Here is a 111,419-nt window from a genome sequence, read left to right on the forward strand (position 1 = left end):
AATGGCAGCTCAAACCACCGGGAGCTTCACGGCAGGTGTCTAGGCTGTGGTTGATGACTGGGGTGAAGTCGTAACAAGGTAACTGTACCGGAAGGTGCGGTTGGATCACCTCCTTTCTACAGGTCACGTCACGCACCAGCGATGCGAACACGCCCCGAGCCCTGAGCTCGGGGCGTTTCCTTTTGGGTCCGGGAGGGCTTTGGATAGAAAGTAAAAGAGGCCGTCAGCGCGAACTGGGCCTCCTTGGGTGGCGCACCCTGTAGGACTCGAACCTACGACCGACCGCTTAGAAGGGCCGGAGGTTACTCCTAAGTACTTCCATGTACTTACGCTCGGCATCGTCCAGGGCGACCCCCCGTGCCCGAGTGCTCCCGTATACGTCGGCCCGATTCCAAGTAGTTTCGACCGTCCACTACACCGTTACTACACTGAAGCTTCGCCCCGAATCGCCGCACCGTTCGAGGAACCACAGCAGAGGCGCATGCACGGGTGCACCATGTGTTCTTGATGAACGAAGAGATGTGGCGTAGGGTCAGGATGGGGAAGCACCCGGGAGTGGTCTCGAAGGAGGGCTACCGGATCGTCCTGCTGGCCGAGTTCCTGTATACCGTCCATTCGATCAGTGCGATTTGCCTCGATCGCCTCGAAGACGTCTACACGGTGGTCCAACGCGCCGAGTTGACTCGAGAAGTCGTCCGGGAAGCGGTGGACGTCCTGATCTTTCCCGACCAGAGCTTCGAGTTGCGCCACGAGCGGTACCAACCTTTCTGGGACGCTTTAGGGAAGTGGCAGGAGGCCGTCTGCGTTTATCATGTACGCGCAATCCAGATAGGCCTTTCCGTCGTCATGTCCAAGCACCTGGCTCCCCACAACAGGAAGGTTCCTCTGCGTGACCGTATGTTGGAACTCTTTTTGGAAGTCAAGGCTGATGGTTATTTGGTCGATGCTGAGGTTTTGGCAGAGGTCAAGCGGCCCGTTCTCGAACCGTATTTTCCGCTCGCTATGAGCGCCGAAGAGTATATAGAGGACTGCGAAGCAAGCTTGGCAAAATACGCACAGGATGTAATAAAATTTTATGCTGATAGAGATTACCTCGTGCCCGATGAAGTCGAGAAGGAAAAGAAGCATATGCGGTTCTTGGCCGAGTACTGCGTCAGTGGACTGTCTTATAGGAAATTAGCTGACAAGATGCAATGTGAAGGGATCGAAGGCGCTTCTCACAGCAATATAGCCGAGGCTGTGAAAAAGCTTACAAAGCGTATGGGTGTCCAATTCTTCAAGCGACGCTGACTTGTACAGATCGATACCGGACAGTTCGTAGTCTGACTGCATGAACGCGGAGTTGCTCAGCGCCACTACCGTTCGCGAACGGTACGGTGTCGGTCGGGAGGTGGCCCGGCAGATGTGCCGGGTCCTGCCGCACGTCAAAATCGGGAAGAAAGGGCGGGGCGAGCAGGTCCGCGTCCTGCGGCGCCATGTTGACGCGTTGCTTGGATACGTCGCCATGCATCGTCTCGACCTGGCCGCCGTTCTTGCGGGCTCTACATCAGGGGAACTCGACTCCATCGTCGAGGGGAAGGTCTGATCGTGCATCTCCCCGAGGACGCTCAACGTTTCCTATCGTACTTCCAGGGTCGGTACACTTTTCAAACCTTCGACGACCAAAAAAAGGATGTCCAGCTCGCCAGAATTATCCATTCGCCCGACTCCGTGGTCCTGAGCGAGTTGAACCGACGCGGCGCGGGGATCTTCCTGATGATCAACGAGGGAGACGGCCGTGGACGTAGCAACAGGAACGTCAGACGGGTCCGAGCGTTCTTCGCGGATTTCGACGGTGTGCCGCTTCCTGAAAAATGGCCACTCCTACCGTCGATAATCGTCGAGACGAGTCCGGGCAGATTTCATACCTATTGGCTTTTGGATGAGGACGCCATCTTCCCCGTAGAGAATGTTTTGTTCAACAAGCGGCAAGAAGCGATTGCCCGTGCTGTCGGGAGCGCTCCTGACGACTGTAAGGGCATCAGTCGAGTCATGCGTGTACCAGGATTCGAACATCAGAAGCACGACGCGTTCGTTTCCAGGCTCCTTCGACCTGCGGTGGATCAAAGTCCACGATTGTACGGTATCGAGGACATCGCCTCAGCGTTTCCCCTGGTGGAGGAGATTGATCCGCCGGTCGAACGTACCTCTTCTAAGCACGTCAGCCTCGGGGGCCAGAACGAGGCGCGGCATCGGTACGCCGTCGAGGCGCTCTCGTCGGAGCTGAAGGATGTGAGGGAAGTGGAGGTGGGGAATCGAAACAAGCGCCTGAACAAGGCTGCTTTCAGGACAGGCCGACTGATCGGCGGAGGCCATATGGACGAGGTGGCGGCACGCGAGGCGCTCATTGATGCCGGGCGTGCTTGCGGCCTTGATCACGGGGAAGTCCAGAGGACCGTCGAAGGTGGCATCGCTGCGGGAAAAACGCATCCTGACCTCCTCGAAAAGGTTGAGGGCGTACCGCGAAAAGGTCGTCGGAGCGATGAGGCGGACGCGAAGCCTTCGGCCAGCAGGCGCCTGTTGGGCTACGCCCTCGAAGACGAGGTCGAGTTTTGGCACGACGATGCAGGGAACGCGTATCTGACATTCCCTATCGAGAGTCACTGGGAACACGTGCGGCTGCCGTCGCGCGCCGCACGCGACTACGCTCAGAACCTGTTCTACCAGCGGGAGCGAAATGTCCTGCCTACTCAGGCGTTGAGCGAGGCGCTGAACCTGATGCAGGCACTCGCCCGCAGTGAGGGTCACGAGTACATGACGGCTATTCGTGCAGCGCACATGGGCGGGTGTAGCTACCTGGATTTGGGTACGTCCGACTGGCGCGCCGTCAGGATCACGGCGTCAGGGTGGACGATCGTCCCCCTGTCCGAGTGTCCGATCAGGTTCGTCCGCCCAGTAGGACTTCTGCCGCTGCCGTTGCCCGTCGAAGGGGGAAGCGTTCAGGAACTGGGCACGGTCCTGAACACCGGCCAGAGCGGCATCGTGCTTGTCACCGCGTGGCTGTTGAGTGCCCTGTCCGGGTTGAAACCCTTCCCATTGCTGTCCCTCAGCGGGGAGCAGGGTACTGGCAAAAGCACTGCCTCGACGATCCTGCGAAACTTGATTGACCCGCACAAGGCCGACCGCCGTCGGGCGCCCCGTGAGGAACGGGACCTGTACATCGCGGCTCACAACTCGTACGTCTTGGCGTTCGAAAACCTATCGAACATCAGCGATTGGTTGAGCGACGCGTTCTGTGTTCTGTCTACCGGCGGCGTGTACACGGCGCGTAAGTTGTACACCGATGACGAAGAGGTCCTCCTCGAGGCGGTGCGGCCCGTCATCGTCAACGGCATCCCCGATCTGTTGACTCGCCCTGACCTCGCCGACAGGGCGTTGAGTGTGATGCTGGAACGTATACCACCGGAGAGACGGCTGACGGAGCGTGAATTGTGGGACACCTTCTGGGCCATACAGCCGAGAGTCCTGGGCGCACTCTGTACAGTTCTCTCCCACGCGCTCGGGCACCTGGACGAGGTCAAGCTGGTCGGCACGCCGAGACTCGCGGATTTCGCCCGCCTGATCACTGCCGCCGAGCCGGCCCTGTCCTGGGAGGAGGGCACGTTCATGGCGGAGTACTCACGGATGCGGAACGACGCCGTGGTGAGCGTTCTGGAGGGAGACAGCGTAGCGGAGGCCGTCTGCGCACTGGTTGACGCCAAGGGAGAGTGGCGGGGGACCGTGAAGTCGCTGTTGGAAGTGCTGACGAGCATCGCGTTCGGCGATACCAGACCGCACAAGCTCTGGCCCACGTCGCCCAGACATCTCGGTAGCGCCCTGCGCAGGCTGGCACCGGCGCTCAGCGAGGTCGGGTACGAGGTGGAGTCCCTGGGTCGTGGGACCGGAGGGGCCATCCGGTACCGTCTGTTCTCGACGCAGACGTCCACGACCTTCGCTGTGTCGGAACAGGTCGCTGCCGTTCGGAGAAACGCTCCTGTCGTCCTCGTCGACGAACCTCCGACGGGAAGCCGCTATACGAACGTTGACGGTACCCCGGACATGGCCGATTCGGGAAACGTTCGAGTGCAGGACGCCACGCCGGATGCCCGCCGTGATGGTGGTGAACATGGTGAACAAGTAGTCCGCGGTTCTACCCGTACGGCGCTGTCGCTGTGGTCGGGAGAGGTGCTGTGACCCTCGCCGAACTCACACGTGAGCTACGCCGGCATGCCGTGCGGCTGTCCATGACGGTTGACGGACAGTTGAAGGTGGATGCTCCCACCAGACCACCCGACACCGTGATGGACGGCATTCGGACACACAGGGCAGCCCTGCTCCAAATGGTACGGGCTGACCCTGTCCTCCCCCTCCCCGAGTCGCTGCGTCGTCTGGTACAGGCGGCAGTGAGCCCCGGACTGAACTACCCGGCTGCCCTACCCCGTGGGCATGTGTCCAACCTGGGCGATTTCGTCCTGGCTTGCGCGGCTCTCTATGCAGCGGGAGTGGAGTCCGAAAGGCAACTCGAAGATCTTTGGGCCGCCCGGATGGCTTGGGCGACGTAAAGCCATCTGGAAGTGCCGCCTCGCCAAGCTTCGGCAGCACGCCGGGTGAGAACGGCCCTCCAGACCGGTCCCGTTCGTAGATCGGAGGGTCCCGGTCGCTTGACGGTTGCCTTCCGACCCGTCAGGGCCGGTGAGGGGCGCTTGCTCCTCCTGACCGGACGAAGGGACGTCAGGCCCTTCGTCTTCCGTACGCGCCGCCTCGTACGGAAATATGTGGGCAGCTTCGTCACTTCATCGCCCCCTTGCCGTTTCCGGCCTAGAACCTGCAGCCGACTTCGAGGGTAGAGGCGGTCAATGAACGCCGATTCATCAACCGACGACATCGGGACGGGTGCAGTGGACCCAAGGGTGGGAACGGCCGTTGATCACGGGAACGGGTTCGGGGACATGATGGGTACCTGCCCCTCCTGCACCATGACACCCCCACGACGGATCACTGATCCATCGTGCACCGAGACGGAATACAGCTCACTCTCACCTGGTTCCCCGGCGATGCCGACGTCGAAATTCCTGCTGTCCTCGGGGAGGCCCGCCTCTCCGTCGGTGACCGACAGGGAGTACTGCACCCGAGGAAATACACCTACCATCATGGCGAGTCCTCCACCCGTGCCCGTCGCCTCGAGTTCCACTCCCTGGACGAGGTCGTGCCATCCTGCCTCGCCGAGCGAACGGGCGACGGCGTCCAAGTTGGTACTGTCGAGCACGTATGCACGCTCCAGGATGAGGGTCACGAGCTGCTGGAGTGCATCTTTGCCGGGTGTGACCACACCTCATGTTACGTGATCGTGTGGTCGGTCCACGGGCTGTCCGACGAAGTTCCGGACGAGCACTACTTGTGTACATGGTCGCCCTTGATGCAGGTGCGGCTTGGCCGCCGGAGCGCTGGTCAAGGTTCGCCATGAGGCGACGAGCCTCGGCGACCTGAGGGCTGAGCGGCCCTTACGGCTTCGAGTGCATCCGCCCCGGCCGCCCGTGAGGTCTCGGCGAAGACTCCGGCGACGATGGTGCCGAGGAGATCGTCTTCGAGACTCTCGAAGGAGACGAAGGACAGTAGGCGCCGGAGTCGTTTGAGGGCGTCACGGAGCAGGAAACGGCGGTTGAGGTCGCCCTCGGCGTCCACGAGTCGCAAGAACACGGCGGCCGTCGTGCGGGCGAGAACGTGGTTGCCGCTGAGGGCGGGACGCTCCATGAACTGCACGAGCTCGTCCTCGCCGAGACGCTCGAGGAGGGCGTACGGCTGATCCTCTCCCGGCAGCGCGAAGACGTCGGCACGCCACCATAGGCGGGCGAGCGTGTTGCGGGACGCGAGACCTCCTCCGCCCAGGAAGCGCTCCGGGTCGGTGATGCCGTCGCGGCCGGGGAAGCGCCACCTCACGACGTCGGGGACGAGCACGCACGTCAGGAACGCCCACGGTCCGGGTTTGGAAGCCTCGGACGCGGTGATGCGCATATGGGTGTGGAGGAATGCGCCTGCCCTCGCGTCGAAGGCACGGCGGTCGTTCTCGTTCGGGAGGCGAGGGTAGCCGGACGCGACGGCCGTTTCGCGCAATACACTTTGCAGAGTCTCGAGGTGAGCGACGGGCGCGCGATGCCCGCCTGTGGGCGCGTACGTGGCGCGCGGATGGGACGTGCTCGACTTCGCGGCGGCGGCGGCGGGGGCCCATCCGCGGCCTTCCGTATAGATCCTTCGGGCGTCTGCCGGACGCAGGCTCGGGTAAAGCAGGACGGGCGGGTCAGACGCCACGGAACACCTTGAGGCGGGCTTGGAGTTCTACTTCGAATTCACCGGGCGATTCGTACAGCAACGCCTGCAGCGCGCTCGGCTCGTCAAGCGGGAACAGGACGCGTGAGCGTCTTCGGATGAAGGCGCCCACACTCCCCTCCTCGTACGTATCCGGCGCTCGTACGAACTCGTCGTCGCTCAGCGCGGCCGAGAGCAGTTGGCGATGCACGTCGAAGGATGCCGCGCTCCAGATCGCACGAGCAGCCGAATCCGGCTCACCTACACCGTCGACAGCATGCCTCACGGAAGGGTGACTGGCGTTCACGAGGAGGCACAGACCGCCCATGGCGGGAGCGTGCAGGTCCTCGGACTGCCAGTCGAGGTACCATGCGGCGTTCTCGGGAAGGCGCATGACGCTCGCGAAGTCCACCACGTCCACGGGGAAGCGCGGTGCGCCGCCTTCCAAGGTGAGCAGGTGTTCGTCGGCCCACAGAACGCTGCCGGGCAGACGCGGGCTGAACGGTCCGGGGTCGCGGCCAGGATGAAGCAGTACCACCTGGGTGACGAGCCGCACGTTGAGGGCGAGAATCGCACCGGGCAGACTCACCCCGACGCGCACATGCGGGGCGTGAAGGCCCAGGATCAGGTCCGTCGCGTCCCCCCGCCCGCGTAGCCCTGTCCCGGCGGAGCGCCACACGACGACGACCCGTAGGGCCGCGTCGTCGCCCAATGTGCAGTCCCGCAGTACGCCTTCGAGATCCACGCGGACCTCCCGGTGCGCGACTACCCGTACCATGGGGTCCCAGTGGGGCAGCAGATCGCCCAGCGGCTCGCCGGGGGTGAGGCCGGTCTGCCAAGCTCGGGCGGAGACGCGTGTCTGACGAGGCCGAAGGTAAGGCCAGATCCGCACGGCGCTCACGGACCGGCCTCCGCCTGCACCTCGAACCGAACCTCGAGCACGGCGTCGTGCGCCGCGCTCACCTCCACCTGCCAGTCGCCGGGCAGGTCGGCCGGCACCCACTGCCCTCCTCCCGTCTTGAAGGTCTCGCCCCACGGAGTGATCCAGGCGGTGACCACGGCTGGAGATTGACCCGCAGGGGGCTCCTCCTCGGCAGCGTTGCCGTCAACCACGACACGCGGGTGAGCACGGACGAAGGTGCCCACGGCACGCTCGGGGTGCTTCACGGTGAAGGTCAGGAGATGCCGGGGCGTGCCGTCCTCCAGGATGAAGCGAACGTCGGGTCGTACCTCGACCACGGCACGCCGTCCCGCGCGTGGGGAGACACGCGTGGGACGTGACGTGGCGGTCACGGCGGGGTCATGGGGGAGGACCGATGCGCCCACGCCTTCTTCGCCGGGGAGCAGCACTCCGAGGAATTCGGCGAAGCCGGCGACGACGCTCGGGGTGTGCGTACCGGCTTCGATGCGTGGGACGGCCGTGAACTCAAGGAGGATCTCCTTGAGTCGGCGCAGACCGACCCGAACGCAGGACTTCTCGTGCGCGTCCTGTAGGAACTCGAAGCGCCAGTCGTCGTGAGTGGGAGTCTCCGACCGGGCGTACACCGCGTCAAGCGCGGGGTCGGCGAGGAAGACGCCCGCGTACTCGAAGCCGGGGGCGGGCAGTGCGGGTCCTTGCAGATACTTCACGACGAGTTTCGGGCCACGTAGCAGTGCCACGTGGCGACACGCGCCCGCCACAGGCCACTCCGCCTCAACTGCCCCTTCGAGCGGAGGCGCTACGGATGTCGCCGAGGGGAACTTGATCAGGGAAGTGCGGCCGAGTTCACGAACAGGGCGCTGCATCCGAACGGCCTTGACCTCGTGGAAGGGCGGCGTGCGCGCGCCCTTCTTCGGAGCGAGAGCCTCGAAGGCGGCCACGAAACGATCCAGCGGTGGTGTGACGCGAGGGTCGGGCAGGGGGACACGTCCGCCCTGCCAACGGAAGTCGAAGCGCATTGCAGGTGCGGGCGCTTCGGACGACACGGCCAACGTCTTCGGCCAGCAGTACCACATGGTGGTGCGGGCCATGAACGCGAGGGCGTCCTCACCGCTTCGTCCACCGAAGTCGGGGTCCAGCACCAGCACGGCCGTTCCACGGTCCCCGACAGCTTCGGCAAGACCGAGTACACGCGCGAGCGTCTCGGCGTCCGTACCGAGGACCGGGTCCACCACACCGTCGTGTGCACGGCGACCCCACCAATGTCGACCCGTGTACAGCCCATGGTCGGGCAGGGATGCCCCTATCGCGTACTGCCCGCCAAGTGCGGCAGCCATGAATCTGCTCTCGTTGATGCCGTTGACCTTGCAGCGGCTGAACACGCAGATGGTCCGGACGCGGCTCGCACGGTACAGCACGGACTTGCCGTAGCCGAACGTACCTCCGCCGACCGGCTCGTCCGCGCCACGACCGACATTACGCAGAAAGCTTACGAAGCGGCGGCGCTCCCCGGGCGCGCCCGCGGCATCTGCACGGGTGGGACCTTCGAGACCGGTGGTGCCGGAGTCGGCGATGAGAAGCCCGGTCAGTTCGTGCCCATGATGGAAGATGTCCAATGGGAGCCCTTGTGGGACATCGGGGAACACATGGTCGCGCAGCACCTGCAACTGCTGTGGCGTGAATATCCATCCCGACACGGTGAAGTTGACGGGGCCGTCCGGATGCGCACGCGCGTCCCAACTGTTCTGCACGGCCTCCCGCGAGAGTACGGTCAACAGATCGTGACTGGGTCGACCGAGTGGATTGAGGGCGCCCTCCGAGACGAGGTTGCCCGTCGCCGAGAACCGCTCGGACTGTCGATCCAAGGCGTTCAAACGTCGCCTCCGCGCGCGAGCCGCTGAACGACGCCGCGTGCGACATCCTCGGAGGCCGGCACGGGAGGTTCGTGAGTCAGGTCTATACGGTACGAGACGGACACGACGCCTCCGGGAGGTCGGCCAGTGACGAAGCTCTCGGGGACGAGACGAGGAAAATCGCCGATTACGCTGTAGCAGCGTGTTTCGCGGACGCGGAACCGTTTGCCGCGGTGCTGCTCCAGCTCTGTGGGCGGAGCGCCCACCGCGGCAAGCAGTGCGGTCAGGACGCTCGCGTCTGCACCGAGCGTCACGACCTCCTCAACGAGGTCCGCCAGCGTCTCTCCATCCTCGGCGACCTCGAGTCGGACGGTGACGAGATACAACTGTCCGCCGTTCGGCGGCTGCAACTGCTCGAAGCCGTGCACCTCCACCTGTAGGCTCGTGGCGGAGAGGGTACTCTTGACCTCGGCGGCGACCAGGCCGCGCCGGAAGTCGTGCCGAGCCATTAAAGGCCCATGCCACGCGTCAAGCGCGCTCGAGTCGTGCCGCACGAGTTCGCGCAGGTACCACAGCTCGCCGTAGAGTCCGACGACCTGCGCGTCGGTCAGCCCCCGCTCGGTGGGCCGATCCAACAACTCGCGCCAGCGCCGCAGTACTCCGGCACACGCGAGGTCGGGTTGATCCACACCCTCTTCCAGGGCCTGCAGCATTTCGGCGGTCAGGAGGGCGAACACGTCGTCGAGGTGACGCCGCACACACCGTACCCGTACGAAGGGCCGTTCGGTACCGTCCTCGACGAGGACGACTCGTTCGATCGTCACGGCGGCGCTGCGGCGGTCCTCGACGACGCGTTGGTGCCTCGTGAGTCGTACGAGCAGCATGCGGTTGCCGGCCTCGTCAAGCGCGAGGGCGGCGGGTCCTGCACGTGTGCGCACGTCCTCCTGCCAGGTGCGGACGCGCCCGGCCTCCACGGGCTGGCTGGCGAGCACGCGGAACGCGTGCAGGACCGCCGGAAGATGTCTCACGGGACGGTCTCTTCCTCGTACTCCAGTTCCTCGAGGGAGGGTGGAACGCGGGACAGGTCTACGGACACGTATCCCACGACGCCGTCTCGGACGTCATCCGACTCGAAGTCGGGGAAGAGGATCGACACGCCTGCCATGTCCGCCACCGCGGCGAGGTCCGTACGAGGCTTGTGGTTGCGTCCCTCCCGCTTCCTCGGCTCGTACCTGGAATCCTTGTCGATGACGTACAGCATCAGTACGCCATGGTCCACGTAGGGGGACGCCTCGCGAAGTGCCAGAACGTCGTTGAGGGTCGCCACGCGTGCTTCGGGCGATACCTCCAAGTCCGCGATGCGGTCAAGATTGTTGACCAGGAAGCCGATGTTCGCGGTATCCGGTCCGGTGGACCGTTCGTAGCGGGAGCGATTGACCAGTGCGACGTCCATGCCGGGCACGAAGTCCTTGAGGATCTTGCCGTCACCACGGCTTGTCACTCCGGCGACGACGACATTCCACCGGAACAAGCGACCTCGGCGGTTCTGGTCCCGGATGTAGTCCTTGATCGGGCCGGGCAGCATGTCCGTCTCGTCCGGGTGGAAGCGGAACTCCTCCAAAAATGTCATGATCTGTTCCACACCGACGTCCAGAAGCACGTGCCGCATGCCGTTCTCCTGGGCTTTGTGGGCTACGCTTTCGCCCTCCAGCCGGCGCAGCAGTGCCGTGGCCGCCTCGAGGTTGTGTCGCAACCACGCCTCGTCCCGGTGGTAATACTTCAACATCTGCGGTGATTTGGCGCGATACGAGAGGTCGCGGTCAATCACGGACTGCATCTTGGCTCGGGCCGTGATGTTCAGTACGGGATGCAGCCGCACCCGTACTGCGAACTGCAGGGGAGTCACGTCCTCCTGCTCGTAACGCTCCACGTCGAGGCGGATCTCCCGTTCGACGGTCGCCAGATCGAAGTAGAAGTCCTGAAGTTCGCCGGTCATCCAGACGCGCGGCAGATCCTCGTAACCGGGACGGAAGCCGAACCAACGTCCCATCTGCAGGAGAGTGTCGTAGGCGCTGGAGGTCCGCACGAAGTAGCTGACGACGAGTCCCTCGAGTGTCAAACCACGCGAGAGGATGTTCCCTCCCACGACGATCTGCGTGGTCCCCTCCTCCTCGTACGTCAGGCGCTGCAAGCTGCGGGAGTTCTCGACGACGACCCGCGTGTCGGCGACCACCTCGGCCAAGTGGGGCCACAACGTCTCGAAGGGAACGGGGTCGCATCCTTCGACCCGCACTCTGTGCGACTCCTTCTCCCATTGGGCCGCGAGCTTCTCGGAGAGGGCCGCGTCGCCGCGAGTGAGGGCCGCGTACCTCTCGCGGCGACGCTCGTCAATGAGCGGTGCGAACCGATCGTGTACGGCCGCGGACAACGTGGTGTGGACGAGCATGCTGGAGTGTTCGCCGCGCTGGCCCCGTGCGCCACGCGCAGCCGTAGCCATCCAGAAGTAGTCCAGCGCGTCCTCGAGACTGGGGGTCAGGTACGGCTGGAACGTTACGGCGTCGCGCGAATTGACTGGCCTGAGCAGCGGTACCTCCTCGTCGGGTACGTCCCGCAGCATGTCGAGGCCTTCGAAGGTCGCCTCGTCGTCGCTGTCGAAGCTCTCTCGACCGAAGATACGCTCCGGGCCGAAGTAGCGGTCGGGTTGAGGCAGGTCGACGATGAAGTCCCGTGGGTACAAGTCCTCCGGCACCGTGGGGTCCACGAACAGGTTCGCGAAGGGAGTGGCCGTATAGCCCACGTACGCCACCTTGGGAAGCGCGCCGAGAATCGCAAGCAGCTGCCGGTTGACGGCGGTTCGGGTGTCTCCTCGTGAAGTGTTGATGCTGGCCTGATCCGCCTCGTCGTCAATGACGAGCACCGGGCAGGTGGCGAGTACGGGGCCTGCTCCGAGAAGCCATTCGTGCAGTTTCCGCAACGGTGCGGCGTTCTTCTTGACTACACACAGGATTTTCTGATCGTGTCGGCCGGTGAGGAATGCCGCCGCCTTCGAGGCGGGCGTTTCAAAGTCCGAGTCGGATGTCGTGAGCAGATGCCAGGAGTCCGGGTTCTCGTCGGCGAGTTCGGCCGCGAGCCGCCTCTGCGTCTGTCGGCGCAGTGCGTTGTGCATGCCGGAAAGGACGATGAAGAGGCGATAGCCGGCGTCGGCGGCCTTAGCGATCACCGCGGAGTAGTTCGCCGTCTTACCGCTTTGCACGTACCCCAACACGAGGCCTCGGACGTCGAACGTGTCCGTCTGTGGGGCTTCGAGCAACGCCACCACCTTGGTGGATGCCGCGTCCAGAGACGCGAGGGAGTCGGGCCGCCAGCCACGTGCTTCCAGTCGACGCCGCAGGGCGGGCCAGTATCGGTCGTCCTCGGTCGCACCGTGGTACCAGCCCGCACGGGTCTTGTCGCCGTACATCGTGCGGGGCACGTCGAGGGTCTTCAAACGCAAGGCACGCCTCTCGAACTCCTCCCGTGCTGCTCGGACCTGGTCCTCCGGCGCGATTTTCGCGAGATGACGACAGGCCTCGTCAAGCGTTCGACCGCCACGGACGAGCCCTCCCAACGTAGCGACGATCCATTCCATGTCCATGTGCGGCGTTGTCCTTTCGGGGATATGAGAAGACTGAGCGGTACGTACCGCCCAGATTACAAGACCGCGTCTTTCCCGGGTGCCGAATTGTCGTCCCGATCAGTGGTGTGGGGCCGGCTACCGATCGCGTGGTACGTTCACGCTCGCTCTTGAGCAGTCACTGGTCGGGCCCCCACCTGATCACTCGCCGTCGGATGCTCCGCGCGAATAGAACTGCAGAGCTCTCCGGAACGGCTCGAGGTTCTCTTGCCGCAGAAGCTCGGGAGCGTCTCGCCACAGCATTCGCTCGGCGACCTCGAACGCCCAGCCCGAGACATCGGTCTCGTCCTGCGCAGCGTGAAGGTCCTCGAGGTCGTACGAGGTCAGTCCAGGGTCATCCACACCGTAACGGCCGCTCAATGCGACTGTCAGAGCCAGGGTCTCGCTCGGGCCCCGGGCTTCCTCGAACAGTTCCTCGTAGAGAACGTTCGCCAGGATCGCTCGGGCCAGGTTGAGGGCCGCCTCGTCCGGTGTCGGGAGTGGCGCGTCGGACCCGACACCGATCACCTCGCGGAAGTAGGTGGGGCGTGTCGCGTAGTTCGCCACGACCGAGTCCATTGTCGACAGACACTCCCTCACCAGGCACTCCACGTCCTCATTCATCCACTGAATCTACCCGAGGAGCGTGGGGGTGAGCCGGGCCTTCGACGGCGGTGCGCCTTCTCGATCGCTTCCGCGGCCCATCAAGCCGTGGCTCCGAGTGCGTTCCCCCTGAAGGACGTGCCCGATCGCAGGTGACCCGGCTGCCTCCCAACGCGGCCTCGATCTGCTCCAGGACATCGTCGAGGCGCTTCTTCACGTCCTTTTCCCATACCCTGATCACATGCCAGCCGGCGGCCTCCAGTTCTGCCCGCTGTCGGGCGTCCCTGGCTATGTTCCGTTCGATCTTCTCACGCCAGAAGGGCTGCAGCTTGCCAGACCACGTCTCGAAATCCCTCCCGTGCCAGAAGTCTCCGTCAACGAACACCGCTACCTTCCTCTTCGGGAAAGCCACGTCGGGTGTCCCCGGTAATCCCGCGAGATGTTTGCGGAAGCGCCAGCCTCGACGGTGCAGGGCGGAACGCAAGGTGAGTTCCGGTGCCGTGTCCTTTCTGCGGACGCGACGCATGAGCGCGCTCCGGCGGTCCTTCGAGAGCTTGTCGGCCACATGGTCAGGCTATAGTGGTGAGGCGTGGGAAGGTGTGTTCCTCATGACCCGTTCACGACGTTGTAGCATCCCTGATAGGAACGATGGCCTCTGTTGACCCTTCCCCAACCCAACTACCCGATCGAGCTGTGGTCGCGGTGGATCTATTCTGTGGCATCGGTGGACTGACCCATGGACTCCTGAAGGCCGGCGTGAAGGTCGTCGCGGGGTACGACCTGGACGCTTCTTGCCGGTACGCTTACGAGGCGAACAACGAAGGTGCAGTCTTCCACCACGCGGATGTCACGACGCTCACGGCCGCCGATCTTCGGAAACACTATCCGGAAGGCGCAGTTCGAGTTCTCGTAGGGTGTGCACCGTGTCAACCGTTTTCCAGCCTGAAGAGGACCTCACGCGCGGAAGACGTCCAATCCGGTGCGAGTCCGAGAACGGATCTCGACGATCCGGCTTGGGCTCCTCTTCGCCACTTCGGTCAACTCATCGAGGATCTGTCGCCGGACGTGGTCAGTATGGAGAACGTCACCCGGCTCGCCAACAGGAAAAAGTATCCCGTGTACGACGAGTTCATCGGGCGACTCGAGCGGGCAGGCTACCTCGTCACGGAGTACCGACCGTACGGACCTGACTTCGGCATCCCACAACGTCGGCGTCGTCTCGTGGTCTTCGCGTCGAAACATGGCTCGGTCAATCTCGTACGACCAGGCAAGAAGCCCGCTCCGGAGGACGTCTCCGTCGCGAGGAGCCTGTCTGTCCTACCGAAGCTGGAACACGGCCAGAGCGACCCGAACGACCGCGTCCACGTGGTACGGCGCCTTACCGAGACGAACCTCAAGCGTGTCGAGGCGTCCAGGCCTGGGGGAACCTGGGAGGACTGGCCCGAGGCCCTTCGCCTCGAGTGCCACAAGAAGGCGACCGGCACGTCGTTCGCTTCCGTCTACGGTCGCATGGACCCCGAGGCTCCGGCACCGACGATCACCACTCAGTTCTTCAACGTGGGTACGGGACGCTTCGTCCACCCGGAGCAGAACCGTGGGTTGAGCTTGCGCGAAGGGGCTATCCTGCAGACGTTTCCTCGGGAATACGCCTTCGTGGAGGACGGAAAGCCTCTGAGTATCCAGGGGCTCGGTAGACACATCGGGAACGCGGTGCCGCCCGTGTTGGGTCGGGTCATCGGCCGCTCCATCCTCAACCACGTCACTCAGATGCCTCTTTTCTGAGCCATGTCGACGCCGTCGCGGGGCGGCCCGGACGATGACTTCTTCCTCGTCTCCTTGACGAGCGCCTCCACACTTCATCCCAGTGTCGCGCTCGGTCGACCAACCGCGCCGACGCTCCGACTGCCATCCACGGTGCAGCGGGCCTGACAACACCTCGTCGGCCGGTGGAGGGATAGCAGTGCGTGCCCGGCCTGTGCTGTACGACGACGGGTCCCGTCAAGGAGTCGATGGAGCGCCCCACGCCTCGCCTGGGGCCGGCAGTTCCGGATCGCCCGAGTGGACCGTTCCCTACGGGCTTCACGCCGAAGACGGGGGTGGCGAGCGGTATTTGCGTGTCCGGCCCACGTCCTCGACGGATACAGTGTCGTCGAGGAGGCGTCCGTTTTGAGAATCACCCGTTCCGTCTTCAGGCTTTACGACTTCCTGTCCTGGCAACGCTCTGGGGAGCTAGATACCAGTCCGAAATTCCAACGCCGTTCCGTCTGGTCGGCAAGCGCGAAATCCTTCCTGGTCGACACCGTCATCCGCGACATGCCCGTACCCATCATCATTCTGCGCAATGTCCTGAACGACACCACGTACCACGAGACCCGGGAGGTCGTGGACGGTCAACAGCGCCTACGTACGCTCCTGGGATTCGTGGACTCGAGTGTCCTTCCGGATTTCGATGAGGCTAGGGAAGCTTTCACCGTACGTCGGACTCATAACGCTGACTTGGCCGGACTGTCTTTCGCCCAGTTCCCGCCCGAGCTCAAGACGAAGGTGCTGAACTACGAGTTCAGCGTGCACACGCTGCCCTCGGATACCACTGACAAGGAGGTGCTTCAGATCTTCGCACGACTCAATTCCAGTGGAGTCAAACTTAATGAACAAGAAATTCGTAACGCCGAGTTCACAGGGGTCCTGAAGACGCTCGTATACGACGTGGCTCTAGACCACTTGGAACGTTGGAGACGCTGGAAGGTGTTCTCCGAGGTAGAGATCGCGCGGATGGACGAAGTAGAAGCGACAAGCGACATCGTTCTCATGATGCAACAGGGGTTAAAGGCAAAGACTCAAGGACAGCTTACCCGCTTCTACGCCCAGCACGAAGAAGAGTTCGACGGCGCCTCGGAAGTTCCCAAGCGCTTCGACTCGGTGATGGAGGCCATCGATTCCACTATAGGAGGATGGATCGCAGGGAGCCAATTGGCGCGCAAGACCGTTTTCCCACTCGTCTTCGCCGTGTACTACGACCTGATGTTCGGCCTGGGGACTCCCCTCGAAACAGTCACTCCACGGCCTCTTGGCGCTGGGCTCTCGGACGCGTTGCGTGCTGCTGCCCTAGCGATGAAAGACCGTTCGAACCTACCGGAGGCCGTATCGGACGCCCTGCGCGGGTCAACGAACAACGTAGAAAGTCGGCGTGCAGTCTTCGACTTCCTCAAAGGCGGCTATGACAGGACCGGCGCCTAGTCCATCCCTCCCCGTCAGCAGGACATTGTTCTCCCAGTTGGAGACACGGCTCAACTCCCTCGAAGCGACCCGCGCACAACTCGAGGCGCTGTTCAGAGGCGGCAGTCTCGCCCAAGATGCCTTGGACAACGCCTACGTCGGCCTTTACGTAACTATGTGCGTTGAGTTCGAAGGCTTTCTCGAGAACCTCTTCCTGTCCTTGCTCCTTGACGGCGCAGGCGTGGTCCAGACGGGTGTCGCACCGACGGTGGTCGTCGGGTCGCAGGAAGTGGTCAAGGCGATGGTCATAGGTCCAGGTAAGGACTACGCGGATTGGTTGCCTTATGATCGAACAGAACAGAAGGCGAATATTTTCTTTCAATCCGGCAAGCCGTTCACTAATGTGAGCGGTGATCAAAAGGGGTACGTAAAGGAGATTATGTACCTTAGGAACGCCTTGGCACACAGCAGCGAGTATAGTCGACGGGTATTTCTTGACAAGGTCATTCAGCAGCGCCCACTGTCCAACGCGGAGCGCACACCGATCGGCTTTTTGCGTGTCCGCATCTCGAACGGTCGCACCATTTATCAAGAACATCGACTCAGGTTGCTCAACATCGCAAACACGCTCACGACTTGACAAGTCGCTATTTGATTGAACTGCGGTAAAAATTACCTGCCCGCCACTTCTCTCGAGATGCCGACCCAAGTTAGGTCGACACTCACACTCCTGGCGTCTGAGGTAGGTCGCCGCCCCTACTCAGACGCCTCAACGACCCGAAGGGCCTCGTCCGGGCGAGAGTGCCACGTTTCGTCGGCAACCATCTACTGCCCAGGGGGTACTGCCCAGGGGGACAGGGGGTTCGTCCTCTGCTGCCGTAGGTGCGGTACTGCCCGGGGGTAGACGAGCGGTAGCGAATACACCGGCGTGGCGGCTCTGAGAGAAAGGATCGCAGAGGCGCGATGAGTCGTGGCCCATCATCCGGGGCTTCCCCCGGCCACCAAAAGCCTTCACCCGGCAGGAGCCGGGTGGGGGAGGAGTGTCGTTCCGGAACGGCGAATTCTCCTCCCGAGGTGTCTCCCCGCATGCTCATCACCCACAACCTCCGCGTCCTCCACGAGGCCAACCCCACCCTCGCCAGGCTCATCGCCGACCGTCACCTCCTCCCCTGCCCCGGCGAGGTCGTCCACGCCTCGCCAGGCGTCGTCTACCGCTCAGCCCCCGCCCTCCTCGACCGCGGCACCGTGTCGGCCCTGAGCGACATCGAGATGCAGCTCGGCCCCGGTATCTTCCCTGCCCACGTGCACGCTCTTCCGCCCGAGGAATATGCGGGCCTCCTGCTCGGCTCACCGGGGTTTCGGCAGCATGACGACGTGCGCTGCCTGATCGAGCCGCTGACCCAGGCCCTCTCCCTCGACGAGCGTCAGGAGTGGCGACAGGCCCTGGTGGCGGCCCTCCTGCGGGAGGCCCGGTCGGACAGCACCCCGCTGCTGCTGCCTCACCCCCCCGCGAGACCCGCCACCTGGCTGCCCGAGGGCACCCGCCTGGTTCATGGGCGAGCCGGGTGGTTTCTCTGCTTGGCCTTCGAGCTCCCCGACCAGCGTCCCGGGATGACCGTCAACCGCAGCGCGGTGGGCATCGACGTGGGCCTGCGGACCCTGGCGGTGGCGTCGTACAAGAGCGGCTTGATCCACAGGGCCAGGGGCATCGCGGACGTCCCGCTTGACACCGCCACCCTCGCGCACCTGCTGCCCGGACGTCCTGACCTGTGGTTCCGGGCGCAGCTCATGGGAGTGGCCGTTCAGCACGCCGCCGCACGCGCCGAACTGGCCCAGTTCACGACCCTCCTGTTAGCCGCGGCGAGCACGGTGGGCTACGAACAGCTCACCTACAAGGACACGGACGAGCGGTTCAAACGGCGGTCGCGGCAGTTGGGTCTGCGGGATTACCTGGCCGTCTGGCTGCCCAGCCGGTTGCGGCAGCAGGGCCTGATCGGTCAGGCAGTCGCGCCGCACCTGTCGAGTGTGATTTGCAACCGCACGTACCACGGCGGCACCCGGGACCAGGACCACCTGCACGTCTCCAGCGGGGACCACCACACGGTGGTGGACGCCGACGAGAACGCCGCCAGCAACATCCGGGACTTGGCCCTCGCGCACCTGATTCAGGCCAAGAGTCGCGGCCTCACCCGGGCCTCGTGAACGGCTGTTGCAGGAGCCGCGCACCACCAACGGCGGACTCTCTCATATTTCGCTCGTCGGTACAAAATGCAGTATCAAACGAAATAAAGTCACCCTTTTTGATGTCAGAAAAATGAATTTACTAAAACGGGTGTAACAATGGTGTTCAGGAGGCAGTCATGACTGACGACAACACCGATGGCCTGTTCCCCGAACTCATTCAAACACTCGAAGGCAGTGACTTCATCCGCGACCCTCAGGCACACGAAGATGCCGGTGAGGCGTCAGTGCCGGACGACGAGTCGGTGTCCACCTCGACGGAAGACTTACCCGACGGCAACTTCATCCTGCTCAGCACCCTGCTGCTGCGCGATCTTCCGCCCGCGGAGCGCTCGCTGGTGGTCGAGCACTACGAGGACGGAGTTCGCCGCAGCATCATCCGCAGCGTCCAACTGGAAGGCACGTCGTTCACGGTCCGGATGCTGGCCGGCGGCCAGACCGGTCGGCGCCGCAGCCTGCAAGACGAGCTGATCCGGCGAACGCCCGAGTTCGAGGAGTGGCTGCGGGTGCAGCGGACCGAGTCGCTGTACGCGTACCGGGCCGCGACCGGTCGGGCGACGTCCACCCTGGAACGCCTGCGCACCGGCCAGGACGATTTCAACAGGCTCGCGGACCTGCGCCGCCAGCTCCTGCGCGGCAAGGGCCGTGGCACCGAATGAGTGCACCCACGACGCCGAAGATCGTCGTCGCGGAGGAGGGCGACGTCGTTCTGCGCCGCCGTACCCACACGGCGTTGCAACAGCTTCATGCCGACGGGGCGTGGCGGGCGGACGAGGTCGCCGCCCACCTCCCCGAGGCGGCGGACCTGTACGGCGCGGGCCTTCTCGACCGGGCGTCCACCGTCATCGGCACGCTGACACTCCTGACGCCGCGGGGGCAGCGGTTGATCGGCTCCACGGCGCGGCAGGCCGGCAGCGTGTCACGGCAACTGGACCGGGCCTACACCCGGCTCGCGCTCAAGGAACTGGGCTGGTCCGTCACGCCGGACGTGCAGTACCTGCGGCAGTACGACCGCACGGGGCGGATGACCGCCGTCATGACCCCGTTCGCCGGGGAGGGCGACTCGGGAGCGGCCCTGGTCATCGGCAAGATGCCCGGAGGGTTCTCGAACACCGGCATCCGGCACCTCATCACCCGCCTGCGGAGCAACGCCCTGCGGCGCGGATTCTGGGTCATCCTCTTGAGCCCGAGTGCCCGCCGTGGGCAGCAACTCGCCGCCACGCACCCCGCCTGGCTCAAGGTGATTCACGTGGTGCCAAGATTGCCGCAGGCGTCATCTCAGGACGACCTCACCGTGCCGATTTTTGCGTTTAAGGGGCCCGGGGACGACCCGGTCATCGTTCCCGAGACGGAACAGTTGACTCTGGAGCGGCTGGCCGCACGTGGGCATTACTACGGCCCCCTGTGGGTGTCGGTCCTGAGTCGGCCCCGCGCCGCCCGTGTCGCCGCTTTCCGGCAAGCCCTGGCGGTCGACCGGGTCATCAGTGGGCATCAACTGTTCCGCCTGTACGGGCTGGAACCGTCCGACGTCCACGACGTTCACCACGTGGACACTCAGCTCAAACCTGTCCACAGTGACGCTGCGCAGGTCGTCCACGCGCGCTTCTACGTGAGCGACAGACGCCTCATCCAACGCGACGTGACCTTCCTGTCGCATGCGGCGGGCGTGGCGGAAATGCGCGTCCTGCTGAACGTGCCGCCGGACCCCTCGCGCTGGCTCACGGGGGTCGCCCTGGGCCGCCGCGAATTCTGCAAACCCGATGCCGTGCTCGTCACCGAGTTCGGCAGGACGGCGGTGGAGTACGACACCGGGTCGTACACCCGCTCGGTCATCGCGGACAAGCTCGGCGCCTTCCGGGACCAGAGCTACGAGGACGTCATCTGGGGCGTCCCGGGGGAAGCCCGGCGGGAGCGGTTGGCACAGGAGTGGGACTTGCGGGTCCTGCTCACGCGGTGGTTCTGACCGCCCGATCCCGTCATGGTCTGCCCACCGTCGTCGCGGCCACGCGGTGGCGGTGGTGTCATGAGGAGGCGACCTCGTAAGGCCCGTCTTGCACCATATGAGGCGGGACCGGGCCAAAAGTGCCTCATCGTAAATACCTTATAGGCCGTTTCGGGCGCCGGACGGCCCCTGTGGATACCAGCCGTCCGGACACCCGAAACGGCAGGGGAATGCGGTGAACCGCATGGCCCGGGGCGGGGGCAAGGGCGTCGGCGTTGAGACCTGCGTCCCTGCGAGGCATGCCCGGGGGCCAGGGGGCCACGGCGCGGGCTCGCTTGCTGCCGCAACCTCCTTGTCCTCGCGCCTTCCGATCCATGTGGCTTGATGTCGTCTTCGGTAGACCAGACCACCGGTCTGAGCAGGTTCGTGCCACTGCCCGCCGGTTGCTGAACCCTCGAAGAGGACCTTTCACCATGCGCCACTTTCCCTTTCCTCATCCGTTGTCGGAAAGACCGCCCTCACCCGCCTGCGGCGGGTCGGCTGCTCCGGTTCCTTGTCGGAAGCCGTTCCTGCGGACCGACATGGCGAGGAGAATCATGATCAAGTCGAGGTTGCGTTGATGTCCCGAGTTCACGCCCGCTTCCTGGGCCTGCTGGCCCAGCCCGTCTCGCCGCCCGTGAACTCCCCGCTCACCCGTAGTGTCCACGTCCACCAACGGGCCAGGGCCACCCTCCAGGCTCAGCTCGCCGCGAGTGGGCGGTGGCGGGGCGGCCTGCTGTTTGGGCACGCCGAAGATGACGTTCTCCATGTTCACTTCGCCGCTCCCCAGGGGTACGCCTGGTGGCCCACGTGCCAGACGCCCCTCCAGGTCGATCCGCACTACGCCCTGGGGTGGGCCGACGCCCTGGCCGCGGCTAGCGAGCAGCCCGTGGACTGGGTGGGCAGTTGGATCATGTACCCGGACAGCCAGTTGGGCGGTATCGAGGCCGATCTGGTCTGGCTCCACGCGGGCCGAACTACCGCGCTGGTTGACGACCTGCACCTGCTGATGAGCGTGGGATGGTCGGACGGTCGCCTGAGCGCGACCGCGTACCGCCCGATGGATGGAGAGTTGGAAACACTGGAGGTGGAGTGGCTCCCGGCGCCGTGAACAGCAGAAGCCGGCGCATCGCCGCCCCTGGCGAGCTGGGCAGAAGTGCGGAGGCCCAGGCTTACAGCTCGCCGAAGTCCAGCGGTGACCCGGGGTGATGGGCAGTGTCCAGCGTCCGGTAGGGGACAGGTTATGCCGCTCCCGGGACGGCGGGGCCGGAGAGGTTGAGCGAGGCGCGTCATCACATCCCCCGAAGCCCACTGAGACCGTAAGCAGACTGGGGTAGCACCCCTTCACCCAGAGGGTTTTGGGTGCAGTGGGGGGAACATCTGACCAGGGTGAGTTGCTCGGACGCTCGAAGCCCGATCAACCGTCGCGGCATGAGCCGTCCGCAGCGAAAGGAATCAAGACATGTCACAAGTAGACCGTCCCTACAGCGTTGTCCTTCAGAATTTTGATCTGTCTCCTGGCAACTCGGCTATTGTCCAGAATGAGTCTTACCGAGTTGACCTTCTCAGGGCGAGTAACGTCTTCCTGAAAGAGCCGCTGGTTCAGGCCTTGGGCGATCACGAAGTTGTCGAGAAGCTCCAGCATCTGTCGCAACAGCCAAGCCTCACGACAACGGATGCTGCGGACAGCCTGAGGTGTATCGAGGCGGTGCAAGTCGCCCTGCACGAAGCGGCTCACCATGCCGCGGCGTTCGCCGTGACCCGGGCCGAGGATGTGCTCCTCAAGGGCGTCTTCCTGGAACAGGCCGTCAAGGAGGCGCGGGCCAAGTCTTCCAAGAAAGTTCTCAAATACTTTGACGTAAGTGCACAGCTTTATGTCCTCACTGCCCCAACTGCCTTCGAGGTGCTTGCGAAAATCAACTTCGACAAGGGCACTCATGTTGTAGGTATAAATGCGTATCGACTCGATGAACGAGATATTGAAGATCTTATAAATACCAGCCATCAGTCGTGGCTTGAAGACGGCAACATTTATCATGAGGGTGAGCGTGCCTACGATAGGGTTTGCCGACTCCTGCAAGAGCACCGCGCAGCCCTGGAACCCGCCGTCGTGGCGGGTGCACGGCTGGCGCTCAGCATGCTCAGTGAAGGTCGGACCAGCGTCGCAGGGGATCAACTCGACGACGCTATGGCGCCCTTCTTAACCCGTGGCCAGTGGTCTGAGATCGTTCTCGAAGACCCGGAGATGCCTCCACGCATCCGGCAGATAAAGGTGCATGAGCGGGAGTCCGCACGGCGCGGAGAGCCTGACGTCCTGTGAGGCGCTTCCACACGCTCCCGCCCAGGTGACGTGACCCGCAGGCCGTGTGCCTCTTCTCGTGTGGCACCGGCCTCACGCCTGCGGAGGTGCTCCCGTTCGCGGAGCAAATACGTGCACAACATAATATAGGTAGACTGGGGCATGTCCTTGCCTCAGCCACTCTTGCTAGACCTGGTGTCCCCATTGCCCAGCCTCGACGAGACCCAACTGCGTGCCTGGGCCCGTGGACGCACGGTGATGATCTCGTCCACGATGCGGGACTTGATGCCCGAACGGGACGCCGTCGCCCAGACCGTCGCCGACTTCGGCGCCACGCCGAGGTACTTCGAGGAGTTCTCCTCGCCGGGCGATCCGGCACAGGTGTACCACCCAGAAGTGGGGCGCGCGGACGTGTACCTCTTCATCGCGGGTGAGAGGTACGGTGCCCCGGTGGCCAGCGATCCGCAAGGGCGCAGCGCCACCCACCTGGAGTACGACACCGCGTATGCCAGCTACAAGCCGGTGCTGGCCTACAACAAGCTCGGGGTCGAGCGGGAACCGGCGATGCAGTCCCTCGTCTCGCAGCTCGAAGGGGTCCACACCGTGGCCCGCTTCGGCACCATCAACGAGCTGAAACGAGCGGTGCGCGAGGGCCTGACACGGCTGGCGGAGGCCGATTCCACCACCTGGGTCAAGCTGGACCAGACTGTCTTTCCGGTGAGCAAAGTGACTCTGCCCCCGGCCACGGGGAATGCGTGGGACCCCCAGCGTCAGCGCCGAAGCGTCACCCTGGAGGCCAGCCTGCGCGACCGGCAGATCCTGGCTGCGCTGGGAGACTCCTTTCACGCGCGGCCACTCACCCTCGCCCGAGAGGTGTTCGACGCCGAGCAGGTGCGGGTGCACGAGGACCGTGCCAGCCGGTACGCCGTGACCCAGCGGATCGAGGCCAACCTGCGCCCGGCCTCCGCGAGTGTCCTGACGATCATCCCCATCGCCAACGGGGAGAGCGGCGAGGAACAGCTGGAAGCGGCCATGGATTCCCTGCTGTTCGGCAAGCCCGTGCCCGAAAGGCGAGGCGGCGGTGGGCTCAGCTTCCTGCGGGCCCTGAGCCCGGTCGGTCCCCGCCTGGCCCAGCTCCACCGGCAACTCGCGGCCCACCACCGCGAGGCGGAACTGTTCGTGCCGATGGCCGAACTGCTGCTCACCGACCGTCTGCTACGGGGCACGCCGCAGGACCCGGCGCCCCTCACCGCCCTGGAACAACTCTTCGTGTCCCCCGTGGTTCAGGACCGCCTGTTCGTTCGGGTGGTGGGGGTGCACGTGGGGGGGAACTTCGGTGGAAGCCACCGGGTCACGCGCGAGGGCCACATCAACCTCCGCGGGCCGGTGTCGGCGGGGATCGACGGTTGGTGAGGGCACCGGGGGGACGCAACTGCCTCCTCGCCCGGTCCTGTAACCTGTCATGCTGCCCCGTGTGACTGACCACGACCATCACGCCGCCGCCAACGCCGAGCAGGTGCGCCTGCTGCGGGAGGAGCTGGAGGCGAGGCTGGACGGACAGAACCGGTGGTCACCGGATCGCCTCATCCGGTCCTGTGCTGCCGCGCTGGTGAGGGCCAGTGCGGTCCTGAGGTCACCGCGTGCCTCAAGCCGGGAAACGCGTCAGCGGTAGGACGGTGCCCTACAGCAACTCCCTGAGCGGCACACCCACCCCTGCCGCGAGCAGGTGCATGTTGTCCACGCTGATATTGCGGCGGCCCACCTCGACCTGGGCGATGTAAGACCACGTGATCCCACTCGTTTCGGCTAGGTCCTCCAACGTCATGCCCTGCTTCTGCCGTTCCTCACGGAGCCGCCGCCCGAAGGTCAACCTCGACTCCGTCGGGCCCTTGTCCGTTTTCGCCACCGTCCTAGGGTGGCGAGCCCCCTTTCCGGGGAGCCATTCAGTTAAAGCCATATCACTTAAAGCCATGTATGCTGGAGGCGTTCCCTCGGAGGTGCCGCATCCATGCAAAAGACAGTCCTGGCCGCCCTTCTCGCTCTTTCCACCGCTCAAGCGGCCCTGCCGCCCGCCGACTGTAAGAGCCTGCTCCTCGGGGACAGCAACATGGTTCGCTACACGTCCGCCGCGACGTTTCCCAACGAGCCGCAGCAGGTGACCGTGTGGTTTGACGAGGCCACCGGGCCCACCAAGTTCTGCGGGTTCACGTTCACCCCGACCCAGAAGGGCCAGGTCGTGACCGCGACGGCGCCCAACTTGGCGGCGTTCTCGAACGTCTTCCGGGAAAACTACAGGAACACGCAGCGGATCATGTTCGAGAACATGTACCGGGACACCAGTGCGGGAACGGCCAACCCGACCTCGAATGCCGTGTTCGACCCCCGGAACTACCAGTTGACCTACGAGGCTCCCGGCTACAACGGGATTCCGTTCACCGTTGGCGCGAAGATCGACAACGGTGCCCTTCAGCCGTTGTACTACAACGGCAAGGCGAGCGCGATCCGGGTGCCACGGTCGGCCCGGACCATCGATATCTACGCCAAGGTGGGGACGGACATCGCCACCCACTGGCAGCGTGTGAGCATCAACCTGCCCCGGGCGACCGTCACGATCTACAAGAAGGCTACCTTCCCGGCGAAGTGACTCGGGTCGGGTTCGCCCGGCTCGTCCGGTGCGCCCTCCCGCAGGAAACGCGAAGGATCGCTGCCGGGGACCCGCCCTGTAACTTCCGCCCGACGATGCTGGCGCAACCCCCGATACCCGTTCGGGGGTTGTTCACGTCCTGGGACGTTCCCGCCTGAGATTGGCCCGGCGGCGGAAGCCCGGGGCGCTTCTCGGCAGATGGGTCCGGGCGTGAGCTGGAACGACACTCGGCCCCGCCAGGCGAAGTGGGTCTCCCAGAGTGGTCAAGGTGGGCTGCCGCGAGGCGGGTGCTGTTCACCCACCTCCTGCCTTGATCCCCGGGGAACTGCCCTTCACCCACCTGCGGCGGGTCCGCAGGTGAAGCTTCCCTCCGGGAGACACCACCGTGGTTCGAGGTCCTCTTGTCCTACCTGCCTGTTCACCTGCACCAGCTCTCGTCCCTGGCAGACGGCGACCCTGTCCTGCTCACCGGGCTGTACTCCCGGCATCCCGGTGGGGCCGTCCTGACCCAGGGTGAGCAGCGCCTCGCCCTGATCGGCCAGCCGTTCACGGCCCTGCCCGCCCAGCACAGCCGCACCGAGGTCTGGGGTGTCCTCCTCCAGGGTCAGGTGCGTCGCCTCCTGGTTCACGACGCCCGTCCGGCGGGCTCGGCCATCCCAGTTCCCGGCGAGAGTGCGTCCGGGCGAGTGGGTGACGAGATCGCGCTGACCGTCCAGGTCCGGTTCATCGGCCACGACCAAGTGGCGGTCACGGCGGACCGGCAGGTGTACCTGCTGTGGGGCGAGGACCTCGATCAGCGGTGCTACCTGCTCACCGGACGGGTGCAGAGCCTGAACCCGCCCACGCTGTCGGTGTGCCAGGCCGTGCCCGTGAGCCTGATCCTGCCGCCGGGGGCAGATGCGTTCGCCTGAGCGCCGTCCTTGCCCTCTCGTGACAGGAGTGGAGGGAGGGGCGGACGTGTCCCTCGTCGTGGAACTGGCCGTGTCGAACTACCCGGATCGGCGGGAGGGGTCGGCCTCGCGTTCCGCCAGCCAGGCCAGTGTGGCGGGCAGGTCGCCCGCCCGCCCCACGACCCGCTGCCGGTACCCGTCCTCCATCACCTGTGCCAGCTCCCGGATCTCGGGTTGCGGACGTTCCGCTGACAGCCGCCGCACCGACACCGGGATCGCCGGTCCCAGTTTCAGGTTCGTTCCTGGAGAGTCCTCTTTGCGCACGGTGGCCAGCGTACCTCCAGCAGCCACGGGCGGACCTCACTCTCGGCGCTCCACCCCTGCGAGCCCGGCACGCCGGGGGTTCACGGGCGCGGCGGTCGTATCTTTGGGGGGTGAACAACGGGCAGGAGGGCGTGCTGATCACCTTCGAGGGGATCGGCGGCAGCGGCAAGTCGAGCGTGGTGACGCGCGTCAGGGAGTGGCTGAGCGGCAGTGGAGTCGAGGTGGTGCACACGCGGGAGCCGGGCGGGACGCCCCTGGGCGAGACGTTGCGCGCCGTCGTCACGGGCAAGCGTGAGGGGCAGACCCCGACGCCGTGGGCAGAGGCCTTCCTGTTCGAGGCCGACCGCGCCCAGACCTTCGCCGAGGTCATCTTCCCGGCTCTCTGGGAAGGGCGCGTCGTGCTGTCCGACCGCGGCGAGTACGGCACGGTCGCGTACCAGGGGTATGGCCGCGGCCTGCCCGTCGACGCCATTGACCGGATGACGGCCCTGGCCACGGCACAGCGGCGGCCCGACCTCGCCCTCGTCCTGGACCTCCCCGCTGATCTGGCCATGACCCGCCGACACCAGGCACCGACCGACGACCGGTTCGATCACGAGAAGCTGGCGTTCCAGGAGCGCGTGCGCCAGGGGTACCTGTTCGCGGCGGAGCGGGACGGCCCGCGAGCGCGGGTGGTGGATGCCTCCCGCCCCGCGGACGAGGTGTTCGGTGAGGTCCGGGCCCTCATCCTGGAGGTGTTGCGCTCGCGGTCCTTCGTGCCCGCGGCCCTGGAGCGGCTGGCTTGAGGGGGCCCGGGACGACGGCGGACGACACTCCGGCGCGGGCGTTCGCGGCCCTGGTGGACCAGGTGCAGGCGTGCCGCCGCTGTCCGCGGATGGACGAGCGTGCCCGGGTGCTCAGTGCGGCCAACGGGCGCGAGGGAGCGCGTGTGCTGTTCGTGGCCGAGGCGCCGGGCCGCCTGGGGGCGGAGCGCACCCGCGTGCCCCTGCAGGGGGACCAGACGGGGCGGAACTTCGAGGCGCTGCTGGCCTCCATCGGGCTGGACCGCGCCGAGGTCTTCATCACCAACGCGGTGCTGTGCAACCCGCAGGACGCCTTCGGTCGCAACAGCCCGCCGACGCGCGAGGAGGTGGCCCGCTGCGCGCGCCACCTGGAGAGCACTCTCGACGTGATCGCCCCCGAGGTGGTCGTCACCCTCGGGCGCGTGGCGCTCGAAGCGCTCCGGCACATCGAGGACCACGCCTTCACGCTCGCGCTCGACGTGGGCCAGCGGCGCGAGTGGGCGGGGCGCGTCCTCATCCCGATGTACCACCCGGGTGCCCGAGCACGGGTGCACCGGCCCCTGGAACGGCAACTGGAGGACTTCCGGGAACTGGCACGGGTACTGGGACGTACCCTTCAACACTCTGTCTGAAAAGCTGACACCGCCACCGATTTTGCTTGACCTGCTGACATCCTTGCTGTAGAGTGTCAGGAAATCTGTCGTTTTTCTCAAAACGGCAGGAAGGCTGACACATGGTCCAGAAGAGCACCGTCGCGCCGCCCCAACACGAGCCTCCGCCTTCGGCGGGCGTGCGCTCGGCGGTCGTCGCCGCCGTCGCCCACACCTACGCGTGCCCTGAGTCCGAAGTCGAGCAGGAGATGACGCGCCACGGTGACTTCACCGTGAAGTCCGTGCCGGCGCATGCGGTGCTCGCCCGGCTGGCCGCCGATCTGGGGGTCAAGGTGCCCAACCCCTCCAAGCTGCACCGCGCCCAGTACTCGTCGGTCAACGCTCTCGTCGAACTCGTGCTGTCGGCCCAGAGGAGGTCCTGAGTGCCCGCGCCCACCTCTCCCAGAACAGAACCGGTCCCGCACGAGACGCGGTCTTCCGGCACCAGGTCGTACGTCTCCCAGGCGGCGCTGATCGCCCGCCCGAACCTTTCCTGGGCGTGGCTCGACGCGCTCGACCGGCTCGTGACCCAGGGCGGCAAGGCCGTCAACCTCACGGTCGTCATGCCCGGCGACGGTGGGGAAGACCCCGGTATCCGGGGCGCGCTCGACGGGTTCATCGCGGCGAACCCCTCGGCGGCGCAGCCGGTCGAGACCGTCGCGGGCACCCTGTTCCCGAACGACCTGTACTTCCCACACCTGGGCGAGCGGGCGGCACCTCACCTGTACGCGACGTACCGCGAGGCCTACCCGTTTCTCCGCCAGCACCCGGGGAACGTCCACGGGACCTACTTCGGGCGCCTCGTCGCCTGGGAGCGCCCGGGCGACGAGCCCCTCAATCAACTGGAGCGGGTGGTGGAGCGGCTGCGCCGCGAGCTTCGTGGCCGGGGCCCCAAGAGCAGCGCGTACGAGCTGTCCGTCGTCCCCGCGGGCGGCTGGGACACCGAGTTGCGCGTTCAACGCCCCGACGACACCCGGCTCATGGGGTTCCCCTGCCTCAGCCACATCAGCCTGAAGCTGGTGGACGGGCAGCTCCACCTCTGTGCCCTGTACCGCAACCAGTTCTTCATCCAGCGCGCCTACGGCAACTACCTGGGGCTCGTCAGGCTGCTCGGGTTCATCTGCCATGAGGTCGGTTGCGCGCCCGGTGAGATGTTGTGTCTGGCGACCCACGCGGACGCCGAGCGTCTGGGCCAGGCGCGGGCACTCGTCAGGGAGGCCCGCACGGCGCAGACCCTGACCGACGGGGAGGACGCGGGTGGCTGAGCAGCTCACCTCGGCCCCGGGCCCAGACACGCTCCCGGCGCTGCGAGAGTTGCGCGTGGAGGTGCTGCGGGCCTGCCCGCTCACCTGCGCCCACTGCTCGGCGTTCGCGGCGCCGCGCCACCCGCTCGCCCTGCCCCTCGCGCGGACGCTGGACCTCGTGTCCGAGTTCGCCCGGCTCGGCGGTCGCCGCCTGACCCTCACCGGCGGCGAGCCCCTGGAGTACGTCGGCTTCGACGAGGTCGTGGCGCGGGCCCGGCGGGAAGGCCTGGCGGTGCGGGTCTTCTCGTCGGGCGTCGTCTGGCAGGCGGGCGTCCGCACCAGCGTCCCGCCCGGTCGGCTCGCCGCCCTCACGCGGGTCGTCGACACGCTCGTCGTGAGCCTGTACAGCCCGGACCCCGTGCGGCACGACGCGGTCACCGGGGTGGACGGCAGCTTCGACCTGACCGTGGAGACCGTCCGGGCGGCGCTCGCGCTCGGCCTGCGAACCGAACTGCACTTCGTGCCGACCCGGCTCAACCGCCACGAGCTGCCCGGCCTCGCGGCGCTCGCGGTGGCCCTCGGCGTCCCGCGGATCAGCGTGCTGCGCTTCGTGCCGCAGGGGCGCGGCGCGCACGGTCAGGACCGCTTGACCCTCGATCAGGCCGGGTACCGCGCCCTGCGTGACACCGTTCTCGACCTGCGCTCGGCCCACCCCGGGCTGGAGATCGCGCTGGGGTCCGCGCACGCCTTCCTGGGGCTGGAGGGCTGTGGTCCCTGCACCGCCGCGCTCGACCAGCTCCTCGTCGAGGCCGACGGGCGCGTGGCCCCGTGCAGCGCGTTCGGCGACTTCCGGCTGCCCGGGGACCACGACAACGTCCTCTCCGCGTCCCTGCGCGACGTGTGGGGCCGCTCCCGGCTGCTGGGGGCCGTGCGGGAGGCGCACCGCGTGGCCCCCGGCTGCACGGGCTGCCTCGCCCAGAAGGCCCTGTCCACCGGGCGCCTCGACCCGCGCGATCCCGACCCGCTCAACCTGGGCGCGGACGCCGCGAGGGTGGCGTGATGGACGCCCCGCTGTCGTGCGGGGTGGACCTCGTCGACCTCGACGGGTGGCGCCGGGCCCTCGAAGTGGGCGGTGAGGCGTTCTGCGAGCGCAATTTCACCGAGGGCGAGCGCGCGTGGTGCGCGGGGGACCCGGCGCGTCTCGCGGCCCGCTTCGCTGCCAAGGAGGCGGTGGCCAAGGCGCTCGGCACCGGCTTCCGTGACGGCGTCGAGCCGGGGGACATCGAGGTCGTCAGCGCCGAGCACGGGCAGCCCACGCTGCGCCTGCACGGGGAGGCCTCGGCCCGCGCGCGGGCCCTGCGCCTGGACGCGTGGCGGCTCAGCCTGGCCCACGGCGAGCGTCAGGTGGTCGCCTTCGTGGTGGCCTGCGCGCTTCCCGCCGTCGGCGACGCGCGGTGACCACGCCCGGCTCACGCGGCTCTGCGGGGACCGTGACAGCCTGAAGGAGGAGGAGAACGATGGAACCGCAAACCAGGGAGTACGTGCTTGACGCCGAGCAGGAGCGTCGCCTCGCGGAACGGGTGAAGGAGGCCCGGGACTACCTGGGCCTGTCGCAGGAGTTCGTCGCGGACCGGATCGGGATCTCGCGGCCCGCCATGTCCGCGCTGGAGACGGGCAAGCGCAAGATCAGCAGCATCGAGCTGCACAAGCTCGCCCGGCTGCTCAAGAAGCCCCTCGAATACTTCTTCGACGACGACGAGGTGCTCGCCGGCCCGCAGGACGAGACGGCCCAGGCCCTGTACCGCGCCTCGAAGGGTCTGAGCGAGCAGGACAAGCAGCAGGTGCTGCGTTTCGCCGAGTTCCTGCGGCAGGCGGGGCGCGCGCCGGCCCTCACGTCCACCGACCAGTCGTGACCGCATGCTGACTCCCAGAACCAGGCAGTGGGCCAGGCAGCGCGGCACAGCCGCCGCCGCCGCCGCGCACGAGCGGCTGGGCACGGACACCGGCCAGCGCGTTGACGTGTTCGGCATCATCCAGCGGTCTGGCGTGTGGCTCATGTTCCAGCCGCTGGACGTCTACGGGGTGTACCGGCGCATCCCCGACGAGGCGGGCGACATCAGCGGCATCCTCGTCAACGCGAAGCACCCGCCGAGCCTGCAACGCTTCACCGCCGCGCACGAGTACGGGCACCACGACATGGGCCACGAGGAGAGCGTGGACGGCGAGGTCGAGCTGGGCCTGGCCCGCGACCGCACCACCGACAGCGTCATCGAGGTGGAAGCCCAGGCGTTCGCCGCCAACTTCCTGATGCCGCCGCGCCTCGTATACACGATGTGCCGCGCGGCGGGCCTGCCGCGCGAGAACGCGGACCCGACCCCGCAGCAGGTGTACCTCATGGGCCTGGAGATGGGCGCGAGCTACCAGGCCACCGTGACCCAGTTGCGTGCCCTGGACGTCATCGGGAAGCGGGTGTACGACCAGTTGGTCCGCATCAGCCCCCTTCAGGTCAAGACCGAGCTTCGGGGTGGGGAGCGCCCGGACAACGGCCGCGTGGACGTGTGGCCGCTTGACCGCCGCGACTCCGGGCGCGTCGTGTACCCGCGCGTCAGCGACGAGCTGGTGCTGCACCTGCCCGAGATGCCGTCCACCGGCTACGTCTGGACGGCGCCGGAGACCGTCGGGGCCCAGCCCGCGGACCCGGCGGTGGAGGTGCTGGTCGATCAGTTCCTCGCCGAGCCGGGACCGGACGACGAGGTGCTGGGCGGGGAGGGCCTGCGGCGCTTCGTGCTGCGCGTCACGCACCAGGGCGGCGCCCGCCTGGAACTGCGCAAGCAGCGGCCCTGGCAACGCTCGGGGGAGCCCCTCGACCGCTTCGGCCTCGACCTCAACATCGCGCCCCACCCGGCTGGAAGTGCCCAGCAGGGCGTGAGCACCCGTCAGCAGCCGTTTCTCGCCTGAACCCCATGACCCACACCGCGCGAACATGGCCGTTGACCGACCTCCGTCCCACCCTGCCGCCCGTCCGGGACCAGGGCAACCGCGGCACCTGCACCGCCTTTGCGGTCACCGCCGCCCACGAGGCCCGGATGCTCGGGGCCGACGCGGCGCTTGACCGCACCTTCGACCTGTCCGAGGAGATGCTGTACTGGGGGTGCCGCCAGGGCCAGCCCCGTGGGGGAAGCGGCGCCTCCCTGCCCATGGCGCAGGCGGCCCTGGGGCGTCAGGGGCAGCCGGTCGAGGCGCTGTGGCCGTACGACGGGGACCGGGACGAGCACTCCACCCTGTACGTTCCACCAGCGGCGGCGCTCGATGCCCAGAACTGCCACCGCGCCTCGCTGCACCCCATGCCGTTCTCGACCGCGGCTATCGCCGACCGCCTGACCGAAGGCCGTCCCGTGGCCCTCGGCGTCCGGGTGGGACGCCTATTCGCCCAGGCGGTTGACGGACGCATCCCGGAAGACCCTGACCCGAGCGGGACGGGCGGGCACGCCATCGTCATGGTGGGCTACGACGAACTGGATCGTCCGCAGGACGGTGGCATGTTCGTCTTCCGCAATTCCTGGGGTGAGGAGTGGGGGGACCTCGGCCACGGGTACTGCTCGGGGGGGTGGCTCGCCCGGTCCCTCGTGGGCAGCCGCGTGTGGTACGTGTCGTGATTCCGGCTGCCCTGACCCTTCTGTGGTAGGAGATTGCGTCGGGTGCGCCCAGTCGCGGACCGGACCCAGCACTTCGGCTGGCTGCCCTTCGGCAGTTCGGAGAGCAGGCCCGCCGACGGCTTGTCGGGCCCGAGTGGCAGCGGGGTGGGGGAGAAGTCCCGGTGCCGACCAGGTTGACCGACGGGCCGTCCGGCATGCTCCCGGTTGTGATGGCGAGTTGACATAAGGGCCGACGTGACTGGGCCTTATGGCAGTTTTGGCACCTCAACTTTGAATAACTGGATATTCGGGCAGCGTGCGGCCCTGCCCCACGTCACCCGCTCAGTCGCGCGGCGGCCTCAGTGTAGAGCGAGACCTGAGCACGGTCGGCCAGGCGCAGGAAGCGCCGCACCGCGTGGGCATCACCCGTCTCCCGGAAGCGCCGGGCCCCAGCGGTCACTCGCAGGGCGCGTAGCCCCTTGTAGGGCACACCCGCCCGTCCACACAGGGCCTTGACGGTGTAGTCGAGATAGGGCTGGGTCGTCCCCGCCGTCACGGCACCCGACCGGGTCGGGGTGGCGCCGAACCAGCTGCGTAATTCCTGTTGAAGTCGGGGGGTGAGGTCGACCCGCTGCGGGTCGTCCGTCTCCGTCTGCACCAGGAGGTGGGGAAAGGCCTCGTCCAGCATCACCTGGTCACGGCGGAGTGCCGCGATCTCACCCGTGCTCAGCCCACCCTCCAGGGCCAGCAACAGGATGATCCGTTCCTCGGGGAGGGCCCGCGCGAGGAGTGCGTCCACCTCGGCGTCGGTGTAGGCCTCGGTGCGCCGGGCCGCGGTGGGGGCAGCGAGGGCGACGGTGAGGGGGGGCGGGACGGGCAGGGCTCCCTGCCTCCTCAACGCGGTCAGGAGATGGGTGGCGGCGACGAGGCGGCCCCGCGCCGTGGCGACGGCGTTCCTGGTCATGAGCCAGTCGCCGTAGTCCTGCATGGCCGGGGGGCGGGAGAGGTGATGCCCCTCCTCGTTCAGGAACTGGAGGTAGACCCCGAGACCTGTGCGGTAGGCGCGCAGGGTGGGGGCGCTGGGCGTCCGGTACTTGATCAGGTAGGCGTGGAGAACCTCCCAGAGCGCCGCCTCGTCGTGGTTCTGCACGGCGCGTTCGGCGTGTGCACGGCGCGCGGCGTCTCCCTCGTCGGACGCCCCGCTTGACCGGTCGATCATCGCCGCAGTCTATCAGGTTGATTTTTCTCAAAAATATACTTATTATGTTGATAGCAGAGCAGGAGGGTGACATGCGTACAGATGGACCTGACCCGGCGCCCGGCGCGGGGAAGCAGAAGAAGAAAAGCGGTCGGCCACGGCGGGCCAACGGCATGGGTTCCATCTGGTGTGAGGGTAAGGGGTACCGGTGGCAGGGCACGCTGGGATACCGCGCGAATGGCTCGCGGATCACTAGGAGCGGCAAGGCCGCGTCCCGGGAGCAGGCCGAGGCGGCGCTGGCGAGTGCCAGAACCGACTACCTGCGTGGACTGCTCGCCGAGCCGAGTGGCCTCACCGTCGCGGAGTACGCGGAGATCTGGGGGCGGCGGCAGTACGACATCACGCCTGTCACCCGGCAGAGATACGAGGCGGACCTAGGGTACGCGCTGGACCACATCGGGAACCTGAAGGTCCAGACGATCCGCGCCCCGATGCTCAAGGAACTGGTCGCCGAACTGGCGAGGAAGCCGGTGAAGACCGGGAAACCCCTCGCGCCGCGCTCCCTCGGCAAGGTCGTGACCCGACTGCGGGCGCTGTTCCGGGAGGCGGTCGGCGACCAGCTCATCTATGTCAATCCGATGGACGGGGTCAGGGCACCCCGTATCCAGGTCAACGAGATAGCCGAATCCAGGGCCCTGGATTTCGACCAGGAGGCGCGGCTCATCAAGGTCGGGAATGCCCTCTACCGTGCTGGCATGGCACGGTTGTGGCCAGCGATCTATCTGATGTTGCGGGTTGGGCTGCGGCGCGGCGAGGTGATGGGCCTGCGCTGGAGCGATCTCGATGTCCAGCGGGGTGATCTGACGGTGAGGCGGTCTCTGGTCAAGGCCGTCAATAAGACCACCCTCAAAAAGCCCAAGACGACCAATTCGAGCAGGAAACTTCCCCTCCCGCAGCACGTCCTCGACCTGCTGCTCACCCATCAGCGCGAACAGGAGCGGGAGCGGCAGACCGGGTTGGGAATCTGGCAGGACCTCGACCTCATGTTCCCCACCGCCCTTGGTGAGCAGACCCACCCCGACAACCTCAATCGCGCGCTGAACGGCCTGCTGCGCTGGTCCGATCCCGAGATCGTCAGGGATGAGGGCGTCTGGCGGGGGGTGCCTGTCGAGCACCGGGCGACCCTGAAGGCCGTCATCATGATGGGGGAGAAGCTGCCAAAAGCGTCGCCCCACGACCTGCGGCACAGCTTCGGAACTCTCGCCATCAGGCGCGGGATGTCGCCCGAGCTGGTGTCCCGGTACATGGGGCACGCCAGCGTGGTCATCACCCTGAGCATTTACCGGCATGTGGTCCACGACGAGCTGCGCGAGGCCGCACGCGGCGCACTGGCCCTGGAGGCCGGGGTGCGGGCGCCGACGCCGGCGACCCAGGGCGATCCCGCACGGGTGTTGAACTGACCGCTCGGCAGCGGCGCCAGGGGCACCCTGGGCGACCCGGGTGAGTTGATCGCCGGCGCCGGGACCGAGCAGAGACGCACAGACGAGAGGGTGACCATCTGTGCCCCAGGAGGGCAACCCCGGGTGACGCCCTCAGACGCGGCACCCTCGACAGGGCGGCGGGTGGCCTTCTCCTGCTGCCCCTGTCTGTTTCTGCACCTCCCGACACACCACCTGGTACCCCACGTGGAGCCGTGCATCGAAGAGCTTGGACGGGGAGTAACGGGGACCCACGGTGATCGCCATCGATAACTGCGCCAGCCTGCCACACCTCGTACCCACGAGTGTAGCCTTGGATGATGATCCACGAAGAAACGTTCGAGAAAACAGAAGCCCTCACCAGGATGACGCTTCAGCTCTCCTCGATGGACAGGAAGCTGTTTTTCGATCTGCCAGACAGATGTCTTGAAATCATGAACGAGGCGTGTGTCGAGGCGGCCAGAAATAAAGACTATGAGGATAGGCTGGAATTGAAGATAGCGTTGCAACTGGCCTCGCAGCTCATGCAGGACTTCAGATCGTGCACCCTCCTGGCGAGGATGGGCTACGCCGGGCCTGCGGCCTCGGTCGCCTGCTCGATGTACGAGGGCTTCTACATCTTCGCGGTGATGAGACTGTCGAGCGACAGGGTCAGAGAGTGGAAGGAAATATACGACACGACTGACCTGAACGACTACAAGAAGAATCCCCTGGGCTATGGCGATGCCAGAGACCTGTTTTACAGCCATGTCCTCGGCTCTCCTGATTCCGAGGTGGCGAAGGAAGTCTCCAGAGGGCTTTATACCCATCTTTCCGCGATGCGACACTACAATCCGAGGGCGCGCCAGAGGTTGGGGCTGATTCCCCATCGTGACAGTGATGGGAGGACTGGATTCGTCCCTTCTCCCTACGCGGCCTCTCTCGGTTATGGGACGGTCTATTCAAGGTATGTGATGCTGGGGGCGATCAGGTATGCCGCGTACATCATTAACCACCTCTCGTCTCATTATTTCAGGAAGCTGGATAATGGCGAACTGGACGACATCTCTCTGGATGGTCTTTCCCTGTTCCGAGAACTTGAAGAGTTGGGGGACTGGTTTGACAATGATCCTGAGGCGAGAGCCATCGCCACGCCGGAGCCAGGAGCCTCCTCGTAGTGTTGCCTCACGGATGGAACGCCCGTGACCCTCGCCTGATGCCCGTGAGGGCGAACGGAATACTTCTACACCCGCTGGGATTCGCTTCCGGCAGGTTGCCCTCGGGACGTGGTGCCCCAGCACCCGGGGCAGTGCTCACCGTTGGGTGACGGCTGTTGGGTTGAGGACCTGGCCGTGCGCGCGGCGGTGGCGGCCCACCCCAACACGCCGCCGGGGGTGCTGGGCCACCTCGCCGCCAACTCTCCCGATGAGGTGCTGGGCAATCCGGCCCTGCCGCCGCTGCGCCTGACCCGGCCCGGCCTCGTGCAGGGCTGGCCCGATCAGACGCTGCTGGGGCTGGTGCGTCGTCCGGGGGTGCCGGAGGGGTTGCGGGAGCATACCCGGCGACATCCCCGGGCCGAATTTCAGGAGGCGCTGGCGGTGCATCTGGACCTCTCGGTCGCCGACATGCGGGCCCTGGTCTGGCACTGGGCACGGCAGGTAAAGACTCGGCTTGCCGAGCGCCCGGTGCTTCCGCCGGATGTGCTGACCGCCCTCGCCGCCGACCCCGACTACGCCGTCCGGTGGTCTGTCGCGGCTCGACCGGACCTGTCCCCGGCGATCACCGAGGCGCTGCGGCGGGACCCCTCGCTCGACGTGCGGCAGGTGTTGAGGCGGGCGCAACATGCCGGCGGGCCAGAAGCACGGGTAGACCCCACCTGCACGTCGAGGTCACGGACACATGGGCAGGACCGGGACGGCCATCGGCAGTCAGCACCGACAACGGGGGTGGCTGGTGCTCCATCGTCCGTTGACCGCCGTGAGGGTCACGTGATTCGGGTGGGAGGGATTCTTGGACTGTCCAGCACAACAGGTGCAGTACCGTTCCGCACCGACCTGGTGGTCGAGGTCGGTGTACCAGGACCCGGGGCAGGCGGGCGGGATTCCCATCTGCTCCTTGTCGCTGCGAACCCAGATGCTGCTGAGGCCTTGGTTGCTCTGTCTGGCCTGCCGGTAGAGGTGGGCCAATCCCCCGTTCGTCTTCGCCCCGTGGTGCGGAGCGGTGATCAACATGCCGGGCGTCCAGACAGGGATCGTGGTGGTGTTCTGCATGAACAGAAAGTCGCTGTCGGCACTCAGGAGTGCTCCCGGATGGTCCGCGCCCGCCGGGGCATTCAGCACCAGGCTGGTGTGGTTCGTCTCGGATGGGTCCCTGGTGATCAGGGCCAGCACCTCCGCCGGATTCACAAACGGCTCGATCACCTCCTTGACTCGGGCGTTGATGACCCCGACCGGAAAGGCCGCGGGGTCTGGCTCGGCGGGATGGACCATCTGATCCACGTAGTCGAACCAGCGGATACGCAGGCCCCGCTGATGCCGGTAGGCGCTCGCCGCCACGTTCTTAACGCGCTCTCCCTTCCGGGACAGGGCGGCGAGCATGGCCACCCGGGCAGTGGCGAGGGGCCTGGTCTGGGCGAGCCGCGTCCAAAGGAAGGGCCAGTTCGGGGGTCGGTGTGGGCCTGCCCTCAGCAGTCCTGCCACATCGTGCCACCACCACCGCTCATCCCCTTCCTCGCAGCACCGTCTCTGAAGTTCCTCCTCCATCATGACGAGCCACTGCCCCTCGTCCGTGTTGGAACGCCGCATCTCATCCGCGAGAGCCTCGGTGGAGAGGCCCTCCCGGCGTGGCAGCTCCGGGACCTCGACGTGCCGCAGATCATCCGCGAGGAGCCGGAGCAGGGTGTCGCCCAGGGTGACGAGGGGTGACGTGAGCCCGTCTTCTCCCGCGGCCCCCTCGGGGGCGTCAGGGAACTGCTCGATGGCCGACTGCAGGGCCGCCACAACCCTGTGCTCGGGAAGACCGCCCACCAGGTCGGCCTGGGCCCGGGCCATGTCTGCCGGAAAGCGGAAGACCATGAAGCTTCCCTTGGCCATCAGGAAGGGCAGCCACAGCTCACGGATGTGGACTGGCAATCTGAGCACGGCCTCCAGTCCTCCTAGATGGTCGGCGTCGGTGTGGGTCAGGGTCACCACGTCAATCACCGGCCGGTTCGGGTCGTCGGCCGTGACGCCCGTGAGGCGCAGGTGTTGTCGAAGAAATGTCTGCGCCTCGTTTGCGTCCTTGCCCGCGTCGACCAACATCCGGAAGGGCCGGTCGGCCTCACCGGCCCTCTCCAGTTCCAGCAGAAAGCAGTTGCCGACGCGAACGTCGAAGGCGGTGAACCGGCTGGGCACGCGGGCATGCTACCCCTTCACACGGGGAAGCCACGTTGAGGAAGCCGCGACGCAGGATGGACCCCGACCCGGGTTGCCGCGCTCGGGGTTCACCGGGCAGACGGTCGTCTTCGGAAGGGTGCAGGGCCGACACGAAGGAATCGAGGGGAAGGAAGGAGCGCGGCGGCGACCGCGCCAGCCATCCTCGATGCTCCTTCAGGTGGGGCACCCGTTCATGAGGGCCTGTCCCGGGTGGGTGTTGAACCGACGACTACACGACAACTACACGGATAGGACGAATCCCCGGCTTTGAGCCAGGGATTTTTGTCGTCCTGAACGTGGCGCACCCTGTAGGACTCGAACCTACGACCGACCGCTTAGAAGGCGGTTGCTCTATCCAACTGAGCTAAGGGTGCAGGGTTTGACCCCCTTGCGGGGGCCTTCTGTACTTGGAGCGGGATCACGGATTCGAACCGAGGCCAGAAGCTTGGAAGGCTGCTGTGCTACCACTACACCAATCCCGCGTGAACGCGCCGGGCCATGATCTCTGGTCGAGGCGACTGGATTCGAACCAGCGACCCCTTGGTCCCAAACCAAGTGCGCTACCGGCCTGCGCTACGCCTCGTTCACGCCCGCGCGGAAAGCATGATAGCAGAGTCCCCGCGCGGTGTGTGCCCTGGTTCCCGGCTGCTTAGGTGACGGCGGCGTATCCTGCGATATCGTGAGTGCCGCCGCCCGCGTCAAAACCTATCTCGACCTCGTGAAGTTCGAGCACACCGTGTTCGCCTTGCCCTTCGCCTACGCCGGAATGCTGCTGGCGAGCATGGGGCAAAACGGTACGGGATGGCCGGGCTGGCACGTCCTCGTGTGGGTCACCGTGGCGATGGCGGCGGCCCGGACGGCGGCGATGGGCGCCAACCGGGTGATCGACCGCCTCATCGACGCCCGCAATCCCCGCACGGCGGGCCGCGAAGTGCCCAGCGGCAGGGTCACCCCGGCGCAGGCCTGGGCACTCGTCGTCGTGAGTCTGGGGGTCCTGACCTTCGCGGCGGCGCAGCTCAATCCCCTGTGCCTCGCGCTGCTGCCGCTCGCCGTCGTATTCCTGATCGGGTATCCGTACACCAAGCGCTTCACCTGGTTGTGCCACGTCTGGCTGGGGATCACGGACGGTGCGGCGGCGGCGGGCGGGTGGATTGCCGTGACCGGGGAATTCGCGCTCGGCGCGTGGCTGCTGTGGGGGGTCGTCCTGTTCTGGATGATCGGGCTCGACGTGATCTACGCGACCCTCGACCACCGCTTCGACCTGGCGAACGGGATCAAGAGCATCCCCGTGCGTTTCGGGATTCCCCGGGCGCTCAGGATCGCCGCGGCGAGCCACGCCCTCACCTTCGTCCTGCTGGTCCTCGTCGGGGTGGCGACGGGCGCGAGCCCCTGGTACGGCCTCGCGGTGCTGATCATGGGCGGCATCCTGCTCTACGAGCACCGCATCGTGAATCCGGACGACCTGGGGCGCGTCAACGTGGCTTTTTTCGACGCGAACATGTGGCTCGCCCTCACCATGCTCGCGGGCGTGGTCGCCGACGTGACGTGGCGGAGCCTGACCTGACGCCTTCCCGCGCCCTCGTGCCGGAGCCAGTCCGGGCTGCCTTCTCCGGGGGAGACGAGGCGCGTGCCCTCACCCTGTTGCGGCGTGCGCGCGACGCCCAGGAGGCGGGCTCACCGGAGTGGGCGGTGCTCGAACGGCTCACCGGCCTCGTTCTGATCCACGTCCTGCGGGAGGTGGAGGGCACCTTCGCCCTGGAACGCGCGGACGCCGTGCTCGATGCGGGCGGCGTGCCCCGGCCCACCCTGGACTGGTTGGAGGAGGCCCCGGGCGGCGGGTAGATGGGTAGAATGGCCCGAATGCGTGTGGCCGCCGGAGAAGCGCGATGACCCTGGAGAGTTCCGAGCTGGAGTTCGCGTCCCGTTACGAGGCCTTCGCCGCCCAGGGACAGCTCTACCCCCAGCGCGAGGGCAGCCCCCTGCTGGAGTTCGCGTCCGGCGGGCGTGTCCTGTACCTCTTCGACCGCACCGGGCCCTACCGGGGTCGCCCCGGCTCCGCCCGGGTGGTGGTCCACGGGGTCCTCGACCGCCGGGGCGGCGGGCCACGTGTCCTGACCCCCGCCGAACGGGGCCGCGCCCGCGAGACCCTCACCGTCGTCGGCGTCTCCGAGGTCGAGGGCGTGGGCGAACTCCTGGCCCTCTCCCGGCGCATGTGGGTGGTGCGCGCCCGCCTGCCCCTCGTGCTCGGCGCCTTCGAGGAACTGCCGGACGCCGGGGTCGGCGACTGGGTGGCCTTCCGCACCCTGCCCCCCCTCCACGGCTTCCTGCTCTGACCCCGGCCGTCTGGCGGGGGACGACGTTCGCGGCCTTCCCAAGCTCCTGATGAGAAGGCCATAAGTCCCTCGGCTTTGGAGAGGGGTCCTCACCTGGCCCTGTCCCGGAGGGAGCGGCCCGTGTCTGCCCTCCGATCCTCGGAAAGGAGGGGCCAGACGCACTCCTGGGAGCAGTGGGCCTTGACCCGCCGAGCCCCCCCGATGTGAGGGCGGTGGGGGTTTACTGAGGAGGGTGGGAGGCGCATGATGTCGGGGACCCCGCGATGACCGACCTGCTCTTTCCCCTCCCGGCCCGGCGCCCCGACCACGGGCAGGCCTGCCTCGTGATGGTCGATCTCGTCGGGAGCACGCGGCTGGCGCACCTGCTGCCGCTGGAGGACTACGCGGCGCTGATGGCGGAGTTCGTGCAGGTGCTCGTGCTGAGCTTCGAGGCGCGGGGGGGACGGGTGCTGCAACACCAGGGGGACGCGGTGCTGGGGCTGTGGGCAGAGGGCGAGGTGGGGCCGGCCGTCCTCGCCGGGCACGAGACGCACGAGCGGGCCGCGCGGCTGGGGCTCGCCGCCACCCTGGGGGCCCGCTTGCAGGTGCGGGCGGGGGTCGCCCTGGGGGCCGTGATCACCGGCTGGGTCGGGGGGCAGCTCAGCGCGTACGGGCTGCCCGTCAACTACGCCCGGCGCCTGTGCGACGCCGCCGTGCCCGGCGAGACGCTGGTGTGCGGGGCGGCGGCGGCCCATCTGGGGTTTCCCGGCACCCTCGCGGAGCGGCCGCTGCCCCCGCTGGCGGGCTTCGGGCCGGAGTGCCGAGCTTACACCGTGCGTGAGGTTGGTGCGGGGGCTATGAAAACCGGTTAAGCGCCCGGGCGGCCTTCTCATGAGAACGCTGCCTAGACTGACCGGTATGGAACGCAAGCCCCTGGTCCTCGTCATCGAGGATGAAAAAGACATTGCGCGCTTTATCGAGCTCGAACTTGCCGCCGAGGGGTACGCGACCGAGGTGGCCTTTGACGGGGTGACGGGACTGTCCAAGTTCCGCGAGGTCAACCCCGACCTCGTGATCCTCGACCTGATGCTGCCGGTGCTCGACGGGCTGGAGGTCGCGCGGCGCATCCGCAAGACGAGCAACACGCCCATCATCATCCTGACGGCGAAAGACGGCATCCAGGACAAGGTGGAGGGCCTGGACTCGGGCGCCGACGACTACCTGATCAAGCCCTTTTCCATCGAGGAGCTGCTCGCCCGCGTTCGCGCGCACCTGCGGCGGGTGAACCCGGCGGTGACGGGCGAGGTGCGGGTCGCCGACCTCGTGATGAACCTCGACGGGCGCGAGATCTTCCGGGGCGGGCGGCGGGTCGAGCTGTCGGCCAAGGAATTCGAGCTGCTCGAACTTCTCGCGCGCAATCCCGGCAAGGTCTTCTCGCGCTTCGAGATCGAGGAGAAGGTCTGGCCCGAGTACACCGGCGGGAGCAACGTGGTGGACGTGTATATCGGCTACCTGCGCCGCAAGCTCGAAGAGGGCGGGGAGCGGCGGCTGATCCATACCGTGCGCGGCGTGGGGTACGTGCTGCGCGAGGAGTGAGGTCGGGAAGCGGAGCTAGACTGCCGGGCGTGAGGATCCGGTCCGCCACGCCCGGCCGGCTGCTGCCCGGGGGGTCGCCATGACGCTGCGCTGGCGGCTGACCCTCTTCTACACGGCGCTGCTCGCGGTGCTGCTCACGGTCGTGGGGTTCGCGGCGCTCTTCCTGATGCGGACGAGTCTGGTGGGCAACCTCGACCGGGAGTTGCAGCGGACATACCGCAGCTTTACCGACACCGTCAGTCAGCTTCAACTGGGCGGTCCCGGCGAGGGAGCCGAACAGGACGCGCCCGGAAGTCTCTCGCCCCTGCGGTACTTCTTCCCCAACGACGCGATCCAGATCGAGGAGCTGGCCTTTTACGACCTCCAGACCCTGCGGGCGGCGCTCGACCAGGCGCGGACGCCGGGGGCGCGGCGGCAACTGCTCGACTACGTTCGCCGCCTGACCGAGGCCACCCGCCGTCCCCCCATCGGCCTGGACCGCGCGGCCCCCCTGGGACTGAGCGACGCGGAACTCACCGGGCTGATCGATTCGCCCGACACCCAGATCGTGGTCGAGCGGGACATCAAGGAAGCGTACAGCGGCCGGGTCACGCCCTACCGCTTTCTGGTCACGCTGGGCCCGGTGCAGCTCAAGCCGAGCGGGCTGAGCGGCCCCCAGGAGACCCTCGCGGTCACCTACGTGGGCCGCCCGCTCACCGCCCTGCACGACACCCTCGCCCAGCTCCGGCGGGTGATCTTGCTGCTCTTCGTGGTGGGGCTGATCACGGCGGGGGCGGGGGCCTACCTGCTCGCCGGGCGGGCCCTCCAGCCGCTGAGGCAGGTCCAGCGCGCCGCCGAGCGCATCGGCGGGCAAAACCTCGGTGAGCGCGTGCCCGAGCCGCGCACCGGAGACGAGGTGGAGTCCCTCGCCGGGGCGCTCAACGCGATGCTGGGCCGCCTGGAGGGGAGCTTCGAGGCGCAGCGGCGGTTTACCAGCGATGCCAGCCACGAGCTGCGCACGCCCGTCACCGCGATCAGCGGGCACGCCTCGTACCTCCTGCGCCGCACCGAGCCCACGCCGCAGCAGCGCGAGAGCCTGAACATCATCCGCAGCGAGTCCGAGCGGCTCACCAACCTGATCGCCAGCCTGCTGCAACTCGCCCGCTCGGACAGCGGGGCGCTCACCCTGACCCGCCAGCCCATCCTCTCGGGCCCCTTCCTGGCCGAGGTCACCCGCGAACTTGCCCCCCTCGCCCAGGCGCAGGGCACCGCGCTCACGGCGGGCGGGCAGGATGTGGTCTTCGAGGGCGATCCCGACCGCCTCAAGCAGGTGCTGATCAACCTGATCGGCAACGCCCTCAAGGCGGGCGCCCGCCACATCACGCTGACGAGCGGCCTTCAGGAAGAGGGGCGCGAGGTGCGTCTGAGCGTGGGGGACGACGGCCCCGGCATCGCCCCCGAGCACCTCGCCCGGCTCTTCGACCGCTTCTACCGGGTCGAGGACAGCCGCAGCCGGGATCAGGGCGGCGCGGGACTCGGCCTGAGCATCGCCCGGGGCATCGTGGAGGCGCACGGCGGGCGCATCTGGCTGGAGAGCGAGGTCGGCCAGGGCACGACCGCCCACGTCCAGCTCCCGGTCGGCGACCTCCCCGACCTGGGCGACGACGTGCCGTGACGCCCTGCGCTGCCCGGTGAACTGCCTGCGGGGATGCGGCCCAGGGAGGCAGAAGCCCAAAGCACAGGCTTTTCTCTTGACCGAGTGACCTGGGTCTGTTGGCTTGGATGGGGCGGTCTGATGGGTCACACGTCCCCTCACCCGTTGCTTCGAGGGCGCCCTCTCCCGCAAGGGGAGAGGGTCAACAGCCGTCAGCCTTCCTTTGCTGACCCGAGATGTTGACCCTGGTCAAGAGAAAGGCCTGGGGGTTTGCCTGCTGCCATCTGCCTCCCGCACCGATCCTGGGCCGCCTGGTGACTCAATGCGCCGCCGCGACGGCCCGCACCATTTCGTCCTGCACCGCGCGCAGGGTGAGGACCGGGGAATCCTGCGGCCCGTTCATGAGCACGGCGAAGGCGAGGGTATGGCCGCTCCCGCCCGTCACGTACCCGGCGAGCGCGCTGACCCCGGGCAGGGTGCCCGTCTTGGCCCGCACGTCGAGGCCCGAGCCCACCAGCCGCCGCGCGAGGGTGCCGCCGCGCCCGTCGTGCTCCGGGTCGTCCTCGCCCGTCCCCGCCTGGGGCAGCGCCTCGGCGAGGGTGTTGCGGCGCTCGCGGTAGGTCCGGGCGGGCGGCTCGGCGCGCACGGAGCCCGCCGGGTAGGGGAGGTCGTGCGAGGCACGCAGGAGGTCCACCAGGGCGCGGGCGGTGAGGCGGTTCTCGCGGCTCAGGCCGCTGCCGTCGGCGAGGTGCACGCCCGTCAGGTCCACCCCCACGCGGCGCAGGGCCGAGCGTTCCCGCGCGAGCGCCCCCGCCAGCGTGCCGTTCCCGCCGGGCCGCGCCGCGAGGGTGGCGAGCAACTCCTCCGAGCGCAGGTTGTCGCTGGGCCGCAGGGTGGCGGCGAGCACCCCGGTGGGCGAGGGGCTGCGCACGCTGGCGACCCCCTGCTCGGGCCGCCGGGCGACCGGAACGAACGGGTCGGGCGGGAGCGCACGGCCCCGCTCGTCCACCCGCGAGGGGGGGAGGGAGGGGGTGAAGGGTAGGGCGGTGCCCACCGTCTCCGAGCGCACCCGCACCCCCGCGCGGCGCAGCTCGGCGATCAGGGCCGCGCCCGCCCGCCGCCGCGCCTCCGCCGCCGATGTGGGAGGCGAGGCGTGCCACTCCGCGAGGCGCACGGGTGTCATGGGCACGCCGAGGGGCAAACCTTCCCACGTCGCGGCGTCGAGCGTGTGCTCGTCCAGCCGCACCTCCCCGACCTCGCGCACCCCCCGGGCGTGGGCCTGCCGGGCGAGGGCGCGCAGGCTGTTGGGGCCGTCCGCCACGCCGAGGGTGGGGTCGGCGCCCCCGCGCAGGGTGAGGTGGGAGACGCGGGGGCGCCCGACCTCGGCGGCGGGCACGGTGAGTTCGGTGCTCCACCACCCGCCCGCGCCGCCCCGGTCAAGCAGGACCGACAGCGCCGTGACGAGCTTGACGGTGCTCGCCGGGATGAGGGAGAGGTCGGCCCCCCGCGCCTCCAGTTCCGCGCCCGTCGTCAGGTCGCGCACGAGCAGGCCGACTTGCACCTCGCGCGGGACCTTCGCCAGCACCCGCCGCACCTCCGCGCCCGGGCCCGGTTCGCGGACGAGCCTCACCCCCTGGAGAACGCCCGGGGCCTGCGCCGCCGACCAGGGGGCCAGGAGCGCCAGACACAGGGGGAGAACTCGCCGCACGCGCGCAGGATAGCGGGCAGACTGTGGGGGCGTGACCCGAGGAGACCTCACCGGCAACGTCTTGCACTGCCCCCGCTGCGGGCGGGCCTACCGCTTCACGCGCACGCCGGGGGGCCACGCCGTCCGCGTCCACGAGAAGCGCTGGCCCTGGAGCCGCGAGGCGACCTGGCGGGGCTGGGGCGAGTGGACCGAGCCGCTCGGCAAGTTCCGCTGCCGCTGCGGGTCGGGGTTGACCGTGAGGTGAGGGCCTCAGCCCTTGGGCAGCGCGAGCCCCATCTGCTGGTACATCTGGTATTGCGGCGCCCCGCCGAGCATGTTCTGGCCGCCGTCCACGGGCAGGATCACGCCCGTCACGTAGCTCGCGGCGTCGGACACCAGGAAGAGGGCCGCGTTGGCGATGTCCTGGGGCAGTCCGAAGCGGCCCAGGGGCACCGTGCGGGTGAACTGCTCGCGGGTCTTCTCGTCCGGGGCGAGGCGGGCCATCCCCTCGGTGCCGTCGATGGGGCCGGGGATGATCGCGTTCACCCGCACCCCGCGCAGGCCCCACTCGACGGCGAGGGTCCGCGTCAGGGCGTCCACCCCCGCCTTCGCCGCGACGACGTGCGCCTGCATGGGGACGGGCACCCCGTAGGCGCTGATGGAGAGGATGTTGCCGCCCGGCACACTCAGGTGCGGCGCGCACGCCTTGATGGTGTTGTAGGTGCCCAGCAGGTCGATGTCCACCACCGTCTTGAAGCCGTTCGGGCTGATGCCGTCCACCGGGGCCGGGAAGTTCCCCGCCGCCCCCGCAAGCACGATGTCAAAGGGCCCGAACATCTCCACCCCCGCCTGCGCCGCCGCCTGGAGGGCCGCGAAGTCGCGCACGTCCGCCGAGACGCCGAGGGCCCGGCCCCCCGCCTCCTCGATGCTCCGGGCGGCGTTTTGCGCCTTTTCGAGATTACGGCCCAGGATCGTCACGGCGCACCCGTGGGCGGCAAAAGAACGCGCGATGCCGAGGTTGATGCCGCTGCCGCCCCCGGTGATCAAGGCGTGCTTGCCGCGCAGCAGGTCGGGGCGGAAGGTGGAGGCGGGGTCATGGGGTTGGGTCATGGTGGGCTCCTTTGAGGAAAGCGGTCAGCTCTCAGCCTTCAGCTTTCAGCGAGAGGGGGAGGCTTCAGCTTTTGCTTTTGGAGGCTGACCGCTGAGGGCTGACCGCTGACAGCTTCAATGCCTCCGCCGTCATGTGCCGCGCGTTCCACGCCACGGCGGCGGCGAGGCTCTCGGCGTGGGGGAGGCCGTCCCCCAGGGTGCGTTTGGTCCCTTCGAGGGCTTTGGGGGGCAGGGAGGCGAGGTGCGCGGCCAGGCTCCCGGCGCGGGCGTACAGCGTCTCCGCATCGGGCAGCACCTCGGTGACGAGGCCCCAGCGTTCGGCGGTCACGGCGTCGATGGGCTCCCCGGTCAGCGCGAGGTGGGCCGCCCGCCCCCGCCCGATCAGGTGCGGCAGCCGCTGGAGGCCCCCCAGGTCGGCGGTGATGCCCAACTTGACCTCGGGCAGGCTGAAGCGGGCCGAGGCGCTGCACAGCCGCAGGTCGCAGGCACTCGCCAGTTCCAGCCCCGCCCCGATGCACCAGCCGTCGATGGCGGCGACCACGGGGACGGGCAGCGCGGCGAGGCCCTCGATGGCCGCGTGCATCTCGTCCACCACGGCCCTGAACTTCGCCGGGTCCCCGAGCGCGGAGGCGATGATCGGCGCCGTCGCCGCCACGTCCAGCCCCACGCTGAAGTGCCGCTCGCCGCGCACGACCAGCACCCGCGCGCCCCCCAGTTCCGCGAGGGCCCCGGGAAGGTCCCGCCACGTCGCCGGGCCGAAGGCGCCCTTGGGGTGGGCGAGGGTCAGGGTCGCCACCTCCCCCTCGCGGGAGAGCCGCACGCTGTGATCAGTCATGGGAGGAGTGTACCGGGTTCAAAAAGGGGGATGGGCCGACGGGTGGGCCCGCGCTCTGCGCCAGACTGCCCCCCATGCGAACGGTCGTGGCGGGGGTTCTGGAACGTGAGGGGCCGGGCGGGGTGCGGCAGGTCCTGGTGGGGGCGCGGTCCTCCCCGGCGTGGGCGGCGGGCCAGTGGGAATTCCCGGGCGGCAAGGTGGAGGGCCGCGAGACCCCGGGGGAAGCTCTCGCCCGCGAGTGGCGCGAGGAGCTGGGGGCGGAGGTGGAGGCCGGGGAGGAGGTGTACCGCTCGCACCTCGACACGCCGGTCGGGCCCTTCACTCTCGTCGCGCTGCGGGTCCGCCTGCTGTCCGACGAGCCGCGGCCGCTGGAGCACCGGGCGCTCGCGTGGGTGGCCCCCGCCGACCTGACCCGTCTGCGGCTGCTGGCGAGCAACGTGCCCATCGCGCGGGCCCTCGCCCGGGGGTAGGCGAGCGGGCTACCGCAGGAAAAAGCTCAGGCCGAACATGACGGGGGCGGGTGGGGTGACCATGCTCAGCGGGACGGGGTGACGCCTGCCGATCAGCCCGCTCACCCACCGCGGGGGCCGCATCTCCAGGATGAAGCCCGCCAGGCTCAGGCCCTCCAGCGCGATGAAGGCCAGGTGTGAACGGTGCGGGGCGGCTCTGGAGGTCATCTTGTCGGGGGTGCCACGCGCCGCCCCAAAGTCTGACGCCTCCCGGGGGTGAAGAGGCTCCTTTATCCCACCCGCTCGGCCCCGAACACCCGCGAGGGCCGCACGAACTCCTCCTGCCCGGCGACGAGCTGAATCTCGCGCGTCCCCGCCCGGTGGGTGAGGTTGAGGACCCCGTACAGGGCGCTCATGCTGAGGCTGAGGGCTTCTCCCGCGTCGCCGCTCTGGAGGTAGTGCCCGAAAAACAGCGCGGCGATGGCGTCCCCGGTGCCGTTGCGGGGCGGGTCGAGGGGCAGCAGCGGCGTGCGGCACAGCCAGGCGCCGCCCTCCGTCACGGCCAGCGTCTCGATCACGTCCTCCGGCGCGTCCCCCCGCACCAGGCTGGTCACCACGACGAGGCGGGGGCCGCCCTCCCGCAGCCTCGTCCGCAGGGTGCGGGCGGCGTCCAGCGCCTCCTCCAGCGTGGTCACAGGTTGCCCGGTCAGGAGTTCCAGCTCGAACTGGTTGGGCGTCACCACGTCGGCCTCGGGGATGGCCTGGGCGCGGATCAGGTCGGGGAGTTCGGGGCGCACGAACACGCCGCGTCCCACGTCGCCCATCACGGGGTCGCAGCAGTAGAGGGCCGCCGGGTTGGCCGCCCGCACCCGCCGCACGGCGCCCACGACGGCGCCCACCGTGCCCTCCGAGCCCATGTAGCCGCTCAGGACGGCGTGGCACTCCGGCAGGGCTCCGCGCGCCTCGATCCCGTCGATGATCTGGGCGACGTGTTCGGGGGGGAAGACGGTGCCCGTCCAGGCGCCGTAGCCCGTGTGGTTGGAAAACTGCACCGTGTTGATCGCCCAGACCTCGAAGCCCAGGCGTTGCAGGGGGAAGACGGCGGCGGCGTTGCCGACGTGGCCGTAGCTGACCCAGGACTGGATGCTCAGGAGGTTGAGGGGGAGGGCGGGGGAGGTGGGGGCGGTCATGGGCCGAGGATAGCCCCGGCTCTCTCTGCGGTGGTCGGGGAGGAGGGCCGGGTGTCTTGCCACGGCTTACCCCCACCCCCCAACCCCCTCCCCCCCGAGGGGGCAGGGGGAGCGGCGCTGCGCTGGGCAGGGACACACGGACGGCGCGGGCGGTCGGGTTCTTCTGAACGTAAGGTTGGATCTTGTCGCGTCCCAGTCGCTACCCCACCGTCTCGCTGCGCGAGCCGACGTGGCCGTGGGCCAGGGGCGTTCAGTCACGGGTACTTATCGGGCGTCCGGATCGGCGTTTTGAACAGCGCAAAGGCCCCCGCTCTCTTTCTCCCTCTCCCCTTGTGGGAGAGGGCTGGGGTGAGGGGGCGTGTGACCACCTCCACTCCCCTTCACCGCTCCCCACCTGTCTTTTTGCGTCTCCCCCTTGATTCGCAGAGCTGCTTGCAGAGGGGGGAGGCTGGGAGGGGGTGAGGAGATCCGCCTCCCAGCGCCTCTCCCCGCTCCACCTTCCGCCTGCTCACCAAGACCGAGTGCCTGCCAGAGGTTGAGAAAGGGCCGGAAGAATCCTCCCAGCCCCTCATCACTCAGCGCTCAGCCCTCATGCCTACCCGTCCAGCCGCACCTGCCACTCGGTGAATTCCGCCCACGGGGTGAAGCCCAACGCCACGTTGATGCCCAGCATGGCGGCGTTCTCGTGGGCGTTGTTCGTGCGGATCACGCGGGCGCCGGGGCAGTGGGCGCGGACGTGGCGGATCATGGCGGCCTTGAGCCACTTGCCCAGGCCCTGCCCGCGCTCTGACGGGCGCACGGCGGTTGCCCCCTGGTAGACGAGGGCGGCGCGCTCGGGGCTCCAGAAGACTTCCGTGTACCCGGCGAGCTGGCCCGTGCGGGTGTCCTCGGCGGCCATCAGTGGGCGGACCTCCCCGGCCTCGGCGATCATGTCGTCCCAGGCGCGGATCATCTCGGGCGTGATCTGGAAGTCGTCCACGTCGAGGTCGCCGCGCGGGGCGGTGTTCATCACCATGAACACGTCCGCCGCCCGCTCCAGAACCTCCTCCGGGATGCGCTCCCAGACGTGCAGGCGGTAGGCCTCCCCCGCGGGGCGGGTCACCCAGGCGTCCAGCAGCGAGTCCGGAACGGCGGCGAGGTCGAGCTGGCTCTGGCGCAGGACCAGGGCGGGCTCGGCCCCCAGGCGGCGGGCGAAGGCTTCCCCGGCAGGGAGGCGGTCCGTGGTGCCGAAGGTGATCAGGCGGCGGCCTTCCCGCCGGGCGACCTCCTCCAGCGCGCGGGCGAGGTCGCGGCCCAGGCCCCGGCGGCGCCAGGCCGGGTGGACGATCAGCCGGGCGTGGGCGGCGTGCCGGTTCTGGGTGAGGCTGTACTCCAGCTTGGCCCAGCCGAGCGCCCGCGCTCCTTGCTCGTCCCAGACGACGAAGTGCGTCATGGCGTCGCCGGGAGTGAGTTGGGTCAGGCTGACGGCCTCACGCGCGGGGAGGTGGGGAGGCTCCTCCGGATAGGCGAAGGCGTGGCTCTCGGTGAGGAGGTGCCCGACCGCCAGCCGCGCCGCTGGGGACGCCGCCACGGGGTCGAACGGGGTCACGGTCAGGGTGCGCGTCGTCATGGGGCCAGTGTGTGCTCCCTGGCCGGGGAGTGCATCCGCAAGGTGGCGGAGGGGAACTAAGTGTTTCGGAGGTCAGGCGGAGGTGCCGAGCTGCCCCGCCAGAAACCCCATCAGTCCCCGGATGTACTCCCGGTCGAAGCGGAACTCCACCCCCGCCGCCCGGTACAGCTCGGGAACGGGGACGGTGTTCCCCAGGCGCAGGCTCGCCTTGTAATTCTCCAGGGCGCGGGCCGGGTCCGCCTGGGACGAGCGCCACACCCCCACGGCGGCGAGGTAACACATCGCGTATTCGATGTAATAAAACGGCGCCCGGAAGATGTGGTAATACTGCCAGCCCTTCGCCCGCACCCCCTCGTCCAGGCCCTCCCAGTTCACGAAGGGGTGGAAGGTCCGGTCGAGGTCGAGCCACTTCGCGTTGAGGTCGGCGACCGTCACGTCCTCCCCCGCCTCGGCGTAGAGCCAGTGCTGGAAGGCGTCCATCTGGGCGGCCCAGGGCAGGAAGGCGACGACGCCCTGAAGCTGCTTCTCGCGGTAGCGGGCGAGTTCACTGGGCGAGAAGACGTGTCCGAGGTGGTCCAGGGTCAGGAACTCCATCGCCATGCTGGGAATCTCGATGAACTCGATGGGGCTCCAGCGGTTCCACACCAGGGGCTGGGCGTCCCCGCTCAGGAAGCCGTGAAAGGCGTGCCCGACCTCGTGGAAGAGCACCCGCACGTCCTCGGCGGTGCCCACCACGTTCATCAGCACGAAGGGCTCGTTGGTGACCGGGAAATACTGGCAGTACGCGTGCGTCATCTTGCCCGGGCGCGATTCGAGGTCGAGCAGCCCGCCCCGCAGGGCCCGGAAGCGCCCGCCGAGTTCGGGATCGAGCCCATCGAAGGCCGTCTGCGCCAGGGCTTCGAGTTCTTCCCCGGTGCGGAAGGGTTTCAGTGACTCCCGCCCCTCCGGGTCGAGGAGGTTGCTGCGGTTGTAGTCCCAGGGGCGCACCGAGTCGAGGCCGAGCCGCCCGGCGATGTCCGCCAGCATCCGCCCGGCGAGGGGCACCACCTCATCCCGCACCGCCGCGTGGAAGGCGAGGCAGTCTTCCGGCGTGTAGTCCACCCGGTCGAGGCGCTTCCACATGTAGTCGCGGAAGTTGACGAGATCGGCATTGCGGGCGAGTTGCCGCCGCGTTGCCAGCAGGTCGAGCAGCAGAGCGTCGAGGTCGGGCGCGATGTCCATGTGGCTCGTCGCCAGCGCCCGCCACGCCTCCTCGCGCCCTTGGCGGTCGGGGCTGTCGCCGCGCTGCTTCGCCTGGGGCACGGTCAGGGTCTCTCCCCGCAACGTCACCTGCTGGTTGCCCGTGATGACCCCGTGACGGTTCATCTGGGCCGCGTGCGTGACCTCCAGCTCCACGTTCGCCTCGCGGAAGAGGGCGGCGGCGTCCTGAAAGCGGCGGTAGGTCAGGGCGAAGCCGGGGGCGGGCACGTACCCCGGCACCGCGAGAAGCTTCTCGGTGAGGGCGTGGTCGGCCCGCTGGCTCGGCGGCACGACCTCTTCCAGGAAGGCCGCGTAGCGTGCCTGGACCGCCCCGTCGTCCGTGTGGAGGTCCGCGCGGGTGGCGAGCCTCGCGCCCACGCCCATCAGTTCGGCGGTCAGCGCGCTCCACCCGGCGAGCCAGGCGGGCACGTCATCGGGGGTCAGGTCGGCGGCCTGAAGCCGGGCGTAGCGGGGGGCGAAGGTCTCCCAGCGGCTCTGGTCCTCGCGCACGTTCAGCACGCGCTCGGTGGCGGTGGTGGTCATGGCGCCGAGTCTACGCCGCGGCCCGAATGTCGGCCCTTCCCGACCCGCGCCCGTCCCGGCCCTCTAGACTTCCCCCCGTGAACGACTCCGCGACCCCCCCGGGCCCCCCCACCGTCCTCGTCGTCGTGGGGGGCAGCATGGCGGCGGTGAAGGCCCCGAGCGTGCTGAGGCGGCTGCGCGAGCGCGGCGCGCGGGTGCGGGTGATCGCCACGCGGGCGTCTCTCGCCTTCATCACCGAACTCAGCCTGGCGACGGCGGCGGACGGTGAGGTGGCGACCGACGGGACGTGGTTTACGGCCCGCCCCGACGCCCAGCACCTCACCCTCGCGCGGGCGGACGCGGTGGTCGTCGTGGGCGCCTCCGCCGACCTCCTCGCGCGGGCGGCGACCGGGCGCGGGGACGACCTCGCCTCGGCCACCCTCCTGAGCGTCCGCGCCCCCGTCCTGTGGGTCCCAGCGATGAACGAGCGCATGTGGGAGCACCCGGCGGTGCGGGCGAACGCGGAGCGGCTGCGCGGGTGGGGCCATACCTTCCTGGGCCCGGTCTCCGGCGCCTTCGGCTCGCGCGGGGAGGGCACGGGGATGGGCCGGATGGCCGAGCCCGAGGACATCGCGGCGGCCACCCTCGCCCTGCTCGCTCCCGCCGCGCCGCGCGACCTGGAGGGCGTGAGGATCGTCGTCTCCGCCGGGCCGACCCGCGAGTACCTCGACCCCGTGCGCTTCATCAGCAACCCGTCGAGCGGCAAGATGGGCTTCGCGGTGGCCGGGGAGGCGCGCGACCGGGGGGCGGAGGTGACGCTGGTGACGGGCCCGGTGAGCCTCCCCGACCCACCCGGCGTGCGGGTGGTCCGCATCGAGAGCGCCCTGGAGCTGCGGGACGCGGTGGTGGGGGCGGCGCGGGATGCGGGCGTGGTCGTGATGACGGCGGCGGTCGCCGACTACCGGGCTGCCGAGCGCGCAGGCGAGAAGCAGGCCAAGGTGGCGGGGGACGTGACGGTCCACCTTACCCCCAACCCCGACATCCTCGCCGAATTGGGCGCGCAGAAGGGGGAGCGGGTGCTCGTCGGCTTTGCGATGGAGACCCACGCCGGAGTCGAGCGGGCGGCCCTCAAGGCGCGGCGCAAGAACGCCGACTTCATCCTGCTCAACTACCCCACCCGTGAGGGCACCGCGTTCGGCGGCGACGACAACGAGGTCACCCTCGTGCGCCCCGACGGCTCCCATGAGGCGTGGCCCCGCCTGAGCAAGCGCGAGGTGGCCCGGAGGCTGCTGGACGAGGCGCTGCGCGTGCGCGGAGGGCGGCAGGAAGCCTGACAGCGGGACCGCCCCCGACCGCCGCTGTTGAATTATTCAGGCCCCGTGCATAAGATGGCGTGTGCTCAGCAAGGAACAGCGCCAGAAGCGCATTCAGGACATCATCGCGCGGGAGAGCGTCTCCACGCAGGCCGAACTCGTCGAGCGGCTGCGCGCGGAGGGCGTGCAGGTGACCCAGGCGACGGTCAGCCGCGACATCAACGAGCTGCGGCTGGTGCGGCTGCCCATCGGCAAGGGGAGGCACCGCTACGCCCTCGCGCAGGTGAGCGGGCACAACGACGTGCGCGACCAGCTCGAACGCCTCTTCCAGAACTTCGTGCGCGACGTGGACCGGGGCGAGAACATGCTCGTGATCCGCACCGCCGACGGCCATGCCACGGGGGTCGCCCTGCTGCTCGACAAGCTGCGCCGCGACGACATCGTGGGCACCATCGCCGGGGAGGACACCATCTTCGTCGTCGCCCGCACGACCGCCGAGGGCGAGGCCCTGATGGAGGAACTCAACGCCCTGATGCTGGGGTGAGGTGACGCCTGTACGGCTTCTGTCAGAGGGGCGTGCCTACAGTGAGCCCAGATGAAAAGGCTCCTGCTGCTCCCCACCCTCCTCCTGGCCGCCTGTGCCCCGATGGCCGCGCCCGCCTCGCCCCTCGCGCCGGGCGACGTCCTGACCCTGACCGGCACGACCAAGGGCAAGGAGGCCGTGAACGTGACGTTGACGGTGCGCGGCAAGGGCGAGCGCGACCGGGACGGCGACTGGGAGTACGGCGCCGACGGGGCCGAGTCCGATTCGGCCCTGATCTACGTGGACGGCGAGGAGGACTTCGTGGTGGCCCTCGACAGCTCCGAGATTCTGGACGACGGCGGCACGCGGCACGAAACGATCCTGGCGTGTTTCGCGTCCCCCAGCGGTCCCGGCTGGCGCACGGCGGAGGGCTATCTGGTTCAGGGGGACAAGACGTCCTTCGAGATTCTGGGACAGCGGCTCAAGGGCCAGTCGGGCCTGGCGGGGCTCCGGACGCTCTCCGAGAACGCCGGGGACTGCCTGATCACCCGCAAGTAGGGACGTCGGCGCCGAGGGGTCAGGAACGCCTCCGCTCAGATGGGCTTTTCTCCTCCCACCTCAGCCGTCCGCCCGCACCGCGACCGTCCCGTCCCGCAATTCCAGCGTGAGCGCCTGCCCGGCCCGCACGTCCTGCGCCCGCGTGACGGGTCTGGCCGCCCCGTCGCGCACGAGCGCGTAACCGCGCGCCAGGGTGCGCTGCGGGGTCAGGCCGAGGGCCTGCCGCATCAGGGCGTCCACCTCGGCGCGGGCGGCGTCGGCCTGTCGGCGGGCCGACCCCACGGCGCGGTCGAGTGCCCCCTGCGCTCCCGCCTCCGCGTTCACCAGCGCCTCGCGGGCGTGGGCGCGGATCGTGCGGGCGTCCTCCTGCGCCTGCGCCGCCGCCCCCACCACCGTTCGGACGACCAGCCCGGCGGCCTTGCTCGGCGTGTCGGTGCGGACGCAGGCGACCTCATCGGGCAGGGTGTCGTCGCGGGCGTGGCCGAGACCCGTGATCACGGGCGCCGGGAAGGTGGCGAGAGATCGGCCCACCTCCAGGTCGTTGAGCCACGCGAGGTCGGTGACTGCCCCGCCGCCCCGGATCACCACCAGGGCGTCGAGGGGTTCTTCCGCGTGCGCCTCCCGCGCCGCCCGGATCGCGTCCGTCAGGCTCCCACTCGCCTCCCGGCCCTGGAAGGTGGCCTCCAGGTACAGGAATTCGACCACCCCGGCCGCCTCCAGCGGGTCGGTCTCGCGCCGGAAGTCGCCCAGACCCGCCGCGCCGACCGGGCTGATCACCGCCACCCGCGCGAAGTCGGTGGGGGCGGGGAGCGAGCGGTTGAGGCCGTATACGCCCTCGCGCGTCAGCGTCTCGCGCAGGGCTTCGAGCTTGAGCTGGGCGTCCCCCAGGGTGAACTCGGGGGACACGTCCACCACGTTCAGCGAGAAGCCGTACTGCGGGTGGAACTCGGCGGTGCAGAAGAGCAGGACCTTGAGCCCCGCCGTCAGCGTCCCGCCCGTGGCGCGGCGGAACTTGCCCTCCAGAAGGAAACGTTCGCGCGCCCAGAGGGTCGCCCGGCACTTGGCGACCTCCACCCCGTCCTCCAGTTGCACGAGGTCGAGGTACAGGTGGCGGCGGTCCGTGATCGAGGCGACCTCCGCCCGCACCCACACGCCGCCCGGCATCCCCCGCGCGATGACCTGCCCGACGTAGTTCAGCACGTCCGCGAGTTCGAGGAAATGCTCGGGCGGGCGCGTCGTCTCCGCCTTGCTCTTCCGCTTGCGCCCGGTCACAGCCGCGCCCCCAGCAAGCGGCCCAGCACCGCCGCCATGACGCCGAGGCCCACGCTCAGCCCCACGTACAGGGCGGCGAAGCCCGCCGCGCCCCGTCCCAGCAACCCGTCCACATCCACGCTGAAGGTTGAGAAGGTCGTGAAGGCCCCCAGCACCCCCGTCCCGAAGGCCAGCCGCGCCGCCTCCGGCCACAGCCCGCGCCCGACGAGCGCCACCGTCAGCCCGAGCAGGAAGGAGCCCAGCACGTTGATCAGCAGAATGGACACCGGGAAGCCGGTCCGGCCCACCACGGGCGCGAGGACGAGCGTGACCCCGTACCGCGCCGCCGCCCCCAGGGCCCCGCCCGCCATCACCCACAGCCACGCGCTCACGGGAGACAGGATAGGGGAGGGTGGGGGGTGGAACGTGGAACAGGGCCTCCCCCGCCGACGTTCCACGCTCTACGATCTTCCCGATGATCCGCGCCAAGACCCTCAAGGGAGCCGACCTCGCCTGGAACGGGGAGACGGGGGGCGTCTGGGTGGACGCTCAGGGTGTGACGGAGGAAGAGCTCGCCCGCCTGCGCGCCGCCTTTCCGCTCAACCGCCTCGCCGTGGAGGACGCGCTGGAGCAGGGGCACTGGAGCCGGGCGGAGGGCTACCCCGAGCACGCCTTTATCACCCTGCGCTCGTTTACCCGGCCCGAGGAGCAGGGCGAGTTCACCGAGCGCGTCAGCATCTTCGCCTTTCCTGAGGCGGTCCTGACCCTCAGCAGCGCGGGCACCCGGGCGCTCGGGCGCGTGTGGAACCTCGTGGGCCGCGAGAGCGTGAACACGCCGGGCGAGGTCGTGTACGAACTTCTCGACCAGACCGCCGACACCTTCTTCGTCCTCGCCGACCGCCTGGAGGAGCAGGTGGACGGCCTGGAGGAAGAAATCTTCCAACATCGCCGCCACAACCCGATTCCGAAGGTCTTCGACCTCAAGCACCTGCTTGCCCAGGCCCGCCGCCTGAGCGCCGACGCCCGCGAGGCGACCCTGCTCCTGACCCGCCACAGCGACCCGGGCAGCGCCGACCTGTTGCGCTACCGCGACGCTCAGGACTCCTTTACCCGCGCGAGCAGCCGCCTCGACGGCCTGCGCGACCACCTCACCAGCCTGCTCGATCTGCACCTGGGCCTGCAAAGCCAGCGCATGAACGAGGTCATGCGGACGCTGACGGCGGTGAGCGTGATCTTCCTGCCGCTGACCTTCCTCGCGGGCGTGTGGGGCATGAATTTCGAGCACATGCCGGAGTTGCGGTGGCCCTACGGGTACGCTCTCGCGTGGGGCAGCTTCCTCCTGATCGGCGGCCTGCTTGCGTACTCCTTCAAGCGTCGGGGATGGTGGTAGGGGTCCGGCCCATCGAGCCCTCCCATCTGCCGGGCATCATGGCCCTGTGCGCGGTGGAGGGCTCCGGGTCGTACGCGGAGGAGGCCGACCTGACCTGGCGGGCGCTCACCAGTCCCGGCGTGACCTCCCTCGTCGCCGTGCAGGAGGACCGGGTGATCGGCGTGGCGCAGATGCTCGGCGACGGGGTGATCCAGGCCTTCCTCGTGCTGCTCGTCGTCCATCCGGACGCGCGCGGGAAGGGACTGGGGCGGCGGCTCGTGGAGGAGGCGTTCGCGCGGGCGGGAGGCAAGCGGGTGGACCTCCTCGCCGAGGAGGGGGCGGAGGCGTTCTATACCCGTTTCGCGCATCGCCGCAAGCCCGGCTTCCGCCTGTACCCGGACCCGCCGCGCTGAGCCTGTCCAGCCCCGGCGAGGTCGCGGGAGCCAAATCCCAGTACCCTGGTCCATGCCGCCCGTCGTGCTCCAGTGTCCAGAAGAAGAGGTGATCCTCCAGCGTTTTCACCGGGCGCTCGCCGACCTGTGGGCGCAAGACCGCGTGCTGATCGAGCGCAGGCTGGGCCAGAAGACCGTCGCGCACCGCCTCGCCGTGTATCTGGAGTGGCAGTTTCCCGGCTTCCACACCGACTGCGAGTACAGCCGCAACAGCCGGGTGGATGAGGACACCTACGACTTCCCCTCCATGAGCCGTCCCCGCCAGCGCGACCTGCGCCGCAACCTCGCGCGCCAGGGCCTGGGCGGGGGAGAGGTTGGGGCCGCCGCCCAGCGGGTGACCGATGCCTACCCCGACATCATCGTCCACTACCGCGAGGAGAATCACCTCAACCTGCTCGTCGTGGAGACGCGGCTGCTCGGCGACGCGCGGGGCTGGGGCGGCGTGCTGGACGCCAGGGAAAAGCTCCAGCGGTACACGCTTCAGGGAGAAGAAGGGCTCTACCGCTACGCCGTGGGTCTGCTGGTCGAACTGGGGGTGACGGCAGAGGGCGACCAGAGCGTCGTCCACCAGTTCCGCGACGGGGGAGAGGTGGGGCGGGTGGGGTAGGGAAACCGAGCGGGCCTGCGTCGTCTACGGTGCCTGGGCGACGATGACCCCCTCTGCGGGGAACAGGTAGAGGGTGAGATAGAACCCACCGTCCGCCGAATCCACCGCGAAGCCCGCTGAGAGCACGGCGTCCTGTCCCCAGGCGGTGACCTGCTCATGCCGGTGGGCCTGGTCGATCCGGGCCCGCGTCTGCTCCGGACTCAGCGTCATCCTCGCGCAGGCCAGGTTGGGGGATGAGGAGAAAAACGAGGTCAGGACCTCGCGCCCGAACAGGGCGTGACAACTCGTCCGGATCCCTGCGGCGTCTCCGAAAAACTGCTTGACGCTGTGTTCAACCATCTGTGCGGTCCCGACCTTGACCACGGGGGTATAGCGTGGGAACTCCTCCTGAAGCGTCGGGGTGGCCTCCGCCGCACTCCGCCTGGAAGGGTGCTCCTCGGTCGAAGTGGAGGAGGTCGTCTGCGTCCATTTGCAGCCGATGAGCAACGCAAGTCCGAGAAAAAGAAGTTTCGGCACAAATTTCTCCGGCGAGTGAGGCGGGACAGCGGTGGTCCTTCACTTCCATCCACCCTCCCTGTAACCCGCCCCCAGCCTGTCAAAGCCTCGGGGACAGGTGGCGAAGGCAGGCCCAGGTCGGAAGGCGACCGGAAAGCGGCCAGAACGTCGCTTTCAATGCCCCGGCAAGAGGAGACCCAAGCGTCCTACTCCAGCGCCCCCACCCCCGTCAGGTGCCGCCCCACGATCAGGGTGTGGATGTCGTGGGTGCCCTCGTAGGTGTCCACCGTCTCCAGGTTGAGCATGTGCCGGATGACCGGATACTCGGTCGTGATGCCGTTGCCGCCCAGCATCTCGCGGGCGAGGCGGGCCCCTTGCAGGGCCACCCGCACGTTGTTGCGCTTCGCCACCGACACCTGCGCGAAGTTCATCCGGCCCGCGTCCTTGAGCTGCCCCAGCCGCCATGCGAGCAGCAGCCCCGTCGTGTGGTCCGTCGCCATCCGCACGAGCTTGTCCTGCACGAGCTGACGGCCCGCGATGGGCTTGCCGAAGGTGGTCCGGCTGCCCGTGTAGTCCAGCGCCGTCTGCAAGACCGCCTCCAGCGCCCCCATCGCCCCCCACGCGATCCCGAAGCGGGCCGAAGTCAGGCACGAGAGGGGGGACTTGAGCCCGCTGGACCCCGGTAGCAGGTTCCCCTCGGGCACCCGGCAGTCCTCCAGCACGATCTCGCCTGTGACCGAGGCACGCAGGCTCATCTTGCGGTGGAGGGGGGGGGCGCTGAAGCCGGGCGTGTCCGTCGGCACGATAAAGCCGCGGACCACGCCCTCATCGTCCTTCGCCCACACGACGGCGAGGTCGGCGACCGGCGAGTTGGTGATCCACATCTTGTTGCCGTTCAGGATGTACCCGTTGCCGTCCTTGCGGGCGCGGGTCCGCATCGCGCCGGGGTCGGAGCCGCCGTCGGGCTCGGTGAGGCCGAAGCAGCCGATCAGTTCGCCGGAAGCGAGGCCGGGGAGGTACCTGCGCCGCTGCTCCTCCGACCCATAGGTATAGATGGGGTACATGACGAGGCTGCCCTGCACGCTCGCCGCGCTGCGCAGGCCGCTGTCCACCCGCTCCAGCTCGTACATCATCGCCCCGTAGGCGCTGTAGGACACGCCCGCGCCGCCGTACTCCTCGGGCGTCGTGGGACCCAGCAGGCCCATCTCCCCGAACTGGCGCATCACGTCCCGCGCGGGCAGCTCGGCGTGGTCCCACCACTCGCCGATGTGGGGCAGCAGCTCGGCCTCGCAAAAGGCGCGCACGCTCTCGCGGATGAGTCTCTCGTCGGTGGGGAAGAGGTCCTGGACGGCGAATTCGTCGATCATGGGGGGACTCCGGTGGGGGTGAGCGGGAACGGGTCGGTGGGACGCGGCCTCTTCCCTGGATTCGTGCTTGGCGGTGGTTGAACCGAGTCTACGGTGTCGGCGTGGGGAGGTTGTAGACGCGGCGGGCGTTGTCGTCGGTGACGCGCTCCAGCTCCCCCGCGTCCAGCCCGCGCAGTGCGGCGATGAAGTCGAGGGTGTGGCGCACGTAGCCGGGCCGGTTGGGCTTGCCGCGCCTGGGCACGGGGGCGAGGAAGGGCGCGTCCGTCTCCACGAGCAGGCGGTCGAGCGGCACGAGGCGGGCGGCCTCCTGAATCTCCCGCGCGGTCTTGTAGGTGGTGTTCCCCGCGAAGCCGAAGAAGGCGCAGCGCTCCAGCCCGCACGCCAGCAGCCCCGGATGCCCGCTGAAGCAGTGGAGGATGACGGGTTGATCCGGCCAGCCCGAAAGCACGTCGATCACGCCGCGCTGGGCCCGGTCCTCCCCGGCCCTGTCCCGCACGTGGATGACGAGGGGCCTCCCCGTCCGCCGCGCGAGGTCGAGCTGCCACTCGAAGGCCGCGAGCTGCGCCGCCCGTTTCGTATCGTCCCAATAGTCGTCTAGCCCGCTCTCCCCGATCCCGACGACGCGGGGGTGAAGGGCGAGACGCTCGATCTCGGCGCGGGTTTCCGGGCCGTCCTCCTCCGTACTGGTGGGGTGCAGGCCCACGGTGGCCCACACGTCCCCGTACCGCTCGGCGAGGGCCACGGCGTTGCGGGCGTGCTCGGGGCTGGCGCCGATGCAGACCATCCCCGTCAGGCCGAACTCATTCCGCGCGGAGGCCGGGTCGTCCAGGAAGTCGAGGTGGCAGTGGGTGTCGATCATGGGGGAGAGGGTAGAGGGAACGGGGCTCCCGGAGTGTGGACCGGGGCGAGGGGAGGCGCCCGCCGACCCGCGTATGGGGCTCCCCCCCGCCCACCCCCGCCGCTCCTCACACCTGTCAGCCCGTGCCCATCTCTCTCACCGCCCCCCCGCGCTAGATTGCCCGCGTGCTGAAAGCGGGGCTGTACGTACTTGTCGCTCTCGGGGTGTTCGCGCTGGTGTTCGCGTTCCTGCCCTCCGGGAATGCGGGTGGGGCACAGACGGGGGCGCGGCTTCAGGGCGTCTCCCTGTCCCTCTACCCGGTGCGCGACGCGGACGCCGTGTGGAGGTTCCGGGCCTCGGAGGTCACGAGCGATCCCCTGGAAGGAGAAACGCACCTTGCGGGACTCTCGGACGGCGGGCGCTGGCTGCGCGGGCGCGGCCCCGACGGCAGACCGACGGGTAAGGTCGTGCTCGACGCGACGCTCGCCGCGCCTGACCTCACCATCGATGCCCAGGACAACATGCTGACCCGTCAGGCAAAAATCACCCTGGTGCAGCAGTGTGCCAACATCGACCTCAGGGGCACCCCGGCACAGCCCGTCCGGGTCGAGCAGGGCTCGGGGTTCAGCGCCCCCGTGGCGCGGGTGGACTCGCCCTCGCTGACGGGCCGCGTGACCCGGCTGCGCATGAGCTTCGACTTTCAGGTCGAGGACAGCGGCGAGGACTCCACCCTCGGCTGGGACCCTGGCGCCACCGAGACCTGCGAGAACGGGAAGCGCGTGCCGCTGAGCCCGGCTTCCTGACCCGGAAGGTCCGGAACGAACACCGTCCAGACAGGAGAACTCCCTTGAAGAAACTGACCCTGACGTTTGCCCTGGCCGCCACGACCGTGCTCGCCCAGAGTGCTGGTCCCGAAAGCCGCATCATCAACATCCAGGGGGCCCCGCGCGGCGACCTGCGCAATGGGCCGCTGGCCTTCACGGGCAGCCCGGTCAAGGCGACCGTGAGCACCCTCCAGATTCAGGCCTCGCAGGCGACCCTGGCCGCGCCCAGCGGGACGCCGCTGATCCAGGCGAAGGGCAAGCGCACCTCGAACTTCACGGGCAACGTGGTCGTCACGCGCGGGCGCCTCACGGCCAAGGGCGGGCAACTCGCCTACAGCGAGGCGACCGGACAGGGCGTGATGGGCGGGAGCCCGAGCGCGACCTTCCTGCCCGCCGAGCGCAGCGGCGACGACCCCGTGAACATCTCCGCCGGGCAGATGAGCCTCGACGTGGACAACAACGTCTCGACCAGCACCGGCAACGTCCAGCTCCGGAGCGGCACCCAGACCGGCAAGGCCGACAAGCTGATCTTCGACGAGGACCGCGAACTCGCCCAGCTCACGGGCACGCCCAGCCTCACCCGCGCCGCGAAGGGCAACCAGAAGGAACTCGTGATGACCGGGCAGGAGGTCCGCGCGCTCACGAAGTCCAAGACGCTCTACGTGCGCGGCGGCGTGCGGCTGGTGCAGGGCACCCTGACCACGACCGGGGACGCCGTGTACTACGACGACAAGAAAAACGTCGCCTACGTGGTCGGCAACGCGGTGAGCACCGACAGCAAGACCAAGGCGACCGTGCGTGCCCCCGCGAGCGGCGCCCTGGAGCAGCGCACCGACCTCGCCCGCGTGCGGGCCCTGAACACGGCGTACAAGATTCCCACGGCGCAGTTCCAGTTGCGCGGCGAGAAGTAAGGCGGGTGGCGTGCGGCGGCTCCTGACCCTGACCCTGGCCCTCACCCTGGGGGCCGGACTCCCCGCGTGGGTGCTGGCGCAGGGGACGGCCACCCCGCCACCCACGGCACCAGCCACGCCCGCTCCAGGCACGCCTCCCGCCGACGCTCCCCCACCCGCCGCCGAGACCGAGAACGCCAGCCTCGAACTCGTGCGGAAGGGAGACGACGGGGAGGAGCGGCGCATCCGCATCGTCCGCACGGGCAGCAGCGACGAGACGGGCGTGTTCACGATTTGCAGCCCGCAGGACGACGAGCCGGAAGGCGCGCCCAGCCTCGCCGTCTTCAGCGAGACGGGGCCGGGCGGGGTGCGGATCACCATCGACAAGAACGTGATCCGCGTGCCGCTGGCCCTCGTCACCCAGCGGCAGGGGGAAGACGGCGAGGGCGGCGACGGCCGGGTCGAGGCGAGCGCCGGGACCGCCCGTTTCCTCGACGAGCCGCCCCCCGGCAAGACCGACCGCCTCAGCCGCTGCGCCGTCGAGGCCACGCCGAAACCCGCCCCCGACACCGTGCTCGTGACCCAGGGCCGGACCGAGCTGAAGGGCCAGAAACTCGTCTACGACGAGACGGACGGCATCGCCCGCATCGACGGGCCGATCCAGTTCACCCGCCCCTCCGACGACGGCCCCCTGACGGGCCAGAGCGAGCGCATCGAGGTGGACGTGGACGCTGAGCAGACCACCCTGGTCGGCAACGTGGTCCTGAGCAGCAAGGGCGGGCGCGTGAGCAAGGCCGCCCGCGTCGAGTACGACGATCAGGCGAACACCGCCCGACTCATCGGCACGCCCGAGCAGCCCGCCGAGAGCGTGCAGGGCCGCGACGTGCTGCGCGCCCAGGAACTCCTGTACGACCTCGACCGCAACGAGGTGGTGGCCCGCGCGGGCGAGGGCGGCACGATCACGGGCGAGTTCCAGGACGGCGAGGAGGAGGCGGGGACGCCGGGCACCACGCCCACTCCTTCGACCAGTCCGGGCACACCGCCGCCGGGAATGCCCCCACCCACGACCCCGACTCCCCCCGCGCCCTGAGCCGGGGGTTTTTGCATATCCGGTCTCCCTGGTCAATCGGCGGGCTGGGCGCCGTGGAGCGTGCGCCGCGTGACGACCGCCCCCTCCAGCCGCAGGTACAGGAGCGCGGCGAGGAAGGCCAGCCCGGCCACCACGCTCCACAGCGCGGCGTTCCCGAAGCGGGCGAGCAGGAAACCGCCCAGCAGCGGGGAGAGCAGGGCGCCCAGCCCGGTCATGCTGCCGACGAGGCCGATGTACGTGCCGCGCACCTCCGGACGGCCCAGCTCCGCGACGATGCTCTTGCCGATGGAGTAGCTGACGATCTCCCCGAGCGTCCACACGGCCACCGCCAGCACGTGCGCGGCGAGGGTGTGCGCGAAGGCGTGGCCCAGAAAGCCCAGCCCCAGCAGCGCCGCCCCCACCGCCTGCCAGCGGGGGTGGTTGCCCTGCGAGATCGCGTGCCCCAGCGGCAGCCCCAGCCCCACGACGAGCAGGCCGTTCACCGAGAGCACCTGCCCGTACTGCGCCGCCGTGAAACCTTGCTCGGCGAAGACGAGGGCCAGCAGCTTGTAACTCTGGTAGGTCAGCGCGAACAGCAGCGAGGCCAGGCAAAAGGACCAGAGCAGCCGGTCGCGCGGAAGCCAGGCCGTTCTGGGCGCGTCGGCCCTCCTGGGGGAGGCGCCCCCGCCCCGCGCCCCGAGAACCGCGAGCAAGGCGGCGTAGGCGGCCATCGTCGCGGCGTCGAGGAAGAACAGCAGCCGGAAGGAGGAGCCCGAGAGCCAGCCACCGAGCGCGGGCGCGACCGAGACGCCGACGTTGATCGCCCAGTACAGCAGGTTGTACGCGCGGGTGCGCTGGGCCCCCGTGGTGAGTGCGGCGACGGCGCTGCTCGCGGCGGGTTTGTACATGCCCGTCAGCAGCGAAAAGGCCAGCACGCCGAGCACCACCGCCCCGAAGCTGGAGGCGAAGGCCAGCGCGACGAGCATGACGGCCCCGCCCCCCAGCGCCAGGATCATGGTCGCGGTGGGGCCCAGCCGGTCGCTGAGGCGGCCCCCGAACGCCTCCGCCCCGAAGCGGCCCACCCCCAGCACGCTCAGGACCACGCTGACCTGGGTGATCCCCAGCCCGCGCTCGGAGGCGAGGTAGAAGCCCAGGAGCGGCACCACGAACTCGCCGAGGCGGTTGATCAGCGTGCCGACCCACAGCACCCAGAAGGGCCGGGGGTAGGCCCGGTACACGCCCCGGAGGGAAGCGGCAAGAGAGGGCATCCGTCCCAGTGTAGGAAGGTGGACGGCAGCCGACCGGGTACTCCCTTGGTACGACGACCGTTTGAGTCCTGGCCCCTACCGTCGAGGCGTGACCTTCGTCTTGCTCGCTTCGCTCGGCCTTGGCCTCGGGGGCTTCGGCCTGGGCTGGCTGGTGAGCCTGAGCGCACGGCGGACTGGACGACGCGCGTGGGTCCTCCCCGTGCTGTTGACGCTGGGCGTGTTCTTCCTGCCCGCCGTGTTCATCCTCGATTGGGCGGTGTACGTCTTGCACAGCGTCCCACCCAGCCAGGCGTCGGCCCATGCCCTCGCCCGGCGGTTCGCCGTGTGGAGCGTGCTGGCGCTCGTGACGGCCCTCGTCTGGTCCTTGATGGCCGCCGTCCAGCGTCCCCTCCTGGCACTCCTCGGCCCACCCGCCCTGTTCGTGACGGAGTATGTCCTCATCCTGCCCCTGGTCGGCCGGGTGCGGGACCTGTGGGAGATCATCGAGATCGAGAACGTGCCCGTGGTCTGGTTCTTCGTCTTCAGCGGCGCGGCGACGGCGGCGCTCGCAGGATACGCCCTCGGACCCACACGGAGCCGAGGGCGGTGAGGGGGATCAACCTCTTCCTGTTACGGCAACACGTTCCCCGCCGCCCGGTAGATCGCGTACCACTCCTCGCGGCTGAGGTGGACCTCGCTCGCCCGGCAGCAGTCGCGCAGCCGTTCCAGGTTCATCGTGCCCGTGACGGGCTGCATCCGGGCCGGGTGCCGCAGCAGCCACGCGATGGCAACCGTCGTGTTGCTGACCCCGTGACCCGCCGCCACCTCGTTGATCTGCGCGTTCAATTCGGGAAACTTCGGGTTGTCGAGGAACACGCCCTCGAAAAAGCCGTACTGGAAGGGTGACCAGGGCTGGACCGTGATGTCGTGCAGGCGGCAGTAGTCGAGGATGTACCCGTCGCGGTTCACCGCCGCGTCGTTTTCCATGTTCACGTTGACGCCGCTGGAGATCATCGTGGCGTTCGTGATGCTGAGCTGAAGCTGGTTGGCGACGAGGGGCTGCCGCACGTCCCGCTTCAGGAGGTCGATCTGCCGGGGGTGCTGGTTCGACACGCCGAAGTGCCGCACCTTGCCCTCGCGCTCAAGCTGGTCGAAGGCCTCCGCGACCTCCCCCGGCTCCACGAGCGCGTCCGGGCGGTGCAGCAGCAGCACGTCGAGGTAGTCGGTCCTCAGCCGCCGCAGGATGCCGTCCACGGAGGCCAGGATGTGCTCTTTCGAGAAGTCGAACGTCCCCCTGTCCTGCCGGATGCCGCACTTCGATTGCAGGATGATCCGCTCGCGCACGCTGGGGCTCATGCCGATGGCGTCCGCGAAGATTTCCTCGCAGCGGCCCTGTCCGTAGATGTCGGCGTGGTCGAAGAAGGTGGCGCCCTCGTCCAGGGCGGTCCGGACGAAGCGTTCCGCCTGCTCCTTGTCGAGCGAGTTGATGCGCATACAGCCGACCGCGACCACCGGCACGTCGAGGTCGCTCCTTCCCAGTTTGATCGTTCTCATCACGGGTCTCCTTCTGAACGGGTGGGTCGAGGGAAAATTCGTCAGCACAACGGGTGGCGCTGACGTGCAAGCCGGGAGGAGGGCGCCCTCAGCCCAGCCGCTCTCCCATCTCCCGCAGCACGGCCGCGCTCGCCTCCAGGGCCTGCTGCTCCCCTGGGGGGAGGGGCGGGATCAGGGTGTCTTCCACCCCGCGCGCGCCCACGATGCGCGGCACGCTCAGGCTCACGCCGAAGGACGCGGTGGGCGCGCTGACGGTGAGGATGGAGCGGCGGTCGCCCAGGATCGCCTCGCAGATGCGGGCGAGGGCCGCGCCGATGCCGTAGTAGGTCGCGCGCTTGCCCTCGATGATCTCGGCGGCGGCGTCGCGCGTGCCCGCGTCGATCCCCTCCCGCACCTCCGGGGTCCACTCCAGCCCGCGCGCCCCCATGAAGTCCTCGACGGGGAGGCCCGCGACGCTGGCGGTACTCCAGGCCAGGACCTCGCTGTCGCCGTGCTCGCCGAGGACGTAGCCGTGGACGTGGGTGGGGTCCACCCCGGCGTGCTGCGCGATCAGGTGCCGGAAGCGCGCCGAGTCGAGCACCGTGCCCGAACCCAGCACGGCGTGCCCCGGCGCGAGGCGGGTGGCGAGGTCGGTCAGGAGGTCCACCGGGTTGGTGGCGACGAGCAGCACCGCCTCCGGCGCGTGTTCGGCGACCTGCGGGATCACCTCGCGGAAGATCGCGGCGTTCTTGCCCAGAAGGTCGAGGCGGCTCTCGCCCGGCTGCTGGTTGGCCCCGGCGGCGATCACGACGACCCGGCAGCCCTCCAGGGCCTCATACCCGCCGCTCGTGACGCGGGTGCCGTGGCTGACGGGCGCGGCGTGGGCGATGTCCTGGGCCTCGGCCTGGGCGCGTTTCTCGTCCTTGTCCACGAGCACGAGGTCGCTGCACGAGCCGCGCAGGGTGAGGGCATAGGCGGCGGTGGCCCCGACGAGCCCCGCGCCCACCACGCCGACCTTCACTCGCGGCCTTCCGGCAGGCGCACGGTGAGGACCGGGACCGGGCTGCGGGCCACGACCTTCTCGGCCGTGCTGCCCACCAGGAAGTGTTCGAGGGCCCCGCGCGCGTGGGTGCCCACCACGATCAGGTCGGCCCCCCACTCCCGCGCGGCCTCCAGCAGCCCGGTCACCGGGTCGCCCACGAGCTGCGCGGTGTCCTCGCCGCCCCGCAGCATCCGCGCGAGGCGCCCCGCGTCGGTGTCCTCCAGCGTGTGCAGCAGGCCGGGGTCGGGCAGCGCCGGGGTCAGGCCGCCCCCCAGGTCGGGCGTCGCCGTGACCCGCGCGTCGGTTACGTGCGCCAGCCGGAGCTGCGCTCCCGGAAACCGCGCCCGCGCCACCTCCAGCGCGTGCTGCGAGGCGCGCGAGAAGTCGATCCCGACCAGGATGCGGCCGAAGGAGGAGGAGGAGGAGGAGGAGGTGTCCGGCGCCGCCTGCGTCTCCGTTCCCGTCTCCTCCGTTCCCGATCCTGCCGTGAAAATCAGGCGTTCTGTCATGTCCCGACCGTACACCCTCCCCGCCTCCTCCGCCGGTTCCTGAAGACCGGGTAAAGGCCAGCCGCCCCTAGACTGCCCCATGCACCTTCGGAGTCTGGGGGCGGCCCTGACCGTCACGGGGAGCGCGCACCTCCTGCACATGGGCGGCGAGCGGGTGCTGATCGACTGCGGCCTCTTTCAGGGCGAGGGGGCCCTCGAAGCCCGCAACCGCGAGGACTTCGGCTTCGACCCGCGTGACCTCGCGGCCGTGATGCTGACCCACGCGCACCTCGACCACGTGGGGCGCCTGCCCCTGCTCGTGCGCCGGGGCTACCGGGGGCCTGTGTACTGCACTCCGCCGACGGCGGCGCTCGCCGAGACCGTCTTGCTCGACGCCGCCCGCCTCCAGGTCGAGGCCTCCCGCCAGGAGGTGCGCCGCGCCCGCCGGGAGGGGGGGGAGCCGGGGGGAGAAGGGCCCCTCTACGACGAGGACGACGTTCACCGCGCGCTGGCCCTGCTGCGCCCCACCCTGCACTTCGGGCAAAGCGTCCAGATCGGCCCGCTGAGGGTGACGCCGCAGCGGGCCGGGCACATCCTGGGAAGCGCGTACCTGTTGATCGAGGCGGGGGGCGAGCGGCTGATCATGACGGGCGACCTCGGCCACCGGGGGGGCGGGCTGCAACCCGACTTCGCGCCGCCGCCCCCCGCCGACGCGGTGGTGATCGAGACGACCTACGCGGGGCACCTCCACCGCCCCCGGGCCGCGACCCTCGCCGAGTTCGCGGGGGCCCTGCGCCAGAGCGTCCGCGCGGGTGGCAAGATCCTGATTCCCAGCTTCGCCATCGAGCGCACTCAGGTGATCCTCCACACCCTGCGCGGGCTGATGGAGTCCGGCGAGGTGCCCCGCGTCCCGGTCTTCCTCGACTCGCCGATGGCGGCCCGCGCCACCGGGGTCTACTTCCGCTTCGGCGACGAACTCACCCCACCCCTGCGTGAGGCCATCACACGGGGAGAGGACCCCTTCCGCCCCTCGACCCTGCACGTCGTCCTCACCGGGGACGAGTCGAGGCGGCTGAACCGCTACGACGGCCCGGCGATTATCCTGGCGGGCAACGGCATGATGACGGGGGGCCGCGTCCAGCACCACCTCCGCCACCACCTCTGGAAGCCCGGCACCAGCCTCGTCGTCGTGAGCTACCAGCCCCCCGGCACCCTGGGGGGTCGCCTGGTGGCGGGGGCCCCCACCGTCCCCCTCCTCGGCGAGGAAGTGCCCGTGCGCGCCCGCCTCCACACCCTCGGCGGCTTCAGCGCCCACGCCGACCGCGCCGATCTCCTCGCCTTCCTGGGTACCACCGGCACCCCCCGCGTCTGGCTCGTCCACGGCGAGCCCCACGTCATGGAGGCCTTCGTGCCCGTCCTCGCGGGCCACGGCCTGACCGGAAACCTGATGCCGGATGGCAAGGAGGTGGACCTCCTCGCCACCACCTTTCCGGGAGGCCGTCCCCCGGGTGTGAACACGGGCGGGGGAGCGGTGCGGGAGGGCGTGGGGGAGTAGGGGAGAAGAAAAGTTGGACAGTTGAGGGCGCCGGTGGGGCGCTTGCGTTGACCCCCTCTGTCAGCGGCTCTCCGTGTCAGGGGGAGGGGGCGAGAGAGGGGCTTGGCGCTGGTCACACGCCCCCTCCCCCCGGCCCTCTGCTTCGCAGTTCTCCGGGTCACCCACGAGGGGAGAGGGCGCAGGAGAAGCTGGAGCCCTCGCGCTGTTCACACCGTCCATCCAGATGCCCATGGCTGCCTGTAAGCGAACGCTCCTGGCCCACGACCCCGCCCTGCTCGCGCGGCGAGACGGTGGGCCCGCCGATTGGAACGCGGCAAGATCACACCTTGCGCTCTGAACCGTCCGTCCACCCACGCAGTCCGTGCTCCTCCTGCCCACCACCCTCGCATTTCCCTCTACCCTGCAAAGGCCATGCCCCCCACGTCCCCGCCCCCCCGCGTCCTCGTCATCGGCGGCGCGAACGTGGACATCAAGGCCCGCACCCTCGCCCCCGCCGTGCCCGGCACGAGCAACCCCGGCCGGACGACCCAGGCCCCCGGCGGCGTGGCCCGCAACGTGGCTGAGAACCTCGCCCGGTTGGGGGTGAGCCCCACCCTGATCGCGGCGGTCGGACGCGACCTCCTCGGGGAAGCCCTGCTGCGCGAGACGGCGGCGGCGGGCGTGGACGTGGGCGCCATCCTCCGCACGGACGGGCCGACCGGAACGTACACGGCGGTTCTCGACCACGGCGGCGAACTGCTGATCGCCGTGGCGGCGATGGACGCGACGGACGCCCTCACCCCCGCCGTTCTCGACGCGCGCCGCGACCTCCTGCGTCACGCGGCCTGGGTCGTCGCCGACGGAAACCTCCGTGCCGAGACGCTGACCCACCTGCTCGGGCTGGCCCACGGGGCGGCCGTTCCCGTCATCTTCGAGCCCGTCAGCGTGCCCAAGGCGGCGAGGCTGTCGGTGGCCCTCGCGGCGGGGCTGGCCCCCCACACCGTGACCCCCAACGTGGCGGAACTCGGCGCCCTGGTGGGCCGCCCGGTGCCCGACACGCCGGACGCCCTTCACGTGGCGGCGGCCGAGCTGCGCGGGCGGGGCGTCCACACCGTCTGGGTGCGGCGCGGCGGGCGGGGGAGCCTGCTCCTGACCCCCGGCGAAACGCACGCCCTCCCCGCCCTGCCCGCCCGCGTGGCCGACGTGACGGGCGCGGGAGACGCCATGCTCGCCGCCTTCCTCGCCGCCCGGCTCGCCGGGTCTTCTCCCGCCGCGGCCGCCCGCCACGGGCACGCCGCGGCCGCCCTCACGGTCGAGAGCGACCAGACGGTCTCGCCCCTCCTGAGCCCGGCGGCCATCCGGGCGCGGCTGGGCTCCGCCGGCGGACAATAGACCAGCCCACGACCTCACCCAAGGAGTTTCACCCATGTCCACCCCCCTCCCCATCCGCCCCGAAGTCGCCCGCCTGATGGACCTCCACCCCGAGGTCGCCGCCGCCCTCGCCTCCGGGGGTCCGGTCGTCGCGCTGGAGAGCACAATCATCAGCCACGGGATGCCCTTTCCGCAGAACGTCGAGATGGCGCGCGGCGTGGAGGCCGTGGTGCGCGAGCACGGCGCCACGCCCGCCACGGTCGCCGTGCTCGGCGGGCGCCTGAAGGTGGGCCTGACCCCGGGCGAGCTGCACCTCCTCGCCACCGACAAGGGCGTCCAGAAGATCAGCACCCGCGACCTGCCCGTGACGGTGGCGCTCGGCGGCCACGGGGCGACCACGGTCGCGTCCACCATGCGGATCGCCTCGCTGGCGGGCATCCGGGTCTTCGCCACGGGCGGCACGGGGGGCGTGCACCGGGGCGCGGGGCAGAGCATGGACGTCAGCGCCGACCTCACCGAACTCGCCCGCACCGACGTGTGCGTGGTGAGCGCCGGGGTCAAGAGCATCCTCGACATCGGCCTGACGCTGGAGGTGCTGGAGACCCAGGGCGTGCCCGCGATCACGCTGGGATCGGAGGAATTCCCCGCCTTCTACTCCCGGTCGAGCGGCTTTCCCTCGCCGCTGACGGTTCAAACGGAGGCAGAGGCGGCCCGTGTGCTGCACGCCAAGTGGTCCCTGGGCCTGACGGGCGGCGTCCTCCTCGCCAACCCCATCCCGGGGGAGGCCGAGATTTCCGCCGCCGAGATCACCCCGCAGATCGAGCGGGCGCTGGCCGACATGGCCGCGCTCGGGCTGAGCGGCAAGGAGACGACGCCCTACCTGCTGGGCCGGATGGTGGAGATCACGGGCGGGCGCAGCCTGGAGGCGAACATCGCCCTCGTGCGCCACAACGCGGCGGTGGCCGCGAGGGTCGCGGTGGAGTACGCGCGCTTACCGGGCTGACCTCCGGCCGGGAGGAGCGCCTCGCTCTGGTCGGGTTGACGCGGGCGAGTCGATCTGGCGTTCCCCGACAGTCACCTCGGGGAGGAGGGTGGGCGGGTCCTCGCCGTTCGGCGCACGCTGGAGGCGGCGGGGTCGGGCAGGCGCTCTCCCGAACGCCTCGCCCCGAGGTGCGGGAAAGACAGGCCCGTCAAGCGGGGTCGGCGGGCGTGGGGGCCCGCGCCCCCTCCCACGCCTCCAGCCGCTCCCGCGCCCCGTCCACGTGCATCTGCTCGATCAGGGCGCCGCGAAAGGTGGTGACGCTCTTGCCTCCCTGCCGCGCTTCTTCCCACGCGGCGAGCAGGGCGCGGGCCTCCTCCGCTTCCGCCGCCGTCACCCCGAAGGCGAGGTTGGCTGGGGCGATCTGGCCCGGGTGGATCACCGTCTTCCCGGCGAATCCCAGGGTCCGGCCCTGCTCACACTCGCGGGCAAAGCCCTCCGGGTCGCGCACGTCGTTGTACACGACGTCGAGAGGGACTTTGCCGTGCGCGCGGGCGGCCAGCACCACCGCCGACAGGGCGTGAAGGAGGGGCAGGCGGTCGGGGTGGGAGCGCGTCCGCAGGGCGTGGGCGAGGTCGTTGGCACCCACGATCAGCCCCGCCACCCCCGGCACGGCGGCGATCTCGGCGGCGCGCAGGACCCCGAGCGGCGTCTCGACCATCGCCCAGAGGGGGAGGCCGAGGTGCAGGTTGCGCAGGGTCCGGGCGTCCTCCACCTTGGGGAGCACGAGGCCCGCCGCCCCCGCCGTGAGCGCCATCTCCCGGTCGTCGTGTTCCCAGGGGGTGCCCAGCCCGTTCACCCGCACGAGGACCGGGCAGGACCAGTGCCAGCCCAGCGCCGCGCGCACGTTCTCCCGCGCCGCGCTCTTGCCCTCGGGGGCGACCGCATCTTCCAGGTCGAGGATCACGGCGTCCGCGTCCAGCGTGCGGGCCTTCTCGACGGCGCGCGGCTTGTCGCCCGGCACGTAGAGCACCGAGCGCAGGGGTTTAACGCTCACGCTCAGCGTTCTCCCGGCGGGGTTTCGCCGCACTCGACACGAGGAGGAAGGGGAGGAGGGCGAGGAGGAAGCGCAGGGGGCGTTTCATGGGGTCAGGGTAGCCCGTCCGGTTGACGAACGCGGAGACCAGCGAAGCGGAGGGCGTGGGCTACGATCAATGCCGTTTCCTGAGCCGTGAATGTGGCTCCCTCCGGGCCGGACCAGTCCTGGACGATGTATTCGCCCTCCGCCGTCTCCTCGATGTTGAGCAGGAGGTTGAAGGCGGGGCGGTAGACCTCCAGATTCATCGAGTCGTGTTCCGGATTACCCGCCACGATGAATTCAAACTCCTCCCTCACTCCAGCCCCCAGATGCCCGGCGGCGCCAGCTCCAGCACGTTCCCGGAAGGGTCCTCGAAGTACAGGCTCTCGCCCCGATTGCCCCAGGCGTAGCGGGTGACGCTCAGGCCGTGCCCCTCCAGCAGAGCCTGCCAGGTGTCCGTCTCCTCCCGCGTGATGGCGAGGCAGGCGTGCCCTCCCGGCTTGCCCGCGTGGGGCGGCACGTCGCCGGGCTGGGCACTCATGGAGGGGTCGAAGATCAGCAGCATGGAGCCTTCCAGCCGGTAGAAGAGGTGGCGCCCCGGAACCTTCCCGTACAGGCGCAGTCCCAAGACGCCCGAGTAGAAGGCTTCGGCGGCCTCCAGATCGGCCACGTACAGGCAGGTCTCCAAGGCGCGCATGGGGAGAGCTTAGGGCTTGTCGCCCAAGTCAGGCGGGCAGCTCCAGCCCGGCATAGGCGCTCAGGTCGTTTCGGAGTGGGTAGATCATTGCGGTGGGAGTGTCCGGGTGCAAGCTGAATTCCGCCGCCCGGCGGAACCCGAAGCGTGGATAGTAGTCGGAATGACCCCACAGCACCACCATTGGCTCGGGGCGGCCCTGCACAGCGCCCAGCACCGCCCGCATCAGGTCGCTCCCAATGCCGCGCCGTTGGAACTCGGGGAGGACGCTGATGGGACCGAGGTATAGGACCCGCCGGGGCCGGTCAGGGTTCTCTGGCTCGCCGCGCAGGTCAGCGGGCGCGACGATGACGTGACCGACTGTCCGGCCCCCCACCTCCGCCACAAGCGAGAGGTTGGGCAGGAAGCGGCCAGAGGTGCGAATCTCCTCGATCATCTCGTTCTCCCGGAGACCGTCGTTGTAAGTAAAGGCTAGGCGGGTCACCTCGGCGATGGCCGGGGCGTCCGCCGGGCCTTCCGGACGAATAAGCAGGTTCAGGGCAGCACCACCCGCGGCGTCGGCGCCACGCCCAGCGCCCGCCGCTGGACCTCGCGCAGGGTGGCCTCGCCGCTCTGCTGGACGCCGTGCTTGCGAAAGCTCGTCGCCAGGCTCTCGGCGTCGCGGCGCAGCAACTCCCCGAACTTGGGGTTTTGCCGGGTCGTCAGTTGGGGAAAGTCGATGATCGTCACGGTGTTCTCCCACCACAAGAGGTTGTAGGTGCTGTAGTCGCCGTGCGCGTAGCCCAATCGCAGCAGGTGCGCCATGCCGTCCAGGGCCTGATTCCAGGCATTCCGGGCCTCCTCGGGGGTCAGGGCCGCGTCACTCAGGCGCGGGGCGGGGGCGTCCTCGGTGCCGATCAGACGCATCAGCACGGCGGGGGTGGTCTGCATGTACTCGAAGGGGCTGGGGCCGACCAGGGGTTCGGGGACGTTCAGGCCCGATTGCCACAGGTGCCACAGGTGCGCGTACTCGGCGGCCACCCACCCCGCCTGAAGCATCTCCAGGCCCTTGCGGGAGCGGCCCTCCATCGCCCTTTTCGCCCGCGCGTCGAGGATGACCTGTCCCTCTCGGTAGATGCCGTCGCGCTTGAAAGACCGGGCCTCCAGCTCTCGGTAGAGCTTGAGGAGGACGCTGCCCCTGGGCCCGCGCGCCACGTACGCCGTGGCCTCCTTGCCGCTCTTGAGTTCGGCGACGACCTCGGTGATGTGACCCAGGTCGGTGAGGCGGCGGATGGTGTCGTCCTGCTCGCCCGATTCCTCGGCGGTCAGCGCGGCGAGACGTCGGCGACCCAGCGGCTTTTTCGTCTTGTGCTTCTGGCGTCTCTCCGGGCGGGTGTCCGCGTCCGAGAGTTCGTCTTCGAGCCAGCGGGCACTCAAGGGTGCCTCGGGGGCGGGTTACCTGCGGGTTGGAACGGTTGGGGCTGGTGCTGCACGGTGGCTCCTGGGATCGGGGGCGAGGACTCCTCGTTCGGTCGCGTTCAGGCTGACGTGGGCAGTGGTGTGGATGTTCGTCATGTGCAGCACCTCCTTCCGGTGTTGCCCCCACCGTAGCAGGTGAGGTCGGCGTGAGGAAGCCGGGATGCCGGGGCTAGGCCATCACGCTTAGGGGGCGGCCCCTCCGGGCACCGGACTGAAGCCCACCTCACCGTCCCGGGGGCCCGCGCGGGCGCGGTAAAGCGGGCTTGTTCCGGGCATCATCTGCGGGGGTCTCGCGGCCACGAGACTGGCCTCCCGCCTCCGCTCCGTCCCGGCGCCTCCAGGCCGGGAACGTCAGGGAAGCGCGGCCAGATCAGCTCCTCTCCACGCCGGAACCGCCGGGGTCCCGGCACGCCTCCGCGTGGATGAGAAAGGAACGCCTGCCATGCCCAGACGCATCCGACTCCGGGTTTCCCCGCCCGACTCCGCCGAATCCCACCCGGTGCCCTCCTCCCCGCCCCGGCGCATCCGGGTCAGCGCGCCCCCCGCCGAACCCACCCCGCCCGGGGACCCACCCTCCTCTCCCGTCGTCCTTCCCCCCCCCGCCGCGCCCCGCGTGAGCCTCGCTGAACCGCCGCCCCGCCCCGCTCCGCCCCCTCCCGCCCCGTCTCCGGCGGGCGCCCGCCGGGGCAGGCCGACCAAGGACATGCAGCGCGCCCAGCGCATCGCCCGCGAGGTCTTCGGCTACGACGGGCTCCACGACGCCCAGAAGGAGGCCATCGCGTCCGTCCTGAAGGGGCGCGACACCCTCGCCATCATGCCCACCGGGAGCGGCAAGTCGGCGATCTATCAGGTGGCGGCGCTCTCGCTGAGCGGCCCCACGGTCGTCGTCTCGCCCCTGATCGCCCTGCAACGCGATCAGGTGGAGGCGCTGGAGGAGAGTGCACCGGGTCAGGCGGCCCTGATCAACTCCACCCTGCGCCCCGCCGAGCGCGAGGCCACCCTGAGCGCCTTCGAGGAGGGGGAGGTCGAGTTCCTGTTTCTCGCGCCCGAGCAGCTCGGCAACGAGGAGACGCTCGCCCGGTTGCGGGAGGCCGAACCCTCGCTCTTCGTGGTGGACGAGGCGCACTGCGTCAGCGAGTGGGGGCACGACTTCCGGCCCGAGTACCTGCGGTTGGGCGTTGTGGTGGAGGCGCTCGGGCACCCGACCGTCCTCGCCCTGACGGCGACCGCCTCGCCCCCCGTGCGCGCCGAGATCGTGGAGCGGCTGGGGATGCGGGAGCCCGAGATTCTGGTGCGCGGCTTCGACCGCCCGAACATCCGCCTGGGGGTGAGGCGCTTCGAGGACCCGGGGACGAAACGCTCGGCCCTGCTCTCCGAGGTGATCGCCGCCCCCAAGCCGGGCATCGTCTACGCGGCGACCCGCCGGGCGGCGGACGAACTCGCCCGCGACCTCACGGGGCACGGGGTGCGGGCGGCGGCCTACCACGCCGGGCTGAACGTGGAGACGCGCGAGGGGGCGCAGGCGGCCTTCATGGCGGACGAGCTGGAGGTCATCGTGGCGACGACCGCCTTCGGCATGGGGATCGACAAGCCGAACGTGCGCTTCGTGCACCACCTCGACATCTCCGGCTCGGTGGATGCCTACTACCAGGAGATCGGGCGGGCGGGGCGTGACGGCGCGGCCTCGGAGGCCACCCTCTTCTACACGCCGGGCGACCTGCGGCTGCGCCGCTTCTTCGCGGGCAGCGGCCTGATCGACGCCGATCAGGTCGAACACGTGCTGCGCGCCCTGGAGGACCGGGGCGGCCCGGTGGACCCCGAGGAGCTGCGCGAGGAGACGGGCCTCTCGCAGACGAAGGTGCTGACCGCCGTGAGCCGACTGGAGGACGTGGGGGCCGTGGAAATCCTGCCGAGCGGGGAGGTCACGGCGACCGACGGGGCCCAGGCCCCCGAGGTGGTGGCCGAGGCCGCCCTCGCGCAGGCCTACCGCCGGGCCTTCGAGGACTCGCGCCTGGAGATGGTGCGCGGGTACGCCGAGACCGGGGGCTGCCGCCGCGAATTCCTGCTCAACTACTTCGGCGAGGCGTCCACCCCCCCCTGCGCCTTCTGCGACAACTGCGACTCGGGGCTGGTGCGGGCGACCGGGGGCGGGGACGCCGTGCCCTTCGCCCTGGGCAGCCGCGTCGCCCACCGCACCTTCGGCGAGGGCCTCGTCATGCGCTACGAGGGCGAGAAGATCACCGTTCTCTTCGACGGGCCGGGCTACCAGACGCTCGCGCTGCCCGTCGTCCTCGAACAGAGCCTGCTGGAGTCGCTCGGGGCCTGAGCCGCCAGAGAAGGGGGAGGGGACGGCCGCCGCGCCTGTCCCCTCCCCCCTTCCCGTGACCCTCAGCGCACCGTCTTGCTGACGAGGCCGTTCGTGTAGAAGTTGGTGGCCCTCGCCCCGGCGGGCAGGCTGCCCTGCCTCACGAGGGCGGCGACGGCCTTCGTCCAGGCGGCGGGGTCGCTGGCGCCCAGGCCGTTGGCGCGGGTGTAGGCGCCCTGCATCAGGGGCACGCTCGCGCGCAGCACGTCGAGGGAACCGCCCCCCGTGCCGAAGACGGGCTGGGCGACCCGGAAGGCGCGGGCGGGGTCGGTCACCGTGAACTTCAGCCCGCGCTGACTGGCCCGCACGACCCGCCGGGCGAGGTCTCCCGTCAGCGTCTTGTCGGTGGTGATCAGCCCCGAGCCCACCATCGGGTAGGAGGCCGTCACGTCGAGGGTGTAGACCCGCGTGCCCGCCGCCCGGAGCTGCACGACCTCGTTGTTCACGAAGCCCACGGCGGCGTCCACCCGCCCGGCGCGCACCGCGTCGAGCTGCGTGAAGCCGATGGAGGCGAGCCGCACGTCGCGCCCCTCCTGCAACCCGGCGTCGTCGAGCACGGCCCTCAGCGCGGCGTAGCTGCTCCCGAAGGTGCCGGGGAGGCCCACCGTCTTGCCCCTCAGGTCGGCGGCGGTGCCGAGCGGCTTGGTGCTGAAGACCGTGACCGGCAGCTTCTGGTACATCGCCATGACGTAGCGCACGGGGGCGCCCTGGTTGCGCGCGAAGATCGCGTCCTCCGGGTCGCCCACGATGAAGTCGAGCTTGCCCTGGAGCAGCAGCGGCATCAGTTCGGAGACGTAGCCGTGCTGGAACCGCACGTTCAGCCCCTCCGCCCGGAAGTACCCGAGCTTGTCGGCCACGTAGAAGGGCGTGAACTGCACGTTGGGGATGTACCCCAGGCCGATGGTGACCGTGCGGGTGGGGGCCGTCTGGGAGGCCGTGGTCTGGGCCGACGCGGTGCCCAGGGCGAGCAGCGCGAGGAGGGCGGCGGTCTTCATGAGGGCGAGTATAGGAGCCCGGCGCGGCGGGACCATGACCGGGGTCGCCAACCGGGCGGAAGGGTGGACGTGTGGGCGGCCCGGCCCTCGTCCTCGATGAATGCTGGGAGGGTCCGGGTGCTCCCGGGCCTCATGTCGGCGGGCAAGACCCACCCTGGGGCCGGGTGGTAGACTGCGGGGTACGCCTGCGCGAGTGCGCGGGGAAAGGAAGATCATGACCAACGACACCAACGAGCATCCCCTCGACCCCCGGGGTGACCTGCACGAGACCCCGGAGGAGTTGCGCGACGTCCTCCCCGAGCTTCAGGGCGAGCCCGACGAGGACCCCGTGCTCGACGCCGAGGAGGCCGAGCAGGAGGGTCAGGTCGCCGCGATGGCGGTGATAGACAGCGGCAACGTCTCCGGGGACGAGAGCGCCGAGGGCGAAGAGGGCGAGGACGAGTATATCGACGCCGACGACCTGATCGGCCTCCTGAACGAGATGAAGGAGATGCTCGAAGCCCAGGGTAAGGAAATCCGCGGCCTGCGCCGCGAGATGCGCGAACTCCGCGAGGGCCAGGGCGCCCAGGCGAGCGGCTTCCGTCCCCGCGAGGACCGCGGCGGTCAGGGCGGCGGCAATTTCCGTCCCCGCGAGGACCGCGGGGGCTTCCAGGGGGGCGACCGGGGCGGCTACCAGGGCGGCGGGGACCGTGGCGGCTTCCGTCCCCGTGACGACCGCGGCGGTCAGGGCGGCGGTAACTTCCGTCCGCGTGAGGACCGTGGAGGCTTCCAGGGTGGCGACCGGGGCGGCTACCAGGGCGGCGGGGACCGTGGCGGCTTCCGTCCCCGCGAGGACCGCGGCGGTCAGGGCGGCGGTAACTTCCGCCCGCGTGAGGACCGCGGAGGCTTTCAGGGTGGCGACCGCGGCGGTTACCAGGGCGGCGGGGACCGTGGCGGCTTCCGTCCCCGCGAGGACCGCGGCGGTCAGGGCGGCAGCTTCCGCCCGCGCGAGGACCGGGACCGCAACTTCGGTGACCGCGAGTTCCGCCCGCAGGGTGGCGAGGGCGGCAACCAGGGCGGCCAGGGCGAGGGCTTCCGCCCGCGTGCCCGCACCGACCGGGGCTGGGGCAACCGCCGCAACGACGAGTAAGGGTTGAGAGGGAGGAGGGCCGGGGTGAACGTCCCGGCCTTCGCCTTTTGGTTGCTTGGCAGAAGAGGTTCAGGTGGAGTGGAACAGGGTGACCAACCCAAACTCCTCCCCTTAGCTTGCAAAACTCCGCAGGAGAGGGAGAGGCTGGGTGGAGGTGAACCGGCGGGACATCGAGCCGCTTTTGGCGAGAGAAGGCCTCTTCCTCGCGGTGGGGGTGGTGACATGCCCCTCTCCCCTTGCGGGAGAAAAAGGCCCTTTTTCCTCTCCTACGAGTGCGACGTCTGGTGACCGAAGCCGAAGGGCCGCCCCTCTTGTTCCACCTGTTCCGCCAACAGATGCCCGTCCAGCCAGCCCAGGTACTCCTCCAGCCGCCCCATTCGCCGGTCCGGCCTCCCCGAGCGCGAGAGTTCGTGGTCCTCGCCGGGGAAGCGGACGAAGCGCACCGGGACGCCGTGCAGGCGCAGGGCGGCGTACCACTGCTCGGCCTGCTCGACCGGGCAGCGGTGGTCGAGGACCGAGTGGACGATCAGGGTGGGGGTGCGGACGTGCTCGACGTACTTCAGCGGGCTCATCTCCCACAGCCGGAGTGCGTCTTCCTGACGGTGGAAGTTCAGGCCGAGTTCGTCGTCCCAGAAGCGCATCCCGATATCACTGGTGCCGCCGAAGGAGATCAGGTTGCAGATGCTCCGGTCGGTGATCGCCGCGCGGAAGTGGGTCGTGTGCGCCGTGATCCAGTTCGTCATGTAGCCGCCGTAGCTGCCGCCCATCACGCCCGCCCGCGTGCCGTCGAGCCGGGGAAAGGTCGTCAGGCACACGTCGAAGAAGGCGAGCAGGTCGTCCATGTCCACGCTGCCCCAGCGCCCGTGGATGTCCGAGGACCACGCCTGCCCGTACCCGACGCTGCCGCGCGGGTTGCCGTAGCACACCCCGTACCCCCGCGCCGCGAGGAGCTGGAACTCGTGCGTGAAGCCGTGCCCGTAGGCCGTGTGCGGCCCCCCGTGGATGCTCAGCAGGGCGGGCACGCGGCCCTCCCCCTCCGGCAGCAGCACCCACCCCTCGCCCTCGCCGAGGTCGTTCGTGAAGCAGACGCGCGTATGGGCCCGGGCCGGGAAGGGGAGGCGGACGTGGAGGTCGGTCACCTGCACGCCGTTCAGCTCCACCTCGGGGAAGCGGTCGGCCCGCTCGCGGATCAGGGCCACGCCGCCCCCCCGCGCCGTGAAGGCGGAGATCACCCCGTCCTCGCGGTGGTCGTGGGGCGTGACCGTCCCGTCCAGGCTGAGGCGGAAGAGGCCGCACGAGCCGCCGACGGTACTGGGGAAGAGCAGCGTCTCCGCGTCCAGCCACACCGGGCGCTCGGGAAAGGCGCCGACGTGGCAGTCGCCGCCCACCAGATTCCCGACCGGGCGGTCCCACCCCTCGTCCAGCCGCCGCCACGAGCCGTCCCCCTCGACCAGGAAGAGGTGGGCGTCCTCGGGCGAGCCCTTGCCCTCGGGGCGGCCCACCAGGACGAAGCGTTCGCCGTCCGGGTGCGGCGTGGCCGAGACGATGGCGGAGTTCCAGCGGGTGAGGCGGGTGCGGGTGCCGTCCAGAAGGAGGGTGTACGCCTCCTGCCGCCACTGCGCCGCAGCGTCCTCAGTCTCGCTGGAGACGAGGAGCACGCCGCGCGAGTCGGGCCACCAGGCGTAGGACGTGACCTCGACCTCCGGGGCGTGCCACTCGCGCAGCCTGTCCGCCGCCACGTCGTAGAGCCACAGCCGGGCGGGCCGCTCGGGTAGCCAGTCGCGCCCGTTGAAGCGGTAGCGGGGCCGGGTGATCACGCGGGCCTCCCCGCGCTCGTCGCGCTTGTCCTCGTCGTCGCCAAGGCTCAGGAAGGCGAGAAGGCGTCCGTCGGGGCTCCACGTCACGTCCGTCACCGGGCCCCTGAACCTCGTGACGCGCCGGGCCTCCCCGCCGTCGAGAGGCAGCAGGAAGAGCTGACCCTTCCCGCCGCGCTCCTCGCGCACGAAGGCGAGCGTCCTCCCGTCCGGCGACGGGCGCGGCGACGTGTCCCGGCCCTCCCCGCGCGTGAGCGGCCGGGCCTCGCCCCCCTCCGACCGCCAGATGTGCGAGCGGTAGCGGGGTTTGGGGAAGTCGGGTTCGGGCCGCGCCGGGTCCTCCTCCTCGACGCGGGAGAGGACAAAGAAAACGCTCTGCCCGTCCGCGCCCACCTGCGGGTCGGAGGGGAAGACGAGGGCGAGGAGGCTCTCGGGGCAGGGCACCGGGCTGTGGGTCATGCCCGCAGTCAAGCACGCGGCGGGGGTCTCACCCGGCTCATGACGCCTCGCTCAAGGTGGATTGACCCTCCTCTCGCGCCGGTCAGGCGGTCATCAGCTACGCTGGATGAACAGCAGCGTATGACCCGTTCACCGACCCTCCCGGGCCCGGTGGCCGCTGCTTCACCAGGACAACTTCGCAGGAGGAACACGATGCAGGAACTGTCATGCACCTGGGTCCCCGGCACCATCGACCTCGTTCGGCTGCGCTTCGCGGGGCGCACGGTCGAACTCACGAGCACCCGCCTCACGCGCATCTTCGGGCGTGAGGCCGTGAGCGAGCTGTACCTGAGGGGCCGCGCCGTGCTCCGCGCGAATACCCAGCAGATCGCCCTGCTGACCTGAGTCCCCGCGAGACAGACCCGCCCCGCCCCGTCGCCCCTGACCCGGGCCGGGCGGGGCCGCTCCCTGCCGAGTAGCATGGCGCACATGCCCCCCGACCTGCCCGCCATGATCGCCGACCTGCGCGCCCTGGTGGAGATCGAGTCCCCCTCCACCGACCCCGCCGCCGTGGCCCGCGTGATGGACGTGGTGGAGGCCCGCGCCCGCGAGCTGAGCGGCGTCCCCGAGGCGCTCCCCGGCGGCACCCGGGCCTTTTCCTTCGGCATGGGGGGGGAGGAGCGGCCCCTGCTCGTCCTGACCCACGCCGATACCGTCTGGCCGCACGGCACGCTGGAGACGATGCCCTTCCGGGTGGAGGGCGAGCGCCTCTTCGGCCCCGGCACCTACGACATGAAGGCCGGGATCGTCGGCGTACTGCACGCGCTGGCGGCCCTGGAGGGGCGCTGGCCCCGGGGCGGCGTGCGCCTGCTCCTCACCCCCGACGAGGAGGTGGGCAGCGCGGCGAGCCGTCCCCACATCGAGGCCGCCGCCCGGGGGGCCCGCGCCGTGTTCGTGGTCGAGCCGCCCGTGGCCGACTCCCACGCCCTCAAGATCGGGCGCAAGGGGGTGGGCTCGTTCGCGCTGACCTTCCACGGGGTCGCCAGCCACGCAGGCAACAAGCCGCAGGAGGGGGCGAGTGCGATCACCGAGGCCGCCCGCGCGGTGCTGGAGGTCCAGGCCCTCGCCCGCCCGGAGATCGGCACGACCGTCAGCGTGGGGCGGATGCGGGGTGGGAGCGCCGTGAACGTGATCCCCGCCGAGGCCACCCTGGAGATCGACCTGCGCGCCTCCACGGTGGCGGAGGGCGAGCGCGTCACCGGGGCGATCCGCGCCCTGACCCCCGCCGACCCCCACGTCCGGCTCACCGTCACAGGTGGGCTGAACCGGCCCCCCTTCGAGCCGGGTCCAGGGACGCTCGCCCTGTTCACGCAGGCGCAGACCATCGCCCGTGACCTCGGCTTCGAGATCGGGGGAGAGGTCGTGGGTGGCGGCAGCGACGGCAACTTCACCGCGCCGCTGTGCCCCACCCTCGACGGTCTGGGGGCTCCCGGCGACGGGGCACACGCGGCCCACGAACATGTGCGGCTCGACCGCTGGCCGGACCACGTGCGGCTGCTGACCCGCCTCTTGCGGGAGGTGTAGGCGACAGGTGGGACCGGGACGTCTTCCCCGCGTCCTGCCCCCCGCGCACCGCGTACCCTGCTGGCAAGGAGCCCCCCCATGTTCAACCTCTTCGGCCGGAACAAGCCCGCCGCCAACGCCTACCTTCAGCAAGACGACTCCCAGACCTACCGCGTCCGCGTGCGCACCCGCCCCCACGGCGAGGTCGTCGAGTTCCGCTTCACCAAGAGCGCGCACATCGGCATTGACGACGACGGCAACTACTTTTTCCGCAAGCCGGTCGTCAGCCCGCGGCACTTCGACCGGGGCGAGTTCGTCGTCCGCTTCGACCGCCGCTACAACGTGACGGGCACGGAAGCAGAGGGGGTGGACTTCATCCCCGTCAGCGAGTGGGAGTGAGGGTCAGCTTCTGAAAGCCCAGGCCCGCGTCCAGCGCGTGACGTGCCTCAACCGCTCGTCGGCGAAGCGGCCCCGCAGGTCCCGGCGCATGAACTCGCCCGCCCAGGCCAGGAAGGGGGGCAGGCCGTCGAGCCGCCCTCCGGCCTGGGCGTATCCCTCCAGATAGCCGCACCGGAAAGAGAGGAGCACCCGCCGCCGCGCCCCGGAGATCGCCCACACCGCTGGATCGGCGCTCAGGATGCTCAGCGTGCGGGCCACGTCGAGCCGCGCGTCGCCGAGGGCCACGTTCTCCCAGTCGAGGACGGCACTCACCGCGCCGCCCTCCACGAGCACGTTGAGCGGGTGGTAGTCGAGGTGGAGCCAGGCGGGGGAGGCGGGAACTCCGGTGGGTCCGTCCAGCCTCCGCAGGGCCGCGTGCGCCTCGGCGGGGACGGGCAGGGCGTGCAGCCGCGCGTGCGTCTCCCCGACCGCGAGGCCGAGGTCATAGGCACGCCCGGGCGTCTCCTCCAACGCTGCCGCGACCGGCACCCCCGGCGCCCACTCCTGCACGAGGACCGCGTGTTCCCCCGTCACGCCCACCGCTCCGACACGCGGCACCGGGTAAGCGCCCGCCCGCAAAGCCTCCGCCAGCCGCGCGAGGCCGTGGGCCGTCCCGGCCTCCGAACGCGGATACAGCCGCACCGCGAACGTCCCCGCCGCCGTCTCCACCCGCCAGCTCGGATTGCCCGACGCACCCGGCAGCCGCTCCACCTTCCGGACGGCGTACCCGAGGTTCAGAACCGCAGCGCGGATCGTCGCCTCCCCCCACTCACCACGGGGCACTAGCCACCGACCTCGTGAAACGTCTCCTCCGTGATCCGCCCCGGGAACTTCCGCAGGAAATCCACCGTGCTCAGCGCCTGGGTGCGGTGGCAGGCGATGGCCTGGAGCTTGCGGGCGATCAATCGGCCCACGTCCCGGCGCACGTTGGGGGCGAGCCACAGGGCGCGCAACTCCTCGTTCTCGGGCGGAACGGGGTTGGCGTAGTACCACAGGCGGGGCCGCTCGCCTTCCGGCAGGCTCTCCCACGCGGCGCGCACGGCCCGGTGGGTGGTCACGTGGTCGGGGTGCCCGTTGCTGCCGTTGGGCGGGAAGGTGAGGACGGTCTCGGGGCGGTGGCGGAGCATGGCCTCCCGCGCCACCTCCACGAGCGGCTCGAAGGGCTGCTCCCGGAGGGATTTGTCGGGGAAGGTGTGCTGCTCGTGGACGGTCAGGCCGATCACGTCGAGGCAGGCGCGCAGTTCCGCCTCCCGCATCCGGGCGAGTTCCTCGGGGCCGTCGCACAGGCCGAGGGTGCGCCCCGCCTCCCCGCGCGTGAGGGTGACGAGGCCGCAGGGGTGGCCCTCTTCCAGCCATTCCATCAGGGTGCCCGAGGCGCCGTACACCTCGTCGTCGGGGTGGGGCACGATCAGAAGGAGTCTCAGCCGCTCGCTCATGCGGGCAGGATAGGCGAGATAGCGCAAGCGGCGGATGCGCCCGTGACCGGAGGCGGGGCACGATAGGAGGCGATGAACGTCACCCAGACCGGCTTCACCCTCCGCACCCTCCGCAAGTCGGACGACTACCCGGGCGCGGCGCGGGTCCTCACCGCCGCCAACCCCGAGTGGCCCGTCACCCCCGACCTTCTCGCCGTGTGGGACGGGGCGCGCGACCCGGCCCTCTTCTACACCGAGGCCGTCGCCGAGGCGGGCGGGCAGGTGGTGGCGGCGGGAGGCATCGGCCACGACGACTTCGCCTTCGAGGAATGGCGCTACTGGGGCAACCTCGCCGTCCACCCGGACGCCCGGGGACGCGGCATCGGCTCGGCGCTCTACGACACCCTGCTGGAGCGCGTCAGGGCCCGGGGCGCCCGCGAGGTCCGCACCATGCTCACCGACGCGCCGCACCACGAGGCGGGCCGCGCCTTTCTCGAACGGCGGGGCTTCCGCGTCACCTGGGAGCGCTACGAGTCGCGCCTGAACACGGCGGAGGTGGACCTGGGCGCCTTCGATGAGCTGCTCGCCCGGGTGCGCGGGGGGGGCCTCGAACTCCGCAGCGTGGCCGAGCTGGCGGACGACCCGGAGCGCAACCGGCGGCTGTGGGAACTCGACTGGCTCCTCTTCCAGGACGTGCCGATGGGCAACACCCTCACCCGGCGGCCTTTCGAGGCGTGGGTGAGGCAGGAGGTGGAGGACCCGACCTTCGCGCCGGAGCTGTCCTTCGTGGCGCTGCGACCCGGGCTGGACGATCCCCTGACCGGCCCCTACGTCGGCTACACGACCCTGATGCTCACGTCCGGCGGCGCCTACGTGATCGGCATGACGGGCGTGCGGCGGGAGGACCGGGGCCGGGGCGTCGCCAAGGCGCTCAAGGTGGCGGCGATGCGGGCGCTGGCGGCGCGGGGCGGCGGCGAGATCCGCACCATGAACGACAAGCCCAACGCCGCGATGCTGGAGATGAACCGGGCGCTGGGCTTCCGGCGCGGCCCCACCCACTTCCGCTACGAACTGCACCTGGGCGGAGAGGCATGAATCTTCGAGGGGCCACCGACGCCGACTACCCGGCCCTCGCCGACCTGCAAGGGGCGGTGTGGCCCGACCACGCCACGACCGGGGACCTCCTCGCCCACGAGGACCGCGAATTGCGCGACCACCCCCGGCAGCCCCACCTCTGGCGCGCCGTGGCAGAGGAAGGCGGGCGGGCCGTCGGCACCGCTTACGCCATCCAGTATCCGGGCATGTTCCACCCCGACCGCTATCACGTGGACGTGTTCGTCCATCCCCAGGCGCAGGGGCGGGGCGTGGGGCTGGCGCTCGCGTCGGCGCTCGAAGCCCACCTGGGGGAACGCGGCGCCCGCGAACTGCTCTCGGGCACCCGGGAGGACTGCCCGCGCGGCCTCGCCTTCCTGGCCCGGCAGGGCTTCGGCGAGGTCATGCGCTTTTTCGACAACGTGCTGGAGCTGGGCGAGTTCGACTCCTCCGCCTGGGAGGCCGCCGCACGTCTCCCCGACGGCTACCGCCGGGCCACCCTCGCCGACCTGCTCGCCGAGGTGGGGGAGGAGACGGCCTGGCCCGCCTACTTCGACGCGGTGGTGGAGATCCGGGAGGACGTGCCGCGCACGGGCGAGGCGACCCCCATCGTCTTCGAGCACTTCCGCAAGCGGGGGGACGACCCGCGCTTCCTGCCGGAGGGCATCTTCTTCGCGCTGACGCCGAAAGGGCAGATCGCGGCGATGACCGAGCTGTACACGGACGGTGTGGACCCCACCAAACTGCACACCGGCCTCACCGGCGCCCGGCGCGCGCACCGCAGGCGGGGGCTGGCGCTGGCCCTCAAGCTCGCGGCCCTGGGCGTCGCCCGGGAGCGCGGCGCGGCGAGCGTCTGGACCGGGAACGCCACGACGAACGCGCCCATGCTGGCCCTGAACACCCGCCTGGGCTTTCGTCCCCGCCCCGCCTGGATCGAGATGCAGCGCGGCACGGTGGAGGTCGACCGATGACCTTCACGGTACGGCCCATTGAAGAAGGCGAGTGGGACGCCACTGGGCGCGTCTATACCCTCGCCCTGCCCCACGATCCCTTCAGCGGGGCCGACTTCCGCAAGCGGGACGCCGAGCAGCGCGGCTGGGGCTATACCACCGCCACCCTCGTCGCGCTGGACGAGGCGGGGGAAGTGCTGGGCATTGCCTCGTACTACCAGAACCCCGGCGCCTACCACCCGTGCCGCTACACGCTGGAGATCGCCGTCCACCCGGAGCGGAAGGGGCAGGGGATAGGAACCGCCCTCTGGAACGCGGTGGAGGCCGACCTCACCCGCCACGGCGCCGAGTCCGTCCGCGTCCTGGCCCGCGAGGATCACCCGGTCGCCCCCGGCTTCCTGACCCGGCGCGGCTTTACGGGCGACAAGCGGTCCTTCGCGAGTTCGCTCGACCTGACGGCCTTCGACGACGGGCCCTCCCGTGCCCTGGAGGACCGGCTGGCCGCCCGGGGCGTGCGGGTCCGCAGCCTCGCCGAGTTGCGAGTCGCCGACGTGCCCGACCTCACCGCCCGCCTCCACGCCCTGATGAGCGACGTGCGGCGGGACGTGCCCCGCGCCGAGCCCGCCACGCCCCTCTCCCGCGAGGTGTTCGAGGAGGCGGTGCTGGGCGACCCCGGCCTGCTCGAAGACGCCTACCTCGTCGCCGAGCACGACGGGCGCTGGATCGGCCAGACCACCCTCTTCCGCAGCGAGGCGAGCCCCGACCTCCTCACCGGCCTGACGGGCGTCACCCGCGAGTGGCGCGGCCAGGGGGTCGCCACCCTGCTCAAGCTGCACGCGATCCGGGCGGGCCGCGCGCTGGGCGGCACCCTGATCCGCACCGACAACGCCAGCGACAACGCGCCCATGCTCGCCGTCAACGACCGCCTGGGCTTCGTGCGCGACCCGGCGAGCGTGAGTTACGTCAAGACCTTCGGGGATTGAGGGGAAAAGCGTGTCACCCCTACCCGGCTTCCCTCGTTCCCGGTGTCCCTCCCCATGCTCCTGAGCCTCGACTGGGACGCCTTCAGCGGCACGGTTCCCCTCGTCTTCGACGCGCCGATCTGGGGCACCGCCGACCGTGAGCACGACCGCTTGGCGGCTTGGCGGGACCGGACCCGCAGACGTGACCCGCGAGCACCGGGCTGGACGGCCCTCGCCGCCGACTTCCCCCTCTACCCCGGCTGGGAAGCGCTGGAACGCTACGCGGGCCTCCCCGCCACCGTCACCCTCACGCACGCGGACGCGTGGACGTGGCTTCAGGACCACCCCGGCGAGGACGTCCTGAACGTGGACAGCCACCACGACCTGTTCAGCCTCAGCGGAGACCCCTCCCGCGTGCGCCCCGGCAACTGGGCAGGGCTGGGGCTGCGCGCGGGGCTGATTCGCCGGTACACCGGCCTCTACCCCGACTGGCACGCGGATTTGCCCGTCGCCGAGGGCTTCGACCTGGGGCGCACGCGGGGGGAGGTTGGGCCGCGTCTCCCGTCCGGGGTGCTGGAACGGGTGACCCTTCGGCGCATGGACCATCCCGGCGGGGGCCTGCCCGACCCCTCGGGGGTAAGCGCCGTGCTGCTCGTGCAGTCGCCCGCGTGGACGAACCCGGCGCACGACGGGGCCTTTCTGAACCTGGCCCGCTGCCTGAACGCCGTCCCGCTGACTCCTCCGCTCGACCGCTCAGGGTCGGCCTGATCCCCGTTTCCGGACCGCCGGACCTGCTACCTTTTGACGCGGCCCGTGACCTGTTCTGTCGCCGTGGCCGGAGGACGCCGTGACTATTCCTGCCCTGCGCCGCACGCCCGTGCTGCTGACGCTTCTGTACGTCGGGAGCATCCTGCTCGCCAACCTGACCCTGAACCAGTTCATCCCCCTGCCCGTCTTCGGGCTGCTCAGCGTGGGGACGATTTTTTTCGCGGCGGTCTTCACCCTGCGCGACCGCATTCATCGCGAGGGCGGGCTGAAGGCCGTCTACGTCGCCATCGCGGCGGCTTTGATCGTCAACACCCTCGCCGCGCTGCTGACGGGCACGCCGTGGCGCTTCATCGGGGCGTCCTTCCTGGCGATCCTGGTGGGTGAGCTCGCGGACACCGCCGTCTACCAGCGCCTGATCCGGAAGAGCTGGTGGACCCGCGTGCTGACGAGCAACGCCGTGAGCGTGCCGCTGGATTCCGTGATTTTCACGCTGCTCGCCTTCTGGGGCGACATGAGCACGCGCGACATCCTCCAGATCATCTTCGCCGACATCCTCGCCAAGTACGCCATCGCCGCCCTGTTCGCCCTGCGGGTGCGCCACGCCGCCCGCGCCGCCGCCCCGTGACCGTTCCCACCCCCGCCGAGCGGCTCAGGACGATCGCCAACGCGAAACCGGGATTGCCTACCGTCGTCGAACACGTCCTGCACCTGCCCGAGCTGTGCCCGGCGACCGGGAACCCGGCGTCGGGGAGCACCCTCACCCTGCGCTACACGGCGGGCGAGCGGTTGCTCGAACTGTTCAGCCTCGACGCGTACATCGACGCCTTCGTCGCCCACCCGGTCGTGCGCGACATGGAGATGTTTGTCCAGACGGTCGCCCAGGACGGCGCCGATGCCCTCGGGGTGGAGGTGACGGCGAGCGCCGACGTGCGCTTCAAGGGGCTCAGGCAGGAACAGCGGGTGACGGTGGTGGCGCGTCCAGAGATGGTCTGAGCGCGAAGTCGGAGGGGTACGCTTGGGCATGGCGAACCGGAACCTGTTCATGTCCGGCGTGGTGAGGTGGGCCAAGCAGATCACGGGCGACAGTTCGACAGAGGTAAGCCCTCCTTCTCGCCGACGCAACGACGGGGAGGAGGGTCTTGGTGTTCCTGTCCCCGTCGGCCCCCGTCCGTCAAGAGGTGGGGCCCATGCTGCCTGGCCGAACGACGAGGAAGACGACGTGACCTCCCCCCTTCACAGCCCCAGCATCCCCCGGTAGCCCTGCACGATGGCCCCGCCCCAGATCAGCGCGACGACCGCGCCGAGGGCGAGGTAGGGACCGAACTTCACGCGGTTCTCTTTCTTCAGGGCGAGTTGCAGGAGGCCCAGCACCGCTCCCGCCACGACAGCCACGACGACCGCCACGAGCAGCCGCTCCCACCCCAGGAACGCGCCGATCACGGCGGCGAGCTTCACGTCCCCGAAGCCCATCGCCGAGGGGTCGAAGGGGGCGTCCGCCTCACCCTCAGGTTCAGGTTTCAGCCACCAGTACACGCCCGCCATGAGGGAGGCCGCGCCCGCCGCCATCAACGCCCCCTGCACCATAACGATCAGCCCCGGCCCGAAGCCGCTCCCCCCCAGCGCCACGGAGACGAGGAAGCCGCCCAGCGTGACGACCTCCGGAACCCGCACCACCCGCCGCGCTGCGAGGTTAACCGCCGCAGAGAGGAGCGCCGCCCCCAGCCCCCACCACGGCCCCAGCCACGCGCCTGCCAGCAGGGCGAGGCTGAGCTGCTGGTAGCCGATGGGGGCCTCCGGGTACTGCCGCTCCCGGAAGCGCCGCAGCACCCACGATCCGATCAGGTCGATGGTGACGAGCAGCCCGGCGCCGAGGAGGGCGCCCTGCACGGCTCCCTGGAGGGTGGGCAGCCCCGCCTCCGCCGCCCCCGAGCGTGTGTTGAGGAAGGCGAAGGCCAGCCCCAGCGCCACGCCCGGCAGCGTCAACTCGTCCGGGATGGTGTACGTGTCGAGGTCGATGGCGCTCGCTACGAGGAGCAGCGTGAACAGCACCATCAGCCCCAGCGTGCCCGCCCCGTAGGTGGTGAGCGGGAAGAGGGCCGCGATGACGGCGTACCCCAGGCCGGTCAGCGCCTCGACGACCGGGTAGCGGGACTTGATGGGCGAGCGGCAGTAGCGGCACCTGCCCCCCAACGCCACCCATGAGCCGACCGGCACGAGGTCGAGGGGGGCGAGGCGGTGGTCGCAGCCGGGGCAGTGGCTGGGCGGAAAGGCGACGTTCTCCCCGCGCGGCAGCCGCCAGATCAGCACGTTGGAAAACGAGCCCACGAGCAGCCCGAGCACGGCGGCGAACACCACGAGGAGAAGGTCGAGACTCACGCCCGGAGTCTAGGCCGCCCGTCCTTACAGGGAGCTTGCGCGGCCTCCCTCACCTTTTGACTGCGTTCCAACCGGGGAGGTGGGGTGGGAAGGGGCGGCTAGAGTGGCCTGGAACGCTGGGCCTCTCCCTGCCCGCCCAGCCCCCGGAGCCCCGCTATGACCACGCTGCCGCAATCCACCACCACGACGCTGCCCTCCCCGCCCGCGCCGCTGCCGCGCGTCATCCAGGGGGGGATGGGCGTCGCCATCTCCAACTGGGTGCTCGCCCAGGCCGTCTCCCGCGCCGGGCAGCTCGGCGTCGTGTCGGGCACGGGGATCGACAACCTCCTCGTGCGCCGCCTGCAAGACGGCGACCCCGGTGGGCACGTCCGCCGCGCCCTCGCGCACTTCCCCGACCAGACGCGGGCGCAGAAGGCCGTGCGCGACTACTGGCTGGAGGAGGGCCGCGCCCCCGGCCAGCCCTACAAGCGCGTGCCGCTGCCCACGGTCACGAAGCACCGCGTCGCCTGGGAGCTGAGCCTGCTCGGCAGCTTCGTGGAGGTCTTCCTGGCGCGCGGGGGGCACGCGAACCCGGTCGGGCTCAACCTCCTGACCAAGCTGCAACTGCACAACCTCCCCGCCCTGTACGGGGCGATGCTCGCCGGGGTGGACACGGTGATCATGGGGGCGGGCATCCCCCGCGAGATTCCCGGCGTGCTCGACGCCTTCGCGCAGGGCAAGCCCGGCACCGCCCGCCTGGACGTGAAGGGCGAGGGCCCGGGAGCGAGCGTGCCCCTCACCTTCGATCCCTCGGAGTTCGGCTTCGGCGGGGTGAGCCTGCCCCGGCCCAATTTCTACCCGATCATCTCCTCGCACGTCCTGGCGGGCATCCTGACCCGCAAGGCGACGGGCAGCGTCCAGGGCTTCGTGATCGAGGGCCCCACCGCCGGGGGCCACAACGCCCCGCCGCGCGGGCAGGTCAGCTACGACGAGAGCGGGCAGCCCGTCTATACCGAGCGCGACATCGCCGACCTGGAGGAGATGCGCCGCCTCGGCCTGCCCTTCTGGCTGGCGGGGGGCAGCGGCTCGCCCAACGCCCTGCAAGCGGCCCTCGACCAGGGCGCGGCGGGCATCCAGGTCGGCACCCTCTTCGCCTACTGCCGGGAGAGCGGCCTGCGCCCCGAGACGCGCGAGCACACCCTCGGCGCCGTCCGGGCGGGTGGGGTGAGCGTCTACACCGACCCCCTCGCCTCGCCGACAGGCTTTCCCTTCAAGGTCGTGCAGCTCCCGGGCACCCTCTCCGAGCCCGAGCGGTACGCCGCGCGCACCCGCGTCTGCGACATCGGCTATCTGCGTGAGGCGTACTGGGACGGCGACAAGACCGGCCTGCGCTGCGCCGCCGAGCCCGTCGAGACCTACGTGCAAAAGGGCGGCAAGCCCGAGGACACCGTGGGCCGCAAGTGCCTGTGCAACGCCCTGATGGCCGACGCGGGCCACGCCCAGATTCAGAAGGGCGGCGAGGTCGAGCAGCCCCTCCTGACGAGCGGCGACGACCTCGTGAAGCTCGGCGGCTGGACGCCCGGGTACACCGCCGGGGACGTGCTGGACTACCTGCTCGGGAAGCCGGGGGCGGGACCTCGACAGGCGGGCGCCGGGGAAGTGCTGGCCCAGGCGTAGGCGAGATCAAAGGGAAGGGGGCGCGGGTTCTGGTTGCCCCCGCCCTCTCGCCTTTCCCCCTCAGTGCCGCCCGAAGTGCCCCAAGAGCGGCACGTTGGGCTGCCACTCGGGCCGCTCGACCACCTCGCCGTAGAGGTCGTACTCGTCGCTGTCCTCGATGCGGGCCTTCACGATGTCGCCGGGTTTAACCTGCCCCGCGAAGTTGCCCGCGTAGAGGTACACCTGACCGTCGATGCCGGGGGCGTCCCCCTTCGTGCGCCCGATCAGCCGCGTGCCCGGCAGGTCGCCCTCGTCGTCGTTGAACTCGTCCACGATCACGTCCAGCACCCGTCCGACCTTCTCCGCCAGCCTCTCGGCGCTGATCCGCTGGGCGACCTCCATGAAGCGGGCCAGCCGCTCCTCCTTGACCTCCTGCGGCACGGCGTCCGGCAACCCGTTCGCGTCCGCCTCGTCCACGTCGGAGTAGGGGAAGGCGCCCACGCGGTCGAGCCTCGCCTCCTCCAAAAAGGTCAGCAGCTCCTGGAAGTCCTCCTCCGTCTCGCCAGGGAAGCCCACGATGAAGGTCGAGCGGATAGCCAGTTCCGGGCAGATCTCGCGCCAGCGGCGGATGGTGTCGAGCTGCTTGCCCGCGCCGGGACGCCGCATCAGCCGCAGAATCTTGGGCGAGGCGTGCTGGAGGGGCACGTCGAGGTAGGGCAGAATCTTGCCCGCCGCCATCAGCTCCACGATCTTTTCCACGTGCGGGTACGGGTAGACGTAGTGCATCCGCACCCACGCGCCCATCTCGCCCAGCTTCTCGGCAAGGTCCGTGAGGTGCGCGCGGACCATGCCACCCTGGAACTCCGACTCGCGGTAACGCACGTCCACCCCGTAGGCGGAGGTGTCCTGCGAGATGATCATCAGTTCCTTGGTGCCGCCCGCGATCAATCTGTAAGCCTCATACAGCACCGCGCCCGCGTCGCGCGAGACCTGCCGTCCGCGCAGCTTCGGGATGATGCAGAACGCGCAGGTGTGGTTGCATCCCTCCGCGATCTTCACGTAGGCGTAGTGGCGGGGCGTGAGCTTGACGCTCGGCGCGAATACGTCGCCGTGACGGGTGGCCTCCCGCTCCGGCCGCATCCCGGGGGCGGCGACCGGCAGCAGACCCGTGAAGGCGTCCGTCTCGATGGGCAGCAGCTCGCGGACATGGCCCATCACGTCGTCCACCGCCTCGGACCCGGTGATCGCCGCGACCTTGGGGTGACGTTCCAGAATCTTCTCGGGGCGCTCGCCCAGGCAGCCCGTCACGATGACCTTGCCCGTGGCGTCCAGTGCCTCACCGATGGCGCTCAGCGATTCCTCCACGGCGGGCGTGATGAAGCCGCAGGTGTTCACGATGACGGCGTGTGCGTCCTCGTAGCTGGGGGCCACCTCGTAGCCTTCCGCGCGCAGTTGGGTCAGGATGCGTTCGCTGTCCACCAGAGCTTTCGGGCAGCCCAGGCTGATGAAGCCGACTTTCTTCGTTTGGTTCGCCGTGCCGGGCACGGGATGATCTGCAATGGTCAAGGTCTGTTCCCCTTCGCTCACGCGCCGCGTATCACAGAGAGGGCGCGGAGACTTCCAGCCGAGCAGTTTACAGGGCCGGAGGAGGGGAGGGGTAGGGCGGGTGTCACACCGGGTCGGGCGGGAGGGAGAGGACGTTCAGGCCCAACGCGCGGGCCACCGCCGCCTGCCGCTGATCGAAGGTCAGCACCCGCAGATTTTCCCAGGTGTCTTGCGCCTTCAAGGCACACGCCAGGTGGATGGCGTCAAGCGCCCGCAGCCCTGCCTGAGCATGGGACCGGATCAGATGAGAGGACCGGTCCATGACCTCTGCACCGAGTTCAACGACAGCCAAGGTTTCCCAATCCCGCTCGAAGTCGGCCAGCAGGGTAGCGACTTGGGCAGGTTTCAACCGCTCTCGATGATCTCGGTGTTGCCGTTGAATCAGCCCCGCGTATGTTTCTAAATATGCGACTCGGATAACAACGTTGACGCTAGCCGCCTGCATCTGCCCGAGAACGAAACTGCTATGGGGCTCACTGATGTACGCACGTAAGAGCGCAGAGGTGTCGAGGAAGAAAGGGAGTTCACTCACAGCCCGCGGTCGCGTTCCTCGTGTAACTGCTGATCAATGCTCCAGTCCCCTTCAGAAATGTGGATGGAAGCCCCGCTCGGTTTTCCACTTCGGCGCGGGAGAGTGATGCCATGCACGAACTCTCGGGTTTCCGTCAAGGGCTCGAACTCATCGACCTTGGGCGCGGCCTCGAAGGTGACCCAGCCGAACCGTGCAGACTTTCTCACTGGTACCGTCAGCCTGGACCGAAGGAAGGCTCGTGGTGTCTCTCCCTGAGCCCGCCGCGCAATCTCCGAAATTTGAATCCTGGTCCCCCTCAACTTCCGAAAGCTCCCTCCGGTGCTCATTCTGCTTCCTCCTGGCACGTCTCCTGCCCCCAGGATACCCGCCCCCGGCAGGCCGAGTTGCTACACTGCCCCTCGTCATGAATGCCAAGGTCATTGTGGTCACGTCGGGCAAGGGGGGCGTGGGGAAGACCACGACCACCGCGAACATCGGCGCGGCGCTCGCCCGCCTGGGTGAAAAGGTCGTCGTGATCGACGTGGACGTGGGGTTGCGCAACCTCGACGTGGTGATGGGGCTCGAATCCCGCGTGGTCTTCGACCTGATCGACGTGATCGAGGGCAAGTGCCGCCTCTCACAGGCCCTGATCCGCGACAAGCGGGTGGAGACGCTCTACCTCCTGCCCGCCTCGCAGACGCGCGACAAGGAGGCGCTGAACGCCGAGGTCTTCCGCGCGGCGGTGCGCCAGCTCATCGAAGAAGAGGGCTTCGACCGGGTGCTGATCGACTCGCCCGCCGGGATCGAGTCGGGCTTCAAGACGGCGGCGGCCCCGGCGGAGGGTGCGCTCGTGGTCGTGAACCCGGAAGTCTCCTCCGTGCGCGACGCCGACCGCATCATCGGGCTGCTCGAAGCCCAGCAGATTCGGGAAATCCGGCTCGTGATCAACCGCCTGCGACCCAAGATGGTGGCGAGCGGGAACATGCTCTCGGAGGCGGACGTGCTCGAAATCCTGGGGGTCAAGCCTATCGGCGTGATTCCCGAGGACGAGGGCATCCTGGTGAGCACGAACGTGGGCGAGCCCGCCGTGCTGGGCAAGACGAGGGCGGGGACGGCCTTTATGGACACCGCCCGGCGCCTCAAGGGGGAGGACGTGCCGTACCCCAACCTGGAAGAGAACAGAGGCTTCATCGCCATGCTGCGCCGTCTGTTCGGGGGGGCCTGACATGTTCTCGTGGCTCAGGGGCAAGCGCAGTAAGGAGACGCTCAAGGACCGTCTCGAACTCGTCCTCGCCTACGACCGCGCGCAGATTCCGCCCGGCAAGGTGGACGCGCTGAGAAACGACTTGCTGGAGGTCGTGCGGCGGTATTTCCCGGCGGGGAACAGCAACGTGGAGGTCGAGCAGCGCGGCGATCAGGTGGTGCTGACGGCGAGCATCGCCCTCGACGAGCAGCCCAGGAACACGGGGCGCCCGGGACGCTGAGCCTGGGGTGGGGCGGGGGCCGGGGCACGCGCTTCCCGGCCCCTTTCCCTTTCACCCGACGGCTGAGCCACCCCGGTAGCCTGGGGGGGTGATCCAGCCGTGAACCTCAAGTACGACCTGCGCTTCCCCCTGGTGGTCGCCGCCCTGCTCGTGGTCGGCCTGATGACGGTGAGCACGGCGGCGCTGAGCCCCCGGGCCGCGCCCGGCATCTTCCCCAAGCAGGTGATCGGCGTGGTGCTCGCCGCCCTCCCGGTGGCCCTGCTGTGGTGGGCGGGGCGGGACCGCGCCTACCGCGCCGCGCCGTACCTCTTCGCGGGGGCGCTGCTGCTCCAGGCGAGCACCTTCGTGATCGGCAAGGAGGTGAACGGGCAGCAGAACTGGCTCGTGTTTGGGCCGGTGCAGTTTCAGCCGCTTGAGTTCCTCAAGTTCGCCCTGATCCTGATGCTGCCCGTCGTGCTGCGAGGCGGCTATCAGGGGGTCAAGACGTACGCGGCGGCCCTGGCGGTCTTCCTCCCCGCCCTCGCGCTGGTGGTGTTGCAGGACTTCGGGGGGGCGCTCGTGCTCGGCGTGATGTTCGGGGTGATGATGCTCGCCGCCCGGGTGCCGTGGTGGCACGCGCTGCTGGCCGTGGTCGCCCTGGGAGTGGCTTTTCCAACCCTGGTGTATCCGCACCTGGAGCCGTACCAGCAAAAACGGCTCACCATCTTCCTCGATCCCTACCAGGAACCCAGGGGGGCGGGGTATCAGGTCATCCAGAGCACCATCGCGGTCGGGTCGGGCGGGGTGCAGGGCAAGGGGTACAAGCAGGGGTCGCAGTCGCACAACGGCTTCCTGCCGGAAGCGCACACCGACTTCGCCTTCTCCTCGTGGGCGGAGGAACAGGGGCTCGTCGGCGGGCTCGCCGTCCTCGTGCTGTATGGGGCCCTCTTCTGGCGGCTGTCGGGCATGGCCGCCGAGTCGCCGCGCTTGCAGGACCAGATTCTCTTCGCGGGCGTGCTGGGGCAACTCGGGGCGCAGGTGCTCGAAAACGTGGGGGCGGCGCTGGGCCTGTTGCCGCTGACGGGCGTGACCCTGCCGCTCATCAGCTACGGCCTGAGCAGCCTGGTCACCACCCTCGCCACGCTGGGGCTCGCGTACGTGGTGTACCGGGACAGGTACGGCGGGGTGATCTGAGGTTCTTTTGGCACAAACGGCGGATCACAGCACGAGGAGTGCCAGGTAACCTGGGGAGGTGCGCGGCGGGAGACCGTCAGTGTCCCTCAACAGTGTGTTCGACGGCAAGACAACCGCACGGGCCGGGTCGGGCGGACCTGGAGGGGTGGAAGCATGAACCTTGATCCGGAACACTCGTTGACGGGCCGCGTCGCCGTCGTCGCCGGGGCCACACGTGGAGCGGGGCGGGGCATCGCCGTCGAACTGGGGGCGAGGGGCGCGACCGTTCTGTGCACCGGACGTTCCACCCGCACGGGCCTGAGTGACCTCGGTACGGCGCAGGGCCGACCGGAGACCATCGAGGAGACGGCGGAGCTGGTCACGGCGGCGGGCGGCGTCGGCGTCCCGGTGCGCTGCGACCACCTGAACGAGGCCGACGTGCAGGCCCTCGCCGAGCGGGTGCGGGCGGACTTCGGCGGTCTCGACGTGCTCGTCAACGACGTGTGGGGCGGCGAGCGACACAGCGAATGGGGCAAGAAGGCGTGGGAACTCGATCTGGCGAAGGCCCGCGCGCTGATCGAAGGCGGGCTGTGGACCCACCTCGTCACGGGGCGGTACCTGATCCCGCTCCTGCGTCCCGGCGCCCTCATCGTGGAGGTGACCGACGGGGACGGCTGGTCCTACCGGGGCAACCTGATCTACGACCTTGCCAAGACGGGCGTGATGCGGTTGGCGCAGGGTTGGGCGCACGAGCTGGAGGGGGACCCGCGCGGCGTGACGAGCGTGAGCGTCACCCCCGGTTACCTGCGCTCGGAGGAGATGCTGGCCCACTTCGGGGTGGAGGAGACCCGCTGGCGGGACGCCACCGCCCGGGACCCCAACTTCGCCGAGTCCGAGACGCCCCGCTTCGTGGGCCGGGCCGTCGCCGCCCTCGCCGCCGACCCCGACAAACATCGCTTCAATGGCCGCGCCCTCGCCTCCTGGACGTTGATGGACGAGTACGGCTTCACGGATGTGGACGGGCGCAAGCCACACTGGGGCAACTGGTTCCGGGAGATGCTGAAGGGGCAGTTGGTGACGCCGGATCAGGTCTGACCCGCTTCCGGTTCCGGTAAGGTGTTCCATGCGTTTCATCGGCCTCGACCTCGCCTGGTCCGTCCGCAACCCCACGGGCGGCGCCGTCATCGAGGGGACGCGGGGGGCGGGCGCCTGCTGGAGACGGCCCTCCTCTCCGACGACACGAGCGTTCTCGCTTTCGTGGAGACCCACGCCGGGGACGACCCGGCTATCGTCACCATCGACGCGCCGCTCACCGTGCCCAACGTGACCGGGCGCCGCCTTGCCGAGGCGGAGGTCGGGGCGGTGTTCGGACGCTTCCAGGCGGCGGCCCACCCCACGAACAGAACGCGGCTGGCCGACGCGGCGGGAGTCGTTCGGGGTGAGGCGCTGACGCAGGCGCTTACGGCGCGCGGCTTCGTTCACGATCCCAGAATCCCTGTCGGGTTGCCCGTCCGCCGCGTGGTCGAGGTCTACCCCCACCCGGCAACGGTCGCGCTCTTCGGGCTCAGCCGCACCCTGAAATACAAGAACAAGGGGCAAGCGCGCGAGGTCATGGACGCTGCCTGGACTGCCCTTTACGACCACCTCGCCGCGCTGGCCCAGGCCGACCCACCGCTGACAGGTCTAGGCGCCCACCTCGCCGTGAACCCCGCCACCCTGCGTGGCCGCGCCCTCAAGGACCACGAAGACCGCACCGACGCCCTCCTCTGCGCCTACATCGCCCTGTACGCCCACCGCTGGGGGCTGGAACGGAGCGAGGTGCTGGGTACGCTGGAGGGCGGCTACATCTTCACGCCGACCCTGCCCGAAAGGTGGAACGCCTCGCGCGCCGTGGAAGTGTCCTCGTGACCCTGCCCGACGATGCCTTCGAGCCGGACTCCCGCGCAGAGTGGCGAACGTGGCTGGAGGCGAACGCCCAGACCGAAAAAGGCGTGTGGCTCGTGCTGCGCAAGAAGTCGGCGGGCCCAGTCAACCTGAGCGGGGACGACGCGGTGGAGGAGGCCCTGTGCTTCGGCTGGATCGACTCCAAGCCGCGCAGGCTCGACGGGGCACGCTCCATGCTGTATATCGCCCCCCGCAAGCCCGGCAGCGGTTGGAGTGCCGTCAATAAAGCCCGGGTGGAACGGATGCGGGCGGCGGGCCTGATGACCCCGGCAGGGCAGGCGAAGATCGACGCGGCGGTGCGGGACGGCTCGTGGACCCTCCTCGACGCGGTGGACGCGCTGGAGGTGCCGCCCGATCTGGAGGCAGCGCTGGCAGACGAAGGCGCACGCGAGCCATGGGACGCCTTCCCCCGCAGCGCGAGGCGGGGCATCCTCGAGTGGATCGCGCAGGCCAAGACCGCCGCCACCCGCGAGAAACGGGTGCGCGAGACGGCGACTCTCGCGGCCCGGGGCGAACGGGCGAACCAGTGGCGCCGGGGGGCACGGTGACCGCCGAGGAAATCATCCGCCTGCTGGGCCTGGAACCGCACCCGGAGGGCGGGCACTACGTCCAGATTCACTCGGACGCGCGGGAGGTGGACGGGCGGCCCGTGTGCACCACCATCTCCTTCCTGCTGCGGGCGGGCGAGGTCTCGCACTGGCACCGGGTGGACGCGACCGAAGTTTGGTGCCACCATGCGGGGGCGGCGCTAGAGCTGGCGGTCTGGGAGGGAGGCGAGGTTCGCCGTCTGCGGCTGGGGTCCGACCTCGCGGGCGGTGAGCGGCCCCAGGGCATCGTGCCTGCCCACGTCTGGCAGAGCGCGCGGTCCCTGGGCGAATGGAGCCTGGTGGGCTGCGTGGTGGCGCCGGGGTTCCGCTTCGGCGGCTTCGAGCTGGCCCCGCCCGGTTGGAATCCGCCCGTCTGACGCCTTTTCTCTGCCTCCGCCTTAACCACCCCTGAATCTGACGGGCGGCTGATCCGCGAGTCGCTAGATTGGGCCGCATGGAATACCGCAACCTCGGCAAGAGCGGCCTCAAGGTGTCGGAGGTCTCCTTAGGCGGCTGGGTCACCTTCGGGCAGACCGTCAACGACCAGAGCATGGTGCGCGACATCGTGATGAAGGCCTACGAGGAGGGCGTGAACTTCTTCGACCAGGCCGACGTGTATGCCCGGGGCAAGTCCGAGGAACTGATGGGCGCCACGTTGCGCGAGCTGCCTCGCCACACGCTCGTCATCTCCTCCAAGGTCTTCTGGCCGATGAGCGACGACGTGAACGACCGGGGCCTCTCGCGCAAGCACATCCTGGAGAGCATCGACAAGACACTGAAAAGGCTCGGCACCGACTACCTCGACATCTACTTCGCCCACCGCTACGACGAGACGGTCCCGATGGAGGAGATCGTGATGGCCTTCGATCAGGTCGTCAGAAGTGGCCGCGCGATGTATTGGGGCACCTCCATGTGGCCCGCCGCGCGCATCGCCCAGGCGGTCGAGTTCGCCAGGGCGCACGGCCTGCACGCCCCCGTCACCGAGCAGCCCGAATACTCCATGCTGCGCCGCGACCGGGTGGAAAAGGAAATCCTGCCCTATACCGAGGAGGCGGGGGTCGGCCTCGTCGTGTGGAGCCCGCTGGCGATGGGCCTGCTGACCGGCAAGTACGACCAGGGCCGTCCCGAGGGTGCGCGCCTGAGCGACAACGAGAACTGGGGCAAGAACTTCCTGACCGAAGAGAACATCCAGAAGGTCCGCGACCTCAAGTCCGTCGCCGACGGCCTGGGCATCACCCGGGCGCAGCTCGCCCTCGCCTGGATTCTGCGCCAGAAGGGCGTGAGCAGCGTCATCACCGGCGCCACCCGCGTCGAGCAGATCGAGGAGACGGTGAGGGCGGCGGGCGTGAAGCTCGACGCGGACGTGCTGGGCCGGATCGACGACATCCTGACGCGCTGAGGACTCAGAGGGAGGGGGCGCGGCAGACCACCCTCGGCCCCTTCTCCTGGCAGCCCTTTGCAACTTCCGACGCACGCCGTCCCCACCCCGCCCCTCTATGCTGACCCGATGGCGGCCATCGAGACGCGGGAACTGCGCAAGGTCTACCGGGGGCGGGCGGTCGTGGACGGCCTGAGCCTCACGGTGGGCGAGGGGGAGGTCTTCGGCTTCCTGGGCCCCAACGGGGCGGGCAAGAGCACGACCGTCAAGATGCTCCTCGGCCTCGTCCACCCCACGGGCGGCGAGGTGCGGGTCCTCGGCGGTCGGCCCTCCGACCCGGCGGTGCGCGCCCGGCTGGGGTTCTTGCCCGAGCAGTTCCGCTTTCAGACCTGGATGACTGCCCAGGAATTCCTGCGCTTCCACGGGCGGCTCGCCGGGTTGAGGGCCGACGAGGTTCAGGCCCGCGTGCCGCAGGTGCTCGAAACGGTGGGGCTGGGTGGGCGCGGCGGCGAGGCGATGAGCGGCTACTCGAAGGGGATGCTCCAGCGCGCGGGCCTCGCGGCGGCGATCCTGGCCCGGCCCCGCCTCGTTTTTCTGGACGAGCCGACGAGCGCGCTCGACCCCATCGGGCGCGTCGAGGTGCGCGAGATCATCGAGCGCCTCAAGGCCGAGGGCGTGGCTGTCTTCCTGAACTCACACCTGCTGTCGGAGGTCGAGCAGGTGTGCGACCGGGTGGCGTTCGTCAAGGCCGGGCGGGTGCTGCGTCAGGGCACGATGCGCGACCTTCAGGGCGGCGTCCTCCCCGTGGACCTGCGGGTGGACCACCTCTCGCCGGGGCTGCTGAGCGCGCTGGGGGAGATCGGCGAGGTGCGGCACGTCGACACGAACACCCCGGGCCGCGCGGACGTGGAGGTGTGGCTGGGGCGGGAGGAGGCGTTGCCCGCCCTCGCGGACGCCGTTCACGCCCACCGCGCCCGGCTCTACGCGCTCAGCCCCCGCCGCCCCGACCTGGAGACCCTGTTCCTCGAACTCATCGAGGACACGCCGGAGGCCGCCCGCGCCCCCCGCACCCCGGAGGCGGCCCGTGCGTAACGCCCTCTTGATCGCCGAACTCAGCCTGCGCGAGGCGGTGCGCAAACGGCTGGTGATCGTGCTGCTGCTCCTCACCGCCGCCTTCGTGGGCTTCTACCTCTACGGCATCGTGCGGCTGGAGCAGACCCTCGACCAGCGGGCCTTTGAGCTCGGCCTCGACGGTCGCAGCGTGTACGGGGCGGCAAACGCGCCCGTCATGTACGCCACGCTGTTCGGGATGTACCTCGTCTTTTTCCTGGGGTCGCTGATGGCCGTGCTCTCCACCGTGGGGGCGGTCAGCGGTGACGTGGAGAGCGGCGTCATGCAGAGCGTGATCGCGCGGCCCATCACCCGGGCGCAGCTCGTGTTCGGGCGCTGGGTGGGCTTCACGCTGGTGAACGTGGGGTACGTCGCCCTGATCAGCGGGGCGCTGCTGTGGGGCATCCGGCTCATCACGGGCTTCGTGCCGCCCGCGCCGCTGCCCGCCGTGGGGCTGATCCTGCTCGCCATCGCCCTGATCACGGCGCTGACGGTGCTGGGAAGCACCCTCTTCACCACCCTGGCGAACGGCATCGGCGTGTTCGTGCTGTACGGGGTGGGCTTCGCGGGGGGCATCCTGGGCACCATCGGCTCGTTCGCGGACAGCCCGACGCTGACGTCCCTCGGGCGCCTCGCCAACACGCTGATGCCCACCAACTCGCTGTGGCTGGGCGCGAGCTACCACCTCCAGCCCGAGGTGCTGCGGCAACTGGGGCAGGCGGCGCGGGGAGCCAACCCCTTTTTCGGAAGCGAGCCCCTCGCGCCGGGATTGATCGTGTGGGCGTGCGCCCTCGCCGTGCTGGCGGTGGCCGCCGGGATGTGGCACTTCAGCCGCCGGGACCTCTAGCGGGGTCGAGGCGGGAACGCCGTCCGCCGGAGCGGGCCAGCGCGTCCCCTCTGCCCGGGAGGAGACGCTTCCCCTGTGAGCGGGGACCGCTCCGGCGGTGTGGCGAGGATCAGAGGTCGGCCTCCTCGGGCGGGAGGGGCACCGCGCGCCAGTTCGCCTCCGCCGTGTCGTCGTTGCCCGGGCGGCCCGGCCCGGCGGTGTCGTGGCAGGTGAAGCTCATCAGGGGCCAGCTCAGGCGGCCCTCCCGCAGGTTCATCACGTACATACCGTGCTGGGCCGCTCCAGGAACACGGCCCGCGGTCGTCCGGTAGTGCACCTCCAGCCGCTCGCCCGGGCCGACCTCGGGCAGGCTCGACTCCGTGACGACGCCCTCGAAGGCGCGCTCCGGGTCGTGGACCTCGCCGCGCCACGCGCCGCGCAACTCGATCACCGTGTTCGTGGGGCTCCAGTTCTCCTGAGTCATGCTCCAGGGAAGCCCACGGGCTCGTGAAGGGGATGTGACCGTCCGGGTTTTTCTAGACACGATGGGGGGCCAGCGACGGGTGGGTCGCTGGCCCCTGGAGCGCGCGGGTCAGGCTAGAGGTCGAGGGGGTCGGGCATCTCGGTGGCGGCCCGGCCCTCTTCCTTGCGGTGCTCGTTGATAAAGCCCTTCTCGCGGGCCGGGAGGTTCCCCTGGCTGGCGGTCGAGTCGCCGAGGTCGGGCCGCTCGTCGCTGTGCTCCACGGTGGGGTTGGGGCTGGTCGGGACGTTCGCGTCGCGGTCGGTCATGGGTCTCCTCCGTCTTTCTCGTGGGGGCGGGGCATGGCGTCGGGGATGGTGGGCTCCGTGTCCGGGGCCGTGGTGGTCACGACGACGCGGGGGCTGGAGGCCGGGTCGGGCTGCCGGGCGGGGAGCAGGTCTGCGGCGTGGTCCGGGGCCGCCTCGCCGCCCTCCGGGTGATCTCCGCCCAGCTCGCGCATCAGGCGCTCGCGGGCGTCAATCTCGTCGTCCACCCGGCGGATGTCGTCGCGGATGCCCTGGAGGATGCCCACGTCGGCCCCCGCGTGATACGAGCGGCCCAGGCGGGCGTAGAGCAAGTCGAGTTCGCGGGTGAGCTGGAACACCTCCAGGCGCAGCCGCGCGACCTGCGCGACCTCCTCGCCCCGGCGCTGCACCCGCCCGGCCCCCCGGCGCACGCTGTTCAGAAGGTTGTCCAGCATGGCGTGATTCTCGCCCCCCCTCCCGGAAGGCGGGTGAGCGGGCGTTAAAGGACCGTCACGCCCGCCGCCTCCCGCTCCACGGGCTCGGCGAGCAGGTGCGCGAGCGCGAGGGGAATCGCCGCGTCCCAACCCTGCGGGTGGCAGGCGGCGGGATAGGGGACGGGCGGCCCGTCCTCCCGGGGAAAGCCCGCGAACAGCTCGCTCAGGCGGTGATCGGGCGCCCAGCGGGCCGCGTCGAACAGCGCCCGGGTCACCTGCCGGGCCTGGGCGTGCAGGCCGTAGCGCGCCATCCCCAGCGCCGCGACCGCCGTGTCGTGCGGCCACACGCTGCCGTTGTGGTAGGAGACCGGGTTGTAACGGGGCTCGTTCACCCCCAGTGTGCGGATGCCCCAGCCGCTCCAGAGCTCTTCCCCCAGAGCGGTGCGGGCGACCTGCTCGGCGTACTCGGGGGGGATAATTCCCGTCCAGAGCGTGTGGGCCGGGTTGGAGACGAGTACCCGCAGGGGCCGCTTGTCCCCGTTCAGGCCGTGGACGTAGGAGCCGCGCTCGGGCCACCAGAAGGCGCGCTGGAAGGTCTCGCGCAGGGTCTGGGCCCGCTCCTCCCACTCCGCCGCTCTTTCCGGCTCGCCCAGCTCGCGGTACATCCGCGCGGCGGCGAGGTAGGCGGCGTAGGCGTACCCCTGCACCTCGATCACGGCGACGTGCCCGCTCACGTCCACCCCGTCTTCTGTAAAGGTCGAGTCGCCGCTGTCCTTCCACACCGCGTTCGTGATGCCGTTCGGGTCGGGGGTGTACTCGATCAGGCCGTCGCCGTCCGGGTCGCCCAGGGTGGTGAGCCACTCCAGCGCGGCCTCCCAGTTCGGGCGCAGCTCACGGGCGAGGTCGGGCCGTTTCTGGCTGAGTTCGCCCACCAGCCACACGAAGAGGGGCGTGGCGTCGGCGGTCGCGTAGTAGGGGCGGTGCGGCGTGCGGCCCAGCCGGGTGAGTTCGCCCACCCGCTGCTCGTGCATGATCTTGCCGGGCTCCTCCAGCGTCACGGGGTCGTGTTTCCTCCCCTGCTGCGCGGCCAGGAAGCGGGCGACCGTCACGGCGAGGTCGGGGTGCTGCTCGTGCACGAGGAGGGCGATGATCAGGCTGTCGCGTCCGAAGGGGGCCACGAACCACGGCAGGCCCGCCGCCGGGAAGGGGCCGAAGTCGGTGTGGAAGCTCAGGCTGCGGAGGTCCTGCACGCTTCGTTCCACGATCTGCGCGTCGAGAGGGTTGGGCAGCGTGACGGGCGGGCGCAGGGCCGCGTACTCGCGGGCAAGGGCCTCTGGGTCGCCGGGGGTGGGCTCCTCGTCTCCCTGAAGGGGGAAGACGCTGACCTGAATGTCCGTGTTCCCTTCGATCTCCCAGATGAGCGCCTGACCGTCCCAACTTGGGGTGGGGGAGGCCTGCACGAGCGTCCGGCAGCGCAGCCCGTCCCCAGCGGTGTAGCTGAACTCCACGCCGCCGGGTAGGGCGCGCGTCACCACCTCCCGCGGGCCCAACCCTTTAGGCCACCCCCGCACCTCGAACATGTCGAGGAAGTCGGCGCCGAGTTCGAGGGTGAGGCGGTGGGTGCCGGGCTCGTAGAGGGTCACCCGCAGGTGGTCGCGTACCTCGGTCCCGGTGACGGTGAGGTCGCGGGTGATGCCGACGCGCATGGTGTAGCCGACGTTCGCGTTCGCCGCCTGCTCGTGCAGCCAGAAGGGCCAGCGTTCGTGCAGGACGAGGTGTTGCGGGGGCTGGCCGTCCAGCCGCCAGGCGTAGCGGGAGAGAAAGCGGGTGTCGCGGCGGTATAAGCCCCCCTCCTCGCCGACGGCTTGGTAATGGCGGTTGCCGACAAGGTAGAGGTCGTTTTCCTTGAGGACGGTGCGGGTGGTCAGCATGGGGGTCTTTCTGGAGAGGGAAGAGGGGGAAGGTTTACCCCTTGACGGCGCTGTCGGCCCCGGTGTCCACGAAGTAACGCTGGAAGACGACGAACACGATGATGACCGGAATGGCGCTCAGCACCGCGCCCGCCAGGATCAGCCCGTAGTCGCCCTGCCCGCCGTAGGCCTGCCGGAAGCTGGAGAGGCCCACCGTCAGGGTGAAGTTGGTGTTCTCGCGCAGCAGCACCACCGGCCAGAAGAAGTCGTTCCACGCCCCCTGGAACTGGGTGATCGCCAGCGCGATCAGCGCCGGGCCCGCCTGCGGCAGCATCACCCGCCAGAAGGTCGTGAAGGGCCCCGCCCCGTCGATGGAGGCCGATTCCTCCAGCTCGCGCGGCATTCCCTCGAAGAACTGCTTCATCAGGAAGACGCCGCCCGCCGCCACCAGCCCCTGAAGCCACAGGCCCCAGAGGTTGAGCAGCCCCAGGTCCCGCAGCAGCACGTAGTTGCTCACCAGGTTGACCTGCGCGGGCACCATCTGCACGAACAGCACGCCCAGGATGAAGATCAGGCCCTTGCCGGGAAAGTTCAGGCGGGCGAGCGCGTACCCGGCGAGCGAGCAGAACACGATGGCCGCCACGACCCGCAGCAGGGCGTACAGGAAGGAATTGCCCACCCAGCGCAGGAAGAGGCTGCGGCCACTCTGCGGGTCGGTCGTCTCGTTGAAGGCCCGGCGGTAGTTGTTGAAGGTGTACCCCAGGATGCCGGGGGTGACGTTGCGGTACGCGAAGGAGCGGTCGAAGTTCTGCCGGTCGCTGGGCGGCAGCGTGCTCCCCACGATGCTCTGCCCGCGCTGCACGTCCACCTGAAGCGGCGTGCGCTGGATCACCGGGCCCCGCAGGGAGTAGGTGCCGTTCGCCCGCACGAGTTCGACCAGTTGCGTCTCGCTGAGGTCGAACTGACGTTGCTGCGCCTCGGGGGTGTCGAGCGTGACCCTGACCCGCTCGCCATTCGGCAGGAAGGCGGTCAGGTCGGGGTCCGAGGGGCCGATCTTAGCGCGGACGATCTCACCCTGCTGCCGGGTGAGGGGCGGGTAGGTGACGGTCGTGCGGTAGGAGCGGACCTCGCCCGCCCCGCCCGTCTGCACGGTCCTGACCTGCGCGTAGTCGCGGGCCTGCGCCTGCTTGGCGAGCGCGACGAGGCTCTGCGGCTGGTACGGGAAGAGCGAGACGGTGGGCGGGTCTTGTGGCGCATCGGCGGGAGAGCGCACCGACACGTCGAAACTCACCGAGCGGCCCGGCACCAACCCCCCGTTCCAGCCGTCCGCGCCGCCCTGCACGCCCAGGTTGTACGCGGTGGCGATGTAACGCGGCGTGAGCTGCGGGATGATCAAGCGGGGCGGGTACTCGTTGGGGTTGTCCTTGAAGCTGCTGACCGTCCCCAGCAGGAAGGGCCCGACGAAGAACAGGCTCATCACCAGCATGAACAGGTACAGCCAGCCCACCCGCGCCCAGCGGCGCCGCGCCAGCCAGCGGTCCTGCTCCTGGGCCGACCCGAACCGGGCAGGCGGAGACGGAACGGTCGAGGTGGTCATTGCGCCTCCGGGGCCACGAAGAATCTGCGCTGGAGAAAGACCATCAGCAGGATGATCAGTGCCAGGATGATCGCCGCCGCCGCCGCCATGTTCACGGGCGCGGCCCCCGACTTGAAGGTGTTGGTGTACACGTAATACGCCAGCGTGATCAGCGTCTCCTGGGGCGCCGCGCTCCCGATCACCGCCACCTGGTCGAACATCTGCATGGTCCCGATCAGGCTGATGGTCACCACGTAAAAGGTCACCGGGCGCAGCATAGGGACCGTCACCCGCAGCAGCTTCTGGGCGGGCGTCGCCCCGTCGATGTCGGCGGCCTCGTACAGCGCGGCGGGGATGTTCTGGAGACCCGCCAGGAAAAACAGCATGAGCGTCGGAATGGTCGTGAAGGTGTTCATGATGACGACGACGAGGAGCGGCATACTCAGCACCCGCACGCCCCCGATGCTGAGCCACGAGTCCGAGAAGTACTGGAAGTCGTAGGGCTGCACGTCGCGGGCCCCGACGACGCCCAGCACGTTCAGGCCCAGGGTGACGGCCAGGGCGATCAGCGCGCTCATCGCCGCCAGCGCCGGGTCAAACCACTTCGCGGGCAGCTTGCGCGACCGCTCGAACAGCACCTGCGCGACCTGCACGGCGATCATCACGCCCAGGAAGGTCAGGATCAGCGGCAGGTACGTCAGCCACTGGGTGATCAGGTAATTGACCACGCCGCGCCGCTGAAACAGCCACAGGAAGATCAGGGTGATGACCACCGAACTCGTGATGCTGGGCATGTACCACGCCGAACGGAAGAACGACTGCCCCTTGATCTTGTTGTTCAGGGCCACGGCCATCAGGAGCGAGCCGACCGTTTGCAGCACCGTCACCAGGATGGAGAACACCAGCGTGTTCGCCAGCGCCCGCTGGAAGAGCGAGTCGCCCAGCACGTCCAGGTACGGTTTTATGCCAATCACTCGGGCGTCGTTGAACAGGTTGAAGTCGGTGAAGGAGTAATAGATCGCCCGGGCGAAGGCGTAGAAGAAGAACACCAGGATGGTGATCAGAAACGGCGCCAGGAACAGGAACGCGGTGGCGGTCTGACCTTTTCGGAACATGGGAGGCCTCCCCGGCCGGAATGCAGGCGGGGTCGGGAGAACGCACGGCCTCCTCCCGACCCCGCGGACTTCGGGGCCTTACCGGCTCTGGAGGGTCGCCATGTCCTGCTGCGCCTTCTTCAGCGCGTTGGCGGCACTCTGCTGACCGCTGAGCGCGGCGGCCAGCGCGGCGTTGATGGGCTTGGCCCAGTCCGGCCCCTTGGGCCCGAAGGTGTAGGGGGCGACGTTGCCGTCCGACGCGCCCGCGAAGACGGCGGCGGCGTTCTGGGCCTCCGGGGTGGTCTTCTTGAAGAAGGGGTTGTTCGCCAGGGCGGTGCGGCTGGGGATGGCGATGCCCTGATCCAGCACGTACTGCTGCACCTGCGGGCCCGTCAGGATGTTCAGGACCTTGAGGGCGTTGGCCCGGTTCTTGGAGTTGGCATTCACCGCCCAGCCGACCGTGTAGATGAAGTTGCCGCGCTTGCCGGTGCGGTCGGCCTTGGGCATCAGCGCCGTGCCGTACTTCAGGTTGGGGGCGTTGTCCTTGAGGAAGCCGGTGATCCAGTTGCCCTCGATGGCGACGGCGACCTTGCCGGTGGCGAGGCAGCCGCCCGACCAG

General features: G+C 69.3%; 115 protein-coding genes, 3 tRNA genes and 1 rRNA gene (1 of these 119 running past the window's edge). 69 read left to right on the plus strand and 50 right to left on the minus strand.

Going from position 1 to position 111,419, the window contains the following annotated elements:
- From IC605_RS14535 to IC605_RS14550, 4 genes are all read left to right on the plus strand, one after another.
- Positions 1–116, plus strand: a 16S ribosomal RNA gene (locus tag IC605_RS14535); the annotation flags it as partial.
- 391 nt (positions 117–507) lie between these two features.
- Positions 508–1,290 carry a hypothetical protein gene (locus IC605_RS14540; RefSeq protein WP_216325611.1) on the plus strand — a complete coding sequence of 261 codons (783 nt, stop codon included), beginning with the start codon at positions 508–510 and terminating at the stop codon, positions 1,288–1,290.
- A 40-nt stretch (positions 1,291–1,330) separates the two neighbouring features.
- Positions 1,331–1,585, plus strand: a complete 255-nt coding sequence (locus tag IC605_RS14545) for a hypothetical protein (RefSeq protein ID WP_216325613.1) — start codon at positions 1,331–1,333, stop codon at positions 1,583–1,585.
- Positions 1,586–1,587: 2 nt separating this feature from the next.
- Complete coding sequence (locus IC605_RS14550) at positions 1,588–4,212, plus strand: DNA-primase RepB domain-containing protein (RefSeq protein WP_216325616.1); 2,625 nt, start codon at positions 1,588–1,590, stop codon at positions 4,210–4,212.
- A 733-nt stretch (positions 4,213–4,945) separates the two neighbouring features.
- On the opposite strand, the gene IC605_RS14555 is transcribed toward IC605_RS14550, so the two are convergent.
- From IC605_RS14555 to IC605_RS14590, 8 genes are all read right to left on the minus strand, one after another.
- On the minus strand, positions 4,946–5,311 hold the full coding sequence (locus IC605_RS14555; RefSeq protein WP_216325619.1) for a hypothetical protein: 366 nt from the start codon (positions 5,309–5,311) through the stop codon (positions 4,946–4,948).
- Between the two features lie 155 nt (positions 5,312–5,466).
- Positions 5,467–6,324 (minus strand): DUF6339 family protein, encoded by an 858-nt coding sequence (locus IC605_RS14560; RefSeq protein ID WP_343216624.1) that lies wholly within the window; start codon positions 6,322–6,324, stop codon positions 5,467–5,469.
- The gene (locus tag IC605_RS14565) at positions 6,314–7,066 is read right to left on the minus strand and encodes a hypothetical protein (protein WP_216325625.1); all 753 of its coding nucleotides are present in this window, start codon (positions 7,064–7,066) and stop codon (positions 6,314–6,316) included. Before IC605_RS14565 ends, IC605_RS14560 begins: the two co-directional genes overlap by 11 nt.
- A 152-nt stretch (positions 7,067–7,218) precedes the next feature.
- Positions 7,219–9,114: a hypothetical protein gene (locus IC605_RS14570; RefSeq protein WP_216325628.1), complete on the minus strand. Its 1,896-nt coding sequence runs from the start codon at positions 9,112–9,114 to the stop codon at positions 7,219–7,221.
- Positions 9,111–10,121: a PD-(D/E)XK motif protein gene (locus IC605_RS14575; protein WP_216325631.1), complete on the minus strand. Its 1,011-nt coding sequence runs from the start codon at positions 10,119–10,121 to the stop codon at positions 9,111–9,113. Before IC605_RS14575 ends, IC605_RS14570 begins: the two co-directional genes overlap by 4 nt.
- A complete protein-coding gene (locus tag IC605_RS14580; protein ID WP_216325634.1) occupies positions 10,118–12,727 on the minus strand; it encodes a Z1 domain-containing protein in 2,610 nt (869 codons plus the stop codon). The genes IC605_RS14575 and IC605_RS14580 overlap by 4 nt, the downstream gene beginning before the upstream one ends.
- A gap of 180 nt (positions 12,728–12,907) precedes the next feature.
- Positions 12,908–13,369: a hypothetical protein gene (locus IC605_RS14585; RefSeq protein ID WP_216325637.1), complete on the minus strand. Its 462-nt coding sequence runs from the start codon at positions 13,367–13,369 to the stop codon at positions 12,908–12,910.
- Positions 13,362–13,913, minus strand: a complete 552-nt coding sequence (locus tag IC605_RS14590) for a very short patch repair endonuclease (protein ID WP_216325640.1) — start codon at positions 13,911–13,913, stop codon at positions 13,362–13,364. The genes IC605_RS14585 and IC605_RS14590 overlap by 8 nt, the downstream gene beginning before the upstream one ends.
- A gap of 83 nt (positions 13,914–13,996) precedes the next feature.
- On the opposite strand from IC605_RS14590, the gene IC605_RS14595 reads away from it, so the two are divergent.
- The 9 genes from IC605_RS14595 (at position 13,997) to IC605_RS14635 (ending at position 24,498) form a co-directional block, all read left to right on the plus strand.
- Entirely contained in the window at positions 13,997–15,130 is a 1,134-nt protein-coding gene (locus IC605_RS14595; RefSeq protein ID WP_216325643.1) for a DNA cytosine methyltransferase, read from the plus strand.
- A 384-nt stretch (positions 15,131–15,514) separates the two neighbouring features.
- Entirely contained in the window at positions 15,515–16,585 is a 1,071-nt protein-coding gene (locus tag IC605_RS14600; protein ID WP_216325646.1) for a DUF262 domain-containing protein, read from the plus strand.
- A 37-nt stretch (positions 16,586–16,622) separates the two neighbouring features.
- Positions 16,623–17,204 carry a hypothetical protein gene (locus IC605_RS14605; protein ID WP_216325649.1) on the plus strand — a complete coding sequence of 194 codons (582 nt, stop codon included), beginning with the start codon at positions 16,623–16,625 and terminating at the stop codon, positions 17,202–17,204.
- A gap of 446 nt (positions 17,205–17,650) precedes the next feature.
- Complete coding sequence (locus IC605_RS14610) at positions 17,651–18,766, plus strand: hypothetical protein (protein ID WP_216325652.1); 1,116 nt, start codon at positions 17,651–17,653, stop codon at positions 18,764–18,766.
- Positions 18,767–18,924: 158 nt separating this feature from the next.
- Positions 18,925–19,464, plus strand: coding sequence for a hypothetical protein (locus IC605_RS14615; RefSeq protein ID WP_216325655.1), 540 nt, complete (start codon positions 18,925–18,927; stop codon positions 19,462–19,464).
- Complete coding sequence (locus IC605_RS14620; RefSeq protein WP_216325658.1) at positions 19,461–20,768, plus strand: hypothetical protein; 1,308 nt, start codon at positions 19,461–19,463, stop codon at positions 20,766–20,768. Before IC605_RS14615 ends, IC605_RS14620 begins: the two co-directional genes overlap by 4 nt.
- A 598-nt stretch (positions 20,769–21,366) precedes the next feature.
- Complete coding sequence (locus IC605_RS14625; RefSeq protein WP_216325661.1) at positions 21,367–21,897, plus strand: hypothetical protein; 531 nt, start codon at positions 21,367–21,369, stop codon at positions 21,895–21,897.
- Positions 21,898–22,248: 351 nt separating this feature from the next.
- On the plus strand, positions 22,249–23,106 hold the full coding sequence (locus IC605_RS14630; RefSeq protein ID WP_216325664.1) for a hypothetical protein: 858 nt from the start codon (positions 22,249–22,251) through the stop codon (positions 23,104–23,106).
- Positions 23,107–23,247: 141 nt separating this feature from the next.
- On the plus strand, positions 23,248–24,498 hold the full coding sequence (locus IC605_RS14635; protein WP_216325667.1) for a DUF4062 domain-containing protein: 1,251 nt from the start codon (positions 23,248–23,250) through the stop codon (positions 24,496–24,498).
- 268 nt (positions 24,499–24,766) lie between these two features.
- Here IC605_RS14635 and IC605_RS14640 read toward each other — a convergent pair whose 3' ends face one another.
- Positions 24,767–24,991, minus strand: coding sequence for a helix-turn-helix domain-containing protein (locus IC605_RS14640; RefSeq protein ID WP_216325669.1), 225 nt, complete (start codon positions 24,989–24,991; stop codon positions 24,767–24,769).
- Positions 24,992–25,093: 102 nt separating this feature from the next.
- Between IC605_RS14640 and IC605_RS14645 the strand changes: the two genes are divergently transcribed.
- Both IC605_RS14645 and IC605_RS14650 read left to right on the plus strand, forming a co-directional pair.
- Positions 25,094–25,729, plus strand: coding sequence for a hypothetical protein (locus tag IC605_RS14645; RefSeq protein ID WP_216325671.1), 636 nt, complete (start codon positions 25,094–25,096; stop codon positions 25,727–25,729).
- Between the two features lie 401 nt (positions 25,730–26,130).
- Positions 26,131–26,640, plus strand: a complete 510-nt coding sequence (locus tag IC605_RS14650; RefSeq protein WP_216325674.1) for a hypothetical protein — start codon at positions 26,131–26,133, stop codon at positions 26,638–26,640.
- Between the two features lie 78 nt (positions 26,641–26,718).
- On the opposite strand, the gene IC605_RS14655 is transcribed toward IC605_RS14650, so the two are convergent.
- The gene (locus IC605_RS14655; RefSeq protein WP_216325676.1) at positions 26,719–26,943 is read right to left on the minus strand and encodes a hypothetical protein; all 225 of its coding nucleotides are present in this window, start codon (positions 26,941–26,943) and stop codon (positions 26,719–26,721) included.
- 110 nt (positions 26,944–27,053) lie between these two features.
- On the opposite strand from IC605_RS14655, the gene tmk reads away from it, so the two are divergent.
- From tmk to IC605_RS14700, 9 genes are all read left to right on the plus strand, one after another.
- Entirely contained in the window at positions 27,054–27,728 is a 675-nt protein-coding gene (gene tmk, locus IC605_RS14660; protein WP_216325679.1) for a dTMP kinase, read from the plus strand.
- On the plus strand, positions 27,725–28,357 hold the full coding sequence (locus IC605_RS14665; protein WP_216325682.1) for a uracil-DNA glycosylase: 633 nt from the start codon (positions 27,725–27,727) through the stop codon (positions 28,355–28,357). The genes tmk and IC605_RS14665 overlap by 4 nt, the downstream gene beginning before the upstream one ends.
- Before the next feature lie 101 nt (positions 28,358–28,458).
- Positions 28,459–28,758 (plus strand): hypothetical protein, encoded by a 300-nt coding sequence (locus tag IC605_RS14670; RefSeq protein ID WP_216325685.1) that lies wholly within the window; start codon positions 28,459–28,461, stop codon positions 28,756–28,758.
- Positions 28,759–29,640, plus strand: a complete 882-nt coding sequence (locus IC605_RS14675; protein WP_216325688.1) for a thymidylate synthase family protein — start codon at positions 28,759–28,761, stop codon at positions 29,638–29,640.
- Positions 29,633–30,679: a radical SAM protein gene (locus tag IC605_RS14680; RefSeq protein WP_216325690.1), complete on the plus strand. Its 1,047-nt coding sequence runs from the start codon at positions 29,633–29,635 to the stop codon at positions 30,677–30,679. The genes IC605_RS14675 and IC605_RS14680 overlap by 8 nt, the downstream gene beginning before the upstream one ends.
- Positions 30,679–31,077, plus strand: a complete 399-nt coding sequence (locus IC605_RS14685) for a holo-ACP synthase (protein ID WP_216325692.1) — start codon at positions 30,679–30,681, stop codon at positions 31,075–31,077. The genes IC605_RS14680 and IC605_RS14685 overlap by 1 nt, the downstream gene beginning before the upstream one ends.
- A gap of 59 nt (positions 31,078–31,136) precedes the next feature.
- Positions 31,137–31,532 (plus strand): helix-turn-helix transcriptional regulator, encoded by a 396-nt coding sequence (locus IC605_RS14690; protein WP_216325695.1) that lies wholly within the window; start codon positions 31,137–31,139, stop codon positions 31,530–31,532.
- Positions 31,533–31,536: 4 nt separating this feature from the next.
- On the plus strand, positions 31,537–32,577 hold the full coding sequence (locus IC605_RS14695; protein WP_216325699.1) for an ImmA/IrrE family metallo-endopeptidase: 1,041 nt from the start codon (positions 31,537–31,539) through the stop codon (positions 32,575–32,577).
- Between the two features lie 5 nt (positions 32,578–32,582).
- Positions 32,583–33,275, plus strand: coding sequence for a C1 family peptidase (locus IC605_RS14700; protein WP_216325703.1), 693 nt, complete (start codon positions 32,583–32,585; stop codon positions 33,273–33,275).
- Positions 33,276–33,588: 313 nt separating this feature from the next.
- Here the strand turns inward: IC605_RS14700 and IC605_RS14705 are convergent, their stop codons facing one another.
- Positions 33,589–34,473 (minus strand): tyrosine-type recombinase/integrase, encoded by an 885-nt coding sequence (locus IC605_RS14705; protein ID WP_216325705.1) that lies wholly within the window; start codon positions 34,471–34,473, stop codon positions 33,589–33,591.
- A 71-nt stretch (positions 34,474–34,544) separates the two neighbouring features.
- Between IC605_RS14705 and IC605_RS14710 the strand changes: the two genes are divergently transcribed.
- Together IC605_RS14710 and IC605_RS14715 are read left to right on the plus strand one after the other, a co-directional pair.
- On the plus strand, positions 34,545–35,912 hold the full coding sequence (locus IC605_RS14710; protein WP_216325708.1) for a tyrosine-type recombinase/integrase: 1,368 nt from the start codon (positions 34,545–34,547) through the stop codon (positions 35,910–35,912).
- A gap of 338 nt (positions 35,913–36,250) precedes the next feature.
- Complete coding sequence (locus IC605_RS14715) at positions 36,251–37,087, plus strand: hypothetical protein (protein WP_216325711.1); 837 nt, start codon at positions 36,251–36,253, stop codon at positions 37,085–37,087.
- A gap of 750 nt (positions 37,088–37,837) precedes the next feature.
- Here IC605_RS14715 and IC605_RS24695 read toward each other — a convergent pair.
- The 4 genes from IC605_RS24695 to IC605_RS14735 form a co-directional block, all read right to left on the minus strand.
- On the minus strand, positions 37,838–39,301 hold the full coding sequence (locus IC605_RS24695) for a ComEC/Rec2 family competence protein (RefSeq protein WP_246580878.1): 1,464 nt from the start codon (positions 39,299–39,301) through the stop codon (positions 37,838–37,840).
- A gap of 318 nt (positions 39,302–39,619) precedes the next feature.
- Positions 39,620–39,696 (minus strand) — tRNA-Arg (locus tag IC605_RS14725).
- 34 nt (positions 39,697–39,730) lie between these two features.
- Positions 39,731–39,804: transfer RNA gene (locus IC605_RS14730), tRNA-Gly, on the minus strand.
- A 24-nt stretch (positions 39,805–39,828) separates the two neighbouring features.
- A tRNA-Pro gene (locus tag IC605_RS14735) sits at positions 39,829–39,905 on the minus strand.
- A 96-nt stretch (positions 39,906–40,001) separates the two neighbouring features.
- Between IC605_RS14735 and mqnP the strand changes: the two genes are divergently transcribed.
- The 6 genes from mqnP (at position 40,002) to IC605_RS14765 (ending at position 44,884) form a co-directional block, all read left to right on the plus strand.
- Complete coding sequence (mqnP, locus tag IC605_RS14740; RefSeq protein ID WP_216325717.1) at positions 40,002–40,886, plus strand: menaquinone biosynthesis prenyltransferase MqnP; 885 nt, start codon at positions 40,002–40,004, stop codon at positions 40,884–40,886.
- 77 nt (positions 40,887–40,963) lie between these two features.
- Positions 40,964–41,164 (plus strand): hypothetical protein, encoded by a 201-nt coding sequence (locus IC605_RS14745; RefSeq protein ID WP_343216625.1) that lies wholly within the window; start codon positions 40,964–40,966, stop codon positions 41,162–41,164.
- A 44-nt stretch (positions 41,165–41,208) separates the two neighbouring features.
- Positions 41,209–41,655 carry a hypothetical protein gene (locus IC605_RS14750; RefSeq protein WP_216325722.1) on the plus strand — a complete coding sequence of 149 codons (447 nt, stop codon included), beginning with the start codon at positions 41,209–41,211 and terminating at the stop codon, positions 41,653–41,655.
- A 263-nt stretch (positions 41,656–41,918) separates the two neighbouring features.
- Positions 41,919–42,506, plus strand: a complete 588-nt coding sequence (locus IC605_RS14755) for an adenylate/guanylate cyclase domain-containing protein (RefSeq protein WP_216325725.1) — start codon at positions 41,919–41,921, stop codon at positions 42,504–42,506.
- Positions 42,507–42,552: 46 nt separating this feature from the next.
- Entirely contained in the window at positions 42,553–43,230 is a 678-nt protein-coding gene (locus IC605_RS14760) for a response regulator transcription factor (protein WP_010887388.1), read from the plus strand.
- A gap of 79 nt (positions 43,231–43,309) precedes the next feature.
- Positions 43,310–44,884, plus strand: coding sequence for a sensor histidine kinase (locus tag IC605_RS14765; RefSeq protein WP_216325728.1), 1,575 nt, complete (start codon positions 43,310–43,312; stop codon positions 44,882–44,884).
- A gap of 298 nt (positions 44,885–45,182) precedes the next feature.
- Here the strand turns inward: IC605_RS14765 and IC605_RS14770 are convergent, their stop codons facing one another.
- Positions 45,183–46,571 (minus strand): D-alanyl-D-alanine carboxypeptidase/D-alanyl-D-alanine-endopeptidase, encoded by a 1,389-nt coding sequence (locus IC605_RS14770; protein WP_216325731.1) that lies wholly within the window; start codon positions 46,569–46,571, stop codon positions 45,183–45,185.
- Positions 46,572–46,602: 31 nt separating this feature from the next.
- On the opposite strand from IC605_RS14770, the gene IC605_RS14775 reads away from it, so the two are divergent.
- A complete protein-coding gene (locus IC605_RS14775) occupies positions 46,603–46,815 on the plus strand; it encodes a hypothetical protein (protein ID WP_216325734.1) in 213 nt (70 codons plus the stop codon).
- A gap of 5 nt (positions 46,816–46,820) precedes the next feature.
- Here IC605_RS14775 and IC605_RS14780 read toward each other — a convergent pair whose 3' ends face one another.
- Both IC605_RS14780 and IC605_RS14785 read right to left on the minus strand, forming a co-directional pair.
- Positions 46,821–47,660 (minus strand): SDR family oxidoreductase, encoded by an 840-nt coding sequence (locus IC605_RS14780; protein WP_216325737.1) that lies wholly within the window; start codon positions 47,658–47,660, stop codon positions 46,821–46,823.
- A 64-nt stretch (positions 47,661–47,724) separates the two neighbouring features.
- The gene (locus IC605_RS14785) at positions 47,725–48,495 is read right to left on the minus strand and encodes an enoyl-CoA hydratase/isomerase family protein (RefSeq protein ID WP_216325740.1); all 771 of its coding nucleotides are present in this window, start codon (positions 48,493–48,495) and stop codon (positions 47,725–47,727) included.
- A gap of 74 nt (positions 48,496–48,569) precedes the next feature.
- Between IC605_RS14785 and IC605_RS14790 the strand changes: the two genes are divergently transcribed.
- Positions 48,570–48,965 (plus strand): (deoxy)nucleoside triphosphate pyrophosphohydrolase, encoded by a 396-nt coding sequence (locus IC605_RS14790; RefSeq protein WP_216325743.1) that lies wholly within the window; start codon positions 48,570–48,572, stop codon positions 48,963–48,965.
- Between the two features lie 9 nt (positions 48,966–48,974).
- On the opposite strand, the gene IC605_RS14795 is transcribed toward IC605_RS14790, so the two are convergent.
- The 4 genes from IC605_RS14795 to IC605_RS14810 form a co-directional block, all read right to left on the minus strand.
- On the minus strand, positions 48,975–49,172 hold the full coding sequence (locus tag IC605_RS14795; protein ID WP_216325745.1) for a hypothetical protein: 198 nt from the start codon (positions 49,170–49,172) through the stop codon (positions 48,975–48,977).
- 62 nt (positions 49,173–49,234) lie between these two features.
- On the minus strand, positions 49,235–50,134 hold the full coding sequence (gene pdxY / locus IC605_RS14800; protein WP_216325749.1) for a pyridoxal kinase PdxY: 900 nt from the start codon (positions 50,132–50,134) through the stop codon (positions 49,235–49,237).
- Between the two features lie 595 nt (positions 50,135–50,729).
- On the minus strand, positions 50,730–51,743 hold the full coding sequence (locus IC605_RS14805; RefSeq protein WP_216325752.1) for a GNAT family N-acetyltransferase: 1,014 nt from the start codon (positions 51,741–51,743) through the stop codon (positions 50,730–50,732).
- A 72-nt stretch (positions 51,744–51,815) separates the two neighbouring features.
- Positions 51,816–53,525, minus strand: a complete 1,710-nt coding sequence (locus IC605_RS14810) for a M3 family oligoendopeptidase (protein WP_216325755.1) — start codon at positions 53,523–53,525, stop codon at positions 51,816–51,818.
- A 77-nt stretch (positions 53,526–53,602) separates the two neighbouring features.
- Between IC605_RS14810 and coaBC the strand changes: the two genes are divergently transcribed.
- The 3 genes from coaBC (at position 53,603) to IC605_RS14825 (ending at position 55,898) form a co-directional block, all read left to right on the plus strand.
- The gene (gene coaBC / locus IC605_RS14815) at positions 53,603–54,838 is read left to right on the plus strand and encodes a bifunctional phosphopantothenoylcysteine decarboxylase/phosphopantothenate--cysteine ligase CoaBC (protein WP_343216626.1); all 1,236 of its coding nucleotides are present in this window, start codon (positions 53,603–53,605) and stop codon (positions 54,836–54,838) included.
- Between the two features lie 61 nt (positions 54,839–54,899).
- On the plus strand, positions 54,900–55,361 hold the full coding sequence (argR, locus tag IC605_RS14820; protein WP_216325761.1) for an arginine repressor: 462 nt from the start codon (positions 54,900–54,902) through the stop codon (positions 55,359–55,361).
- Positions 55,362–55,412: 51 nt separating this feature from the next.
- On the plus strand, positions 55,413–55,898 hold the full coding sequence (locus IC605_RS14825) for a hypothetical protein (RefSeq protein WP_216325764.1): 486 nt from the start codon (positions 55,413–55,415) through the stop codon (positions 55,896–55,898).
- A gap of 60 nt (positions 55,899–55,958) precedes the next feature.
- Here IC605_RS14825 and xseA read toward each other — a convergent pair whose 3' ends face one another.
- Positions 55,959–57,170 (minus strand): exodeoxyribonuclease VII large subunit, encoded by a 1,212-nt coding sequence (gene xseA / locus IC605_RS14830; RefSeq protein ID WP_216325767.1) that lies wholly within the window; start codon positions 57,168–57,170, stop codon positions 55,959–55,961.
- Positions 57,167–57,520 (minus strand): fluoride efflux transporter FluC, encoded by a 354-nt coding sequence (locus IC605_RS14835; RefSeq protein WP_216325939.1) that lies wholly within the window; start codon positions 57,518–57,520, stop codon positions 57,167–57,169. Before IC605_RS14835 ends, xseA begins: the two co-directional genes overlap by 4 nt.
- A 104-nt stretch (positions 57,521–57,624) precedes the next feature.
- Here IC605_RS14835 and IC605_RS14840 point away from each other — a divergent pair, with 104 nt between their 5' ends.
- Genes IC605_RS14840 through IC605_RS14850 form a run of 3 tightly spaced genes read left to right on the plus strand, consistent with a single transcriptional unit; the run spans position 57,625 to position 59,577 of the window.
- Complete coding sequence (locus tag IC605_RS14840) at positions 57,625–58,539, plus strand: magnesium transporter CorA family protein (RefSeq protein ID WP_216325770.1); 915 nt, start codon at positions 57,625–57,627, stop codon at positions 58,537–58,539.
- On the plus strand, positions 58,530–58,931 hold the full coding sequence (locus IC605_RS14845; RefSeq protein WP_216325773.1) for a GNAT family N-acetyltransferase: 402 nt from the start codon (positions 58,530–58,532) through the stop codon (positions 58,929–58,931). The genes IC605_RS14840 and IC605_RS14845 overlap by 10 nt, the downstream gene beginning before the upstream one ends.
- Positions 58,932–58,983: 52 nt before the next feature.
- Positions 58,984–59,577 (plus strand): hypothetical protein, encoded by a 594-nt coding sequence (locus IC605_RS14850; protein ID WP_216325776.1) that lies wholly within the window; start codon positions 58,984–58,986, stop codon positions 59,575–59,577.
- A 24-nt stretch (positions 59,578–59,601) separates the two neighbouring features.
- On the opposite strand, the gene IC605_RS14855 is transcribed toward IC605_RS14850, so the two are convergent.
- The 3 genes from IC605_RS14855 to IC605_RS14865 all read right to left on the minus strand — a co-directional run bounded on the left by IC605_RS14855 (position 59,602) and on the right by IC605_RS14865 (position 62,298).
- Positions 59,602–60,093, minus strand: a complete 492-nt coding sequence (locus tag IC605_RS14855) for a hypothetical protein (protein ID WP_216325779.1) — start codon at positions 60,091–60,093, stop codon at positions 59,602–59,604.
- 185 nt (positions 60,094–60,278) lie between these two features.
- Positions 60,279–61,439: an acyl-CoA dehydrogenase family protein gene (locus IC605_RS14860; RefSeq protein WP_216325782.1), complete on the minus strand. Its 1,161-nt coding sequence runs from the start codon at positions 61,437–61,439 to the stop codon at positions 60,279–60,281.
- A gap of 88 nt (positions 61,440–61,527) precedes the next feature.
- Positions 61,528–62,298, minus strand: a complete 771-nt coding sequence (locus IC605_RS14865; RefSeq protein WP_216325785.1) for a TatD family hydrolase — start codon at positions 62,296–62,298, stop codon at positions 61,528–61,530.
- 164 nt (positions 62,299–62,462) lie between these two features.
- On the opposite strand from IC605_RS14865, the gene IC605_RS14870 reads away from it, so the two are divergent.
- The 3 genes from IC605_RS14870 to IC605_RS14880 are packed head-to-tail and all read left to right on the plus strand — an operon-like array spanning position 62,463 to position 65,081.
- Positions 62,463–63,080, plus strand: a complete 618-nt coding sequence (locus IC605_RS14870) for a hypothetical protein (protein ID WP_216325788.1) — start codon at positions 62,463–62,465, stop codon at positions 63,078–63,080.
- A gap of 44 nt (positions 63,081–63,124) precedes the next feature.
- Positions 63,125–64,012 (plus strand): LptA/OstA family protein, encoded by an 888-nt coding sequence (locus IC605_RS14875; protein WP_216325791.1) that lies wholly within the window; start codon positions 63,125–63,127, stop codon positions 64,010–64,012.
- Positions 64,013–64,022: 10 nt separating this feature from the next.
- Complete coding sequence (locus IC605_RS14880) at positions 64,023–65,081, plus strand: LptA/OstA family protein (protein WP_216325794.1); 1,059 nt, start codon at positions 64,023–64,025, stop codon at positions 65,079–65,081.
- Positions 65,082–65,113: 32 nt separating this feature from the next.
- Here IC605_RS14880 and IC605_RS14885 read toward each other — a convergent pair whose 3' ends face one another.
- Positions 65,114–66,328, minus strand: a complete 1,215-nt coding sequence (locus tag IC605_RS14885; RefSeq protein WP_216325797.1) for an MFS transporter — start codon at positions 66,326–66,328, stop codon at positions 65,114–65,116.
- Positions 66,329–66,416: 88 nt separating this feature from the next.
- Between IC605_RS14885 and IC605_RS14890 the strand changes: the two genes are divergently transcribed.
- Positions 66,417–66,917, plus strand: a complete 501-nt coding sequence (locus IC605_RS14890) for a hypothetical protein (RefSeq protein ID WP_216325799.1) — start codon at positions 66,417–66,419, stop codon at positions 66,915–66,917.
- A gap of 20 nt (positions 66,918–66,937) precedes the next feature.
- On the opposite strand, the gene IC605_RS14895 is transcribed toward IC605_RS14890, so the two are convergent.
- The 3 genes from IC605_RS14895 to IC605_RS14905 all read right to left on the minus strand — a co-directional run bounded on the left by IC605_RS14895 (position 66,938) and on the right by IC605_RS14905 (position 69,391).
- Positions 66,938–67,861 carry an aldo/keto reductase gene (locus IC605_RS14895; RefSeq protein ID WP_216325802.1) on the minus strand — a complete coding sequence of 308 codons (924 nt, stop codon included), beginning with the start codon at positions 67,859–67,861 and terminating at the stop codon, positions 66,938–66,940.
- Positions 67,862–67,949: 88 nt separating this feature from the next.
- Positions 67,950–68,861 (minus strand): L-lactate dehydrogenase, encoded by a 912-nt coding sequence (locus tag IC605_RS14900; RefSeq protein WP_216325805.1) that lies wholly within the window; start codon positions 68,859–68,861, stop codon positions 67,950–67,952.
- On the minus strand, positions 68,858–69,391 hold the full coding sequence (locus tag IC605_RS14905; RefSeq protein ID WP_216325808.1) for a universal stress protein: 534 nt from the start codon (positions 69,389–69,391) through the stop codon (positions 68,858–68,860). The genes IC605_RS14900 and IC605_RS14905 overlap by 4 nt, the downstream gene beginning before the upstream one ends.
- Before the next feature lie 79 nt (positions 69,392–69,470).
- Here IC605_RS14905 and IC605_RS14910 point away from each other — a divergent pair, with 79 nt between their 5' ends.
- From IC605_RS14910 to IC605_RS14920, 3 genes are all read left to right on the plus strand, one after another.
- A complete protein-coding gene (locus tag IC605_RS14910) occupies positions 69,471–70,925 on the plus strand; it encodes an MBL fold metallo-hydrolase (RefSeq protein WP_216325812.1) in 1,455 nt (484 codons plus the stop codon).
- 411 nt (positions 70,926–71,336) lie between these two features.
- Positions 71,337–72,296, plus strand: a complete 960-nt coding sequence (locus IC605_RS14915) for a carbohydrate kinase family protein (protein ID WP_216325815.1) — start codon at positions 71,337–71,339, stop codon at positions 72,294–72,296.
- Between the two features lie 34 nt (positions 72,297–72,330).
- A complete protein-coding gene (locus IC605_RS14920; RefSeq protein ID WP_216325818.1) occupies positions 72,331–73,278 on the plus strand; it encodes a pseudouridine-5'-phosphate glycosidase in 948 nt (315 codons plus the stop codon).
- Between the two features lie 187 nt (positions 73,279–73,465).
- Here IC605_RS14920 and IC605_RS14925 read toward each other — a convergent pair whose 3' ends face one another.
- The 5 genes from IC605_RS14925 to IC605_RS14945 form a co-directional block, all read right to left on the minus strand.
- Positions 73,466–74,311, minus strand: a complete 846-nt coding sequence (locus tag IC605_RS14925; protein WP_216325821.1) for an HpcH/HpaI aldolase/citrate lyase family protein — start codon at positions 74,309–74,311, stop codon at positions 73,466–73,468.
- Between the two features lie 92 nt (positions 74,312–74,403).
- A complete protein-coding gene (locus IC605_RS14930) occupies positions 74,404–74,649 on the minus strand; it encodes a hypothetical protein (protein WP_216325824.1) in 246 nt (81 codons plus the stop codon).
- The gene (locus IC605_RS14935) at positions 74,646–75,029 is read right to left on the minus strand and encodes a VOC family protein (RefSeq protein WP_216325827.1); all 384 of its coding nucleotides are present in this window, start codon (positions 75,027–75,029) and stop codon (positions 74,646–74,648) included. The genes IC605_RS14930 and IC605_RS14935 overlap by 4 nt, the downstream gene beginning before the upstream one ends.
- Before the next feature lie 28 nt (positions 75,030–75,057).
- Positions 75,058–75,564 (minus strand): GNAT family N-acetyltransferase, encoded by a 507-nt coding sequence (locus tag IC605_RS14940; protein WP_343216630.1) that lies wholly within the window; start codon positions 75,562–75,564, stop codon positions 75,058–75,060.
- Entirely contained in the window at positions 75,561–76,442 is an 882-nt protein-coding gene (locus IC605_RS14945; RefSeq protein ID WP_216325830.1) for an RIO1 family regulatory kinase/ATPase domain-containing protein, read from the minus strand. Before IC605_RS14945 ends, IC605_RS14940 begins: the two co-directional genes overlap by 4 nt.
- Positions 76,443–76,926: 484 nt before the next feature.
- On the opposite strand from IC605_RS14945, the gene IC605_RS14950 reads away from it, so the two are divergent.
- The gene (locus IC605_RS14950; protein ID WP_246580880.1) at positions 76,927–78,810 is read left to right on the plus strand and encodes a RecQ family ATP-dependent DNA helicase; all 1,884 of its coding nucleotides are present in this window, start codon (positions 76,927–76,929) and stop codon (positions 78,808–78,810) included.
- 62 nt (positions 78,811–78,872) lie between these two features.
- Here the strand turns inward: IC605_RS14950 and IC605_RS14955 are convergent, their stop codons facing one another.
- Positions 78,873–79,844 (minus strand): ABC transporter substrate-binding protein, encoded by a 972-nt coding sequence (locus IC605_RS14955; RefSeq protein ID WP_216325832.1) that lies wholly within the window; start codon positions 79,842–79,844, stop codon positions 78,873–78,875.
- Positions 79,845–80,058: 214 nt separating this feature from the next.
- On the opposite strand from IC605_RS14955, the gene IC605_RS14960 reads away from it, so the two are divergent.
- Positions 80,059–80,973, plus strand: coding sequence for a hypothetical protein (locus tag IC605_RS14960; RefSeq protein ID WP_216325835.1), 915 nt, complete (start codon positions 80,059–80,061; stop codon positions 80,971–80,973).
- Between the two features lie 266 nt (positions 80,974–81,239).
- Here IC605_RS14960 and IC605_RS14965 read toward each other — a convergent pair whose 3' ends face one another.
- On the minus strand, positions 81,240–83,246 hold the full coding sequence (locus tag IC605_RS14965) for a S9 family peptidase (RefSeq protein ID WP_216325837.1): 2,007 nt from the start codon (positions 83,244–83,246) through the stop codon (positions 81,240–81,242).
- A gap of 192 nt (positions 83,247–83,438) precedes the next feature.
- Between IC605_RS14965 and IC605_RS14970 the strand changes: the two genes are divergently transcribed.
- From IC605_RS14970 to IC605_RS14980, 3 genes are all read left to right on the plus strand, one after another.
- Entirely contained in the window at positions 83,439–83,630 is a 192-nt protein-coding gene (locus IC605_RS14970; protein WP_216325840.1) for a hypothetical protein, read from the plus strand.
- 75 nt (positions 83,631–83,705) lie between these two features.
- Positions 83,706–84,809: a M20 family metallopeptidase gene (locus IC605_RS14975; RefSeq protein WP_216325843.1), complete on the plus strand. Its 1,104-nt coding sequence runs from the start codon at positions 83,706–83,708 to the stop codon at positions 84,807–84,809.
- A 78-nt stretch (positions 84,810–84,887) separates the two neighbouring features.
- Positions 84,888–85,187, plus strand: a complete 300-nt coding sequence (locus IC605_RS14980; RefSeq protein ID WP_216325846.1) for a hypothetical protein — start codon at positions 84,888–84,890, stop codon at positions 85,185–85,187.
- Between the two features lie 3 nt (positions 85,188–85,190).
- On the opposite strand, the gene IC605_RS14985 is transcribed toward IC605_RS14980, so the two are convergent.
- Positions 85,191–86,009, minus strand: a complete 819-nt coding sequence (locus IC605_RS14985; RefSeq protein ID WP_216325849.1) for a phosphotransferase family protein — start codon at positions 86,007–86,009, stop codon at positions 85,191–85,193.
- Positions 86,009–86,662 (minus strand): PIG-L deacetylase family protein, encoded by a 654-nt coding sequence (locus IC605_RS14990; RefSeq protein ID WP_216325852.1) that lies wholly within the window; start codon positions 86,660–86,662, stop codon positions 86,009–86,011. The genes IC605_RS14985 and IC605_RS14990 overlap by 1 nt, the downstream gene beginning before the upstream one ends.
- 72 nt (positions 86,663–86,734) lie before the next feature.
- On the opposite strand from IC605_RS14990, the gene IC605_RS14995 reads away from it, so the two are divergent.
- From IC605_RS14995 to IC605_RS15020, 6 genes are all read left to right on the plus strand, one after another.
- Positions 86,735–87,736, plus strand: coding sequence for a GNAT family N-acetyltransferase (locus IC605_RS14995; RefSeq protein WP_216325855.1), 1,002 nt, complete (start codon positions 86,735–86,737; stop codon positions 87,734–87,736).
- Positions 87,733–88,704: a GNAT family N-acetyltransferase gene (locus IC605_RS15000; RefSeq protein WP_216325857.1), complete on the plus strand. Its 972-nt coding sequence runs from the start codon at positions 87,733–87,735 to the stop codon at positions 88,702–88,704. Before IC605_RS14995 ends, IC605_RS15000 begins: the two co-directional genes overlap by 4 nt.
- Positions 88,701–89,666: a GNAT family N-acetyltransferase gene (locus IC605_RS15005; protein WP_216325860.1), complete on the plus strand. Its 966-nt coding sequence runs from the start codon at positions 88,701–88,703 to the stop codon at positions 89,664–89,666. Before IC605_RS15000 ends, IC605_RS15005 begins: the two co-directional genes overlap by 4 nt.
- A 54-nt stretch (positions 89,667–89,720) precedes the next feature.
- Positions 89,721–90,413 (plus strand): arginase, encoded by a 693-nt coding sequence (locus tag IC605_RS15010; RefSeq protein ID WP_216325943.1) that lies wholly within the window; start codon positions 89,721–89,723, stop codon positions 90,411–90,413.
- A 79-nt stretch (positions 90,414–90,492) separates the two neighbouring features.
- Positions 90,493–91,038 (plus strand): VUT family protein, encoded by a 546-nt coding sequence (locus tag IC605_RS15015; RefSeq protein WP_216325863.1) that lies wholly within the window; start codon positions 90,493–90,495, stop codon positions 91,036–91,038.
- Positions 91,035–91,406: a hypothetical protein gene (locus IC605_RS15020; RefSeq protein ID WP_216325866.1), complete on the plus strand. Its 372-nt coding sequence runs from the start codon at positions 91,035–91,037 to the stop codon at positions 91,404–91,406. Before IC605_RS15015 ends, IC605_RS15020 begins: the two co-directional genes overlap by 4 nt.
- A 240-nt stretch (positions 91,407–91,646) precedes the next feature.
- Here the strand turns inward: IC605_RS15020 and IC605_RS15025 are convergent, their stop codons facing one another.
- Positions 91,647–92,789: a prepilin peptidase gene (locus IC605_RS15025; RefSeq protein WP_216325869.1), complete on the minus strand. Its 1,143-nt coding sequence runs from the start codon at positions 92,787–92,789 to the stop codon at positions 91,647–91,649.
- Between the two features lie 156 nt (positions 92,790–92,945).
- Between IC605_RS15025 and IC605_RS15030 the strand changes: the two genes are divergently transcribed.
- On the plus strand, positions 92,946–94,445 hold the full coding sequence (locus tag IC605_RS15030) for a nitronate monooxygenase (protein WP_246580881.1): 1,500 nt from the start codon (positions 92,946–92,948) through the stop codon (positions 94,443–94,445).
- Between the two features lie 60 nt (positions 94,446–94,505).
- On the opposite strand, the gene rimO is transcribed toward IC605_RS15030, so the two are convergent.
- Both rimO and IC605_RS15040 read right to left on the minus strand, forming a co-directional pair.
- The gene (gene rimO / locus IC605_RS15035; RefSeq protein WP_216325950.1) at positions 94,506–95,984 is read right to left on the minus strand and encodes a 30S ribosomal protein S12 methylthiotransferase RimO; all 1,479 of its coding nucleotides are present in this window, start codon (positions 95,982–95,984) and stop codon (positions 94,506–94,508) included.
- Between the two features lie 109 nt (positions 95,985–96,093).
- The gene (locus IC605_RS15040; RefSeq protein WP_216325872.1) at positions 96,094–96,561 is read right to left on the minus strand and encodes a type II toxin-antitoxin system VapC family toxin; all 468 of its coding nucleotides are present in this window, start codon (positions 96,559–96,561) and stop codon (positions 96,094–96,096) included.
- Positions 96,562–96,964: 403 nt separating this feature from the next.
- Here IC605_RS15040 and minD point away from each other — a divergent pair, with 403 nt between their 5' ends.
- The 10 genes from minD (at position 96,965) to IC605_RS15090 (ending at position 105,042) form a co-directional block, all read left to right on the plus strand.
- On the plus strand, positions 96,965–97,765 hold the full coding sequence (gene minD, locus IC605_RS15045) for a septum site-determining protein MinD (protein ID WP_216325875.1): 801 nt from the start codon (positions 96,965–96,967) through the stop codon (positions 97,763–97,765).
- Position 97,766: 1 nt separating this feature from the next.
- On the plus strand, positions 97,767–98,024 hold the full coding sequence (gene minE / locus IC605_RS15050) for a cell division topological specificity factor MinE (protein ID WP_216325878.1): 258 nt from the start codon (positions 97,767–97,769) through the stop codon (positions 98,022–98,024).
- 99 nt (positions 98,025–98,123) lie between these two features.
- Positions 98,124–99,197, plus strand: a complete 1,074-nt coding sequence (locus IC605_RS15055; RefSeq protein WP_343216627.1) for an FtsW/RodA/SpoVE family cell cycle protein — start codon at positions 98,124–98,126, stop codon at positions 99,195–99,197.
- A gap of 153 nt (positions 99,198–99,350) precedes the next feature.
- Positions 99,351–100,271, plus strand: coding sequence for an SDR family oxidoreductase (locus IC605_RS15060; RefSeq protein WP_216325880.1), 921 nt, complete (start codon positions 99,351–99,353; stop codon positions 100,269–100,271).
- Between the two features lie 21 nt (positions 100,272–100,292).
- Positions 100,293–101,084 (plus strand): DUF429 domain-containing protein, encoded by a 792-nt coding sequence (locus tag IC605_RS15065; protein ID WP_343216628.1) that lies wholly within the window; start codon positions 100,293–100,295, stop codon positions 101,082–101,084.
- Entirely contained in the window at positions 101,081–101,668 is a 588-nt protein-coding gene (locus tag IC605_RS15070) for a YdeI/OmpD-associated family protein (RefSeq protein WP_216325884.1), read from the plus strand. The genes IC605_RS15065 and IC605_RS15070 overlap by 4 nt, the downstream gene beginning before the upstream one ends.
- Complete coding sequence (locus tag IC605_RS15075) at positions 101,665–102,084, plus strand: cupin domain-containing protein (protein ID WP_343216629.1); 420 nt, start codon at positions 101,665–101,667, stop codon at positions 102,082–102,084. Before IC605_RS15070 ends, IC605_RS15075 begins: the two co-directional genes overlap by 4 nt.
- Positions 102,085–102,161: 77 nt before the next feature.
- Positions 102,162–103,106: an aldo/keto reductase family protein gene (locus tag IC605_RS15080; protein ID WP_216325890.1), complete on the plus strand. Its 945-nt coding sequence runs from the start codon at positions 102,162–102,164 to the stop codon at positions 103,104–103,106.
- 108 nt (positions 103,107–103,214) lie between these two features.
- On the plus strand, positions 103,215–104,177 hold the full coding sequence (locus tag IC605_RS15085) for an ABC transporter ATP-binding protein (RefSeq protein ID WP_216325893.1): 963 nt from the start codon (positions 103,215–103,217) through the stop codon (positions 104,175–104,177).
- Positions 104,170–105,042: an ABC transporter permease gene (locus tag IC605_RS15090; RefSeq protein WP_216325895.1), complete on the plus strand. Its 873-nt coding sequence runs from the start codon at positions 104,170–104,172 to the stop codon at positions 105,040–105,042. The genes IC605_RS15085 and IC605_RS15090 overlap by 8 nt, the downstream gene beginning before the upstream one ends.
- Before the next feature lie 109 nt (positions 105,043–105,151).
- Here IC605_RS15090 and IC605_RS15095 read toward each other — a convergent pair whose 3' ends face one another.
- The 7 genes from IC605_RS15095 to IC605_RS15125 all read right to left on the minus strand — a co-directional run.
- Positions 105,152–105,505, minus strand: coding sequence for a hypothetical protein (locus IC605_RS15095; RefSeq protein WP_216325898.1), 354 nt, complete (start codon positions 105,503–105,505; stop codon positions 105,152–105,154).
- A gap of 113 nt (positions 105,506–105,618) precedes the next feature.
- Positions 105,619–105,810 (minus strand): hypothetical protein, encoded by a 192-nt coding sequence (locus IC605_RS15100; RefSeq protein ID WP_216325901.1) that lies wholly within the window; start codon positions 105,808–105,810, stop codon positions 105,619–105,621.
- The gene (locus tag IC605_RS15105; RefSeq protein ID WP_216325906.1) at positions 105,807–106,241 is read right to left on the minus strand and encodes a hypothetical protein; all 435 of its coding nucleotides are present in this window, start codon (positions 106,239–106,241) and stop codon (positions 105,807–105,809) included. Before IC605_RS15105 ends, IC605_RS15100 begins: the two co-directional genes overlap by 4 nt.
- A gap of 44 nt (positions 106,242–106,285) precedes the next feature.
- Positions 106,286–108,151 carry an amylo-alpha-1,6-glucosidase gene (locus IC605_RS15110; RefSeq protein WP_216325908.1) on the minus strand — a complete coding sequence of 622 codons (1,866 nt, stop codon included), beginning with the start codon at positions 108,149–108,151 and terminating at the stop codon, positions 106,286–106,288.
- Between the two features lie 34 nt (positions 108,152–108,185).
- Complete coding sequence (locus IC605_RS15115) at positions 108,186–109,727, minus strand: carbohydrate ABC transporter permease (RefSeq protein ID WP_216325911.1); 1,542 nt, start codon at positions 109,725–109,727, stop codon at positions 108,186–108,188.
- A complete protein-coding gene (locus IC605_RS15120) occupies positions 109,724–110,821 on the minus strand; it encodes a carbohydrate ABC transporter permease (protein WP_216325913.1) in 1,098 nt (365 codons plus the stop codon). Before IC605_RS15120 ends, IC605_RS15115 begins: the two co-directional genes overlap by 4 nt.
- Positions 110,822–110,899: 78 nt before the next feature.
- A protein-coding gene (locus IC605_RS15125; RefSeq protein WP_216325916.1) for an extracellular solute-binding protein crosses the window boundary here: on the minus strand, positions 110,900–111,419 show its final stretch. The gene runs 698 nt beyond the window's last position; 520 of the gene's 1,218 nt are visible here — the last part of the coding sequence; the start codon falls outside the window, past its right edge; it ends in the stop codon at positions 110,900–110,902.

The organism is Deinococcus aestuarii, assembly GCF_018863415.1.
GTDB classification, from domain to species: Bacteria; Deinococcota; Deinococci; order Deinococcales; family Deinococcaceae; genus Deinococcus; species Deinococcus aestuarii.

What these genes read in the sequence shown, in the direction of transcription:
- IC605_RS14540 (WP_216325611.1), top strand. Translation starts at nt 508, where the DNA reads ATGAACGAAGAGATGTGGCGTAGGGTCAGGATGGGGAAGCACCCGGGA.
- IC605_RS14545 (WP_216325613.1), top strand. Translation starts at nt 1,331, where the DNA reads ATGAACGCGGAGTTGCTCAGCGCCACTACCGTTCGCGAACGGTACGGT.
- IC605_RS14580 (WP_216325634.1), bottom strand. Translation starts at nt 12,727, where the DNA reads ATGGACATGGAATGGATCGTCGCTACGTTGGGAGGGCTCGTCCGTGGC.
- IC605_RS14585 (WP_216325637.1), bottom strand. Translation starts at nt 13,369, where the DNA reads ATGAATGAGGACGTGGAGTGCCTGGTGAGGGAGTGTCTGTCGACAATG.
- IC605_RS14595 (WP_216325643.1), top strand. Translation starts at nt 13,997, where the DNA reads ATGGCCTCTGTTGACCCTTCCCCAACCCAACTACCCGATCGAGCTGTG.
- IC605_RS14610 (WP_216325652.1), top strand. Translation starts at nt 17,651, where the DNA reads ATGCTCATCACCCACAACCTCCGCGTCCTCCACGAGGCCAACCCCACC.
- IC605_RS14615 (WP_216325655.1), top strand. Translation starts at nt 18,925, where the DNA reads ATGACTGACGACAACACCGATGGCCTGTTCCCCGAACTCATTCAAACA.
- IC605_RS14620 (WP_216325658.1), top strand. Translation starts at nt 19,461, where the DNA reads ATGAGTGCACCCACGACGCCGAAGATCGTCGTCGCGGAGGAGGGCGAC.
- IC605_RS14625 (WP_216325661.1), top strand. Translation starts at nt 21,367, where the DNA reads ATGTCCCGAGTTCACGCCCGCTTCCTGGGCCTGCTGGCCCAGCCCGTC.
- IC605_RS14630 (WP_216325664.1), top strand. Translation starts at nt 22,249, where the DNA reads ATGTCACAAGTAGACCGTCCCTACAGCGTTGTCCTTCAGAATTTTGAT.
- IC605_RS14635 (WP_216325667.1), top strand. Translation starts at nt 23,248, where the DNA reads ATGTCCTTGCCTCAGCCACTCTTGCTAGACCTGGTGTCCCCATTGCCC.
- IC605_RS14645 (WP_216325671.1), top strand. Translation starts at nt 25,094, where the DNA reads ATGCAAAAGACAGTCCTGGCCGCCCTTCTCGCTCTTTCCACCGCTCAA.
- IC605_RS14670 (WP_216325685.1), top strand. Translation starts at nt 28,459, where the DNA reads ATGGTCCAGAAGAGCACCGTCGCGCCGCCCCAACACGAGCCTCCGCCT.
- IC605_RS14685 (WP_216325692.1), top strand. Translation starts at nt 30,679, where the DNA reads ATGGACGCCCCGCTGTCGTGCGGGGTGGACCTCGTCGACCTCGACGGG.
- IC605_RS14690 (WP_216325695.1), top strand. Translation starts at nt 31,137, where the DNA reads ATGGAACCGCAAACCAGGGAGTACGTGCTTGACGCCGAGCAGGAGCGT.
- IC605_RS14695 (WP_216325699.1), top strand. Translation starts at nt 31,537, where the DNA reads ATGCTGACTCCCAGAACCAGGCAGTGGGCCAGGCAGCGCGGCACAGCC.
- IC605_RS14700 (WP_216325703.1), top strand. Translation starts at nt 32,583, where the DNA reads ATGACCCACACCGCGCGAACATGGCCGTTGACCGACCTCCGTCCCACC.
- IC605_RS14705 (WP_216325705.1), bottom strand. Translation starts at nt 34,473, where the DNA reads ATGATCGACCGGTCAAGCGGGGCGTCCGACGAGGGAGACGCCGCGCGC.
- IC605_RS14710 (WP_216325708.1), top strand. Translation starts at nt 34,545, where the DNA reads ATGCGTACAGATGGACCTGACCCGGCGCCCGGCGCGGGGAAGCAGAAG.
- IC605_RS14715 (WP_216325711.1), top strand. Translation starts at nt 36,251, where the DNA reads ATGATCCACGAAGAAACGTTCGAGAAAACAGAAGCCCTCACCAGGATG.
- IC605_RS14750 (WP_216325722.1), top strand. Translation starts at nt 41,209, where the DNA reads ATGACCCTGGAGAGTTCCGAGCTGGAGTTCGCGTCCCGTTACGAGGCC.
- IC605_RS14755 (WP_216325725.1), top strand. Translation starts at nt 41,919, where the DNA reads ATGACCGACCTGCTCTTTCCCCTCCCGGCCCGGCGCCCCGACCACGGG.
- IC605_RS14760 (WP_010887388.1), top strand. Translation starts at nt 42,553, where the DNA reads ATGGAACGCAAGCCCCTGGTCCTCGTCATCGAGGATGAAAAAGACATT.
- IC605_RS14765 (WP_216325728.1), top strand. Translation starts at nt 43,310, where the DNA reads ATGACGCTGCGCTGGCGGCTGACCCTCTTCTACACGGCGCTGCTCGCG.
- IC605_RS14780 (WP_216325737.1), bottom strand. Translation starts at nt 47,660, where the DNA reads ATGACCCAACCCCATGACCCCGCCTCCACCTTCCGCCCCGACCTGCTG.
- IC605_RS14785 (WP_216325740.1), bottom strand. Translation starts at nt 48,495, where the DNA reads ATGACTGATCACAGCGTGCGGCTCTCCCGCGAGGGGGAGGTGGCGACC.
- IC605_RS14790 (WP_216325743.1), top strand. Translation starts at nt 48,570, where the DNA reads ATGCGAACGGTCGTGGCGGGGGTTCTGGAACGTGAGGGGCCGGGCGGG.
- IC605_RS14795 (WP_216325745.1), bottom strand. Translation starts at nt 49,172, where the DNA reads ATGACCTCCAGAGCCGCCCCGCACCGTTCACACCTGGCCTTCATCGCG.
- pdxY (WP_216325749.1), bottom strand. Translation starts at nt 50,134, where the DNA reads ATGACCGCCCCCACCTCCCCCGCCCTCCCCCTCAACCTCCTGAGCATC.
- IC605_RS14805 (WP_216325752.1), bottom strand. Translation starts at nt 51,743, where the DNA reads ATGACGACGCGCACCCTGACCGTGACCCCGTTCGACCCCGTGGCGGCG.
- IC605_RS14810 (WP_216325755.1), bottom strand. Translation starts at nt 53,525, where the DNA reads ATGACCACCACCGCCACCGAGCGCGTGCTGAACGTGCGCGAGGACCAG.
- IC605_RS14825 (WP_216325764.1), top strand. Translation starts at nt 55,413, where the DNA reads ATGAAAAGGCTCCTGCTGCTCCCCACCCTCCTCCTGGCCGCCTGTGCC.
- IC605_RS14835 (WP_216325939.1), bottom strand. Translation starts at nt 57,520, where the DNA reads ATGGCGGGCGGGGCCCTGGGGGCGGCGGCGCGGTACGGGGTCACGCTC.
- IC605_RS14840 (WP_216325770.1), top strand. Translation starts at nt 57,625, where the DNA reads ATGATCCGCGCCAAGACCCTCAAGGGAGCCGACCTCGCCTGGAACGGG.
- IC605_RS14845 (WP_216325773.1), top strand. Translation starts at nt 58,530, where the DNA reads ATGGTGGTAGGGGTCCGGCCCATCGAGCCCTCCCATCTGCCGGGCATC.
- IC605_RS14850 (WP_216325776.1), top strand. Translation starts at nt 58,984, where the DNA reads ATGCCGCCCGTCGTGCTCCAGTGTCCAGAAGAAGAGGTGATCCTCCAG.
- IC605_RS14860 (WP_216325782.1), bottom strand. Translation starts at nt 61,439, where the DNA reads ATGATCGACGAATTCGCCGTCCAGGACCTCTTCCCCACCGACGAGAGA.
- IC605_RS14865 (WP_216325785.1), bottom strand. Translation starts at nt 62,298, where the DNA reads ATGATCGACACCCACTGCCACCTCGACTTCCTGGACGACCCGGCCTCC.
- IC605_RS14885 (WP_216325797.1), bottom strand. Translation starts at nt 66,328, where the DNA reads ATGCCCTCTCTTGCCGCTTCCCTCCGGGGCGTGTACCGGGCCTACCCC.
- IC605_RS14895 (WP_216325802.1), bottom strand. Translation starts at nt 67,861, where the DNA reads ATGAGAACGATCAAACTGGGAAGGAGCGACCTCGACGTGCCGGTGGTC.
- IC605_RS14905 (WP_216325808.1), bottom strand. Translation starts at nt 69,391, where the DNA reads ATGACAGAACGCCTGATTTTCACGGCAGGATCGGGAACGGAGGAGACG.
- IC605_RS14910 (WP_216325812.1), top strand. Translation starts at nt 69,471, where the DNA reads ATGCACCTTCGGAGTCTGGGGGCGGCCCTGACCGTCACGGGGAGCGCG.
- IC605_RS14915 (WP_216325815.1), top strand. Translation starts at nt 71,337, where the DNA reads ATGCCCCCCACGTCCCCGCCCCCCCGCGTCCTCGTCATCGGCGGCGCG.
- IC605_RS14920 (WP_216325818.1), top strand. Translation starts at nt 72,331, where the DNA reads ATGTCCACCCCCCTCCCCATCCGCCCCGAAGTCGCCCGCCTGATGGAC.
- IC605_RS14935 (WP_216325827.1), bottom strand. Translation starts at nt 75,029, where the DNA reads ATGCGCGCCTTGGAGACCTGCCTGTACGTGGCCGATCTGGAGGCCGCC.
- IC605_RS14950 (WP_246580880.1), top strand. Translation starts at nt 76,927, where the DNA reads ATGCCCAGACGCATCCGACTCCGGGTTTCCCCGCCCGACTCCGCCGAA.
- IC605_RS14955 (WP_216325832.1), bottom strand. Translation starts at nt 79,844, where the DNA reads ATGAAGACCGCCGCCCTCCTCGCGCTGCTCGCCCTGGGCACCGCGTCG.
- IC605_RS14960 (WP_216325835.1), top strand. Translation starts at nt 80,059, where the DNA reads ATGACCAACGACACCAACGAGCATCCCCTCGACCCCCGGGGTGACCTG.
- IC605_RS14965 (WP_216325837.1), bottom strand. Translation starts at nt 83,246, where the DNA reads ATGACCCACAGCCCGGTGCCCTGCCCCGAGAGCCTCCTCGCCCTCGTC.
- IC605_RS14970 (WP_216325840.1), top strand. Translation starts at nt 83,439, where the DNA reads ATGCAGGAACTGTCATGCACCTGGGTCCCCGGCACCATCGACCTCGTT.
- IC605_RS14975 (WP_216325843.1), top strand. Translation starts at nt 83,706, where the DNA reads ATGGCGCACATGCCCCCCGACCTGCCCGCCATGATCGCCGACCTGCGC.
- IC605_RS14980 (WP_216325846.1), top strand. Translation starts at nt 84,888, where the DNA reads ATGTTCAACCTCTTCGGCCGGAACAAGCCCGCCGCCAACGCCTACCTT.
- IC605_RS14990 (WP_216325852.1), bottom strand. Translation starts at nt 86,662, where the DNA reads ATGAGCGAGCGGCTGAGACTCCTTCTGATCGTGCCCCACCCCGACGAC.
- IC605_RS14995 (WP_216325855.1), top strand. Translation starts at nt 86,735, where the DNA reads ATGAACGTCACCCAGACCGGCTTCACCCTCCGCACCCTCCGCAAGTCG.
- IC605_RS15000 (WP_216325857.1), top strand. Translation starts at nt 87,733, where the DNA reads ATGAATCTTCGAGGGGCCACCGACGCCGACTACCCGGCCCTCGCCGAC.
- IC605_RS15005 (WP_216325860.1), top strand. Translation starts at nt 88,701, where the DNA reads ATGACCTTCACGGTACGGCCCATTGAAGAAGGCGAGTGGGACGCCACT.
- IC605_RS15010 (WP_216325943.1), top strand. Translation starts at nt 89,721, where the DNA reads ATGCTCCTGAGCCTCGACTGGGACGCCTTCAGCGGCACGGTTCCCCTC.
- IC605_RS15030 (WP_246580881.1), top strand. Translation starts at nt 92,946, where the DNA reads ATGACCACGCTGCCGCAATCCACCACCACGACGCTGCCCTCCCCGCCC.
- minD (WP_216325875.1), top strand. Translation starts at nt 96,965, where the DNA reads ATGAATGCCAAGGTCATTGTGGTCACGTCGGGCAAGGGGGGCGTGGGG.
- minE (WP_216325878.1), top strand. Translation starts at nt 97,767, where the DNA reads ATGTTCTCGTGGCTCAGGGGCAAGCGCAGTAAGGAGACGCTCAAGGAC.
- IC605_RS15060 (WP_216325880.1), top strand. Translation starts at nt 99,351, where the DNA reads ATGAACCTTGATCCGGAACACTCGTTGACGGGCCGCGTCGCCGTCGTC.
- IC605_RS15080 (WP_216325890.1), top strand. Translation starts at nt 102,162, where the DNA reads ATGGAATACCGCAACCTCGGCAAGAGCGGCCTCAAGGTGTCGGAGGTC.
- IC605_RS15085 (WP_216325893.1), top strand. Translation starts at nt 103,215, where the DNA reads ATGGCGGCCATCGAGACGCGGGAACTGCGCAAGGTCTACCGGGGGCGG.
- IC605_RS15095 (WP_216325898.1), bottom strand. Translation starts at nt 105,505, where the DNA reads ATGACTCAGGAGAACTGGAGCCCCACGAACACGGTGATCGAGTTGCGC.
- IC605_RS15100 (WP_216325901.1), bottom strand. Translation starts at nt 105,810, where the DNA reads ATGACCGACCGCGACGCGAACGTCCCGACCAGCCCCAACCCCACCGTG.
- IC605_RS15105 (WP_216325906.1), bottom strand. Translation starts at nt 106,241, where the DNA reads ATGCTGGACAACCTTCTGAACAGCGTGCGCCGGGGGGCCGGGCGGGTG.
- IC605_RS15110 (WP_216325908.1), bottom strand. Translation starts at nt 108,151, where the DNA reads ATGCTGACCACCCGCACCGTCCTCAAGGAAAACGACCTCTACCTTGTC.
- IC605_RS15115 (WP_216325911.1), bottom strand. Translation starts at nt 109,727, where the DNA reads ATGACCACCTCGACCGTTCCGTCTCCGCCTGCCCGGTTCGGGTCGGCC.
- IC605_RS15120 (WP_216325913.1), bottom strand. Translation starts at nt 110,821, where the DNA reads ATGTTCCGAAAAGGTCAGACCGCCACCGCGTTCCTGTTCCTGGCGCCG.